Source organism: Myxococcus sp. MH1, from assembly GCF_059738865.1.
Window position 1 is genome coordinate 3,481,793 of sequence record NZ_AP026947.1, and the last position, 114,663, is coordinate 3,596,455.

The window sequence follows — 114,663 nt, forward strand, 5'->3', positions numbered from 1 at the left end:
GCGTGCCCAGGATGGCCCCCGTGGCGGTGACGCCTTCGCCCGGCGCCCGCGCCAGCCCGAAGTCCAGGACGTAGGGCTTCCACTGTCCGTCGGCCGTGCGCTCCACCAGGATGTTGGACGGCTTGATGTCGCGGTGGATGAGGCCGGCCCGGTGCGCCGCGTGTACGCCCTCGGCGGCCTGCGCCAGCAGCAGCGCCTTCTGCTCGACGGAGAGCTGGCTCGCGACCTGGTGGAGCGGCAGGCCGTCCACGTACTGCATCGCGATGTACGCGCGCCCCTGGACCTGGCCCACCTCGTAGACCTTGCACACGCGCTCGTGCTCCACGCGCGCCTGGGCCTGCGCCTCCGCCACGAAGTGCCTCACCCGCCCGGGCTCGTCGTCCTTCACGAACTTGAGCGCCACGAGCCGCCGCAGCACCAGGTCCTGCACCAGGAAGACGCGCCCCATGCCGCCCTGGCCCAGGAAGCGGATGGGCGCATAACGCTCCCAGCCCGGCACGGGGAAGGGGGGCTCGGCCTCCAGGGCCTCGGGCTCCAGCGGGCGGGGCGCCCCGACCTGGACCGTGGGCGGGCCCACGAGCGCTTCCTGGAGGGCGGCCCGCGAGGCGCTCCGGAGGGAGGCGAGGGTGGCCTCGGACAGTCGCCCCCGGGCATGGAGCAGGTCCAGGGGGCCTTTCTGCTCGCGCTCGACGGCCGCCCGCAGGGACTCCACCTCGTCGTCGGCCAGCAGGCCCTCGAGGAGCACCGCTCGCAGCTCCGCCTCGTCGTCCTCGCGCATCGGTGGTCCCCGGGCGCGCGCGCGTCCGGGCCCCGCCGGAACGCCGTGCGGGGAGGGTTGTACCACCCCGCCCCCGACGACATCCCGTGCAGGCGCCGGGCTGGATTGATATGCAGGGAGCGCCGGACGGCGATGGACGCCGCCCCGCCCGGTCCCGGAGGGCCCCATGTACGCCGATATTGATCTTGCCGCGGTGGGAGTCCCGTTCGCCCGGAGGACGTCGGCCTGAACAGGCCGACGTGAAGGTCCGTCACAGCGCGGTCCTCGCTCCGGGTGCCCTGACGAATCCAGGTGCGCCGCAGGCACCGCCTTGTCCGGAGTCCTTCTCAGTGTCTCTCGAAACTTTTGGTTGGGGGCCCCAGCTGGCCCAGGCTTTCTCCCTCCTCGTCGAGTCGTCCCCTCTTCCCCTCGTCCCCGGCCGCGTGGTGCGCCAGGCCCGAGGGCTGCTCACCGTCCAGACCGCGGAGCGCACCCTGCTGGCGCGCACCGCCGGCCGGCTGCTCCACCAATCCTCCAGCGCCGAGTCCCTGCCCACCGTGGGTGACTGGGTGGCCCTCCAGCTTCCTCCAGGCGAAGGGGAGGGGATGCTCCACGCCGTGCTCCCCCGCAAGAGCCTGCTCGCGCGCCGCGAGGTGGGACGCGAGAGGGAGGTGCAGCTCATCGCCGCCAACCTGGACGTGGTGCTCCTGGTCGCCGGCCTGGACGGGAACTTCAACCCCCGCCGCATCGAGCGCGCCCTCACCCTGGCCTGGACGAGCGGCGCCTCCCCCGCGGTGCTGCTCACCAAGGCGGACCTCCATGACGACGCCGACGCCGTCGTCGAGGAGGTCTCCGCGCTGGCCCCCGGCGTCCCCGTGCTGGCCCTGAGCTCCAGGACCGGCGAGGGGCTGGACGCCGTGCGGGCCCTCATCCCCGAGCACCGCACCGGGGCCCTGCTGGGCTCCTCCGGCGTGGGCAAGTCCACCCTCGTCAACCGCCTGCTGGGTGAGTCGCGCCTGGCCACGCAGGAGGTGCGCTACGAGGACGACAAGGGGCGTCACACCACGACCCACCGCGAGCTGTTCCGCCTCCCCCACGGGGGGCTGCTCATCGACGGACCCGGAATGCGCGAGCTGGGGCTGCTCGGCGAGGAGGAGAAGGCGATTGAGCAGGCCTTCACCGACATCCTCGAGCTCGCCGAGGGCTGCCGCTTCCGCGACTGCACGCACCAGCGTGAGCCCGGCTGCGCCGTCCGCGCCGCCGTCCAGTCCGGGGCCCTCCCCGAAGAGCGCCTCTCGAGCTTCGAGAAGCTGCAAAAGGAGAAGGCCTTCCAGGCGCGTCAGTCGAGCACCGCGCTGCAGAAGGAGCAGCGGCGCATCGACAAGAGCCGCTCCGTGCAGGGCTGGGAAATCACCCGCGCCAAGCGCCGACGGGACTGAAACCCGGACCGAAAATTCGCCGTAAATCCTCCGCTCAAGGATTCCGACGGGCCGCGTTTGGATATTTCGAAAGGTGGGGACACCCGGGCAGAGCCTGGATGTCCGAGGGCTTCGGGCGCTGAGCGTCCGGGCAGGTGGGTGGGGGGAGTGTCCGGGGGAATCACCGGCACTCGGGTTTTCGAACGTCCGACGTTCGAGGGGGGAAGAGGCGCGCCGGGGGGCTCGCCTCGGACCTTTTGAGGGGGCGCCCCTGGGGAGGGGCGTGGCTTCCGGAGGGTGCGCCGAGGGGCGCGCTCACGCTGGACCGGAGGTACGAATTCTCGCAGTCCTTCATACGGCGGGGAGCGCGTCGAGGGGGCGCGCTCCCCGCGGTTCTTTTCAGGGTCCTTCTTCGGACCCGCCCGCGTCGTGGACTACTTCGTGTCCGACGAGGGCATCATCTTGATGCGCTGGCCCTGGTCATCCGTCACCACGGAGCCGTCTGCCTTCTGCTGCTCGGTGGGCTGACCGACGGCGAAGCTGGCCACCTTCGTCAGGGGCACGCCCTGGAAGATGCCGCTCACCGTCACCACCAGGTGGGAGCGTCCGGCGCCCGGCGCGAAGGCCACGTCCAGGTTCGTGACGGCCGCCTTCTCCACGCTCACGCCCGTCACGGGCGAGGTGCTGCTGGTCACCTGGAGCCCGTCGACGCCGGAGACCTCCACCCGGACATCCTCGCCGGGGACCTGGAAGCGCAGCGAGACGGTGGCGCTGGTGTCGGACACCTTGGCGCCCACGTCCACGGGCGCGCTGAGCTTGGCGGTGGAGCCCGGGTGGTCGGCGCTGTCCGCCGGGGTGCTGCTCTTCGCCGGAGAGGTGCAGGCCAGGGGCGCCATCAGCGCCAGGAGGCCGGAGAGGACCGCGGAGGCAATGCGATTCATGGGTGCTCCTGGGAACGCGGGAGGAGTGAGAGGTCCGCTCATTGGCTGCTGATGGAGAGGGTGTAGTTGTAGTTGCCCGAGCCCTCGTCGGCCCAGCCCGTCGTGACCAGGACGTAGCGCCGGTCGGTCTGGCTGTTGAAGTCGAAGGTCTCCTTGCCGGTGGTGAAGCGGTCGGCCTCACCCGCCGTGGCGCCCTGCTGCAGGGCGAGGATGCTCACGTCCTCCGTGGAGTCGGCGGTGACGGTCATCCTGCGGCCATTGCCGGTGAAGACGTAGTACCGGTTCTGCTGCCGCTGGTTGAAGGGCTCGCCTCGGGTGAAGAAGTTGTTCTCCGAGAAGGGCACCGTCACGAACTTGTACATGCCATACAGGTCCGTGTCCCCCTCGCCCCACTCCGAGCGGATGGCGCCGATGTTGTAGTGCGCCGCGAGCCGGTCCACCGCGGCGGCGTCCACGCCCGGCTGGGCCTTGAGGCCGTGGATGAAGGAGCCGACGGTGGTCACCGCCTCCGTGGTGCGCTGCGGCCCCACCAGCACGTCATAGAGCGTGCCCAGGCTCAGGGACACCTGGTCGAACGGGGTCTCCGACAGCGTCGACTCGTCGTGCAGGTCGTAGAGGAAGCGCATGATGCTGAACTCGGAGAAGACGCCCGGGTTCGGGTCGTCCGTGGTCGTCGGCGGCGTCTCCAGGTCGAAGCCGAACGCGCCCAGCCGGGTGCCGCTCCAGAGCGTGTCCACGTAGATGGAGCTGGGCAGGAGCATGCCGGACAGCGCGTTGCCGTAGCCCTCGCCGAAGGCGATGCGCGGGTCCAGCACGTCGCCGGAGGAGTGCGGGCCACCCGGGTTGTCGGCGCGCGACAGGTTGGCCTCGAAGAAGTGCCCCCACTCGTGGACGATGACGTGGCTGTCGAACTCGTCGGTGTCCGCGCCCGCGAGGCCCAGCACGTAGACCTCGTTCTCGTTGGGGGAGAAGTGCGAGGTGCCAATCTGGCCCCGGGCCTTGTCGCCGTTCTGCGGGGCGTTGTTCGGGCTCCAGTTCACCTTGAGCGGCGGGAAGGGCACGGGGCGCTCCGCCAGGAAGGCGTGGGACGCGGTGTACATGGCGTCCAGGATGGCGAAGGGCGCCGCGACGCGCTGGTTGGCGGTGTAGCTGGAGCCGTTCCAGCCGTGGCCCGCGTGCAGGTCCTTGCTCGTGGTGCCGCCCTTGATTTGCGTCACCACCGCCCAGATGGCGTTGCCGTCGGTGTTGTCCTCCACCTGGATGTCCGGCGTGGTCGTCTTGGCGAGCGTGGCCAGCGTCACGTCGGCCTGGTCGCCGGCCGTGAAGGTGAGCTGGTAGCGGCCGTCGTCGTCGGTGGTCGCCGAGGCGAGCACCGTGCTGCCCCGGAGCACCTGCACGGTGGCGTTGCGCACGGGCTTGACGCTCACCTGGTTGAAGGCGAGCGAGCCCTGGCGCGTCGTCGGCGTGTAGACGGCCGGGACGGAGTCGAACGTCACCCGGCCCGTGAGGGTGGCCGTGACGGGCGTCCCCTCGTCCTTGTCGTCGTCACCCTCCTTGTCGGAACAACCGAGCACGGTGAGACCGAGCGCGAGTGCCAGCGTCGCGCCTGTGCGGGCCCACGCTGATTTGCGAGATACGTACATTCCGTCCTCCCCCTTCCTTTCGTCGCCTGAGATGGGTGGCGGGCCATTCTCGACGGGACGTCCGGGAACTTCAAACACGGAGGACCCGGAGAAGGCCGTGGGATGAGGCTTGTCCGTCGTGAGGGCCGGGTGCGGGACAGCATCCTGGCGGGCGTGCCCGTCTTCCGGGGCTCGGTGGGTTGGCCGACCTGGGGGTGGCGCGGAGGCCGGGTTGGCGGGGCCCGGGGGCGCGCCAATCATTGAGGAGGGCGTCACGCGCGGAGGGCGGGCGACCCCACGGCCCATCGCCTCCTCGCCATGCCCCACCCGACCGACAGCCCCGCGTCACCTTCCGAGGCGTCCCGGGACCTCGCCGGCGTCGAGCGGGCCCTGCGCGAGAGCGAGGAGAAGTACCGCACGCTCTACAACAACACGCCGGTGATGATGCACTCCATCGACCGGGCGGGCCGGCTGGTGAGTGTCAGCGACTGCTGGCTGGCCACGCTGGGCTACACGCGCGAGGAGGTGCTCGGCCGCGACTCCACGGAGTTCCTCACCGAGGAGTCGGCCCGGCGGGCGCGCGAGGAGGTGCTGCCGGCCTTCCACAGGACGGGCCGCTGCAAGGACGTGCCGTACCAGCTGGTGAAGAAGGACGGGACGCGGCTGGACGTGCTGCTGTCCGCCATCATGGAGCGCGACGCCTCGGGCGCCTGCGTGCGCTCCCTGGCGGTGCTGCTGGACGTCACCGAGCGCAAGCGCGCCGAGGAGGCGCTCCAGCAGAGCGAGCGGCAGCTGCGCGCCATCCTGGACAACGCCACCTCCGTCTTCTTCCTGCTCGACACCCACGGGCGCTACATCTTCGTGAACCGCCAGTGGGAGCTGATGTTCCACCGCACGCGCGAGGAGGTCTTCGGCAAGACGGTGCACGACATCTTCCCGGAGGACAGCGCGAGAGAGTTCCAGGCGCTGAGCGAGCAGGTGCTGGAGCAGCGGCTGCCCGTGGTGCGCGAGGAGCGCGTCCCGCAAGAGGACGGCGTCCACACGCACATCACCCAGAAGTTCCCGCTCCTGGACGCGTCGGGTGTGCCCTACGCCGTCTGCGGCATCTCCACCGACATCACCGAGCGCAAGCGCCTGGAGGAGTCCCAGCGCTTCCTCGCGGAGGCGGGGCGGGAGCTGGGCACGTCGCTCGACTACGAGACGACGCTCCAGCGCGTCGCGGAGCTGACGGTGCCCCGCCTGGGGGACGTGTGCATCGTCTTCATGCCCGACGGCAGTCGCGGGCTGCACCCGGTGGCGGTGGCGGCGCGCTCGCCCGAGGTGGAGCGCGAGGTGCGGGAGCTGCTCGAGGCGCATCCGCTGGTCCCCGGCGTGACGTACGGCCCGGTGGGGGTCATGGCGTCGGGCCGCTCGGAGTGCTCGCCGGTGCCCCATGGAATCCTGCGCGACGGAGGGCTGGGCTCACCGCGGTGGCGCCACGTGCGCGCGTGGGGCGGCAAGCCCTCGCTCAGCGTGCCCCTGCAGGCGCGCGGGCGGGGCCTGGGCGTGCTGACGCTCGTGTCGCGACAGGGGGCGCGGGCCTTCGGCGCGGACGAGGTGGCGCTGGCGGAGGAGCTCGGGCGGCGCGCGGGGTACGCCATCGACAACGCGCAGCTCTACCGCGAGTCCCAGGAGGCCATCCGCGTGCGCGACGAGTTCCTCTCCATCGCCTCGCACGAGCTGAAGACGCCGCTGACGTCCATGAAGCTGCGCATGCAGCAGATGGGCGCCCTCCTGGCGCGGCCCCGGACGGACTCGGGCCTGCGCGCGCGGCTGTCCGGCATGCTGAACGTGTGCGAGAGCCAGCTGTCGCGGCTGTCCCGGCTGGTGGAGCACCTGCTGGATGTCTCGCGCATCAACGAGTCGCGGCTGTCCTTGCGCCTGGAGGACATGGACCTGGTCGCCGTCACGCGCGACGTGGTGGGCCACCTGCGTGAGCAGCTGGAGAAGGCGGGCTGCGAGCTGGTGCTGGACACCCCCGGGTCCCTGCCGGGCCGGTGGGACCGGCTGCGGCTGGAGCAGGTGCTGATGAACCTCCTGACGAACGCGGTGAAGTACGGCGCGGGCCGGCCCATCCAACTGCGGCTGTCCGCCCACCACGACGAGCGGGTGTGGCTGAGCGTGGAGGACCACGGGATGGGCATCCCCCGCGAGTCGCAGGGGCGCATCTTCGAGCGCTTCGAGCGCGCCGCCTCACCCAACTACGGCGGCCTGGGCCTGGGCCTCTTCATCACCCGTCAAATCGCCCAGGCCCATGGCGGAGAGGTCTGGGTGGAGAGCGAGCCGGGGCGGGGCGCCCGCTTCGTCGTCGAGCTGCCCCGCTGGACTCACGGCAGCGGGCCTTCCACCAGCCGCAGCACGTCCGCCAACACGCCGGACGCCGTCACCGCCGCGCCCGCGCCATAGCCCCGGATGACCAGCGGCGTGGGGCTGTAGCGCTCCGACAGGAAGCTCAGCGCGTTCTCTCCGCCCTTCACCGCGGCCAGGGGGTTGGCGAGCGGCACGGCCTTGAGCCCCACCGAGCAGCCCTCGGGGCCGACGCTGCCCACGTACCGGAGCACCTTGCCTTCCGTGCGCAGCGCCTCCACCCGGCGCTGGAAGCCCTCGTCGAGCGACGGCAGCCGCGCGAGGAACGCGTCGAGCGGACCGGACGCGTCGAAGTCCTCGGGCAGGAGCGACTGGAGCGCCACTTCCTCCAGCTCCACGGGGCGGCCCAGCTCGCGCGCGAGGATGAGCACCTTGCGCGCCACGTCCGTGCCCTGCACGTCGTCGCGCGGGTCCGGCTCCGTGAAGCGCTTCTCCATGGCGGAGCCCACCGCGCGCGACAGCGGCACGCCTTCCTCCAGGAGGCCGAGGATGTACGACAGCGAGCCGGAGAGGATGCCCTCGATGCGGTGCACCTGGTCGCCGGTGCGCAGCATGTTCTTGAGCGTGTCGATGACGGGCAGGGCGGCGCCCACGTTCGTCTCGTACAGGAAGCGGCGCTGGTGCCGCGACGCCGTCTCGCGGATGGCGCGGTGGTGGGCCATGCGCCCCGCGTTGGCCTTCTTGTTCGCGGTGACGACGTGCAGCCCCGCGGCCAGGAGGGACGGGTAGGCGAGCGCCACGTCCTCGCTGCTGGTGCAGTCCACGAAGATGGGGCGGCCGGGCCGTTTGGCCCGCACCTGCTCGCGGAAGGACTCCAGCGACGCGGGGGCGTGGCTTGCCTCCAGGCGCTCCTTCCACTCGCCCAGGGGGACGCCGCCTGGCTCGATGAGCGCGTGCCGGCTGTTGGCGATGGCGCACACGCGCAGGTCCACGCCCTGCGCGCGCAGGTGGGGGGCCTGCTGGCGCACCTGCCGCATCAGCTCCGCGCCCACGCTGCCCACGCCCGCCACGAAGAGCTCCACCACCTCCGTGGTGCCGAAGTAGCGGTGGTGCACGTGCGCCATGGCGCGCGGGCCGTCCGCCTCCGTGATGACGGCGGAGATGCTCCGCTCGCTGGAGCCCTGGGCAATCGCGGCGATGCTGCAGCCCACGTCGGCCAGGCCGCTGAAGAAGGTGCCCGCCACGCCCACGCGGTGGCGCATGCCGTCGCCGACGATGCTGAGCACGGCCAGCCGGCCCTGGCGCTCGATGGTGTCGACCTTGCCGGCCTCGCGCTCCACCTCGAACTCCGACTCCAGCGCCCGCACGGCGGCGTCGGCCTCCGACTGCTGCACGCAGAAGCTGATGGAGCACTCGCTGGAGCCCTGGGTGATGAGCACCACGGAGATTCCCGCGCGGGCCATGGACTCGAAGACGCGCGCGGCGGTGCCGGGCACGCCCTTGAGCCCCGCGCCGGCGATGTTGACCAGCGCCACGTCCTTGAGGAACGACAGGCCCCGCACCGGGTGCTCGGGTGGGGCGGCCCTGTCGGTGACGAGGGTGCCGGGGTGCTCGGGCTTGAAGCTGTTGCACACGCGCACGGGGATGCCGCGCTCGCGCGCCGGGGCAATCGTCTTGGGGTGCAGCACCTTGGCGCCGAAGTAGGCCAGCTCCATCGCCTCCTCGAAGCTCACCTCCGCCAGCGGGAAGGCCTCGGGGACCAGGCGCGGGTCGGCGCTGTAGATGCCGTCCACGTCCGTCCAGATCTCCAGCAGCGCCGCGTCCAGCGCCGCCGCCGCCAGCGCCGCCGAGTAGTCCGAGCCGCCGCGTCCCAGGGACATCGTCTTGCCGCGCGCGTCACCGCCGAAGAAGCCCGGCATCAGCAGGAGCCCCGGCCCCTGGGCGTCGCGCAGCGGGGCGAACCTGGCGCGAATCTCGTCCATGCGCGGCGTGGCCTGCAGCGGGTCCCCCGCGCAGATGAGCACCTGCCTGGGGTCCACCAGGTGGGGCGACAGCTTGCGCGCGGACAGGAGCGCCTCCAGCACCAGGCACGAGGCGCGCTCGCCCAGGCCCGACAGGTGCGCGAGCACCGACGGCGAGCACTCGCGCAGCAGCCCCACGCCCTGCAAGAGCCCGCGCAGCTCGGTGGAGATGGCGGCGAGCCCCAGCTCCAGCGGGGCCAGCGCCTCCAGCTCTCCGCCCAGCTCCCGGGCGATGCCCAGGTGCGTCTGCTCGAAGCGCGACAGGGGCTCCTCCACCGAGTGGCCCTCCTGCGCGAGCCGGGCCGTGTCCACCAGGAGGTTGGTGATGCCACAGACGGCCGAGGCCACCACGCACACGCGTGTCTCCTGACGTGCCCGGGCGACCAGGTCCACCACGCGCCGCATCTGCGCGGTGCCGCCCACGCTGGTGCCGCCGAACTTCATCACCCGCATGACGGCACCTCGCTCGGGAGCAGGCGGCCGAGGGACACGGGCGGGCGGGGCGTCGTCGTCGGGGTCTGGGTCTGCATGGGGTTCCTGGTGGGTGGAGGGAAACGAAAAAAGCCCCGCGCCGGGGAGCGCGGGGCCTGGTCGGAAGGACAGCGATTCCGAGCTAGACCGCCCGCGCTCCGCGGGTCGTCGTGTGCGTCGTCGTCGTCGTCGTGGAGGTGAAGGTCGCCGCGCGCGCGGAGGTCCGGGACGTCCATCCCGAGGTCCACGCGAGGTCGAGGCCGATGCCGTTCACGAACCCGAACGCTGACCGATGAGCCCGGTGCGAGTCAAGCCGCCCTCCCGGACGGGGGGACGACGGCTCACCCACCCGCCACGTCCCACTCCACGCGGTGCAGCGTCAGCGCCTCCTGCTTGCCCTTCACGTGGGTGGGGGGCAGCGTCGTCAAGGGCCAGCGCGACTCGCGCAGCCTCACGCGCGTGGCCTCGGAGAGCACCACCTGGCCCGCCTTCGCCACGCCGCACACCCGACTGGCCACGTTGGTGACGTCCCCGAGCGTGGCGTACTGGAGGTAGTGCTCGGAGCCGATGTTGCCGGCGGCGGCCGGGCCGCTGTTGAGGCCCACGTGGATGCGCAGCTCCGGCTGTCCCCGGGCCCGGAAGCGCGCGTTGAGCCCCGCAAGCTCGCGCTGCATGTCCACCGCCGCGCGCACGGCCCGGTCCGCGTCGTCCTCGCGCGAGAAGGGCGCGCCCCACACCGCCATCAGCGCATCGCCGATGTACTTCTCCAGCGTCCCCTCGTGACGGAAGACCACGTCCGCCATCACCGGGAAGTACGCGTTGAGCATGTCCACCACGTCCCGGGGGCCGCGCGAGGAGGACAGGGGCGTGAAGTCGGAGATGTCCGCGAAGAGCACCGTCACCTCCGTCTCCACCACCTCCAGCGCCGTGCCGGGCGAGGCATGCAGCCTGCGCACGACGGCGGGCGGGAAGAAGCGCAGGTACGTGTTGCGCAGCACCGCCTCCTCCTCCAGCCGCCGCGTCAGCCGCGCGTTGTCGAGCGCCACCGCCGCCTGGTGGGCGAAGGCGGTGAGGAACTCCAAATCCGCCTCCGTGAACAGGCCCCCGTGCGAGCGGTTGTCCACGTACAGCACGCCCAGCCACGTGTCCCGGGACTTGAGCGGCACGCACATGGCGGAGTGGATGGACTGCGCGCGGATGGAGACGGAGCTGTCCAGCCGCACGTCCTGCTGGGCGTTGGCGAAGAGCGCCGCCAGGCCGTGCTTGCGCACGGAGTCGACGATGTGCTGGCTGTGGAAGCGCTCGGAGAGCACCTCGCCGGTGGCGGCGCGCGCCACGCGGGGACGCAGCTCGCCGGTGGCCTCGTCCACGAGCAGCAGCGCGGCCCGGTCCACGCCGAGCACGCGGAAGACGAGCTGGAGGATGCGCTCCAGCAGCGAGTCGAGCGAGCCGGGCGACGACAACAGCTGCGCCACCGCGAGCAGCACCTGGAGCCGCTCGCGCGTCGCGTCCGCCTCCGGCTCCGGGCGCACCCGCAGGCGCGGCGCGTCCAGGGACAGCTCACCGGGCGCGGGCGAGAAGCGCGTGTCCAGGGTGCGCGTGTGCAGCGGGCTCAGCCCCGCGTCCAGGTCGGGGTCCGCCGCGAGGAGCTGGAACCACACCTCGCCGCAGCGGAAGGCCTGGCCCGCGTCGAGCTCATGGCGCTCCACGCGCTGCTCGCCGACGAAGGTGCCGTTCTTGCTGCCCTGGTCCACCAGCACCACGCGCGAGCCCTCGCGCTCCAGGCGCGCGTGCCTGCGCGACAGGCTCTTGTGGAGCACGCAGACGGAGCTCTCCTCCGTCCTGCCGATGGTGGTGACGCCCTCGGGGAGCAGCAGCTCCTGCTCGCCCTCCCGCCCAGGGTTGAGGATGAGGCGCATGGCGCCCGGGATGCTACACCCGCCCGCGGGCCTCCCGAAGGAAGTGGCCGGCGCGGGCGGGGAGGGTGGCGGGCCCTCAGCCCACCAGGCGGACGACGACCTGGGTCATCCCGTAGATGAGCAGCGCCATCAGCGCGGACGCGGGGATGGTGAACACCCAGGCCCAGATGATGCGGCCCGCCACGCCCCACTTCACCGCGCGCCAGCCGCGCGTGGAGCCCACGCCGACGATGGCGCCGGTGATGGTGTGGGTGGTGGACACGGGGATGCCCAGCTCCGCCAGCGCGATGATGGTGACGCCGCCGCCGGTCTCCGCGCTGAACCCGCCGATGGGCGCCAGCTTCGTCAGGCTGTGGCCCATGGTGCGGATGATGCGCCAGCCGCCGAAGAACGTCCCCAGCGCGATGGCCGCGTGACAGGAGATGATCATCCACCAGTCGATGTGGAACGGACGGTCCGCCCAGATGGTGCCGAAGAGCACCACGGCGATGATGCCCATCACCTTCTGCGCGTCGTTGGTGCCATGGCTGTAGGAGAAGATGGCGGACGAGATGAGCTGGAGCCGGCGGAACCAGACGTCCACCACGCGCGGCGTCTGCTTGTGCACCACCCAGGTGCTCACCAGCATCAGCGTCATGCCCAGCGTGGTGCCGATGAGCGGCGAGAGCACGATGAAGGCGGCGATCTTCGCGATGCCCGCGCCCATCAGGCCCTTGAGCCCCAACACCGGCAGCGTCGCGCCAATCATGCCGCCCGCCAGCGCGTGCGAGGACGACGACGGCAGCCCCCACCACCACGTGAGCAGGTTCCAGGCGATGGCGCCCATCAGCGCCGCGAAGATGACCGACAGCACCGCGGTGGGGCCCGTGGCGCGCAGCATCTCGAAGTTGATGATGCCCTTGCCCATGGTGTTGGCGACATGGACACCGCCGCCGAAGGCGGCCACGAAGTTGAAGAAGGCGGCCCACGCCACGGCCAGGTTCGGTGACAACACCCGGGTGGACACCACGGTGGCGATGGAGTTCGCCGCGTCGTGGAAGCCGTTGATGAAATCGAAGATGAGCGCCACTCCGACGATGACGATGACGGCCGCGAGTAGCATCTCAGGAGTGCTCCAGCACCACGCCTTCGATGACGTTCGCCACGCCCTGACACTTGTCCGTGGCGGTCTCGATGAGGTCGTAGATCTCCTTCCACTTGATGATGGTCAGAGTGTCGACCCCGCTCTTGAACAGCCGGCCCAGGCCCGAGCGAAGCACTTCGTCCGCCTGCGTCTCCAGGCGCTTGATCTCCTTGCAGCCGGCGAGGATCTGCTCCGGCTTCTTGATGAGCCGCAGCGCCGCCACCACCTCCTGCACCTTCTCGGCGGACAGCACCAGGAGCCGCGCCAGCTCCGTCGCGTCCGGCAGGCTGCTCTGGATTTCGTAGTAGTGCAGCCGTGACGCGGCCGCGTTCGCCAGGTCCAGCACGTCGTCGATGCGCGACAGCAGCGAGTGGATCTGCCCTCGGTCGAACGGGGTGATGAACTGCTTGTGCAGACGGTTGAAGGCGGTATGGGTGACCTCGTCACCCTGGTGCTCCACGTCCTTGAGTGCCTGGACCCGCCTGGGCACGTCCGTGTAGTCGCTGAGCAGTTCGTGAAGCATCTTCGCGCCCTGCACTGTGGCGGCGCACTGTTTGTCGAAGTCGTCGAAGAACTCGTCCGACTTGGGCATCAGCCTTTCGAGCATCGCTTCCCTCCCGGATGGGGGCATGCCCCGGGTGTCACCTTCGTGTGACACAGCCGAGGCGGCCCGTGACTACCTCACCTGGAGAGAATCGCCAGCCTTCCTTTTTGACTTGCAACGGAATGCCGGGCTCGGGAGCCCCGAGTCTCGCTGTATCGAGCCATTAGCCCGCCAGCGGGAGGGGCCCCCAGGTCTACAGGTGGGGAAGCAGCGCCTGTTCCAGCTTCGCCCGGGGCATGGCGCCCAGGAGTTGCTGGACGACCTGGCCGTCCTTGAAGAGCAGCAGGGCGGGGACGGAGCGGATGTTGTAGCGCTGGGCCGTCTCCTGGTTCGCGTCCACGTCCAGCTTCGCCACCTTCAGGCGGCCCCGGTACTCGGTGGCGAGCGCGGCCACGGTGGGGGCGATGGCGCGGCACGGTGGGCACCAGGTGGCGGTGAAGTCCACCAGCACCGGCTCCTTCGATTCGAGCACCTCCTGGTGGAACCGCGCGTCGCCCAGCTCGATGACGTCCGTGGCCATGTCCTGTCCTCCTCGGGTGGAGGCGCGGCGTGGGGCCGTGCCTCGGTTCGAGGAGGACATGTAGTGGCCGGGGCGCCCGGGGGCGAGCGTCCCTCACGGAACGCGAGGTTGCGTGAAGGGCCCTCAACGCCTCCGGGGGGAAGGGGCCTCCGCCTCCCAGGGCAGCGACGCGCCGCGCTCCGAGAGCAGCGACAGGAAGACGCGCAGCTTGGGTGGGAGCTGGCGGCTGCTCGGGTAGACGGCGAACACGGGGAGGCCCGGCGGCGTTGAGGACTCCAGGACGGGGACGAGCAGGCCGCTGCGCACGTCGTCGACGACGAGGGAGGCGGGCAGGCGGACCACGCCCAGGCCCGCGCGGGCGGCGGCCTGTCCCGCGCGCACGCTGGGGACGCGGAGGCGGCCGGTGACGGGGCGGCTCAGGGCGTCTCGGCCCTCGCCGAAGAACCAGACCTCGTCGGTACGGGGCTCGGCGAGCACGACGCAGGCATGGCCCTGGAGGTCGGCGGGGGTGCGGGGTGTGCCCTGGCGGGCGAGGTACGCGGGGCTGGCGTAGTAGCCGGTGCGCAGCCGCCCGAGCTTCCTGGCCACCAGCGACGAGTCGGCGAGCGGGCCGGTGCGCAGCGCCACGTCGTACTCCTCGGCGATGAGGTCGACGTGGGCCTCGGCGAGCGCCAGCTCCACGCGCAGCAGCGGGTGGTGCAGGAGCAGCTCCGCGATGAGCGGGGTGAGCAGCTCGCCCAGCAGGGAGAGGGTGGCGATGCGCAGGGTGCCCTGGGGCGTGGCGCGGGACTCGCCCAGGGCGCGGTTCACCTCGCGGGCCTCGGAGACCAGCCGCGCGCAGTGGACATGGTAGTCGCGCCCCGCCTCGGTGAGGCGCAGGTGGCGCGCGTTGCGCTCCAGCAGGCGGACCCCGAGCCGCGCCTCGAGCGCGGAGAGGCGGCGGCTCACGGTGGACTTGCGCAATCCCAGCCGCAGGGCCGCGGCGGTGAGCCCTCCGGAGGTGACCACCTCGGTGAAGAGCAGCATGTCGTCCAGCAGGGGCGGGCTCGGAGGCACGGGGGGGAGCCTAGCCGGGGAGGTCGTCCGGCTCCTCGCTCTTCGGGCCTCCGGGCGTCACTGGGGGGTGGGCAGGGGAGAAAAAGCCGGGTAGATGCAGGACGTTTCCCAGGTCCTGCCCATGATGCCCTCAAGCCCCATGCCGTTGTGTGTCGCGCCGATGATGGACTGGACGGACCGGAACTGCCGGTACTTCCACCGCCAGATCAGCCAGCACACGCTCCTGTACACGGAGATGTTGACCACGGGCGCCGTGCTCCACGGCGACCGCGAGCGGCTGCTGGGCTACGAGGCGGCCGAGCACCCGGTGGCCATCCAGCTGGGGGGCTCGGAGCCAGAGGCGTTGGCGGAGGCGGCGCGCATCGCCGAGTCGTGGGGCTACGACGAGGTGAACCTGAACGTGGGCTGCCCCAGCGACAGGGTGCAGTCAGGCCGCTTCGGCGCGTGTCTGATGGCGGAGCCGGAGCTGGTGGCGCGGCTGGTGGGCGCGATGCGCTCGGCGGTGAGCATCCCGGTGACGGTGAAGTCGCGCATCGCCATCGACGAGCTGGAGGAGTGGCCCACGCTGGAGCGCTTCGTGCGGCTGATTGCGGCGGAAGGGTGCACGCGCTTCATCGTGCATGCGCGCAAGGCGTGGCTCCAGGGACTGAGCCCCAAGGAGAACCGCGACGTGCCGCCGCTGCGCTACGACCTGGTGCACCGGCTCAAGCAGGAGCTGCCGCACCTGGACATCAGCATCAACGGCGGCATCAAGACGCTGGACGCGGCGGCCGAGCACCTGAAGCACGTGGACGGGGTGATGATTGGCCGCGCCGTCTACGAGAACCCGTACCTCCTGGCGGAGGCGGACCGCCGCTTCTTCGGCGCGACCCAGGCGCCGCGCGAGCGCCACGAGGTGGTGGAGGCGATGCTCCCGTACATCGAGCGCCGCCGGCAGCAGGGCGCGCCGCTGAGCGCGGTGACGCGGCACATGCTGGGCCTGTTCCAGGGCCTGCCGGGCGCGCGCGCGTGGCGACGGCACCTGAGCGAGAACGCGCACAAGGCCGGCGCTGGGCCCGAGGTGGTGGTGGCCGCGCTCGCCAAGGTGCGCCGCGAGCCCGACGCGGTCGTCGCGGCCTGAGCGGCGCGGACCCGAAAGGGCGCGGTGCGCTGCGTGCCTGCCGTCGCCGTATCGTCCCTTAAAGGCGCATGCACGGAGGGACTTCTGGCGGAGGCTCGCCGAGGGACGTCTTGAACGCGACGCCGCCATGGCGGCTCTCGCGACGTGTCCCCCCCGCGGGGTTTGGGCTGCTCGCGCCCAGCCCTCAGCGCGGCGCCAGTCGCCCTATCTTCCCCACCTCCTGCGCGAACCACAGCGCGCCATCCGGCCCGGAGCAGATTCCATGCGGCTCCGCCTTCGCGGTGGGGATGGCGTACTCCGTGACTTCGCCCGAGGTCGTCATCCGTCCGAGGTGATTGCTTCCCCACTGGGTGAACCAGAGCGCGCCGTCGGCGCCCGTGACGATGGCGTGAGGCTTCGCGCCGGTCCGAAGCAACGGATGCTCGGTGATGCCCCCGTCGAGCCCGATGCGCCCGATGCGGTCCGCGAGGAGCTCCACGAACCACAGCGCCTCATCCGGCCCCCGCGTGATTCCCACGGGGCCCGCCTTCGGCGTGGGCAGCGCGAACCCGGAGACCTGCCCGTCCACCGTGATTCGCCCGATGCGATTGCTCGCGTTCTGCGTGAACCAGAGCGCCCCATCCGGTCCGGAGGTGATGAACGACGGGTAGCTGCCGGCCTCGAGCGCGAACTCGGTGACGGCGCCCTCCACGGTGATTCGCCCCAGCCGATGCGTCGACAGCTGCGTGAACCAGAGCGCGCCGTCGGGCCCCGCGCAGAGCCCGAACGGGCCAGCCCCCTCTGTCGGCAGCGGGAACTCACGCACCTCGCCGCGCGTCGTCACCCGGCCGATGCGGTTCGCCTTCTGCTGCGTGAACCAGAGCGCGCCGTCGGGCCCCGCGGTGATGACGGAGGGCCCCGAGTCCGGCGTCGGCAGCGCGAAGGTCGTCACCGCGCCGTCCAGTTCGATGCGTCCCACGCGGCCCGCGTGCACCTCCGTGAACCAGAGCGCGCCGTCAGGCCCGGCGCAGATTCCATAGGGCCCGGTTCCAGCCGCCGTGAGCGGGTACTCCGTGATGCGTCCAGGGGCCTGCGTCATCGGATGTCTCCCGGAGGTCGAGCGCGAGGTGGAGGCCTGGACCCTCGCCCGGACGTGATACCTCGTCCAGCGTCACCTCGCCCCGCGCGAGCGCGTGTTCCCTCCACGACAGACACGACGAAGCCCGGGCCCTCACCTCGAGGACCCGGGCTCGCGGGGGTGAAACCGTGCTGGCTCAGCCGATGACGAGCTCGCCCGACAGGGGCTTCTTGCCCTCGTCCATGAAGAGCCCGAAGTAGCTCTGCGCCAGCTTGTACTCGTTGTACGCCGGCGAGCACGCCATGTTGCGCACCGCCATCAGCGGGTCATTGGGCTTGCCGTCGTAGTCGGTGAGCAGGACGTTGATGCCCATGTGCCCGCCGTTCTGCGCCTGGATGCCGGAGCGGCGCTGCATCTCCTCGATGTCGTTGGCCGTCAGGTTGAGGGTGATCGGCTTGTCGTGCTCGCGCGCGGCCTTCGCCTTGTCGGCGTCACCGGTGAACGAGTACACGAGCAGCTCGCGCGCGTTGTCGTCCTTGGTGTCGAACTTCATCGCGAACTTCTCCGAGCCGGGGACGAGCTTGCCGTCCTTGTCGTACTTCTGCTCGAGGGTGATGTCCGGGTGGTCACCGCCGTAGGTGATGTCGGACGTCAGCGACTTCGTCCCATCCGGGTGGTGCGTGATGAGGTAGTCGCCGGTGTTGGTGGTGCCGTCGGTCTCGATGCTGAAGGGCCCCACGTCGATGCCCACCTTGCCGCCCGTCGACTCGTAGTTGATCTTGTCGAAGCGCAGCGTGTTGGACACGCCCGGGCCTTCCTTCTCCGGCATCCGGCCGTCCTTGGCGAAGGCCTCGAAGGCCTTCTGGCCCTCGGGGTTGCCCAGGTCGAACTCGGCGGTGCGCAGCTTGTACTCCTTGAGCGTGTCCTCGCGGCCCATGCTCACGGAGACGGGGCCGGCGCCCAGCGTCACCTTGCCGTTGTTCTCGATGAACTCCGTGGGGCCCGTCGTCATCGACAGCTTGTCGCCCGCGCGGCTCACCTCGATGGACATGCCCTTGCCGCTCTTGACGTCGCCGGAGATGCCCAGCTCCACCGCGTGGTAGGACAGGCCCACGTCCAGCCCGTAGCCGGTGAACTGGCTCTGCTCCATCTTGATGGACGTGCCATCCGGAATCGTCTCCGGGTTGAGCGGGTGCGGCGGCGCGATTTCACCGCGCTTGAGCTTCTCGAAGTCCGCCTCCGTCATCTTCACTTCGTACGTCATGCTCTTGCCGGCCTCGACGCTGCCCTCCACGGACGCGCCCACGCCGACCTTGGCCTTCTTGAACTCCACTGAGCCCGACGCGGACACGGACGTCTCCGCGTTGATGGACACGGTGACGAAGCCGTCCTCCTTCTTCACGTCCTTCTCGAGCGTGTCGCTGAACTCCACGGACACGGGGCCCGCCTGGCCCGGGATGGTGGTCTCGTGCGGCTGCACGTTGGCCGCGTCCGGCACGCTGCCCACGTCCGCCGGGTAGTCGGCCACCATCATCTGCTGCAGCTCGGGGGACACGTTCGCGTCCGCCAGCGCCTGGGCGCGCTCGGGCGAGCCCGCCTCGGTGCCGAACACCTTGGCCGCGGTGGTGCCGGGGAGGGAGCCCGCCTCGCTGTAGTGCGAGTTGCCCTGGAGGTACGACTTCATGTCGTCCCAGCTCTTGCCGTTGCTGGGGTCCAACACGCGCTCGCCCTGGCGCACGACGACGTGGCCCGACTGGCCCTCGGCGCCCGCGCGCGAGTCCTTCAGGAACACCAGGTCCGAGCGACCCTGCAGCTCCGGCGAGGACTTGTTGATGAAGTCCGCGGCCTTGTCCAGGCAGTTGACCTTGGCGTCCTTGCTGTCTTCCGTGAACAGCGACGTCGAGGGGGCCCCCTGGCCATCCAGCTTCAGCTTGTTCTTCGCGCCCGCGGGCTCGAAGGTGGACACGTCCTTCTTCTGCGCGGCCAGCTTCTTGGCCGCCTCCGCGGCCTTCTTCGCGGCCTCCGCGGCAGCCTGCCGAGCCGCCTCCGCCGCCCTGCGCGCCGCCTCTTCCGCGGCCCTGCGCGCGGCCTCCGCCGCCCTGCGTGCCGCCTCTGCTGCTCCACCGTCACCAACGCGTCCAGTTCCCATGGGGTGTGGGCTCCTAGCTGCCGTACGAGATTCCCAATTCTCGGGAGTCGACGCGCCGGGTTGCGGATGGCGAGGAGTTTCCGGGTGTTACCCGCGAGATTCGGCCCGGGAGTGAAGCCCTGGCGCTCATCCCGTGCGGATGTGGAGGTGCTTCAGCGCCGGGGCGGGCTGGCGCGGAAGCGCTGGAGCTTGGTGCGGTTGCCGCACACGGCCATGGAGCACCACCGGCCGGAGCGGTTCTTGGAGGTGTCGTAGAAGGCCTCCTGGCACGCGCCCGCGGCGCACACCTTCATCCGGGGCCAGTGTCTATCGCGCTGGGTGGAGACGATGGCGGCGAACAGGGCGCCCAGGGCCTTCCAGCCGCCGGTGGCCGCGGGGCGCAGCGACACGCCGTCCTGGCCGAAGCCCACGGTGAGGGGGCTGGAGGCGGCGACGCGCTCCAGCGTCTTCAAATCCGAGGCGGCCAGGGGCTCGCCGGTGTGGGAGAGGAGCACTGCGCGCAGGGCCTCGCGGGCGTCGATGGCGGCGCGGAAGGCGTCCGGGGAGAAGGTGTCCGAGGCCGCCACCAGGCCCCGTGCGCGGCACCAGGCGTCGAGCGCGGCCGGGGTGGGCACGGCGTCGACGAGCTTCTCCACGTCGAGCGTGTTGACGAACTCGAGGAGCAGGACGACGTCCGTGGGAAGTCCGGGGCTGCGCGCATCGGCCATGCGGTGGGCCTATCGTGTCCTGGGCGTGGGCACCAGGGCCCCCAGGCCGCGGGTGAGCGCCTCGACGAGGGCCCGGGCCGCGTCGCGCCGGGGGTCCAGGCTCGGGTCGTAGATGGTGACGTCCAGCCCCACGGCCAGTCCCGAGTCGACGAGCCGGGCGACCAGTTCCCCGAGCTCGGCCACGCGCAGGCCGTCGGGCTGGCGCGAGTCGACGGCGGGCATCACCGCGTCGTCCATGACGTCGGCGTCCAGGTGCATCCAGAAGCCGCGCACGCCGCGCTCCTTGAAGCGGGTGAGGGCGCGCTTCGCTCCGGCGGCGATTCCCTGCGCGCGCAGGACGTCCAGGTCCAGCCAGGCCATGCCCGTGTCGCGCGCGTCCTCCGCGCCGACCTTCTCACCCTGGCGCTCCGGGTCCCTGACGCCGAGCACGGCCACGTCCTCGTCGAGGACGAGGGGACCTCGGCCCTCCAGGTTCGACAGCAGGGCGGGGCCCCGGCCGGTGGAGAGCCAGAGGTCCATGCCCGCGGCGCCGCCGAGCTCGGAGGCCTCCGGCGGCCAGAAGTCGGTGTGTCCATCCATGAAGGCGAGCCCCGAGTGCGCGCCGGTGCGCTTCAGTCCCAGCAGGCACCCGAGCAGGATGCTGCAGTCTCCGCCCAGGACGAGCGGGAAGCGCCCGGCGCGCACGATGGCCTCGACGGCGTCCGCGAGTTGGAGGCTCAGCTCGGCGATGCCATGGGGGTTGAGGATGTGCGTCCGGGCGTCGCGCTGCTCCACATAGGGCCGGGGCGTCACGGTGTGCTCCACCTTCGCCTGGAGCTTGAGTCCCAGGCCCGCCTCCATCAGGGCCTCGGGAAGCAGGTCCACACGGGGAATCCGCCCGTCCGGACGGCTCAGACCCAGACCGGAGGGCACGGCGACGAGGGCGATGGGCGATGACATGGGCGCTCCCTGTTGATGGCCGGAAACCATCAAATTGATTTTAATGGTTTCAGTGAAGCTAGGGCGGAGGTGGCGCAGTTGCAACCGCCAAATTGCGATAGGGGGTTTCAGCTCGGATGCATGTTTATTCCCCGAATTCGTCGGCTTCTGCGCAAAGATCGTCCAGCCTCGGTGGAATCGAGACGCTCGACGGGGGCGCTCGGGAGTGAGACTGAAACATTGTGACGCGGGGCGTTGAGTTTGCTCGCTTCTCTCGGAGAGGACCGTAACAATCCTGATACATGACCCTGCAACGCTCGATTCTCTCCTGGATGTTTGTCTCCCTCGTTGCTGTTGCCGCACTCTCTGCTTGTGATTCTGATGACAAGCCGTCGGCGCCCGAAGTGGGCGACGACGCGGGGACCCCGCCGGATGCCGGCACCGTGCCCGATTCGGGCTCGGAACCCGACGCGGGCCTCGAGCCCGACGCCGGCACGGAGCCCGATGCCGGCACGGAGCCCGACGCTGGCACGGAGCCCGACGCGGGCGTGACGCCTGACCCGTTCACCACCTGCGAGGGGGCCTGCCGTGAGACCTCGGCCACCATCCGCATGGGCGACAACTCGCGCGTCCTGACCAACGCGTACTTCGGCTACACCGAGCCGGAGAGCCCGGACGGGTCGTGGACCCTGTGGATCGAGCTGAACAACGGGACCCCGGGCGAGTGCCCCTCGCCGGATTCGTCGGTGCCGGCTCAGCTCGTCAACGTCTACGACGTGAAGGTGCCCGTGGACGCGACGCCGCAGAGCGGTACGACCACGGAGGGGGAGCCGCGAGCGACGCTGGTCGACTTCGATGGCTCGCTCAGCCTCAACTGGTTCGACCACAGCTCGAGCTTCACCTTCACGCCCGTGGCGGCTTCCCTCTGCGCCACCTGCGCCAAGACCGGCGAGTTCCCCGCGTCACACTTCGTGGCGTTCGACGTGGATGCCGTCATGGAGGACGGCGCATTCACCGGCCATGGGTACGCCACCTACTGCCCGGCGCTCACCGAGCTGGTCGAGGAGTGACCTCAGGCCGGCTCACGGCGGCGTGAGTCGGTCCCGCCCGGGCACCCGAACTGGGTGCTTGGGCCGTTGTTCCCGTCCTCAGTGGGGCCTGGGCGGAATGGTGTCGAACCGGGGCGTCCCTTCCTCCAGTTCGTAGTAGTCGCCCTTGTTGGCCAGGTGGACGTGGAGCGCCACGCGCGTCCGCGTGGGCGTGTCGAACGCGCCCATGGCGATTCCAATCCAGTCGCGCTGGAGCGGGTCCCAGAACAGCGACGCGCCGCAGACCGAGCAGAACCCGCGCCGCGCCTTCTCCGAGGACTGGAACCAGCGGACCTGGTCCTGTCCCTCGAGGGTGACGGCCGAGCGGGGCACGTCCGTCGACACGAAGTAGTGCCCCGAGTGCTTGCGGCACTTCGTGCAATGACAGGCGTCGGGGGCGGGCAGCTCGCCCTCCACGGTGAAGCGGACCGCGCCGCACAAGCAGGAACCCCGATGCATGGATGACCTCGTCCGAAGGGTGGGGGCGGGGAGCCTGCGGCTTCAGCCGCGGACAGACAAGTGCAACCTTCCGGACGGCGCGCCAGCACGTCAAGACCATCGAGGGGCGGCGCGAGGGCGTGGGTCATGGTTGAAAAGTCCCTCTTGGCGCAGCCCGATGCGCGGCAGGGAACGCATGGCGCCCGCGCCGACTGGTGTTCGCCGCCCCGCGGACAAGACGCTCCTCGGACACCCCCGCCGTGAGGTCCCCACATGAGCAAGCTTTCGCTGGTCGTCGTCACGATGACGCTGGGCCTGAGTGCCTGCAGGGAGGATCCGGAGCCTCCCACTCCGCGTCCCCCCGAGGACCTGACGCAGGAGCACATGGAGACCCTGCGCTCCAACCCCATCGCGCTCTCCGCCTTCCTGCGCGACATGCCCAAGGGCGGCGACCTCCACAGCCACACCTCCGGCGCCATCACCATGGAGAAGCTCATCCAATGGGGCTCCGAGGACGGCGCCTGCGTCAACCCCACCACCTACGTGGCGAGCAACCCCTGTGAGCAGGGCGCGACGCCCCTGTCCAACACGGCGTCGGACCGGGCCCTCTATGACGCGGTGATGGGCGCCTGGTCGATGGAGGGCTTCACCGGTCCGCTGCTGGAGGCGCACCAGCACTTCTTCGATGCCTTCGCCAAGTACGGCGCGGTGCAGACGGAGGCCCGGGGGGACGACATCTACGCGGACATCCTCTCCCGCGCGGGCCAGCACAACCAGGTCTACGTGGAGCTGATGCAGGGCTTCGGCGCGAGCACGGGGGGACGGCTCGCCGCGCCGCTGTTCTCGCCCACGGACCCCTGGGACGCGCCGACGCTGTTGGCCAAGCGCGAGCAGCTCATCGCCCTGCCGGACTTCCAGACGGCGCTGACCCGTCAGGCGGAGAGCATTGCCAGCTTCCTGGTGGGGAGCCGGCAGGTGATGGCCTGTGGCACGCCCCAGGCGGACCCGGGCTGCGACGTGGAGGTGCGGCTGCTGGTGTCGGCCAACCGCACGGCGGAGCGGGCCAACGTCTTCGGCCAGTGGGTGTATGCCTTCGAGCTGGCCCAGCGCGTGCCCCAGATTGTCGGCGTCAACCTGGTGTCACCCGAGGAGCACCCGAACTCGCTCGCGTACTACAACGACGAGATGTTCGCGCTGGGCACGCTGGATGACCACAACGACACCACGCCCGGCCGCAAGACGGTGCACGTCTCCCTGCACGCGGGCGAGCTGATCCCCGAGGTGCTCAAGCCCGAGGACCAGGGGCACCTGCGCTTCCACATCCGCAACGCCGTGAAGCTGGCGCACGCGGAGCGCATCGGCCACGGGGTGGACGTGTTGGGCGAAACGGACGGGGAGGGCGTCGACGCGCTCCTGCGCGACATGCGCGAGGCAGGCGTGCTGGTGGAGATCTGCCTGTCCTCGAACAACGTCCTGCTGGGCGTCAAGGGCACGGACCATCCGCTCTCCGCGTACCTGGTGGAGAAGGTGCCGGTGACGCTGGCGACGGATGACTCCGGCATCCTCCGGGGGGACATCACCCAGGAGTACGTCGCGGCGGCCACCGTCCAGGGGCTCGACTACAAGACGCTCAAGCAGCTGGCGCGCGCCAGCCTGGAGCACGCCTTCGTGGAGGGGGACAGCCTGTGGGCCCAGCGGGATGTCTTCACGGCCCGGGTGGCGGCCTGCGCCCAGGACGACGCGGGCGAGGCGGGCCCGTCCGCGTCGTGTCAGACCTTCCTGGGGGCCAACAAGCGCGCGGCGCTGCAGTGGCGCCTGGAGGCGCAGTTCACGAACTTCGAGGCGCGCTTCGCGAACTGATGCCGGAGCCGTGGTCGCGCGCGAGCAGTTGGCGCGACCACGGCTCATCTCAGGCGGGGCTCAGCAGTTCTGCTTGCAGGGAGGCGGCGGGCCGACGGGCGGCGGGCTGCCGGCGGGCGGCGTGCTGATGCTGCTGTGGCAGGTGTAGAGCTGCAGGTCATAACAGTACTGGCGGTAGTACTGGGCCGTCGGACCGGAGCCCGCCATGTACTGGGAGCAGTTCCAGAAGCTCCACTTGTACGGCGTCGCGGCCGGACAGCTCCCGTCCACCCATCCGCCGCTGCCGTAGTCGCGACACGCGCCCTGGTACGTCCCGACGCTGCACGCGTTCTGCTCCACCTGGCCCAGGTCCTCCGTCTCCGGAGCCACCTCGTCCATCGGCGTGCCACCACAGGCGATAATGCCCATGCACAGCGCTCCCAGGAACAACGGCCGCATGACTTGCTTCAACATGGATTGACCTCGTGGATTGTCAGCCCGCCGTGGCCGGGACCTCCCCGTCGGCGAGTGGAGGCCACCCTACGTTCCTCCCTGATTAACCGGGATTAAGCGCGATTAAATGTGGCGGAGGTTGGGTCAGCCCACCCGCCCGGGCGAAGGCGGCGAGAGCAGGTCCTCCCAGTAGCGCAGCTGGGGGTAGACCTCCTGCAACAGATAGCGCCGGCTGCGGAAGTGCCAGTAGATGAAGCTCTTGAGGTAGTGCTCCACGTGAGCCCTCAGCTCCGGGGCGCGCGAGGACGCGGACTCCAGGATGGCGTGGTAGTTCCTCACCGTCGTGGCGAGCGTCTCCCGGTACACCTCCAGGTAAGGGCGCTTCTGCGTCTGGGATTGCTTGAACAGGTAGCAGTTCTCGAAGTCGAGCTGGGACTTCGCCTCCTTGTAGAAGGAGAAGACGTCGTTGGTGAATGCGATGAAGTCCCGCGCCGCCTCCAGGGTGTCCACCCAGAACAGCGGGTCGCGCGCGAAGCTCAGCCGCGCGTCGATGAACTGGAGGGACAGGTACCAGAACTCCGAGGAGCCGTTGTGGTCGCGGATGTACCGGACGCTGTGCGTGGTGCGCTGGGCGCCGTGCCGGGCCACCAGCACCTCGAGCAGGGTTCCAAGGTGGTATTGGAAGAACAGGTTCTTGTAGAGACCCAGGAAGTCCGAGTCGCAAGAGTGACCCAGCTCCTCGAAGGAGAAGTCGACGTAGTCCATGAGCGCGGAGGGCGGGTGGGCCACCGCGCTCGCATGCTTGAGGGACAGGAAGTGCTTCTCCGGGTTGTATTCCTTGTCGGGGTCGAACCACAGCACCAGGCTCCAGACGCGACTGATGGCCCGCCCCAGCCTGGGGTCCTGGATGGGAATCGTGATGTGGCGCATGTATGTCATGGTCTGGATGAACTCCTCATCCATGTCCAGGCCACGGGCCAAGGCTTCCTGTCGGATGAAGCGGGTCTCCCGCTCGACCTCCGCCAGGTCGACCGCGGGCTCGAAGACGGGAATGCTCCTCTCGCGGGAATCACCCGGGACGGGGCCGATGAGGCGTATCAGCTTGCGCAGTTCCCCCGAGCGGAGGACGTTCTCCGCCTCTTCGCGAAAGCCCTGGTGTCTGATCTGTTCCAGTCTGGGATTGAGTTCGAGCTCGAGCATGTGCGGCCCCCACGTCCGGGTGTCAGGTGTGGATGTTCAAGCTAATGCGGTCGCGGCGGGCGGCAGCCGCGGGGCCCTTGGGTTGTGATTGGCCGCGTGGGCATGTTCAGTCCGCATCAGTGACATCGCCCTCGGATGCAGGAGTGCAGGGGGGCCCTTCGTCCTGCGGGCTCGACTGCGGGCCCGAGGCGAAAGGCCGCGGCGGGAGCGTGTTTCAGGGCACGTCGAGTGCCTGGACTGCCGAGCGCAGCGCGTCCGGCAGCCAGTCCGGGTCTCCCCGGCGCAAGGCTGCGAGCCCGGCCTGGAAGTCCGCGCGCGCGCCGCCGACGTCGCCGAGCCGCACGCGGAGCAGGCCGCGCTCGTGGAGCAGCTCCGGGTCCACGTCAGCGCCCTGTTGCAGGGCGAGCGCGGCGGACAGGTCCTCCAGCGCCTCCGCGTGCATTGCCAGGCGCGCGCGCACGGCGGCACGTTGCTGGAGCAGCCAGGGGTTGTCCTGGTCCTCGGCCAGCGCGAGCGTCCAGTCCTGCTCCGCGCGGGTGTCCTGTCCGAGCGCCTCCAGGGACTCGGCGCGCTTCATGTGCAGCACCAGCGCCTTGCGATAGCCGCCATCCACCAGCGCGTCGAAGTCCGCCACGGCCTCCGCATGGCGACCCAGCCGGGCGAGGCACAGCGCGCGGTGCAGCCGGGTCGTCCGGTGTCCGGGGGCCAGCTCCAGGACGCGCTCGAACCAGGGGAGCGCCTCGGCCGGAGCGCCGCCCCAGATGCCGAGCGTCATCGCCAGCTCCATCAGGACGATGCCCAGCCTCGGGTGCGCTTCGGCGAGCGCGCGCACCTGCGCGAGCGCGGAGGTGTACCGGCCCGTGCGTCGCAGTCGGTCGACCTGTCGGAGCTGCTCCGCCACCTCGGGAGGGCAGGGCTCCCGCCCGTTCCTCGCGGTGCCTCCGGTTCTCGCCGCGTCGACGGCCGTGGAGGCCTCCGCAGGCATGCGGGAGGCGCGCCCCTCGGAGGGGGGGGGCGTCGTCGCGGGGCTCCCTGGCCCGGGCGTTCCCCTTGGCGCGTCGTCTCTGTCGTCCCGCCCCGCCATGCCGGTGCTCAGCCTCCCTGGGGGAAGGCGCGGCAGGCGGCGTCGTAGTCGCGCCACCAGGCCTCGAGCACCTTCATGTCCGTGGCGCGCGGCTCGTCCCCCGGGCCCGCCATGTCCAGGTACGCGTGCAACAGCGGCCGGAAGTAGGGGTGGGCGCAGTGGTCGATGATGTCCGTGGCCCGGCGCCGGGGCGAGCGGATGTCCATGTTGCGCGCGTAGCCGTGCTCGGTGACGACGCACTTGATGTCGTGCTCCGTGTGGTCGATGTGCCGCACGTACGGCATCACGCAGCTCACCGTCCGCCCGTCCTTGAGCTTCCGCACCGACGGCGTGTGCACGATGCTCAGGTACGCGTTGCGGAAGAAGTCCCCGGAGCCGCCCAGCCCGTTGACGATGCGCGAGCCGTCGATGTGCGTCGAGTTCACGTGCCCGTAGATGTCCACCTCGATGGGCGTGTTCATCGCGATGACGAACAGCCGCGAGATGATTTCAGGGCTGTTCGACAGCCACATCGGCCGCAGCACCAGCCGCTCCTTGCACCGCTCGAACAGCTGCTGGAACCGCTGGCGCCCCTCGGCGGAGAAGGACACCGCCGTGGCGGACGCGTACTCGAACTTCGCGTCGTCCTCCACGTAGCGCAGCATCCCGTCCTGGAACACCTCGGTCCAGAAGCGGATCTTCTGGAACGGTGACTCGTACAGCTCCCCGATGATGGCGTTGGCCACGTTGCCCACGCCGGACTGGATGGGCGGCAGCCGCTTGCCCCACCCGAACTCCTCGCGGCAGCTCAACAGGAAGTCCACCACGTTGCGCGCGATGCGCTTGTCCGTGTCGTCCGCCGCCTTGAAGGGCACCGGGTGGTCCGGCGTCCTCGACTCCACCACCGCCACCACCTTGCCCAGGTCGAACTCCACGTACGGCGTGCCGATGCGGTCTCTCACGTTCAACAGCGGCAGCGGCCAGCCCACGTGCGGATGCACCGTGGGCACGACGATGTCGTGGAAGCCCGTGTAGTCCGGCGCGGACGTGTTCACCTCGAGGATGACTTTCTTCGCCTTCGCCAGCGCCTCCGCGCTGATGCCCACCGAGGACGTCAGGATGACGCTGCCGTTGGGGCGGATGCGCGACACCTCCACCACCGCCACGTCGATGTCGCCGTAGAACCCGTACATCAGGTTGCGCGCGAAGGCGGACAGGTGCACGTCCGTGAAGTCCATCTCCCCGGCGTGGATGCGCCGACGCGACGCGGACGAGGACATGTACGGCCCGCGCTTGCGGATGAAGGGCGCCATGGGGCCCTCCACGTCCTCGGACAGCGACGCCCCGGACAACAGCGTGAGCCGCGTCTGGGGCGCGGTGCGCGACAGGTGGAAGGCCAGCGCGGGGAAGAACGTCTTGGGCTCGCCCGACTTGGTGAAGCCGCTGATGGCCACCGTGTTCCCGTCGGTGACGTGCTTCACGGCCTCCTCGACGGGGACGACCCGGGCCAGGAGGTCGGCGTTCTGGATGCGGTCCTTCAGCGTGCTCGGAGCGGTCATGTTCAAGTCGGGAACCCCCGCGGAAGGCGGCGGGTCCGCGGTCGAAGATGTCACACCCGGGACGTCCTGCCATCCCTAGCGGAAGCCCGGCGGACGCCGCGTCCCGGTGTCCCCGGGCGCCTCCTCGGCCTTGAGCCTGGCGCCGGGTGAGAGCTCGAAGACGAGCCCGAACTGCCACTGGCTCAGCCGCTCCAGGAAGAGGATGTTGTACGAGTCCTGGCCGTACACGTAGCGGGTGAAGACGCCGAAGCCCGCGCCCCAGTAGGGCAGCGCGGCGAGCGCGCCGCTCACCGTCGCGCGCCGGTGGGGCGTCTCGCCGAAGGGCGCGGACACCGTCCCCTCGAGCCGGAAGCGGTGCTGGTGCCAGATGCGCTCGCCCAGCGCGCTCACGCCCCAGTTTCCCTTGCCGTAGACGCGCCTCTGGTCCTCGGTGATGCCGCCCGAGCCGATGGCCGTGTTCAGCTCCAGGAACGAGCCGCCGCCCACCAGCCACGCGCTGTCCAGGTCCGGGTCCACGCCGAACGCCACGCGCGCGTGCAGCTCCCCGCGCACGAAGTTGGTGGAGAAGCTGCCGGTCAGCTCGTTGAGCGGCAGCTCCCCCTGGGCCGGCGCGCAGTCGGGGTCCGTGCCCTCCTGGTTCGCGAAGAAGCAGCCGTCCTGGCCATTGGAGTAGTGGCCCACCGTGAGGTTCGCCGCGAGCGCGAGCCCCCGCATCGGACGGTCCTCCGCCAGCGAGCCCGGCAGCACGCGCAGGTGCGCCACCTGGAGCGTGATTTTCGGGACGTACGACGGCGGGATGACGGGGCTGCTGTCCGTGTTCAGCATCCGCAGCCGGATGTACGGCGTGAGCACCGCGGTGAGGAACCACTCGCCGTGCTCGCTCCGGAATCGGCCCGTGTGCAGCTGGGGCAGGAAGAGGTTCGGGGCAAGCTGCGCCTCGAACAGGAGCGGCGCCGGGGAGTCGGGATCTCCCTGCCGGCGGATGCGGTTGGGCGAGCCGAAGATGTAGCTGCGGTCCAGGAAGAGCGGGGCGGGGGTGTTGTACTCCACCTTCCAGTCCGCCCGGGCCCCGCCCGCCGCGAAGAGGAGCGCCAGCGCGAGGCCCCGCGAGGCACGGCCCCTGGGCTGGGCGAGGACGGTTCGCATCCGGCGGGTGTCTCCTGGCGACGAAGGCCCTCGAGGACGGAGGCCTGCACGCCTCCTCTATCCGGCCCGGGGCCCCGTCCTCATCCGACCCGCCAGGTGTTTGTCGCGAGAAGGGAACAGGTGGACGGGTGGACGTGTTGGGCGCCGCGATTCCGTGCTTTGGTGCACAACCCACCCCATCCTCGGGAGACCTACACTTTCATGCGCAACCTCCTCATCGTCAGCGCGGGCGTGGCCGCGCTCGCCTCCACCGGATGCGCGACCTCCAAGGACGCCCGTCCCGAGGACGCCGCCACCTCCACCGCGGCCCCTGCCGCCCCTGCCCCCGAGGCCCCCGTGGCTCCCGCCAACCCCCTGCTGGCGAAGTGGAGCGGCCCCCATGGCGGCGTGCCCCCGTTCGACCAGGTGAAGGTGGAGCTGTTCAAGCCCGCCATCGAGGCGGCCATGGACACCTTCCGCAAGGAGCTGGCGACCATCGCGTCGAACCCGGAGGCCCCCACCTTCGAGAACACGCTGGCCGCGCTGGAGGACGCCGGCCGCGGCTTGAGCAACGTGGAGACGCTCTACGGCATCTGGGGCTCGTCCTTGAGCAGCCCCGAGTACCAGGCCGTGGAGCGCGAGCTCGCGCCGAAGTTCGCCGCGTTCGAGGATGAGATCTTCCAGAACGAGGCCCTCTTCCGCCGCATCGAGGCCGTCTACAACTCGCCCGACAAGGCGAAGCTGACGCCCGAGCAGCAGCGGCTCGCGTGGCTGCACCACACGCGCTTCGTGCGCTCCGGCGCCAAGCTGGACGGCGCCGCCAAGCAGCGCCTGGGCGCCATCAACCAGCGCCTGGCCTCGCTCTACACGGCCTTCAGCCAGCACGTGCTCGGCGACGAGGAGGCCTACACCGTCGTCCTGGAGTCCGAGGCGGACCTGGCGGGCCTGCCCGACTCCGTGCGCGCGGGCGCCGCCGCCGCGGCCGAGGCCCGGGGCCAGAAGGGCAAGTGGGTCATCACCAACACGCGCTCCTCCATGGAGCCGTTCCTCACGTACTCGTCCCGCCGGGATTTGCGCGAGAAGGTCTGGCGTAACTACGTCAACCGCGGCGACAACGGCGACGAGCGCGACAACAACGCCATCATCTCGGAGGTGCTCAAGCTGCGCGCCGAGCGCGCGAAGCTGCTCGGCTACGCCACGCACGCGCACTGGCGGCTGGAGAACGCCATGGCCCGCACGCCCGAGCGCGCGATGGAGCTGATGGAGGCGGTGTGGAAGCCCGCCGTGGCCCGCGTCCGCGAGGAGGTCGCGGACATGCAGAAGGTGGCCGACAAGGAGCGCGCGAAGCTCAAGATCGAACCGTGGGACTACCGCTACTACGCGGAGAAGGTCCGCAAGGCGAAGTACGACCTGGACCAGAACGAGGTGAAGCCCTACCTCCAGCTGGAGAAGCTGCGCGAGGGCATGTTCTGGGTGGCCGGCGAGCTGTTCGGCTTCAGCTTCGAGCAGGTGACGGACGTGCCCGTCTTCCACGCCGACGTGCGGGTGTGGGAGGTGAAGGACAAGACGAGCGGCAAGCACGTGGGCCTGTGGTACTTCGACCCGTACGCGCGCAAGGGCAAGCGCTCGGGCGCGTGGATGAACGCGTACCGCGGCCAGGAGCGCTTCCGGGGTGAGGTGACGACCATCGTCTCCAACAACTCCAACTTCGTGAAGGCGGCGCCCGGCGAGGCGGTGCTCATCTCGTGGGAGGACGCGAGCACGCTGTTCCACGAGTTCGGCCACGCGCTGCACGGCCTGAGCTCGTCGGTGACGTACCCGTCGCTGTCCGGCACCGCCGTGGCGCGGGACTACGTGGAGTTCCCGTCGCAGCTCTTGGAGCACTGGCTGTCCACGCCCGAGGTGCTCAACACCTTCGCGCTGCACTACCAGACGGGCAAGCCCATCCCCCCGGCGCTGGTGGCGCGCATCGAGAAGGCGGCGACCTTCAACCAGGGCTTCGGCACGGTGGAGTACCTGTCCTCCGCGCTCATCGACATGAAGCTGCACCTGGCCGGCGACGCGAGCATCGACCCGGACGCGTTCGAGCGCGACACGCTCAAGGCGCTGGGCATGCCGAAGGAGATCGTGATGCGCCACCGCACGCCGCAGTTCGGCCACGTGTTCGCGGGCGACGGCTACTCTGCGGGCTACTACAGCTACCTGTGGTCCGACACGCTGACGGCGGACGCGTACGAGACCTTCACCGAGGGCAAGGGCGCCTACGACAAGGCCGTGGCGGAGAAGCTGCGCAAGAGCGTGTTCTCGGTGGGCAACACGGTGGACCCGGCCGAGGGCTACCGCGCCTTCCGCGGCCGCGACGCCGGCATCAACGCGCTGATGCGCAAGCGGGGCTTCCCGGTGCCCGCGCAGGCGAAGCAGTCCAAGTCCACGCCGTAGGCGGCGGGTGACGTCCGGGTGCGCGGGGGATGACGCCTCGCGCACCTGGGGGCTCACGGGTCCAGGAAGGCGCGCTTCACCTCGAGCAGCAGCTCATCCTTCTTGCCCGCGGGCTGCAGGGGGCGGTGGCCCTGGTTGATGGTCCAGATGATGGTGCCGCCCAGTCCCTCGTCGCGCGCCCACTGGCCCTTCACCGCGACCGACTGCCCGTCCTCGTACGAGACGTAGTTGCAGTGGCCCGCGCCGGTGACGTCGGAGGCGGACAGGTAGGGCGAGGCCGCGCGCTCGTCCCAGTGTCGCTTCATCAGCGGGTCCTGGAGGTACTTGTCCACGATGTTGGCGTAGCTCATGGCGTTGTCGCTCTGGCCCTCGTTGACGTCGGGCCGGCCGTCCAGGGGGATGCGCGGCTGGGTCACGCCCTGCCAGCACGTGCCGAAGAAGCCGATGCCCACGCCCAGCCGTCCGCGCGGCACGCCCGCCCGGATGTAGCCCGCCACGGAGTTGGCGACGGAGCTGGGGCGGTTCTGCGCCTCGTCCCAGAGGGGGCTGGAGTGCCAGCTCTCCCAGCCGCCCCAGTGGCCGCTCATCTTGTAGGACATGATGTTGAGCTGGTCGACGCGCGAGCCCAGCTCCTTCATGAACTTCGCCTCGTGCTCCGGCATCCCGAAGTTGGAGTTGAGCCAGTTCACCGGCACCGTGAGGATGATGTCCGGACGGGCCGCGCGCAGCTCGTCGATGAGCGCCAGGAGCAGCTCCCCGTCGTTGCCCGCGGGCGGCAGGTTGATGGGCTCCCAGTCCAGGTCCAGCCCCATGTAGCCCAGCTCATCCATCGTCTTGAGCAGCTCGCGCACGAAGACGATGCGGCTCTCACCCGTGGACGCGAGCACGAAGCCGTCGTGCTCGCCGAAGCCGCCAATCATGAGCAGCGGTATCTTCCCCGCGGCCTTCGCCCGGGCGGACAGCGTCCGGGCGATGGCGGGGCCCTCCAGGTCGGAGACGTCGAAGTCCGTGAACAGCGTCCCGTCGAAGCGGGGGCGCACGCGGCCCACCATGATGTGCGTCATCCCCGAGAAGTCCACCACGTCGGGCGGGTAGGCGCGGTGCTGGTAGCCCACGTAGTAGCCGGACACCCAGCTCGCCGGCGCGCCGCCGGGCTTGGGCGTCACCGGACCGACCTGCGCACCCGGACCCTCGCCCACGTCGTTGACGGCCCTCACCGTGACGGTGTGCGGCTTGCCGTTGGGCAGCCCCGGGACGTTCGCGCTCCCGGCCTTGACGTCCACCGTCACCGAGTGCCCCCCGGGCTCGGCGGTGACGAGGTAGTGCTTGAGCGCGCGTCCGCCGAAGCTCGCCGGCGCCAGCCAGCTGACGAACACCGCGCCGTTGCCCGGCGTCGCCCTCACCGAGCGCGGCTGACCCGGCGTCGTGGGGTTGGGGATGGACATGCCCGGCTGGGGCACCACCGGCACCGACGGCAAGGAGGCGTCGCCCTCGCCCCGCGCGTTCACCCCGGAGACCTTGAACAGGTACTTGAAGCCGTTGTTGAGCCCCAGCACCGTGGCCTGGCGCTCGCTCGCGCTGACGATGGCGCCGCCGCAGGCCGGGTCGCACCGCACCACGTAGTACAGCAGGGGGTGGCCGCCATCGCTCGTCGGCGGCGTCCACGTCACCAGCGCCTGGGCGTCCGCCGCCTGCGCCTCCACGTCCGAGGGCGCCCCGGGCAGCCCCGGCCCCTCCTCACCCTTTCCGCATCCCCCGAGCAGCACCCCCGCTACGAGAAGGCACCACCACTGCGTCACGAGTCGAGTCTTCACCTGCGCACCTCTTCGAACTGGCACAGATAATACGGGGAAGTCCGACATCCCTGCGTTGAAATAGTGTGGCAATACTGCATCTGCTCGACGAGCGACAAGGTGGTCGCGTCTGTCTCGGGTTCTGGGAAAACGCTAGGGAGGGTGCGGGCCGTTCCCGCGTCGTTGGAGGCGGCCTTTGCTACGGTGGTCGCTTCCATCCATGAAACGACTGCTCCTGTCCATGGCCCTCGCGGCCAGTGTCCTCGTCCTGGTGCTGGTGGTGCGGACGCTGTCCTTCACCTCGCGGCAGGTGGCGCCGGCGGCGATGGAACCCCTGACGGTGGACGCGGACGCCGCGGCGGCGCGCCTGGCCGGAGCGCTGCGGCTCAAGACGGTGGCGGCGTCGGAGGGCGTGCCCGCGGAGGACGCGGCCTTCGCGGGGCTGCATGCCTACCTGGCCGAGCACTTCCCGCGCGTGCACGCGGAGCTGAAGCGCGAGCCGGTGGGGACGCACTCGCTGCTCTACACGTGGCCGGGGACGGACGCGTCGCTGTCGCCCCTGTTGCTCGTGGGGCACCTGGACGTGGTGCCGGTGGCCCCCGGGACGGAGGAGTCCTGGGCGCACCCGCCGTTCGCCGGCGTGGTGGCGGACGGGTTCGTGTGGGGGCGCGGCGCGCTGGATGACAAGAGCAGCGTGCTGGCGCAGTTGGAGGCGGTGGAGGCGCTGCTCGCCGCGGGGGAGAAGCCCCGGCGCACGGTGATGTTCGCGTTCGGCGGGGACGAGGAGGTGGGGGGCCTGAAGGGCGCTGTGGCCATCGCGGCGCTCTTGAAGGAGCGGGGCGTGCGGCTGGAGTCCGTGCTCGACGAGGGCGGCGTCATCATGTCCGGGACGGTGCCTGGGGTGAGCGCCCCGGTGGCGTTGGTGGGCACGTCCGAGAAGGGCTTCACCAGCGTGGAGCTGAAGGTGAAGGGGGAGGGAGGGCACTCGTCCATGCCGCCGCCGCGCAGCGCCGTGGGGGTGTTGGCCCGCGCGGTGGCGAAGGTGGAGGACTCGCCCATGCCCGCCCGGCTCGAGGGTGGCAGCCGCGAGCTGTTCCTGCGCGTGGGCCCGGAGATGCCCTTCGGCATGCGGCTGCTCTTCGCCAACCTGTGGCTCACCGAGCCGCTCGTGGTGCGCCAGCTCACCCAGAAGCCCACCACCAACGCCGCGGTGCGCACCACCACCGCGGTGACGCTGTTCCAGGGCGGCGTGCGCGACAACGTGCTGCCCGCCAGCGCCCGCGCGGTGGTGAACTTCCGCATCCTGCCCGGCGACAGCGTGGACGGGGTGCTCGCGCACGTGCGCTCGGTGGTGGATGACTCGCGCGTGGAGCTGGGCACGCTGGCGTTCCAGAGCGAGCCGTCCCCCGTGTCGCGCACGGACACGGAGGCCTTCGGCCACCTGGAGCGCACGCTGCGGCAGGTGTTCCCGGAGGTGGTGGTGTCCTCCTACCTCAACGTCGCCGCCACCGACTCGCGCCACTACGTGGGCTTGAGCGACAACGTCTTCCGCTTCTTCCCCGTGCACCTGCGCGCCGAGGACCTGGCGCGCGTGCATGGCAAGGACGAGCGCATCGCCGTGACGGCGCATGCCCAGGCCGTCCGCTTCTACGCGCAATACCTCCGCAACGCCGCGCGCTGAGACATGGCTGAGACAGGGGCCCTCCCCTCGATGGGGGCCTGTATCGCGACATGGACGCGGATGTGTGTCCGAGACACGAAATCAGGCGATTCAGTCCGCTCTTCCTGCACATCTGCGCAATTCCTGCATTTTCACGCGCTGTGCGGGAGTGAGAAATCGCAACCGCGTTGACACGCACCGCGCGCACTTCCAGCATCGGGGGTCATGGTGACCGTCCCCTCTGCTGGAAAGCGCCTCGCGGGTCTCGTACTCGCCTCTCTTCTCTTCTCGTTGATCGCATCCTCATGTGGAGGCGGTGGTGGTGATGGCAAGCCGGATGGCGGCGGTGGGGGCAATGACGATGCCGGCCCCACCCAGCCGTGTGACGGAGGCACGTGTCCCGTCGAGAACTGCGGCAACGGCACCCTCCAGTCCGGGGAGACGTGCGACGACCGCAACCAGGTGAGCGGCGACGGGTGCTCGGCCACGTGCACCCTCGAGGAGGGTTGGGCGTGCAACACGCCGGGCGAGCCGTGCGTGAAGGTGGTCGGGTGCGGCAACGGCAAGGTGGAGGCGGGCGAGCAGTGTGACGACCGCAACGTGTCCAGCGGCGACGGCTGCAGCGAGACGTGCACCGTGGAGCAGGGCTGGAACTGCCCGTCGGCGGGTGGCCGCTGCCACGCCGCGCAGTGCAACGACGGCTTCAAGGTGGGCGAGGAGGAGTGCGAGGACGGCAACACCAATAACGGTGATGGTTGCACCGCGGAGTGCCGCCTGGAGGAGGGCTGGAAGTGCCCGACGGTGGGCGCGGCCTGCTCGAAGACGACCTGCGGCGACAACATCGTCGAGGGCACCGAGGAGTGCGACGACGGCAACAAGGACATGGGCGATGGCTGCTCGGCGGCGTGCAAGCGCGAGCCGCGGTGCCAGAACGGCCAGTGCCAGGCGACGTGCGGCGACGGCATCATCCTGCCCAACGACACCTCCGAGGAGTGCGACGACGGCAACGCCCGCTCGGGCGACGGCTGCTCGGCCACGTGCAAGCTGGAGACGGGCTACGTGTGCCAGGTGGTCCAGACGGATCCCCCGGCCTCGCTCGACCTGTCCGCCGTCTTCCGCGACTTCCGCGGGTATGACCTGCCGGCGGATGGCGCGCTGCCGCGCGGCCACATCGACTTCGAGAACGGGAACGCCGGCGAGCGCGGCATCGTGAAGGCGCAGCTGGCCACGACGCTGGAGGGCATCCCGGGCAAGACGTTCCCGGGTGGCAAGCCGGAGTACGCCAAGACGGGGCAGTCGTCCGCCACCACCCACGGCGCGACCGCCTTCCACCAGTGGTACACGGACCACGCGAACATCAACAAGACCATCGTCGGGACGCTCAAGCTCAACCGCCAGGCGGGTGGCTCGTACGTGTTCGACAGCGACCGGTTCTTCCCGCTGACGAACCACCCGGACAGCTGGGTGGCCGCGGGCAAGGAGCCGCTGCGCGGCGACAACGGACAGCCCTCCCAGCAGCACAACTTCAGCTTCACGAGCGAGGTCCGGTACTGGTTCCAGTACAAGGGCACCGAGGTGCTGCTGTTCCGCGGTGACGACGACGTGTGGGTCTTCATCAACGGCAAGCTCGCGCTGGACCTGGGCGGCGTCCACGGTCCGGAGAACGGCACCGTCACGGTGTCGCAGCAGGCCGCGGCCCTGGGCCTGACGGTGGGTGGCATCTACGAGGTCGTGGTGTTCCAGGCCGAGCGCCACACCTCCGGCTCGTCGTACCGGCTGACGCTCAACAACTTCGAGACCCGTCGCACGGTGTGCAACGCCACGTGCGGCAACGGCGAGGTGGACGAGGGCGAGGAGTGCGACGACTTCGTCAACGCCGGTGGCTACGGCAAGTGCGCGCCCGGCTGCGTCTGGGGTCCGCGCTGCGGCGACGGCATCCCGCAGACGGCGCCTCCGGCCAACGAGGAGTGCGACGACGGCAACACCACCAGCGGCGACGGCTGCAGCGCCACGTGCAAGTCGGAGATCGGCTGAGTCGTCCGACGTGACGGGCCGCTCCGGGCGCGAGTGCCCCGGAGCGGCTCACCGCCTCGCGGAAGAAGCTCCCGCGAGGCGGCTGTCGCCGGGGGCGAGTCGTCCCCAAGGCCCTGGGGCCGGGATGACCGCGCCGCCCGGTGGGGAAGCAGGCAGGCCCGTGCTCCCAAGTGGGATGCTCACGCGAGGCCGTCTGGTATCTTCGCGCCCGACTTCATGGCGCCCTCCGTCCTCTTCCGTCTGTCGCTGCTGCTGTCGCTGGTGCTGGCCGTCCCGGCCGGGGCCGCGAGCGCGCGGAGCACACCACCTCCCGCCGACGAGGTGATGGGCGTGCTGCGGCGGGTGGAGACGGCGCGGGTGCGTGGGACGCTGCGCGTGCTCGACAGCGAGTTCGAGGAGCTGACGCGCGCCCAGCCCAGGAGCGTGATGCCGCGCGTGTACCGCGCCTGGCTCGCGTTCCCCGCGGACACCAGCTGGAACGAGCTCAAGGCCCTGTCCTCGCTGGAGCCGGAGAACCCCTGGCCGCACCTGGGCATGGGGCTCATCTACATCCGCTGGGGGCTCCTGTCGGAGGCGCGCGCGCCGCTGGCCGCCGCCCGGCGCGTGTCCCCCGACTTCGCGCCCGCCCTGTGGGGGGAGGGGCTGCTGCTCCAGGCGGAGGGCAAGCCCGCGGAGGCCGAGGCGCGGCTGCGCGAGTCGCTCTCCAGGCTGGACGCGCCCCAGGCCCGCACGGCGCTGGGGCTGCTGCTGGCCGCGAGCCCGGGGCGCGAGGCCGAGGCCCGCGCGGAGCTGACGCGCTCGGTGGAGGCGTGGCCGGCGCAGCCCGAGGCCCTGCGCAAGCTCGCCTCGCTGGCCCAGGCGGCCAAGGACGTGCGCGCCGCCGCGGCGGCGGGCGAGAAGCTGGTCGCGCTCAAGCCCGCGGACCGCGAGGCGCACCGGCTCCAGGCGGAGCTGTGGCTGTCCGCGTCGGAGAAGGACAAGGCCGCGCGCTCGCTGGAGCGCTACGTGGAGCTGGGCGGCGCGGACGTGGCGCCCCTGGCGCTGCGCGCGCACGTGTACGCGGAGATGGGGCGCGCGGCGGACGAGGAGAAGGCGCTCGCGCGGCTCATCGAGGCGGAGCTCAAGGACCCCGAGCCCCTGCTGCGGCTGTCCGAGCTGGCCGAAGCGCGCGGGGATGCGGCCGCGAGCGAGGCCTTCCTGGTGAGCGCCTCGGAGCGGGCGCCGGCGCGCTCGGACATCCACGTGCGCCGCGCGCGGCTGTGTCTCAAGCAGGAGCGCTGGCGGGAGGCCCTGGTGTCCTACCGCGCCGCGCTCGCCGCGCCGGAGCGCAAGGTGGCCGAGGCCGAGGCGGAGACGGCCGAGCTGGTGAGGCGCTTCCGGCTGCCCGCGACGCCCGCCAAGGGGGTGCCGGATAAAATCTACGCCCGCGTGTCCCTGGGCCTGGTCGCCATCTACATGGAGCGGCTCAAGGAGTCACCGGAGCTCAAGGGCAACCTGAAGCTCCAGGTGCAGGTGGACGAGACGGGCAAGGCCACGCAGGTGAAGGTCCTCTACGATAGCCTGGAGGACCCGCTCGTCGCCGGCCACGCCTACTTCGCCTTCCTGGACGCGCAGTACCCGCCCGCGAAGGACGAGCCCATCTTCCAGTACGTCTTCCGGCCGCCGAAGTAGCCGCCGGAAGACGCGGGCCTGGAATCAGGGCGCCACTCACTCGTCGTCGTTCATGCCGCTGCCGCCGTAGCCCTGCGAGGAGCCGCGGGCCTTCTCGAAGTCGGCGCGGGCCTGGCGCTCCTCACCCAGGCGCACGTCCACCTGGCGCTGGGCCTCCTCCGTCTTGCGCTGGGCGTCGGCCACCGCGCGGGTGAACTCGGCGTCGGACATCTCCTTGGCGCGCACGTCATCGCTGTTCTTCAGCGCCTGCAGCTCCGCCTGGCGCAGCTGGGCCTCGGACAGCTCCAGCTCCGCCTGGCGCAAGTCCTTGCGGGCCTTCTGCGTCTCCACGGCGCGCTGGCGCCACGCCGTCTGGGCGCGGGCCGCCTGGAGCTTCGCCTCGGTGGTCCTCAGGTCCTTCTGGGCCTGGGTGATGTTGGCTTGCTGACCGGTGGCGCGGGCGGCCTCGAGCGCCGTCTGGTTCGCCTCGTGGGAGAGCTTGGCCGCCTCCTCGTTGCGCCGGGAGACCTCCACCGCGCGCTCGGCGTCCTTCACCGCCACGTCGGCGCGGGTGACCTCGTCCTGGGCCTTGGTGCGCTCGGACTGGGCGTTGCGGACGTCGCCGAGCTGGCTCTCGGGGACGCGCGCCAGCCAGGACTCGTCCACCTGCTTCTTCGCGGACTTGGATGAGCTGCACCCGCCGAGCACCAGCGCCGTCCCCAACACCACTCCCGCCAGAACCCGATGCTTCCTCGTCGACTGGAACATGAATTCCTCCTGACCGTGCGTATCGTCGCTTGCTCGACACGGTAGGCACTCGGCGACGGCGAGGCAGGAGGCGCGGTGCGACACCCGACGCTGGCCTTGACGCGCCCGCTCGGGGGACGGGCGTGGAAGAGGGCGGCTCGTGTGGCCGCCTGCTCAGTGCTTCTCGAGGATGACGGCGTAGAACTCGATGCCCACGCCCTCGCGGTCCTCCTCGGTGATGTGGCCCACGGGCAGGCCCAGGAACTCCCGCACCGTCATCACCCCGCCGGGCCCGGGAGACCAGGGGCCGCACAGGTCCAGGTACTCGCGCAGCGAGTAGAGCTGGAAGGACTCGCCCATCTTCTGGAACATGCCGACGAACTGCTCCCACTTCGGCGTGCTCAGCCCGGGCGCCTTCGTCTCGAAGGTGGCGAAGAGCTTCGAGCCGGGCGCGGCCCAGTCATACAAATCCTTGAAGAACCTCCGGTTCTCCTCCGAGGAGAGGAACACGGTGATGCCATTGGCGCCGAAGGCCACGCGCCGCTCGCCATCCAGGAACGCGCGCACGTCGGGCCGCCGCAGGAAGTCGCCCGCGGAGCGGATGTCGCATTCCATGTAGCGCGTGCGCGGATTGTCGCCGAGCAGGTGCTTGCCGGTGGCGATGGTGAGCGGGTTGATGTCGGTGTAGAGCACCTTGGCGTCGGGCAGCACCGAGTGGATGTGGTCGCTCGTCGGCAGGCCCGAAGCGAAGTCCACCCAGTGGTCGAAGCCGTCCGCGGACAGGCGCAGCGCGGCGGTGCGCAGGCAGCTTCGGAGCATGCGCAGCCACTTCCGGGTGGAAGGCACCAGCGAGAACATGAACTCGGCGGCCTGTCGGTCCACCTCGAAGTGGTGGGTGCCGCCCAGCGTGTAGTCGTAGATGCGGGCCGCGTCGGGCACGTGGGGGTTGACGCCCGGGATGCGGGAGAGCTCCTGGTTGTCCATCCTTCGCTCGCTCCTCGTGGGGTAGGGGGTTGCGCGGCTCTCAGGGGCGCCAGACCTCGGAGGTCGTCTCCGGCGGGCTGTCCGGCGCGGCGCGGGTGGTGCCCACCACCAGGTATGCGCCATCGCCCAGGGGCGCGACGCGGTGGCCCGCGCGGCCGAGGGCCAGCGGTGTCCCCGGGCTCCACAGGCCCGTGGCCGGGTTCCACAGCTCCACGTCGGGGGTGGCGCCGTACGTCGTCGACTCCAGGCCTCCGGACACGGCGGCGCGACCGTCCGGCAGCGCGGTGAGCGCGAAGCTGGAGCGGCCCAGGGCGAGCGGCGCCGTGGCGCTCCACTGCTCGGTGGCGGGGTCGAAGAGCTCGGCGCTCGTGAGCAGCGTGCCCTGGTGCCAGCCGCCCACCACGAGGATGCGGCCGTCGGCGAGCGTGACGCCGGCGGCGTCGTCGCGCGACGCGGTGAGCGGATGGGGCGCGGTCCTCCAGGTGCGGGTGGCCGGCTCGTAGACCTCGGTGCTCATGTCGAGCGGCGGGGCCAGGTGCTGTCCCTCGATGATGGCGAAGCCGAAGCCGTTGTCGCGCCCCCCGGCGATGACGACGCGGCCCCGGCTCACGCAGACCGGGCCGATGTGGAAGATGCGGACCGTCTGGCCCGCGGGCTCCCACTCCGCCGCGCCGGGCCGCAGCAGCTCCGCGCGCGTTCCGCGCTCGAGGTCGTCGTCGTGGTCCGAGCCCAGCACCAGCACCGCCCCGTCCTCGAGCACCAGCGCAACGGGGTGTGAGCGCGAAGCCCGCATGGAAGGACCGGGGACGAAGCGCAGCGCGTCCGGCTCCCAGACCACGGTGCTGGCCAGGTCCGGGTGGGCATTGTCGCGGCCGCCCACGAGCAGCACGCGCCCGTCCGGGAGCGCCACCGCCGCGTGGTCGTGCCGGGGCTCCGGCAGGGGCGCTGCCTCCCGCCATTCCTGACGGAGGGTGTCCCAGAGGAAGGCGCTGGCGGAGGTCCTGGGCGTGGAGCCGCCCCCTTCTGCGTGCCAGCCCTGTCCGCCGGTGAGCAGCGCGCCGCCGGCCACGGGCGTCAGGCCGAAGCCCTCCAGCCAGAGCCCGGGGGCGGGAACACGTCGAGTCGCCGGGGACGGAGGGCTGCCGGTCATGGCGCCATCGTACGCCGTCCGCGCCGCGCCGCGCCTGCCACCGGGGAGGTCCACGGTGACCTGGAGACAGTCGCCGTCCGGGGGCCCGGCCCTGGGAATGACAACCTGGGAGGGCGGCCGGGACGAGGGTGTCCTGGGCAATGGCTTGTTCCGCATGCGTGTCTGGTGATTCTCTGGGGCCCGCATCGTTCCGAGGGGGGAAACATGCGCCGTGCGCCACGAGATTCCGCCGAGCCCGTCTTGCCCTGGCGGGGCGCGTCCATGTCGGGACGGGGCCCATGACAGGCATTGCGTGAGACGTCGTCTGGAAAAGGGGGAGTCATGCAACTCATCGGGAGACGTGTGTCGGGGCTGCTGGCGGGGTGCGCCTTGCTGTGCGTGGCGCTGCTGGGCGCCTGCTCGGAGCGGGGGGCCGCGAGCGAGGAGGGGCGCCTGGGCGCCGGTGCCCAGGCGGTGGAGGGGGTGGCCCGACAGGGGACGGTGCTGGCGGGGCGGCATCACACGCTGGCGATGCGCGCGGATGGCACGGCGTGGGGCTGGGGAGACAACGGCGCCAGTCAGCTGGGTGACGGCACGACGGCGTCGCGGTGGGCGCCGGTGCATGCGGTGGGGCTGACGCAGGTGGGCGCGCTCGCGGCGGGCCATGCGCACTCGCTGCGCGCGGGAGGTGTGTGGGCCTGGGGCGACAGCGCCCAGGGACAGCTGGGCACGGGCCTGTCGACGGTTCGGGCCTCCCCCGTGAAGGTCTGGTAGCGCGCCGCGCCTCACGCGAAACGGGAGGGCGTCCTATGCGCCCTCCCTCGAGAACTCCGCGCCCCGGTGGGCCCGGATGCAGCGAGTACGTCGTCGGGCAGTCTGAAACGGGGGTGTCCCATGGAACGTGTCGCGAGGCGTGTGTCTGGGTTGCTGCTGTGCCTGTTGTGGTGGGCGGGCTGTGTCGAGCCCGGGGCGTCGTCCTTCACCGGCGAGCTGGGCACCGTGCGCGCCAGGGAGGGTGCCTCCCGTCAGGGCTCGGTGCTGGCGGGACGGCATCACACGCTGGTGTTGAGGACGGACGGCACCGTGTGGGCATGGGGTGGCAACACCTTCGGCCAGCTCGGCAACAACTCGACCCGCCCCAACCCGATGCCCTCGCGCGTCTGGCGCCTGTCGAGCATCCGCGCCATTGGCGTGGGGGAGCAGCACTCGCTCGCGCTGGGCGTGGACGGCACGGTGTGGTCCTGGGGCTGGAACAACAACGGCCAGCTGGGCGACGGCACGACGACGTCGCGCTCGGTGCCCGCGCGAATCCCGAACCTGACGAACGTGGTGGCCATCGCCGCCGGCTTCACCCACTCGATGGTGCTCAAGTCGGACGGCACCGTGTGGGCGTGGGGGCTCAACGCGACGGGGCAGCTCGGCGATGGAACGACGGTGCGCAAGCTGTCGCCCGTGCAGGTGCAGGGGCTGCCGGGCGCGGTGGCCATCGCCGCGGGCAACGTGCACTCGCTGGCGCTGACGGCGGATGGGCGGCTGTGGACGTGGGGTGGCAACGCCGACGGGCAGCTCGGCACGGGCAACCAGACGCCCCGCTCGCTCCCGGGCGCGCTGGCGAGCATGACGGGCATGGTGTCCGGGCTGTCGGGTGGAGGCTCGCATTCGATGGTGCTGAAGACGGACGGCACCGTGTGGGGCTGGGGGAAGAACGACGATGGCCAGCTGGGCCTGGGGAACACCACCGCGAGCCTGGTTCCGGTGCAGGTGCCGGGCCTCACGAGCGTGGCCGCGGTGGTGGGGGGCGGGCAGCACTCGGTGGCGCTGAAGGCGGACGGGACGGTGTGGGCGTGGGGCAGCAACATCCGCGCGCAGCTGGGGGATGGGACGCAGACGCAGCGGCTGTCGCCGTTCCAGGTGCCGGGGCTGACGGGCGTGCTGGGCGTGTCCGCGGGCGGAGGGCAGCACTCGGTGGCGGTGAAGGCGAGCGGCGAGGTGTGGACGTGGGGCTCCAACTCCGATGGGCAGTGCGGTGATGGGACGTACCTGATGAAGCTGGTGCCCACGCTGGCGCGCGGGCTGCTGGAGCGCGCGGGCGCGTCCGCGGGGGAGGGCTACTCGCTCGCCGTCAAGGGGGATGGCACCGCGTGGGGATGGGGGAACAACACCCAGGCCCAGCTCGGCGACGGGACGAATGTGTCGCGTCGGTTGCCGGTGCGCGTGGGGACGCTCACGCAGGTGGCGTCCGTCGCCGCCGGGGCGTTCCACTCGCTGGCGCTGAAGGAGGACGGCGCGGTGTTCGGCTGGGGCGCGAACGGCTGGGGCGCCGTCGGGGACGGGAGCCTCGTCAATCGCTCGCAGCCGGTGCGGGTGGGGCAGGGCACCCTGGTGGCCTCGGCGGTGGCGGCGGGGGCGTACCACTCGCTGGCGCTGGGCGTGGATGGAACCGTCTTCGCGTGGGGGGACAACAGCGTGGGGCAGCTGGGCGACGGCAGCGACGTCACGCCGACGCGGACCACGCCCACCCGCGTGCCGGACCTGGACGGCGTCGTCTCCGTGGCCGCGGGCCTGGAGCACTCGCTCGCCTTGAAGTCGGACGGCACCGTCTGGGTCTGGGGCCGGCAGGACACGTGCGAGGACCCGGGGGGCGAGGCGCTGGCGGTGCGCGCGCCGCGCCAGGTGCCGGGGCTGACGGACGTGGTGGCGGTGGGCGCGGGGCTCTGTCACTCGATGGCGCTGCGCGCGGATGGCACTGTCTGGGCCTGGGGGAGCAATGACCAGGGGCAGCTGGGGGATGGGGGGCTCCTCGCGCGGATGACGCCCGCCCAGGTGACGGGGCTCACCGGCGTGGTGTGGCTCGCCGTGGGGCCGCGCCAGGCGCTGGTGCTCAAGCAGGACGGCGGCGTGTGGGGGTGGGGGAGCAATCCCCTGGGCCAGCTGGGCGCGGGCCTGTCCGCTCCGCGCGTGGCGCCCGTGCAGGTGCCCTCGCTGGCGGGCGTGAGGACGCTGTCCTCGGGGGCCTCGCACACCCTGGCGCTCAAGGAGGACGGCACGCTCTGGGCCTGGGGCGGCAATGGCGACGGGCAGCTGGGCATCGGCGCGGTGGACTGGCAGCTGACGCCGACCCGCTCGGGGCTGGTGGCCTCGCGAGGCGTGGCCGCCGCGTCCCGCCACTCGCTGGTCGTCGCGCTGGATGGCAGCGTGCAGGGCACCGGCGCCAACGACTCCGGGCAGCTGGGTGACGGCAGCCTGCTGACGCGCGCGGACCCCGTGGCCGCGATGGGGCTGACGGAGGTCCGGGCCATCGCCGCGGGCCCGGGGCACGCGCTCGCGCTGAAGACCGATGGCCACGTCTACGCCTGGGGCGCGAACCTGGAGGGCGAATTGGGGGATGGCACGACGACGCCCCGCATGCAGGCCGCGCAGCTGCCGTCGCTCGCGGGCGTGCTGTCCATCGCGGTGGGCGGCCGTCACTCGCTGGCGCTGCATGGCGACGGCACGGTGGTGGCCTGGGGCTCCAACCTCCAGGGCCAGCTCGGCGATGGGACGACGGTGTCCCGGCGGCTCCCCGTGCGCGTGCTGAACCTGTCGGGCGTGGCGGCCATCGCCGCCGGCGAGGGCTTCTCGCTGGCGCTCAAGCACGACGGCACGGTGTGGTCCTGGGGCGCCAATGGCCTGGGACAGCTGGGGGACAACTCCACCCAGCGCAGGCTGGAGCCGGTGGAGCTCACCGGCCTCACGGGCGTCACCGCGGTGGCGGCCGGGCGCACGCACGCGCTCGCGCTCAAGGCGGACGCGACGCTCTGGGCGTGGGGCTCCAATACCTATGGCGAGCTGGGGGACAACACCCAGACGCGGCGGCTCGCGCCCATCCTGGTGAACACCCTGACGGGCGTCACCGCGGTGGGCGCCGGCGAGCACCACAGCCTCGCGGTGACCACCGGCGGCAAGGTCTGGGGCTGGGGCCGCAACCAGCATGGCCAGGTGGGCAACGGCGTGAAGTCGAACTGGCAGAAGCTGCCCGCGCAGGTGCTCGGGCTCACCGGCGCGGTGGCGGTGTCGGGCGGCGGGGAGCACTCGCTCGCCGTGCTCGCGGACCGCGGCGTCTGGGCCTGGGGCAACGGCAGCCAGGGCCAGCTGGGCACCGGCATGGCGGGCTTCCGCGAGGCGCCCGTGCAGGTCTGGTAGCTCCCCCCGCGCGGACGGCGGCCCGCTCGCGTGAGTCCATCGCGAGCGGGCCGGGTGGGACGCGGGAGCGGGGCGGGACTACTTCGCCTTGCCGAACTCGCGGCTGGCGATGACGCCCTGCACCTCGGCGAGGGCGCGAGCGCCGGAGGCGGACTCGAGCGCCTTCTCCGCGATGGCCTGCACCTGGCGCTTGGCCTCGGCCAGCTCCGTCTGGAGCGTCTGGAGGGCCTGGGCCTGCTTCGTGCTGGTCTCCTTGAGGGACGCAATCTCCATGCTGGCCACCTTCTGCGCCGTCTCCGCGTCCTTGTTGGCGAGCGTCAGCTTCAGCTCCCAGTCCGCCTTGACGCGGTTGCCGGCAATCGCCGCGGCCGTGTCCGCCTCCTTCTTCAGCTGCGCGGGGAACTCGGCCACCTGCTTTCGCAGGTCCTCCAGCTCCTTCTCCCGCAGCTTCAGCTGCTCCTCGCGGCCGGCCCAGTCCTTCTCCAGCTTCTCCTTGCGGTCCCTCTCCGAGGCGGCCTGCACGCGCAGCCCTTCGGCGAACGCGTCCTGCTCCTTCTTGCGCTGCACCTGCACGTCGTAGGCGTACTGCTCCTCGGCGCGCGTGCGCGAAAGCTCCGCCGCCGCCTTCTCCGTGGCCAGCTCCGAGGCCGCCCGCTCGCGCGTCTCCGCGATGTCCTTCTGGAGCTGCTCCATCTCCTCCTGGAGCTTCGCCTTGCGCACGTCGTACTCGGCCACCAGCACGTCCACGGCGCTGGCCGCCACGTCCTTGCCATGCAGCTCCGTCAGCTCCTCCGTCTTCAGGCGGATGGCCTCGTCCAGCTGCTTCATCTCCTCCACCAGCGCGATGACCTGCTCGTTGATGCCCGCCAGCGTCTTGCCGATGGTGAGCCCCGCCTCGGTGACCTTCTTCACCGCGGACTCGGCCGACAGGTTGGACACGTCCGCGAGCACGCCGCGCGCGTGCGCGTCACGGGCCTCCTGCTCCTTGGCCGGGACGACGGGCTTGTTGCGCGCCTTGCGAGCCAGGTCCTCGAAGGCCGCCTTGGTGGACTCCGAGGAGCGGTTGCGGGAGGCGGACTTGCGGGACTTGGACTGGGTGGAAGCCATGTGACTCTCCAGGTAGGGCACGGCCAGGCGGGCCGCGTTGGCTCGCGAATGGCGTGAGGGTTTCGTGGGGTTTCTGGTCCCCTTCTCGGGCGACCATGTGAAAAGAGTACCTGGAGGGTCTGACATGGCTGGCCGGGTTCCAGGCGTGCTTCCGGGGGCCGGGAAAGGGCTCCTGGGAGCCCCAAGAAGCCACGCCGGGCTTGTGGTCGGGGCCGGGGGCCGGCTAACTCCCGGCCCAGACTCCGCTCAAGGGAGAGCGTCAATGCAGGTCGTCAGTGTGAAGCAGGTCCTCGCCGGCGCGGTGGAGGCAGGGACGAAGGTGGAGGTCCGTGGCTGGGTGCGCACCCGGCGCGACTCGAAGGCGGGCATCAGCTTCGTCAACGTGAGCGATGGCTCGGTGTTCGACCCCCTCCAGGTGGTCGCCCCCAATTCGCTGCCCAACTACGAGAAGGAGGTCCTCCGCCTCACCGCGGGCGCCTCCGTCGTCTGCCGCGGCACGCTGGTGAAGTCCCAGGGCAAGGGGCAGGCCTTCGAGGTCCAGGCGGACGAGGTCCAGGTGCTGGGCCTAGTGGACGACCCGGACACGTACCCCATCCAGCCCAAGCAGCACACGCTGGAGTTCCTGCGCGAAGTGGCGCACCTGCGCGTTCGCACCAACACGTTCAGCTCGATTACGCGCGTGCGTCACCGCGCGGCGCAGGCGGTGCACCGCTTCTTCGACCAGGAGGGCTTCTTCTGGGTCAACACGCCCATCATCACCGCGAGCGACGCGGAGGGCGCCGGGCAGATGTTCCGCGTGTCCACGCTGGACGCCGTCAACCCGCCGCGCACGCCCGAGGGGAAGATCGACTGGCACAAGGACTTCTTCGGCAAGGAGGCGTACCTCACCGTCTCCGGCCAGCTCAACGTGGAGGCCTACGCCATGGCCATGTCGAAGGTGTACACCTTCGGCCCCACGTTCCGCGCGGAGAACTCCAACACCACGCGCCACCTGGCCGAGTTCTGGATGATCGAGCCGGAGATCGCCTTCGCGGACCTCAACGCGGACGCGGACCTGGCCGAGCGCTTCCTCAAGTATGTCTTCAAGGCGGTGCTGGAGGACTGCGGCCCGGACTTCAAGTTCTTCGAGGAGCGCGTGCAGAAGGGCGTCACGGAGCGGCTGGAGAAGTTCATCCACTCGAGCTTCGAGCGCATCGACTACACGGACGCGATTGAGATCCTCAAGAAGGCGAAGAAGAAGTTCGAGTACGCGCCGGAGTGGGGCAAGGACCTGCAGACGGAGCACGAGCGCTACCTGTCCGAGGAGCACGTGGGCCGGCCCGTCGTCGTGATGAACTACCCGGAGGCCATCAAGGCCTTCTACATGCGCATCAACGAGGACGGGAAGACGGTGGCGGCCATGGACGTGCTGGCCCCGGGCATCGGCGAAATCATCGGCGGCAGCCAGCGCGAGGAGCGGCTGGACGTGCTGGATGCGCGCATGAAGCGCTTCGGCCTGGAGCCGTCGCACTACGAGTGGTACCGCGACTTGCGCCGCTACGGCACGGTGCCGCACGCGGGCTTCGGGCTCGGGTTCGAGCGGCTCATCGTCTACATGTGCGGCCTGCAGAACATCCGCGACGCCATTCCGTACCCGCGCGTGCCGGGCTCGGCGCAGTTCTAGGCCGCGCCGGCCCGAGAACGGGTGTCAGGGGAGCTGGGACTGGAGGGCGGGCCAGCGGGTGCGGACCCACTGGCGCACGTACTCCAGCTCCTGCTCGTAGGTGTTGAAGTCGGTGCGCTGGTACCAGTTGGGGAAGTTGCCCTCGCCCACGGTGCCGGGCGCGCCCAGGGCCCGGTACTCCAGCTCCCACTTGGCCCAGTCGCGCTTCGCCACCGCGGAGGTCTCGCGCTCGTAGACGTCGATGAGGGCGAGCACCGTCTCCAGCTTCACCTCGTTCTTCAGGAGGGCGCGGTAGCGCTCGCGCATGGGCCCGGAGAACGTCGGGTCCGCGAGCAGGCGCGCGAAGATGCGGTTGGTGTTGGCGAAGTTGGAGCGCGTGGTCGGCGACGTGCGCGTGGTGTCGAAGTTCTGCCCGAAGCTCGCGTCCAGATCCCACGGGATGAAGCGCCAGGGGCCCTGCGTGTTCGGGTCATACGCGTGATAGGCGTTCTTCGAGTGCGAGTCCGTGCCGTGGATGAGCGTGTTGAAGATCCACCAGTTCTCGTAGTCCCTCAGGCTGGCGCGCTGGGGGAACTGGGCGCGGAAGGTGGCGTCATCGGAGTCCGCGACGAAGCCGATGAAGGCCTCCAGGGTGTCCCAGGCGTGGGGCTGGCCCATCTCCGGCTCGCCGACCTTCTTCTCGAAGCCCTCGCGCAGGGAGGCCTTGGGCGTGCCGTCGCGGCGGACGCGGGAGAAGTTGGCGTCGTTCTCCACGGCCTTGAACAGGTCGGAGTCCTTGTCCAGGCCGTGGTCGGCCATCAGCCGTTTGTGGGGCAGGTCCGCCACGGTGTAGAGGCCGAGGTAGCGGTTGTTGGCGTACAGCACGGCGCTGTAGGTGCGCACGCGGATGTTGTCGGGAGAGATGCGGCTCCACAGGTCGAACGCGAGCCGGGTGCGCACGTACGAGTTGTCATTGAAGGTGGTGACGAGCGCGATGCGCTTCTTGTCGACGAAGCCGTCGCCGTAGACGGTCTCATCGAAGAGGTCCTCGTCGGGGAACTTGAAGGTGAAGCTGCGCTTGGGGAAGGCGCCGGAGGTGGCGCCGCGGTACTTGGCCTCCACCTGGTAGGTGCGGCCCCGGTAGATGAGCCTGGCGCCCTTGTAGCTGCCCGACGTGAGGGGCGGCTCGTAGGTGAGGTGGAAGACGGGCAGGCCGTACTCCTCGGTGTACTTCGAGGGGTCGACGATGGCCACGTTGCCCGGGCCGCCGTTGTTCTCGGCGACGCCGACCTTGAGGGTGCCCGTCTCGTTGGTGGAGCGCTCGCGCAGCACGAGGTTCCACACGGCCGCCTGGTCCTTGCCGGTCGTCCAGCGCAGGGTGGCGGTGGCCTCGTCGAAGGTGGCGCCGGTGGGCAGGTTGTCCACGGTGAAGCGCACGGCGGCCCCGGTGTGGCCGGTGGAGCACGTCACGGTGGCGGTGACCTGTTGTCCCTCGGTGACCCACTTCGCCTCGCCCGCGGTGGGGGCGCAGACGGTGGGCGCGGGGCCGGCGTCGGGTGTGCCCGCGTCGGGAGCAGGAGGCTCGCCAGCGTCGGGCACGCCCGCATCCGGGCCGGGCTGTCCGGTGGGGGGACCCGCATCGGGGTCACCCGAGGGCGCCCGGTCGGGCGGCTGACCCTCGGGACCGGGGGGACTGTCGCCCCCGCAGGCCACCAGCAGACTCACGACACATGCCAGTACGACGCTCGACACGCTTTTCCGGGCCACCGTGTTGCTCCTCCGCCTCCCGCAAACCCCGTCGGACTCGAAGGAATAGGCATCCGGAGGAGCGCTGACAGGCCCCCTGCCACGGACGTGTGTCGTCCGGTGGACTTAGGGCGAGCGCCGCCGTGCGCATTCAGGCGGGGCTCTTCAAGGACTCACTCCATGGCGGCGGAGCTTGCGCTTGAGGTACCAGAGGCCGACGCCCGCGTAGGGCCGGAGCCGCCCGTCTGTATCCCTCTGCGCGTAGTGCTGGTGGAGCGCCTTCAGCCGTGGGGGACTGTCGTCCTTTTCGAGTTGCTGACGGATCTCGTCAATCACGGCCATGCGATTGCGTTTGAGTCTTGCGACGTTGAGATTCAAGCGCGAGATGTCCTTGGTGGCATTCTCGTCGTCGCTGAGGATCTCCCCTCGGACCTTGTCGTAGCGGTAGCGCTCACCGACATCCGGCGGCATCCTGGCCGGGCTGTAGGAGAGGGGCTGCTGCGCTGTTGGCAGATTTCCCCGATACGTGTCGCAATGCGCAGTGCCTTCATCATGGGTTCCAGCTCCAGCAAAGGAGCGCCCGACGATGACTCCTGGACACACGCCGAGCAGGTTGTCCCAGTCGAGCGTGCGATGGCCGGCGGCATTCCTCGCCTCGAAATGCTCCAGCTTCATCCCTCCTGATTGGGGCTGCCTGGAGTCTGCTGCGTGCGTGCCCTTGAGCGGCGACATGCAGTACGCACAGAGCCCGCCCTGTTCGTCCCAGGCTTGCTCGCGCATCGACTGCTTGCACTGTCCGTCCAGCGAGGTCCAGGCATTGTCGTCCACCGTGCCGTACATTTCTTCGTACTGCGCACGCGCCACTGCGAGGCGCGAGGGTTCAGGACTCTTCGTGATCTTCAGCACTGAGATCATCCTCGAGGTCTCGCACCGCCCACTCCGCACGCACGATGTCCGCGTCATCGGCGCCGAGCTGGGCTCGCAGCGTGTCCAGCAGCGCCCGGGCCTCCATCAGCTTCGAGCCATCGATGAACTCAGCCAATCTGTCGAGAGCGCTCTGCATCTCCTGGGGCCGTGATGGCTCATCGAAGATGTCCTCGAGCAGCGCATTCGTGTCCTTCCCCTTCACGTGCGAGACAGTCCGGGGCGCCTTCTCGCCAGAAACGAGCACCCGGACCCACGCATCCTCCGCCGTCGAGAGCACCTGGGGCGAGTGGGTCGTTGCCACGAACTGCACGCCCGGAAAGGTCTTCCTCAAATCCCCGATGACACGCCGCTGCCAGCGCGGGTGCAGGTGCAGATCGATCTCGTCGATGAGCACGATGCCTCGTGCCAGCTTGGGGGCATTGACCCCGTGGTGTGGGTTGAGTTGCGCGCATCGCCAAGCGAGGTCGGCCGCGAGCGCAACGAGGTTTCGGTAGCCGTCCGACAGGAGATGGAAGGGCAGGGTGCGGCCGTCCTCGAGATCCACCATCACCGACTGAGTGTTCAGGCTGAAGTAGAGCTTCTTCGCGCTTGGAAGGCAGGCGGCTGCTGCGTGCTGTACCGCCTCGAGTTGGGGCTCATGCACCGCCGAGACATCCTGCCCCGCCTGAAGTGCCGAGGCCACGCGCTCGATGCGCGCCTGCTCCCTCCATTGCATCCACGCCTCGAACTGCCAGGTCGACGAGGCGGGCTCCAGGCTCGCGTGGTAGCCGTGAAGGCGCGAGGTCACCGCGGAGCCCTCGCGATCTCGCTTCTTCAGCCATAGCCGGGCGGTGCCGTAGAAGCTGATGACCGGCAGGTCAACGTCTTCGCCACGGATGACGGCTGCTTCCATGGCCTCGGCTCGCTGGCTCACGGGAGTTCCGCCGGTGGACCGCGACTTCTTGCTTCGCGCGAGGATGTGCCGGCTCCAGGTGACCGCCTGCCCGTCGACGACTGTCCCGTGAGCCGTGACCTCGACCGGGTAGACCTGCTCGATCGAAGGCACTCCCTGGGACATGTGCCCGACCTGGCGGACGTCATCGGCTCTCAGGTAGCGGGACTGGCCCGCTACCTGACGCAGCCCCGTGAACCATTCGCCGATGGCGACCGCGAGCGCTTCCAGCACCGCCGTCTTTCCCGCCCCGTTGCGCCCCAGCAGGAGCGTGAACTCTGGGTGGAGATCGAGCCCGAAGTCCTCGAACCCACGGAAGTTCTTCAGCTCAAGTCTTTGGATGTGCATCGGCTCCTCGGGAGGGCGCGCACCGTAGCACGGCCCTTCGGACCGACGCAGCGCCGAGCGTTGCCTCCACACGCTCGATGAGTAGGCCTTGGTCTCCGAGGAGTGGCCCGACGGAGCTTGCTGAGACGTGTCAAGACGCGTTCCTGGATGGCGGCAAGAGTTTGCGCCGTGCCGTGGAGCCAGCGACGCGGGTGGACAGTTGCGCCGGGCAAGGATGTGCCGCTGGGTGGGAATGCTCCAGCCAGGGCAGGGGGCGGCCCACGTATCCCTCTCATGAAGGACTCCCCCCGTCCCTCCCTCTCCCTGTTGCTCTGCATCCTCTGGGTGCCGCTGGCCTCCTGGGCTCAAGCGCTCCCCACCGCCGGTGGCGAGGCCCGCGCCGTCGAAATCGATGTCCAGGCCACGGACGCGGGGACCACCATCGCCGCGGAGGACGCCACGCGCCTGGGCCTGACTCCGGATGGCGGCGCCGTCTCCCTGCTGACGCCTCGTCTGCTGACCGAGTCCCCCGTCTCCTGGCCCGAAGGGCTGCAAGGTGCCCCCAGCGACGTCGGCCTGCTCCTGCGCATCGACGAGCAGGGCGCCGTGGCCGAGGTCACCATGGAGAAGCCCGCCACGCACCCCCAGCTCAACGAGGCCGCCATCCAGGCCGCGAGAGGTCTGCACTTCACCCCGGCCACCCTCGGCGACCGCGCCGTGTCGGTGCGCCTGCCATACGCCTACCACTTCGAGCCTCCAGCTCCGCTGCGCTTCACCCAGTCCCGCCTGCGCGGCGAGGTCCGCGCCCGAGGCACCCGCGAGCCGCTCGTGGACGCCGCCCTGTTCCTCGCGGACGGCGAGGAGCCCGTCGCCATCACCGACCTGGAAGGCCGCTTCGAACTCGAACTGCCCCCGGGCACCCACTCGCTCCGCGTGCGCGCCCCCGGCCATCAGCTCGGTACCTTCGAGGAGTCCCTCACGTCGGGCCAGACGCTCGACGTCATCTACCGCCTCCAGCCCACCCGCGTGAGCCCGTACGAGACGGTGGTGCGTGACACGCGCCCGCGCACCGAGGTCTCCCGCATCACCTTGCAGGAGCAGGAACTGCGCGAGGTGCCCGGCACGCAAGGCGACCCGTTCAAGGTCATCATGCTCATGCCGGGCGTGGCCAGCGTCGCCTCGGGCCTGGGCTATCCCGTGGTGCGAGGCGGTCAGCCCGCCGCCACCGGCTACTACATCGACGGCGTGCGCGTGCCCATGCTGTACCACCTGCTGCTCGGCCCCGCGGTGGTGCACCCCGAGTTCATCGACACCATCGACTTCCATCCCGGCACACCGCCCGTCCAGTACGGACGGCTCCTGGGCGGCGCCGTGGAGGGTCGGCTGAGCAAGCCGCGCGAGGACCGTCCGCACTTCGCCGCGTACGCGGACCTCCTCAACGCGGGCGGCTTCGTCGAGGTCCCCTTCGACAGCACCGGCACCTCCCTCACCGTGTCGGGCCGCTACAGCTACACCGGGCTGCTCATCCCCCTGGCCTACGCCATCTTCAACGACGAGGAGGACAACCCCATCCACGCGGCCTTCTGGGACTACCAGGCCCGCATCGAACAGAAGGTCGGCGCCGGACGGCTGCGCCTGCTCGCGCTGGGCAGCTCCGACGACGCGGGCGAGGCCACCGCCGGTTACGAGGACAGCATGGGCGCCACCATCGTCTCGCGCTTCCACCGCGTGGACCTGCGCGGCACCCATCCCCTCGCGGGCGGCGAAGCGGAGCTCGGCTTCACCGTGGGCCTCGACGAGGTGGCGCTGCTCGGCTACCGGCGCATCATCCTCCGCGAGGAGCGGGGGCCGGAGGAGGTCCTCGCCGGTCGCTACGGCCTGGACCAGCTCACGTTCTCCGCGCGCGCCGGCTGGAAGCGCGAGCTGTCCAAGGACCTCACGGTCCACGTGGGCGCGGACGTGGAGCACCGCCGCGTGGCCACCGCCATTACCGGCTCCGCAAGACCCCCGGGCTGGCGTCCCCAGGATGATGCCCATCCGCTCAAGCAGCCCTCCGCGCTCGCCACCTTCACGGGCGTGTTCGCCGGCGCGACGTGGCGTCCCGCGGAGAAGTGGCTGGTGTCACCCGGCCTGCGCGTGGATGGCTATCACCTGGTCCCCGGCATCCAGCACTTCGTCATCGAGCCACGCCTGGCGGTGCGCCACACGCTGACGTCCACGCTCACCCTCAAGGGCGGCGCCGGGCTCTACCACCAGCCGCCCACCGTGCTGCTCCACCTGCCGGCCATGGACGTGTCGGGCCTGAGCCACGGCGTCCAGGAGGGCGCCCAGTTCGACGTGGGCGCGGAGTGGAAGCTCGGCTCGGGGCTGGAGCTGTCGGGGGACGCCTACTTCAACCCGCTGTTCCGCACGGTGGAGTTCGAGGTGATGGACGTCCTCGAGAACCGCAAGCGCCGGGGCCAGCCGTACGCGGACCCGAAGGCGCGTGGGTACGCGTATGGGTTGGACCTGATGGTCCGCCACCCGCTGGGCCGCGACTGGTTCGGCTGGGTGACGTACAGCTTCCTGCAGAGCAAGCGCCACCGCCGCTTCGCGCGCTACAACGATGACAACAGCATCCGGGAGGTCGCGGAGGGAGAGCTGTCCTTCGCCTTCGAGCAGGCCCACGTCTTCAACGCCGCCGTCAGCTACAAGTTCGGCGACAACTGGACGGTGGGCTCCGTGCTGCACTTCAACACGGGCAGGCCCGAGTCCGGCGAGGTCTCCTCCGTCACCCAGCGCGAGTCGCGCACGTATGATGGCTACCGACTGTGGGTGCGCCAGGACGCGGACCGCGTGGAGCGTCTGCCGGCGTTCTTCCGCGTGGACTTCCGCGTCGCCAAGGCCTGGGCCTACGAGGAGTTCAACGTCGAGGCGTACCTGGACATCCTCAACCTCTCGCTGCAGCAGGAGGTGTTCGCCTACGAGTACAAGCGCAAGGCCGGCAAGCTGCAACGCAACGCGATGGGGTTGCCCGTCATCCTGCCGATGTTCGGCCTGAAGGGGAGCTACTGAAGATGCGCCCATCTCTTCCGAGTCTGGGGTTGTCCGCCGTGCTGCTGCTGCTCGCGCCGGGGTGTGAGCGCTTCCAGGACGACCTCATCTTCGTTTACGGCCGACTGGAGCGGCGCGACGGTTCGTCCGTCACCGACGGCGTGGTGCCCTATGCGAGGACGGCCCACCACGAGCCGCGTGGCGAGGCGAACGTGGAGTACGTCATGCCGGAGTTCATCCACTACGGAGAAGGCGTCACCGACGGCTACGGCGACTTCTTCCTGGAGATGCGCTACGGCGACGTGCAGTCGGCCAACTCGCCGGACCCGGACCTGCACCAGCCCTTCCGCTTCCGGGCGCAGTGGCGGGACGAGACGGGCGCGGGTGTCTTCGCGTCCTTCATCTTCCATGACGACGTGGAGCTGCCCACGCTGCGCATCTGGGATTCACAGCTCGCCGTCTCGTCGGGCGCGGAGGGCTCCGTCGTGAGCTTCGGCGCGCTTCCTCCGGTGCCGGTGCCGCCGCTCACCGGCGAGTACGCCATGACGTCGGACGAGAATCAAGACGTCATCCCGAACCTGCCCACCACACCGGAGCCCGCGCTCTTCATCGTCGATGGCGGCCAGCCCCTGTTCCGGGTGTGGGCGGCGTCGTCCGGGTGGGTCGCCAATCGCTTCGTGCTGGAGGACTTCGCCCAGCCCGCCGTCATGCTGCGGGCCCACTCCCTGGGCGAGTTCATGTTCTACCCGCTGGGAGGCAAGCACAGCCCGCTGGTCTTCCGGGTGGACTGGCGGACGGAGGAGCTTCCGCTGCCGCCCGCGGGGCTCCGGCCCGTGAGCCGCGGCGCGACGTGCCGGCCCGCTCCTTCGAGGGGCGCCTGTCCCTGGACGGACGGGAGGCTGGAGCGCGTCGCGCTGGGCCTCAAGCCGGTGGATGCCTTGACGCTCACGCTCGAGGAGCCTCGGAGCCTGCGTCACGCGGTGGTGCGCGGCGCGGAAGGCAACTTCCTGGGCTTCGTGGTGGAGGGGAGCCTGGACGCCGAGCAGTGGACGCGGATGGGCGTGCTGCGCAACTTCGCGAAGGACTATGTCCCGCCGCCCCTGAACCGCAGGGGGCCGCGCGCCTACAACGAACAGACGCAGTGGGACAGCCCCTTCGACGGGCGGTTCTCCTGGTCCCAGGGACCGCACTTCCTGGAGGGCCCGCTGGAGCCGGTGGGACCGGTGCGCTACGTCCGGCTGCGACCGGCGGGCTTCGACCACGCGGGTGAGGCGCAGGTCTCCGGAGAGATACAGGCCCTGGGCGAGCTGTCCGTTTTCGAGTAGTCGGGCCTAGCCAGCACGCAGGCGCGTGGAGTCCTCCGCGTGCTTCTCCAGCGCCTCGGCGATTCGCGGCGCGTTCCACAGCGGGTCCAGGCACGGGCAGAAGTAGCCCGGGCCCGCCTTCTCGCGCACGGCCCACTCGAAGAAGCCGCGCGCCGTCGCGTGCAGCTCCTCCGGGAGGAAGAGCACCGCCACGTCGTACTCGGTGAAGCGCAACAGGCCCGGGACGCGCCACTCCCGCTCCCAGTCGAAGCGGTAGTTGTAGGGCGCGTTGTGGGAGTCACCCTGGATGTCCACGAAGGGCGTCATGGACCACAGGGGATGCGCCCTGGATTCCGGCGCCGCAAGGGCCTGGTCCACCTGGTGCTTGAGGGACAGGTGCGCGGGCGACGCGTACTGGACGTACCAGACGGGCCCTCCGCCCTGGGAGAGGATGAAGCTCTTGCGGAAGCCGATGCCGTACAGGCTGCGGCGCTGGACGAGCCGGGCGAGCTGGTCCAGGGGGATTTCGCTGAAGCACACCGCGCGGTGACGCTCCGCGACCTGGGGCTCCTTGCGCGCGAGCCCGAAGCCCTGGGCTCCGGGGATGAGCGTGCGCGTGCCCAGGATGTTCATCATGTTCTGGTAGGCGTCATGGAATGGCGCGCCCGGCTTCGTGAAGTGCACCACGAAGTCAGACATGTCCCGCCATTGTGCATTCGCCTGATAGCCCAGCATCGTCCTACCCCCGCGGTACTGTTCCGGAGCGGGGTGGGGCGCGCAACCCGAGTGCAGATGCCTCCCAGATGCCTGTCTGCCCTCCTGCCGGCGATGCGCGATGGGTGGGGACCTCCGTGCGCCGCCCTCGTCGCCTGCTCGGGGTGTCGGGCAGCGGCGTGCATCGCAATCGTTCCCAGGCACGTGGCCGACGGAGCGGTCAGCGGGAGAGCGAGCGATGCGCAACGGAGGATGGTTGTCGCCAGTGGAGCGGGTGCGGCGTCTCGCGTTGTCGCTGGAGCGGCTGGCCGCCCACGGGCTGGCGAGCGGCGCGGTGAGCGGCGCCACCGAGGGGCTGCAGGAAGAGCTGCCGGCGCTCGACGGCACCCTGAAGGAGCTCATCCAGGACACGGTGCTCCTGCTGGCTCGCACGGTGCACGAGGCGAACGAGCATGCGCCAGGTGCCTGGACGCACACGCTCGCGGAGAGCGCGGTCCGGGGCGCGGTGGAGGAGCTGCGGCGCTCGATGCCGGGCGTGGACCTGCTGTCGCGTGAGCTGGTGGAGCGGATGAACGGGTGGCTCGAGCGCACCGCGGAGACGGAGGCGCTGCGCCGCAGGGAGCTGCGCAAGCCTGGCGCCCGGGCCCGGACGATGGCGACCGGCGCGGTGCGGGGCGCGGTGAAGGAGCTGGAGCACGACATGGACCTGGTGGCTCCCATGGCCGCGCAGCTGGCGTCACGTGCGGGGCAGGGGCTCATCGAGGGATTGAGCCAGGCGTTGGAGGCACGGTCCGAGCGGCTCGACGAGGTGCTGGAGCGAGCGGGCCGGCGGTTCGTCCACTCGGTGGTGGAGCAGTTGGAGCTGGAGCTGAAGGCCCGGCGGGAGGGGACGGACCTGGGCGGAGCCGTGGCGGCGATGGCCGAGCGCACGGCGGCGGCGACGGTGAGAGGTGCGTCGGAGGAGCTGCGGCGGCAGGGCGGGGTGGTGCGGGATGCACACCCGGGCTCCGCGCTACGGGCCGCGAGCCGGGACGTGACGCTGGGCGTGCTCTCCGCGTTGTCGGAGCACCTGCGTCGGCCGCTCGCCGTCGTCGCGGGGGCGGGCGGCGCGCTCATGCTCACCGCGCTCACCCTGAAGCGCTGGCGTTGACTCACGGGCTTCGTCCTCGCGTCGCGCGGGGGATGAGTCCGCCGCCGCGAGGAAGACTCGGTGGCGACGTCGAGGGGCGGATGCGGTTCGGCGCCTCGGCGGAGAGGCCAGCTCCGGCGCCCACGCTGATGCCGGGGGAGGCGCGGCGCTTGCTCCGCGAGGCAGGCTCGCCATGGCACCTCCGTCGATGACCGGGCGCGGCACCGATGAGCCTCCCCTGACGCGCCATCCCAGAAGGAGCCCGGGCGAGTCGCGGAGTCCCGGAGGAAGCCCCTTGTGCGGCGACGCTCGGTGGCGACTACGATGGTCCGCCATGCTCCGCTTCCGCTCGCTGTCTCTGGTGGCCCTGTTCACGCTGGTCGTCGCGCCCCTGGCGCTCGCCGCCGCGGGTCCCCGGTTGCAGGCCTTCTTCCAGCCCGACCTCACGAACGTCGCCTACCAGCAGAAGGTCTATGCGCAGGTCGCCGGCAAGTGGAAGCAGCCAGGACGCAAGAGCGTGCCCGTCGTGGGGCGCAAGGCGGTGGTCCAGGCGGTGATTGGACGGGACGGCAAGCTCGTCTCGGCGGTCGTGGGCGTGGAGTCTGGCTCCAAGGCCTGGGACGCCGCCGCGCTGTCGGCCGTTCAGAAGGCCGCGCCTTTCGCGCCGCTGCCGGCGGACTATGTACTGCCGACGTTGGATGCCCACTTCCACGTCGAGTGGACCGCCTCTCCTTGAACATCCCGCCGCGTCGCATCGCTTCGGAGCCATCGATGACCCTCGGGTTGCCGCGCTTCGCCCTCGTGGTCGTCCTGTTCCTGTTGGCCGCGCCGCCTGTCGAGGCGGCCCGTGCGCCTCGACGCGTCACGAGCGCGACCAGCGTCATCGGCGTCTGGAAGGAGTCCCAGCACCTCTACGTGAAGGGCGACGTCGGCGTCACCGACGACCAGCTCGAGGACCTGGAGGCGTGGCTCACGGAGGAAGCGCCGCGCTGGACCGTGGTGTTGATGTCGGACGCGGAAGGGGAGCGCTACGTCGACGCCGAGGGGACGACCTTCCGCGACATCGACGCCGCGCTGCACGCGCTGGGCAAGGGCCTGTCGAACCGGACGGGCTTCGGCGCGCTGAAGAACCCCCGGACGAGGGAGCCCGATGGCACCGTGCTGTTGATCTCCCTGGCGGAGCGCCGCTTGTCGTACTTCGCCTCGGAGACCAAGGACCAACGCCGGCTGGGCGAGGACCGCTGGGCAGGCTCGCTGGACGCCCGCGCCGTCGAGGCCATGCGCAACGGCGGCCGCCTCATCGACGCGGTGAAGAACACCGTCGACTCCATCGAGACCCAGCTGCGCGCCGCCCTGGACAGGGAGGAGCTCGAGCGGACCCGTCGCATCGAGGCGCTGAGGGCGAGTCTCGTGGCGCTCCAGAAGGAGCTCCCCGGGCTCGAGGAGCGTCGCGCCTCGGTCTTCAGGTCGGCGATACCGCCGGGATTGTCCGCGGCAGCCGTCGACCTCCAGGCCGCGGGCAAGACGCTCCTCCAGGCGCTCGCGCTGCTCACGCCGCCGGAGAAGGCGGACCTCGCCAGGGCGACGTCCCTGCATGACGGGCTGCGCGCGGACCTGGAGGGGCTGCGCGCGGCGATGGAGTCCCATCGGCTCGCGAGCGACCGATTGAAGGTCCTGGAGGCCGCGCTGGAGAGCCTGCCCGGGCACCGCTACGCGGGCTTCGCGAAGCCGCAGCTAGAGGCGCTGGACACGGCGGTGGAGAATGCCAACGCCGCGGTCCGCGACATGTCGCCGTCCCATCGCGACGCGCTCGTCGCCGCCGAGTCTGCTCGCGTGAAGGTCGCCGAGGCCCTGACGTCCGCGGAGAAGGACGAGCGCCGGCTCGTGGAGATCGACGAGGCGCTCAAGGCCCTCGAGGCGCTGCCGACCGCGGAGGCCGTCCAGGACGCGCTCACGAGGGCGAGGGCCGCGCAGAAGAAGGCTCGCGAGACGTTCGAGTCCCGCTCGCAGCTGCATCGCCACGCGATGGACGAGAGCGAAGAGGCGCTCCGGCGGGCGGAGCGGGAGACCCAGAAGGCGCGGAAGGCCCGGCGGATGCGGGACACGGGGGCCACGGCGGGTGGCGCGGGGCTGCTGCTCGCGGGCGTGCTGGCGCGCCGTCGTCGCAACGCGAGCCGACGCACGGCCATCGAACAACACGAGCGCTTCCGCACCGTCGTCGACGAGAAGACCCAGGCGCTGTTCGACCTGCTGGAGCGCACGCACCTGGTGGCGGGCAAGTCCCGCGACGACATCGCGCGGCGCTTCGAGGGGCTCACGCGCGAGCGGGGACAGCAGCTCGCGTCCAATGTGGACGAGCTCTTCCTGCTGGTGACGGCCGCCGCGCGGGTGCTGCACCGGGCCGAGGACCTGCTCGCGGGCTCGGGCCCGTTGCACGGGCTGGGCGCGCACCTGGGCACCTCGCGCTACGAGAAGGTCACCGAGCTGCTGCGCGACGCGCCCATCGTCTTCCACCCGGATGAAGGCGTGGAAGGCGTCCTGCGCGGGCCGCGCTCGCACGCCCAGCGACTCATCGGAGACGTGAAGAGCTATCAGCCGTTCTCGCTCTCGTTCCTGGACCTGCTGGAGGCGTTCAACTCCCACGCGGAGCGGGGGCTGCGGCTCGTGGAGGCCCTCGAGAGTGTCCCCCAGGTCGCGCTGGACGCGGTGAACGCGCTGGAGACGTTCTGCGCCCGGCTGCGCTCGCTGACGCCCGGGGCGGAGGTGCTCCGGGTGAAGCAGGTGGTCGCGCTCGTGGCGCCGTCGCTGGAGACGCTCGTCGCGGCCGCGCGCCCGCTGCTGGCCAAGGACCCGATGGCCGCGGTGGAGGGACCGCTGACGGAGGGCGGACGGCGTCTGGAGGACGCCGAGGCGCTCGTGGCGGTGATGGAGGCGGCCGTGGGGCAGGTGGCTCCCGCGGTGGAGCGCGCGGGGGCGGCGCTGGTGAAGGCGGGCCTGTCGCGTCGGTGGCTGGAGGATGCGCTCGCGGCTCGGGGCGAGGCGACGGAGGAGGTGGCGCAGGCGCTGCTCCAGGCTCCCGCGGGGGACTCGGTCGCGGTGCTGGCGCGGTCCTTCACGGCCCTGGCCGGCCAGGCGGCGGAGACCTCCGAGCTGGTGACGCTCGCGGCGCGCGCACAGGACGAGCTCGGCCGCGCGCAGAAGGAGACGGCGTCGGCGCGCGAGGCGCTGGGGCGTGAGCTGGACAAGCCCGCGTCGGCGCTCTTGAACGAGCCGGAGTCGAACCCGACGGACCGGCACTCGGTCGGCACGAACCTGCTGGCCACGGGGCGCGAGGCGCTCGCCGAGGGCCGGCTGGAGACGGCGCGCGAGGCGCTGGACGCCGTGCTCGCCCGCGTGGACGAGGTGCGCGCCATCATCGCGAGCAGTCGCGAGGCCCGGAAGACCTTCGCCTCCCGACGGGACGCCTGTCGCGAAGAGGCCCGGCGACTGGAGACGCGGGTGGCGGAGGGCACCGTGCTGCTCGAGTCGCTGCTGAAGCGCTACCGGCCCACCGCGCTGCGCCTTCGCCCCGAGGACCCCGTGCACCCCGAGGCCAACGGCACCGTCCAGGACAACCTGACGGAGGTCGTCCGGCACCGCCTCGACGCCGCGAGCAAGCTCAAGGCCGCGGAGCTGGCCTTCGCCGAGGCGCGGCTGCTCGCCTCCGCGGACCTGCTGGGCCAGGTGGAGCGCCTCCACGCGCTCAGCCATGCCCGTCTGCTGGAGGTCGATGAGAAGGCGCGACGACTCCAGGCCGCGGAGGAGCACAACGCGGGCGTCCTGCTGGCCGCCCGGGGCCTGCTCGCGGCCTGCACCGCCGATGTCTCCGACGCCCGGGTGAAGCGGTCCACCGTGAAGGCTCGGGACGCGGCCCAGGGGCTCCTCCAGGCGGCCGTGCAGACCACGGAGGCGCGGCCCGCGGACCCGTTCGCCGCCGGAGAGAAGCTCGCCGCCGCGTGTCTGTCATTGGAGCAGGTGCGCCAGTCCGTCGCCCGGGACAGGGCCCAGCACGCGCAGGCCCAGGACAGCCTGGCGTCGGCGGAGCGGGCCGTGTCCTCGGCGGACGTGTGGATCCGCCAGTCCGCCAATGACGGCATCGCCGACAGCCGGGCGACGGTGGTGGCGGTCAATGCCCTCCTGTCCCTGGGCAAGGACCTGTCCAAGGCCCAGGCGGAGTTCGGCAAGCCCCACAACGACTGGGCGGCGGTCGACACGCTGGCCGGACGCATCGCCGCCGACGCGGCCCGCAGGACGGCGGACCTGCGCGGAGAGCTGCGCTCCGCCGAGCAGGCCGCCAACGCCATCTCGGGCGCCGCCGAACTGGTGCTCCAGGCGAGCTCGTGGCGGGGGCGGCCCGGAGGCTCCTACCTCGACGAGGCCCGGCGCTCGCTGGACCGGGGCCTGTACGTCGAGGCCGAGCAGTCCGCGGGCAGGGCCTCCCGCGCCGCGTCCGACGCCATCGTGGAGGCGGAGGAGGAGCGCCGCCGCGAGGAGGAGCGCTCCCGCGCATCGTCGTGGTCCTCGTCCTCCTCGTCCTCTTCGTCGTGGTCCTCGTCCTCGTCGTCCTCCTCGTCGAGCAGCGGCTCCGGCTTCTCCAGCTCTTCCTACGGAGGCGGCTCTTCGGGGAGCGGCTCGGGTTTCGGCAGCTCAAGTTGGTAATCCCGGGCTATGGTGCGCGCCCATGGCAACTCCTCATATCTCCGCCGCACCCGGCGACTTCGCCGACGTGGTGCTGATGCCCGGTGACCCCCTCCGGGCTCGCTACATCTCCGAGCGCTTCCTGGAGGACGCCCGGGGCGTCACCTCCGTGCGCAACATGTTCGGCTTCACGGGCACCTATCAGGGCCGTCGCCTGTCGGTGATGGGGCACGGCATGGGGGTGCCCTCCATCTCCATCTACGCCACGGAGCTCATCAAGGTGTACGGCGCCCGCACGCTCATCCGCGTGGGCAGCTGCGGCGCGCTGCGTCCGGACGTGAAGCTGCGCGACGTCATCGTGGCCACCGGCGCGGGCACCGACTCCAAGGTGAACCGGATGCGGCTGTTGGACCATGACTTCGCGGCCGTGGCGGACTTCGAGCTCGCCCGCTGGGCCGTGGAGGCGGCCGAGCGTCGCAACAAGCCGGTGCGTGCGGGCTCCGTCTTCACCTCCGACCTGTTCTACCACCCCCAGGAGCAGCTCAACGCCGCGCTGGTGCGCATGGGTGTGCTCGCCATCGAGATGGAGGTCGCGGGCCTGTACGGCGTGGCGGCCGAGTTCGGTGCGCGCGCGCTGGGCCTGCTGACGGTGTCGGACCACCTGCAGACCGGGGAGCACCTGTCGCCCCAGGACCGGCAGACGACGTTCGACGAGATGATCGAACTGGCGCTTGACGTCGCGCTCAAGGTCCCGCCGCCGGCCCCCTGACGCCTCCCTTCCTGCTCGGCAAGTGTGGTGGGGGCCACTCCAGGTGGCCCCCTGGGCCGGGAGGGCGCCAAAAAATCCGGGGAGGGGCTTTGTGCTCGAACGAATCTCGGGCAATCCTTCGCCCCGGTGCGTTACCCCCTTTGGCTCCTTCTGGTCTGCGCCGGCTGTGCCGGGCGCGTGGTTCCCCACTCTGGCGGCGAGTCCGCCCTGGCCTCCGTGCGTTCAGAAGGACTGACGCAGGGGAGTCAGGAGGCACCGCCGGCGGTCGTGCCGTCGCCGGTCGCCGTCGAGACAGCCGCCGTGCCTGTCGCCGCGGAGGCTCCGGCCGAGGGCTGCTCCTTGTCCGAGGAGGACCTGGAGGGCGAGGACGAGACGGCGGAGGCCGGCGAGGGGGAGGGCGACGACGGCGAGGGTGAGACGCCGGTGGTGGGCGGCGAGGTGCCCACGGGGCCGCTGTACACGGCGGACATCTCCGACGAGGAGCTGGCGCGGCGCTGGAAGGACGACATCGCGTCGCTGGGCTCCATGGCGGTGGGCTTCGCGCACAGTGGCCGGCTGGTGAACTCGGTGCAGTTCCCGAAGGGGGAGGGCGCCGACTGGCTCGTGGTGCAGCCCGAGATCGCGTGGGGCACGCAGGAGAGCATCGACTACCTCATCACCGCGATTCGGGAGGTGCGCTCGCGCTTCCCGGAGGCGCCGCCCATCCGCGTCAACGGCATCAGCAACAAGGAGGGTGGCTACAAGCGCCCCCACAAGAGCCACCAGAACGGCCGCGACGTGGACGTCGGCTTCTACTACCCGACGGTGGACCCCATCCGTGAGCGCGAGCGCGAGAAGTACATCAACGTGCCGCTCAACTGGGCGTTCATCCGCGCGGTGGTGACGAAGACGGACATCCAGCTCATCCTCGTGGACAAGCGCGTGCAGAAGGTCCTGTACGACTACGCGCTGTCGGCGGGCGAGGACAAGGCGTGGCTGGATTCGTTGTTCCACCCGGCGGGCATCATCCGGCACGCGCGTCGGCACCGGGACCATTTCCACCTGCGCTTCCACAACCCGAAGGCGCAGGAGCTGGGGCGCCGGGTGCAGCCGTTGCTGTCGCTGCAGCCCGAGCACAACGTGACGACGCACCGGATCCGCTCGGGTGACACGCTGGGTGGCATCGCGCTTCGGTACAACTCGTCGGTGGCGCTGATTCGCAAGGCGAACCGGATGAAGGGCAGCTTCCTGCGCGCCGGTCAGCGCCTGGCGGTGCCGCTGCGAGGGCCGTGCACGCACTGCCCCGTGCCGCCGCCCTTCGTGTTGCCGCCGCGCATGCTGCCGCCCGAGCCGAAGGCCCCGCTGGTCGCGTCGGTGGGCGCGGTGGCGGCGACCGAGGCGAAGGCCGTGACGGATTGCGCGAAGCCCGTGCCGGCTCCGGCGCCGGGCACGCAGGTGGCGAAGTCCACCGCGTCCGCGCAGCCCGCCGCGGTGGGCGCCGAGTCGATGAACGCTGCCGCCGCCGTGCAGGCCGGTGCCGCGTCCGTGAGCAATGCCGCCGCCGTGCAGGCCGGTGCCGCGTCCGTGAGCAATGCCACCGTGCAGGTGGCGGGCACGCCGGTGAACGCCGCCGCGGGCCCTGTGGCGGGCACGCCGGTGAACGCCGCGGTGCAGGCGGGTGCCGAGTCCGTGAACAGCGCCGCCGCCGTGCAGGCCGGTGTCACGCCGATGAACGCGGCCTCGGTCGAGCCGGCTCGGGCCGTGGTGGCCCCCGCGGGCGCGGCAGCGCCGAAGCCGACGGTGATGCCCGCGTCCGCGCGCGAGCCGTCCGAAGGCGCGTCCGTGGGAATCACGCACGGACGCTGAGCCGGTTCGAGGTGCCTCGACGTGGGGCCAGTGCGGTGGCCCCACGTGAGCCCTGCTCGAGTCGCCAACTCGCGACCGACAGTCTCCGCTAGAACGGAATCCGCAGCCCCACGTCCGCGGCGGGGATGAGCTTCCACTGGGTCCGCTCATCCAGCCGGACGACGACCACCGGCAGGCGCCCGCCCACCGTCACGGCCATCTGCGGCACCACGTACAGCGCGAACGACGCGACGGGCGCGGCCGACGGGCCCATCGTCCAGCCCGAGTCTCCGTCCCCCGTCTGCACCACCACCTGCAACCCCGCCTCGACGCCCAGCGCCAGCTCCGTGTAGCGGTAGCGCTTCTTGAGCGCATAGCCCACCGTCAGGCCCGTGGTGAACTCACGGTTCTCCTCGTGCGGCCCCTGGCCCACCTCCAGCGCGAACGTCAGTCCCTGCAGCGCCTTGGACAGCTCCGCGCGGAACGCCAGCAGCGCGCCCGCGGGGTCCACCACCGTGTGGCGCATCCCCGCCGTCAACGTCAGCTCCCGGTCCCCGGGCGTCGCGGGCACATACGGCGAGATCTCCAGCGGCGCAGACGCGCGGGCCGAATCAAGCGTGCGCCCCTCGGTGACCGGCTCGGGAGAGCGGGCCACGAGGGGCTCGGGGGCGTTCTGATTCTCGGTCAGCGCGGCGGCGGCGACACGTTGCTCCACCGAGCCCCAGGGCCTCGGCTCCTGGGTCGGGTCCGGCTCCGGTGGCGGTGCCTCCTCGGGTGGGGCCTGTGTCTCCTCCGGCGTCGGCTCCAGCCACTGCCACTCCTCCGGTGACGCGATGACCACCTTGCGCGAGATGGGCACCGGATGGCTCCCCTTGAGGCCGGCGAGGGTGGGCGATGGCGGCGCCAGCTTCAGGTCGTCCCAGCGCACCTTGCTGACCTGTCCGGCCGCGGCGTTCACCGCGCCCACGTGCTGTCGTCCCGCTCGCCACGCTCGCAGCTCGTACTCGCCCGGAGGCACGGCGAGCCGAGGCACCGCGCCCGGCCCCAGCTCCGCGAGCACCTGTCCTCGCCCCGGCTTCAACAGCAGCGCGCGCTCGAAGTCCGACGGCAGCTCCAACGCCGTGCCCGGGCTCGGAAGCTGCGTGAGCACCAGCTCCCCCTTGCCCGTCAGCCGGTAGTCGTACGCCGGATGCTGCGCGCCCGTCAGCACGTCCGCGGTGGACGAGACGGTGTGCGCATACGCGTATTGATACGCCTCCGCCAACGTCACCAGCCCGTCTCCGGACGAGTCCGCCGCGCCGCGCAGCCCCGACACCAGATGGTGCGTGAAGAGCGAGCCGCCCACCTCCCGCGACTCCAGCGCCAGCTCGTCCTCCGCGCTGGACGTCAGCAGCGCGTGCCCGGTGCTGTGCACCTCATCCGTCAGCCGCAGCTCGAACGAGGGACCCGGGCGGCCTCCCTTGAAGCGCAGCAGGGCGCCGCTGCGGCAGCTGTCGACGATGGCCAGCCGCACGTCCGCGCGCGTCGCGTCCAGCCAGCGCCGCAGCTCCGAGTACAGCAGCCGCTCCGTGCCCAGCTCCAGCGCCACGCCGTCCGAGTGTCCGGAGAAATAGAACAACAGCACCACGCGCGTGTCCGGCTGACGGCGCAGGGCCTCGACCTTGCGAGCCGCCTCGTCCAGCGCGTACCGCACCGGCGCCAGCCCCTGACCCTTCAGGATGATGAGGTCCGAGGGCGCCACGTCCCCCAGCTCCGACAGCACGCCCGCGAGCTTCGTGGCGTCGGCCTCCGCGTAGCGCAGGGGCGGCCGCTCCCCGCTGCCCACGTTGTGGCCCACCAACACGGCGATGCGTCGGGTACCCGCCTCGACGGGCAGGGACGCGCACAGCACCGCGGCGACGACGAGGCAGCGCAGAGAGGTCATCACGGCTGGGTCTTCTCGAAGAGGAAGGTGGCTTGTGCTCCCGCGGCGACCGGCAACCGCCTGCGGTCCCGGATGACTTCCGCGCCTCCGGTGGAGAGCTCGCGCAGCGCCGGCGCGACCGACTCGAACGACAAGGGCTGGCGGGAGAACAGCGCGAACAGTCGCTCGGGTCCCGGGGCGTTGTCGAGCACCACGCTCCCCGGAATCTCCACCGGCAACCCCCGCGACGGCAACTGCACGCTCTCATGTCCACCGAAGGGGTAGTAGGTGTTCACCTGTCCGGCGCCATCCACCGACACCACCAGCACGTAGGGCAGGCCCAGCCCCTCCACGACGAAGCGCACCTGGTCCCCTGGGGCCAGGGCCTCGCCTTCCTCCACCTTCCACGTCCGCTCGCCCCGGTGGGCGAAGAGCTGGAGCATCGCGCCGCCCTTCACCGCGAGCTCGGGCTCCTGGGGTGAGGGCACCGCGACCAGCGCGAACAGCAGCACCACCGCCGAGGCCAGCGCGAGCGCGGGAGCCCACCAGCGCCAGTTGCTCCAGGGCATCCCGCGCGGGGAGGGGAGCTGGGCGCGGGGGAGCACGTGGGCGGTGAAGTGCCGGCGGTGGGAGGCGAGCTCCTCGGAGCGGGCGCGACAGGTGAGACAGGTGTCCAGGTGGGCCTGCGTGGTGGCGCGCTCCGGAGGGGGAAGCGCGTCCATCGCGAGGGCCTCCAGCTTGAGGCTGGAGACGTGAGGGGGGGCGTTCATGAGGGGGGCCTCCCGGCGAGCGCGTGGGCGTGCCGGTGGAAGTCTGCGAGCCGGTTGACGACGGTGCGACGGGAGATTCCGAGGAGCTGGGCCACCTCTTCCTGCGTCATCCCGTCGGCGAGGTGGAGCCAGGCGACCTCGGCCACCTTGGGGGGCGCGGTGGTGATGAGGCGGCGGGCGAGGTCCCGGTCTTCCAGCAGGCGCTCGCTGTCGACGCCGGGCACGTCGGGCAGCTCCTCCACGGGCACCGCGCGGCGGCGCCTGTCCCGGGCCTGGTTGAGGCAGTAGTTGGTGGCCACGCGGTAGATCCACGCGAGGGCGTGCTGGGCATCCGGGGCGCGGTCCAGCTGGCGGTGCAGCCGGAGGAAGGTCTCCTGCGCCGCATCGGCCGCAGCGGCGTCATCGCCCAGGATCTGGCGACAGCGGGCGTACAGGGAGGGCCCGTAGGTGCGGTACAGCGTGTGGAGACGGTCTTCGGACATGGTGGTTTCGCGATCCGGCCTCCCTACCAACACCGGGGGTGGGCGGATTGCGCAAGGGCCCCTCCGGACGCGGCCGGTGTGGTACCACGGGGGCGCCCATGGCCCTCCCCCCCCGTCGAGGCCCCTCGCTGGCGCACAAGGCCCGCCAGCGCACACCCGGCCACCACTACAACGCGAGCTTCCTGTCCGCCCTGGACAAGGAGGCCATCCTGACCTGGCTGGGAGGGCTGCACCCGCTGTGGGAGGAGCGCTTCTCGAAGCACTTCCCGCCGCCGCCGGGGCAGCAGCAGCGGCGCCTGCTCCGACCGGTGTACTGGCTGGGCAACTGGCAGTTCGCGTGCCTGGACTACTACCGGCCGCCCAAGGGCGTCTGGAACCGGTGCGTGAAGGCGGAGCCGTTCCCGGAGGTGCTCCAGCGGCAGGTGACCAAGATCGAGGAGCTGGCGCGGCGCATGTTCCGGGGGCCGGACATGCCCAAGGGCTGGCACCTCAATACGTGTCTGGTGAACTTCTACGGCAACCGGCTGGAGGAGGACCGCTGGGTGGACACGGCGCGGGTGGGCGAGCACAAGGACTTCGAGCCCGGCCCGGTGGCGTCGCTGTCCTTCGGCGAGCGGGCGCTCATCCAGTTCGTGACGTCCTCTCGGCCCGGTGAGCGGGACGCGGTGGTGCTGGAGCAGTGGCTGGACGACGGGGCGCTGGAGCTGTTCGGCGGGACGCGGTGGAAGGAGGAGACGTTCCACCGGGTGCAGCGGGTGGACACGCGCGCGGGGCATGACCTGGCGCCGAAGCTGCCGGACTTCCGCACGCGCCGCATCAACCTGACGTTCCGCTACGTGCCCGACGAGCACGTGACGCCGTTCTTCAAGCTGTCGCCCGAGGCGCGCGAGGACGTGCGCGGCTACATGCGCACCCTGGCAGAGGGCAGCGCGTTCTTCCGCGCGGAGCTGGCGCGGGAGCAGACCGCCACGCCCTGAAGGCCGTGCGCCGTCGAAGCCGCGCGCGGCAGGGCGAGCGCCACGCAGGCGCGCCCGGGGACTCCGAGGGCCACCCGCGGCGGAGCGGCGGATGGGGGCACGCTCGAGCGGTGGTGCCGCTCAGCGGGGCCTGCGCTTGCCGTGGGTCCGGGCGTGGCGACCCTGCTCCTTGCCGGGGGACGCTCCCGAGTCCTTCTGCGGAGGACCGGGGTCCTTCTGGGACGCGAGGAAGCGCGTCCACGCCTCCTGGAACACGGGGTCCTCGCGCGGCACGGGGACGCGGGGAATCTGTCCGCGCATGATGCGTTCGATCTCCGCCACCACGTGCTTGTCCCGCGACGTGGCGAAGGTGGACGCGACGCCGCTGGCCTGCGCGCGCGCCGTGCGGCCGATGCGGTGCACGTAGTCCTCGGGCGAGTGCGGCAGGTCGTAGTTGATGACCTGTCCCACGTCCTCCACGTCCAGGCCGCGCGCGGCGATGTCCGTCGCCACCAGGCACCGGTAGGTCCCCTCGCGGAAGCCCTCGAGCGCCTGGCGCCGCTGGTTCTGCGTCCGGTCCGCGTGCAGCACCGCGCTCTTGTGGCCCTCGCGCTGGAGCAGCCGCAGCACCTTGTCCGCGCGCTCCTTCGACTTGGCGAAGACGAGCGCCGTCGAGTCGCTCTCCGCGAGCAACGTGAGCAGCAGCGCCGACTTCTCCTCCGGCTTCACGATGTAGAGCCGCTGCTCGGCCCGCTCGGCGGGAGTCCCGCTGCGGGTCACCTCCACGCGCACCGGCTTGTGCAGCCGCTCCCGCGCGAACCTGCCCACGTCGGGGCCGAGCGTCGCGGAGAACAACAGCGTCTGCCGCTTGCGAGGCAGCGCGGCGAGGATGCGCTCCAGCTGGGGCAGGAAGCCCATGTCGAGCATCCGGTCCGCCTCGTCGAGCACCAGCCCCTCCATCCGGTACAGGCTCACCGAGCCCGTCTCCAGCAGGTCCACCAGCCGGCCCGGCGTGGCGAGCACGAAGGTGGGATGGGCCTTCAGCGCCTCCACCTGCGCGGACATGTCCTCGCCGCCGATGACCACGGTGTGCGTCAGGCCGCGCGCCTCGGCGAAGACGCCCAGCGGCTCGGCAATCTGCCGCACCAGCTCCCGGGTGGGGGCGAGCACCAGCCCCAGCGTGCCCTTCCGGCCCGCGAAGCGCTCGACGAGGGGAAGCACATAGGCGGCCGTCTTGCCGGTGCCCGTGGCCGCGCAGCCGATGACGTCCTTGCCCGCGAGCGCGGGAGGGATGGCCTGGACCTGGATGGGGGTGGGCTGGGTGAAGCGCACCCGGCGCAGCGCGCCGAGCGTGTCCGGAGACAACCCGAGCCGTTCGAAGGAATCACTCACGGCCTGGGGGTATCACGGCGTCGGGCCCCGTGGGAAAGGGCCTGACGCCGGCACTGTCCTATGGCGTGTCGCGCAGCTTCTGGGCCCAGGGCTCCACGGCCCGCAGGACGCTCTTCACCCGCTCGGCGGGCTTGCCGGCGTCCCTGAGCCGCCTGCCCAGCGCGTCCAGGTGCGGCACGGCGCGCTCGGTGAGGGCCACCAGCGCGGCGGCCACGTCGCAGGTGTCCGCGGCGTCGTCCATGCAGATGACCCGGTCCTCCAGGACGATGCGCCAGATCTCCTCGCAAGAGCCTCGGCGGCGCTGGTCCGGGATGAGGAAGAACGGATGGAACGTCCGCTCCAGCCGCTTCACCGTCTGGTAGATGGGCTGGTTGTCCTTCATCGAGTCGCCGATGAGCTTCGTCACGTGGCGCGCCGCCACCTCCTCGGAGGGCGGCTCGTCGCCCGTCATGAAGAAGTATCCCTTCTTGCCGCGCTTCTCGAAGCAGTCCATCGCGGTGTGCTCGGCGGCGAAGTACATGCCCAGCTCGTAGGACTCGGAGGGGTTCGCGCCGCCACCGCGCTCCAGGAACATCCACGTGAGCCACTGGTCCATCTGCTGCTCGGAGGACTCGAACTGGCCGACCTGGAGCGGGGCCCTGTCGTAGTCCGCGTCACCCACGGCCATGAAGAGCACCTGCGGGTCCGCGATGCCCGCGTCCATCAGGTCCTTCATGAACGAGGGGAACGTCTTGCGCGCCAGGATTTCGGGGATGTTGCCCATGGAGCCCGTCACGTCGAGCGACATGACGACGGCGAGCGAGTTCGGGTGGGCCGCGCTGTCCCGGCTCTCGCGGAACTTCACCCCGAACGGGTCCATCCTGGGATGACACGCGCGCTGCTTGAACACCTCTTGCGGCGGCAGCTCGCTGCGAGCCTCCGTCATCGCCCTGTGCGCTTCGTGACTGTAGGACCCGTACCCCATGTTGGCTTGACCCCCTCGTTCGAGACACCGCGACGCTAACGCGGAGGCATGGGTGGCGTCAGCCTCGGGGCTGCTTGTCCCCGGCCGTCGGCCCCCGGGACGCCACGGTGACGCGCGCGCCCAGGGCGGCTTCCACCCAGCCGAGGAAGCGCTCGACGCGAGCCTCCGGGGCCCCACCCAGCTCCAGGGTCCTCCGCTCGGGCACGCAGCGCGCCAGGGCCCGCGTCAGGCGCGCCTGCCAGTCGAGGTCCCGCTCGGAGTCACTGGGACGCAGCGCGGTGATGCGCTCGGAACCCGGCGCTTCACGCACCAGGGTCGAGTCCTCGCCGGAGCCGACCTGCCCGGGCGCGGCGCGATATGCGTCGCACACCGGCCAGCGCGAGGTCAGCCGGTCCAGGTGCGTCACCGCGAGCGCATCCACCCCGCCGCAGACCGCGAGCGCATAGCGGCCGAGCACCGCGTCGAAGGCGCCCACGCGAAAGCCGCCCTGCCAGCCGTCGGCGCCATTGTGCGGCTCGGGGAGAGAGGGCGCGAGGCTCGCGTCCTCGGTGGGGAACGGGCCCTCTCCGTGGCGCGTGGCATACGCGCGCAGCACGCCCAGCCGGTGCACCTCGCCATCGAAGCCATGCTCGCGCAGCAGGGCCAGCGCGGGCTCGAAGGTGCACGTGCTCCAGGTGGTGTGGGGATGGAAGCCGCGCCACTCGTCCAGCAGCACGCCCTGCGCGCCCTCGAAGAGCGTGGTGCCCGCGCGAAGCCGGGCCCCGAGCCATGCGTCGTCGACGACGCGCTGAAGAGGCTCGATGCTCCGCACGGCCTCCGCCCAGCGGGCACTCACGCCGGAGTCCTCCAACAGGGCCCGCTCCGGCGCGGCGTCGGAGAGTCCCTCGGTGAGGCGCAGCACTTCCTCCAGCGCCCCTCGCAAGCGCTCCTGCGCCGCGCGGGCCTTGCGCACGAGTCCGCTCGCGTCCCTCAGGTCGCCCGCGAGCACGGTGTCCTCGGGGTGCGCGAGCGCATCGCGCACCGTCTCGCCCACGCCCACGCCGCAGGTGCCATGTCGCGCATCGCCCCGAGCCAGCTCCCGCAGCCGCCCCGCCGCTTGATGGAACGGCGTGATGACGCGGGCCCGCTCGCTCACCGTCACGCGCGACAGGGCCTCCGGCACACCGCGCTCGGCGAGGTAGCGGGCCTCCACGCGCAGGGCCAGCGGATGGAAGACGGTGGAGTGCGCCAGGTGCGTCCACACGCCAGGCACGAAGGTGCCCGCGCCGAACTGGGAGAAGGTGTGGTGTCGGCCGTCCTCGGTGACGACGTTGTGCCCCGCCTGCGCGCCGCCGTTGAAGCGCACCACGAGCCGCGCGTCATGCCGACGCGTCAGCCAGTCCGTGAGGGTGCCCTTGCCCGCGTCGCCGAAGCCCAGGTCGACGACGATGTGGGCCGCGCGCGAGGCGCTCATCGCCCGTCGCGAGGGACGATGCGCCGGTGGCCGGAGCTGGCGTCGTCGACGGGCAGGTGCTCATCCTCCAGCCGCGGCTGAGGCGTGCCGTCGCGTCCCAGCGTGGCCGCGAAGGGCGTGAGCGCGCGGATGACGGCGCCGCGTCGGGAGCGATCCCTGCCCTCGCGCTCCAGGTGGCGGGCCAGCGCGTCGATGTCCGCGATGGCGCCCTCGCACAGGCCGACGAGACTGGAGGTCACGTCCACGCAGTCTCCGGGCTCCTCCAGACAGATGACGCGGTCCCCGAGCAGCTCCCGCCAGTACCGCTCGCAGTTGCGGCGGCGGGCCAGACCGGGGATGAGGAAGAAGGGCTCGAAGGCGCGCTGGAGCTCGTCCACCACCTGCTGCACGGGCAGGTCCTTCTCCAGCCCGTCCCCCATGAGCGAAGCCACCTGCGTGTGCGAGACGAACGGGTAGGGCCGCTCGTCACCCGTCATGAAGAAGTAGCCCCGGCGGTTGCGCTTGCGGAAGCAGTCCAGGTCCGTGTGGCGCGCGGCGAAGTACATCGCCAGCTCATACGACTCGTGGCCCGGCGTGCCTCCGCCGCCTTCCAGGAAGGACGAGGTGAGCCACTGGTCCATCTGTCGCTCGTTGGACTCGAACTGGCCCACCTGCAGCGGGGCGCGGTCGCTGTTCGCGTCGCCCACCGCCATGAAGAGCACCTGTGAGTCCGTCACGCCCACGTCCAGGAGCGCCCGCATGAAGCTGGGCAGCCCGCGCCGCGCCAGCAGCTCCGGGATGTCACCCATGGAGCCCGTGACATCGAGCGCGAAGACGATGCCCAGCGAGAGGGGGTGCTCCTCGCTGTCCCGACTCTCGCGCCAGTCCACCCCGCGCGGGTCCATCAGCGGATGGCAGCGCTCCTGCCGGAAGAGGACCTGCCGGGACAAGGTCGCCCGGGTCTGGATGAGCGCCTCGTGCGCCTGGCTGCTGTAGCTCCCGTAACCCATCGCTCGACTCTCCTTCCACGCCACGGCGTTCCGCCGCGCTCAACGCCACCCGGGCAGGGTGAAGGGAACGAAGCGCGGAGGTCCGAAGGCCTCGAGCGCCGCCCGTGACACCTCTTCCTTCACGCTCCACGCATCGATGCTCGCGCCGCGCTGGAGCCGGGCCTGGTCGCGCAGCAGCGCGACGAGCGGCGCCGGCACCTTCGATGGCGCCAGGCCCGTCGCCGCCGTCCCACCGAGCACCCAGGCGAGGCAGCGCGCGAGCATGGCCAGGTCCGTGGCGGGCGAGGGCGTCGCGCCGTCCAGCAGCGCCTCCGGGTAGAAGTCAGGGTGGGCCACGCTGGCGGAAGGCAGGGCCAGGGTCGAGTGGTACCGCGTGGCATGGGCCCAGCCCACCAGCATCACGCCATGGTCCCTGGGGTGCACGAGCAGGTGGGGCGGCAGCACCGCGCCGTGGACGTAGCCCGCGCGGTGCACGAAGCCGAGCACCTCCAGCGCGCGCTTCCACATCCACACCGCCGCGCGCGGGTCGATGCCCTCCGGAGACACCTGACGCAGCTCCGTCAGCGAGTGCTGGAAGCCGCTCATCCAGCGATACACGGCCGCCGGGCGCGCGGTGCCCACCGGGTCCTTCACCTTGCCCCGCGCCACGGGCTGGGGGAGCAGCCGCGTGAAGTGCTCGGCGCCCTGGGCGCTGGAGCCCTGGAGCTCCTCGAGGATTTCGTACTCCCGCGCGACCAGGTCTCCATCCGACAGCGCGCGGGCGACCTTCAGCACCACCATCTCCGTGATGCGCGCGTCGCGCCGCGCGAGGAACACGTCGCAGCTGTCCCCCTGGCCCAGGCGGCCGAGCAGCACGTAGCGCGTGCCCGCCACGGTGACGCGAGGCCGGTCCGGAGCGAAGGGCGGGTCATCCGCGGGACGCGCGGGCTTGGGCCAGACGGCCACGCCCTTGGCGGACACCATCGCGCCGCAGTAGGCGCAGGTGAGGATGCCGTTCGCCGAGGCGGGGGGCGGTAGGTTCGCGCCGCAGCCCGGACACTTCAGAAGTTGTAGCTCCATCCGACCCCCTCATGCGATGCGGGGGCAGCATACCGTGCCCGCAGGAAACCCGAATGACTCCCGTTGCCCCCGTGCTGCCCGTGGTGCTCGACACCAATGTCGTCCTGGACCTCTACGTGTTCGAGGACCCGGCCCTGCGTGAGCTGCACCAGGCCCTGCGGGACGGACGCCTGGTGGCCTGGGCCGAGGACGCGACGCTGGCGGAGCTGGGCTATGTGCTCGCCTCGCGCCACTTCCTGCCGGGCCGGGCCCAGGACACGCGGAGCACGGCGCTGGCGCGCTATCGCGAGCACGCGCGGGTACTGCCGGCGGGGGAGGGGAACCCGGCGCTGGAGCTCCCCCGATGCAAGGACCGCGACGACCAGAAGTTCCTCGTCCTGGCCGCGCGGGCCGGGGCGTCGTGGCTGGTGAGCAAGGACAAGCGCGTGCTGTCCATGGCGGACCGGCACGGGATGCCCTTCCTCATCCTCACGCCCCGGCAGGCGGTGGCGCGACTGTCCGCTCAGGCGCTGGATGCGGGGCGGTAGCGCAGCACGCGCGCGGCCTGGGCGTTCACCACGATGGCGGTGATGCTCTCCAGGCGCGACTTGCCCGCCTTCTCGCTCCACTCGAGCACGTAGAAGAAGACCGGGTCGTCCGAGCCCTGCATGTTGCCGTAGACGACCACCGAGTCGGCCCGCTGGTCCTTGTAGGTGATGAGCGTCTGGCGGAAGGTGAGCCACACCTCGCGATTGCCGGAGGCCTCGGAGGTGCCGCGCAGGAACGCGGTGGGCTTGTCGAGCGGCCCCTGGAGGAACTCGCCGCCCGAGGCCCGGTGCTCCAGCAGCTCGCTCTTGGAGCCCGACAGCTCCGAGAAGACGCCCGAGCACTCCTCCTCGCAGGTGAAGTCCGATTCGGCGGGGGCCTCGCGGCGCTCCTTCTCGCACCGCTTCTCGCACGCGACGAGCTCGCGGCCCTCCTGGGCGAGCGCCTTCTGGATTCGCGCCTTCATCTGCGCCTGGGTGGTGTCGGCCTCGAAGAAGGTGGTGTCCGCCAGGTGGAGCAGCCCGGCCACGCGCACCAGGCCCGGGTCCTCCATCGCGGACAGCGCCGCGCTCGCCGCGGCCTTCTGGGGGCGCAGCTGCGCGGGCTTCACGCGGGTCCACGTTCCACGGGCCTCGGAGTCGGTGCCCGCGCGGTTCAGGTCGACGCGGTCGAACTCCGCGGCCATCTGCCGGGCGCGAGCGAGCGCGGCCTTGTACGCGGGCTTCTCCGGCACGGTGGCCAGGAAGTCGGAGGCGGCGACGCTCATCACCCCACCGGGGCGCGAGAGCATCTCCTTCTCCGTGAAGTCCTTCTCGAAGAGCGTCTCCACCTTGTAGCGCGGCGCCCACTCCACCTTCGCCTTCGTGTCGTTGCGCGCGGCGGCCATCTTCCGCTCGTACGCGTAGGCGCGCACCTGCTCGAAGGCCGCCGTCTCCGCCTCGGCCTTGTACGGGTCCTCGCCCTCCACGTACACGCGCAAGTCACTCAGGCACGTGTCGTCATACGTCGCGCCCGGATAGGTGGACACGAGCGTGAGCCGCACGCCGCCCACGCGCTCCGGCACGGGCACGCGGACCTCCTGCCAGCCGAGCACGTCGCGCAGCTCCGCCTCCACCGGCGCGCCCGTCGTCTGCGGGCCCGTCTCGCCCTGGACCAGCGGCTCCAGCTTCACCTTCCGGGGACGCGCGTTGGCGCGGTAGAGCTTCTCGGACTTCTGGTAGCCGTTGCGCACGAAGACGCGGAACACCTTGGCGCGCGTGAGGGACGGTCCCCACCACTCCAGGGCCTCTCCCTCGCCGCGCCCCTTCGCGCCCTCCACCCACGCGGTGGCCGGGTCGTCGTCCGCGACGTAGAGCGGCAGGTAGTTCTGCGCGTGCTTGTTCCAGCCGTTCTCCAGGAACGTGGACGCCGTCACGCGGCGCGGATGCAGCCGGTGCGCGCCGCCCGCGTCGGGCTCGAGCAGGACGGGTGGGGCGGCCGCGAGGATGAGCGACAGGAGGATCATGGCTTGCGCTCCGGGGTGTGTCGGGGTGGCGGAAGGGGTGCGGCCCACAGGACGAGCCGTGAGAGGCCCGCGGGGTAGAGTCCCGAGTCTTCCTGCTCGCGGGACACCAGGTGGTAGACGACGCGCGCGTAGCGGGCCGTGGACGGGAGCCGGACGCGGAGGGGGCGGCCTGGGACGAGCCGGGTGTCCTCGATGGCGCCCAGGTGGGCCAGCGGCTCCGGGGCCCACGGGCGGACCTCCAGGCGGCGGCCCAGCGTGGCCACGGTGGTGGCGGACTCGAAGAGCGGATTGTCGGCGACCTCCACGCTCACCCAGCGCATGACGTCGCCGGAGGGGAAGCCATGGCCCACTTCGCGCGTGGACAGCACGAGCTCGCCATCGCGCGGCTCCACGACGAGCGCCGCCTTGAGCGCCTCGGTGCGCCGGGTTCCGCCGAGGCCGTGGTCACCCCGGGGCATGTGGCAGTCGGTGCAGTGGCGCGTGTCTCCGGTGGCCTTGCGCCAGGCGGTCCACTCGCCCACGGTGTCCTGTTGCCACTGCGTCTTGGAGAGGCGCACGCGCTGGCCATCGATGTTCAGGACGGGGAAGCCGAACTGGTGGCAGCCCGCGCAGGGCATGCCCGGGGTGGCCTGGGCCTTGTCGATGCGCGCGTGACAGGCCGCGCAGGTGACGCCGTGCTCCTCGGGGGGACTGTTCGCGGGCAGCGCGCCGCGCTCCAGGTTCCGCGCGAGGGGCGCGTGACACTGGACGCACCAGCCCGGACGGTCCTCGGTGATGGCGACCTGGAAGACGTCATCCGTGCGCGCCGAGGCATGGCCGCTGTTCCTCCAGGCGTCGACCTCGGGCGCGTGACACTCGGCGCAGCGCTGGAGGCTCCAGTCCGGCAGCCCGTGTGGCGCGGGGCCCACCTCCATGCGCGCGGTTCCCTGTGGGAAGCGGGCACTCGGCGCGGAGGCGAGGAGCGAGCAGGTGAGGAGGAGGAGCGCGTGCACTGTTGAACGTGGAGTGTATTCGCATGGGACTCGCGGACGCACCTCCCCCCGGGCGTGCGGGAGCGGTAGAACCGGACCCATGAAGGCCTACGAGATTCGGGACGGATTCGGGTTGGAGAAGCTGGTGTCGTGCGAGCGGCCGGACCCCACGCCGGGCCCGTTCCAGGTGCGCGTGCGGGTGAAGGCGACGAGCCTGAACTACCGCGACCTGATGATGGTGGAGGGGCGCTACAACCCGCGGCAGAAGCTGCCGCTGGTCCCCAACTCGGATGGCGCGGGAGTGGTGGACGCGGTGGGGCCGGGTGTCACGCGGGTGAAGGTCGGAGAGCGGGTCATCGGGCTCTTCGCGCAGGCGTGGGCCGCCGGTGAGCCGACGCGCCTGGCGCAGCAGTCCACGCTGGGTGGGCCGCTGGATGGCGCGCTCGCGGACACGATGGTGCTGCGCGAGGACGGGGTGGTGCCCACGCCCGACTACCTCACCGACGAGGAGGCCGCGACGCTGCCCTGCGCGGCCCTCACGGCGTGGAGCGCGCTGGTGACGCATGGCGCGCTCAAGGCGGGGGACGTGGTGTTGCTCCAGGGGACGGGGGGCGTCTCCATCTTCGCGCTGCAGATTGCGCGGATGATGGGGGCGCGCGTCCTCATCACCTCGAGCCGCGACGACAAGCTGGAGCGCGCGCGAGGACTGGGGGCGCACGACGGCATCAACTACGTGACGACGCCGGACTGGGACAAGGCGGCGCGTGCGCTCACGGGCAACGCGGGCGTGGACCACGTCGTGGAGGTGGGTGGGGCGGGGACGTTCGAGAAGTCGCTGCGCGCGGTGCGGCCCGGCGGCACGGTGTCCGTCATCGGCGTGCTGAGCGGGGTCGCGGGGGCGGTGCCGTTGACGTCCATCCTGATGCAGAACCTGCGGGTGCAGGGCATCCTCGTCGGACATCGGCAGAGCTTCGAGGCGCTGCTGCGTGCGTTCTCGCAGCACTCCGTCCGCCCGGTGGTGGACCGCGTGTTCCCCTTCGACGAGGCGGTGGCGGCGTTCCATCACCTGAAGAGCGGGGCCCACTTCGGCAAGGTCGTCATCCGCGTGGGATGACGTGACGCCGTGTCGAAGTGGGGAAGGGCCCGGTGACGACTGGCGTCCACCGGGCCCTGGGGCCTCAGGAGCCGGTCTCGGTGGGGCCCGAGTCGGACGGGTTGTTGTTGCGCGCGACGTAGCTCACCTGGGGACCGCCTCGGGGACCGCGAGGGGCGTTGCCCCGGTTCGAGTTGGGGCGCTGCTGGCGCGCCTCGCGCAGCGTGTTGCCCCCCGGGCCGGTCGGCGGACGGGTCTCCACGGCGGGCTGCGAGGGCCGATTGGGACCTCCGCGACGCTCGCCACGGGGAGGCCGCGCGTCATTGCCGGCGAAGGTGTTGCTCGCGCCTGCCTGGACCTCGTTGCCCTGTCCCCGGTGCTCGACCAGGGGCTGACGCTCGTCGCGGTTGCCGCGTCCGTTCATCGGGGGCCGTGAGTTGGCGTGGCCGTTGCGGGGCTCGGACGGGTCTCCGCGGCGGTTTCCATTGCGGAAGTCGCCGGGACCCCGCGGGCCACCGTTGCGTGAAGCCTCCGCGCCACGCGTGTCCCCGCCCTCGAACGCAGGGGCGACGGACGCGTGCGCGTCCTGGCCGTTGCGAGCTTCACCCTGGAAGTCCCTGGGGCCTCCATTGCGACGCTCACCCTGGGTACCGCGAGGGCCACGGCCACGTGAATCACCGGGGCCCGGTGCCGCCGCGTCGCGACGCTCGCCCTGGAAGCCGCGAGGACCACCGCGCGAGTCGCCAGCACCTTGCGCCGCTCCGTCCTCGAAGCCGCGAGGGCCCCCACGTGAATCGCCTGTGCCTTGCGCCCCATCGCCGTTGCGGCGCTCGCCCTGGACGCCGCGAGGACCGCCGCGCGAATCGCCCGGGCCCTGCGAGGCATCACCGTTACGGCGCTCGCCCTGGAAGCCGCGAGGACCGCCGCGCGAGTCGCCCGGGCCCTGCGAGGCATCACCGTTACGGCGCTCGCCCTGGAAGCCGCGAGGACCGCCGCGCGAGTCGCCCGGGCCCTGCGAGGCATCACCGTTACGGCGCTCGCCCTGGAAGCCGCGAGGACCGCCGCGCGAGTCGCCCGGGCCCTGCGAGGCATCACCGTTACGGCGCTCGCCCTGGACGCCGCGAGGACCGCCACGCGAGTCGCCCGAGCCCTGCGCGGCATCACCGTTACGGCGCTCGCCCTGGAACCCACGAGGCTCACCGCGCGAATCCCCAGCGCCTTGCGCCCCATTGCCGTTGCGGCGCTCGCCCTGGAAGCCACGAGGAGCCCCGCGCGAGTCTCCAGCGCCTTGACCTGAGTTGCCCTGGAAGCCGCGAGGTCCACCACCGCGCGACTCTCCCGCGCCGCCCTGCGGCCGATGCGCGCCGTTGCGCGAGTCACCGTTGCGCGCTGCCTCGCCGTTGCCGTTGACCGCGCCGCCCTGGAAGCCTCGAGGACCTCCATTGCGCTGCTCTCCCTGCGGCGGCCGCGCGCCATTCGCCTGCGGCGGCCGAGCACCACCACCACCCGCCGGACGCGCCTGCTGCGACGCGGGCGGGTTCGGACGGTTGTTGCCCGAGCGCGGCGGTCCTCGCCCCGGACCCCTGCGGCCTCCTCGCTGCGCCGGAGCGGCGGGCGGCTTGCCTCGCTCGCCACCCCCCTGCCTCAGCACCAGCGCCTCCAGCTCGAGCAGCTCCGCCTCGGCGGCCTCCTCGGGCGTCATCGCCGGCTTGGGCGGAGCGGGCGCGACCTCGACCTGCGGCGCGCGCTGCTCCAGTCGCGGATGGCCGCCCCCGAAGCGCGCGTCCGGACGGCCCTTGCCCTGGCCCCCACGGCGAGCCCCCTCACGGAAGCCTCCCGAGGGCACGAAGTCCGGCGTGAGCTCGCGCCGCACATAGGCGCTCCAGATTTCGCCGGTGTCCCCCGCCATGCCGTACAGCGCGGGCGCGTACGTCGCGAGGAACTCGCGCACGTTGTCCAGGTCGCGGCGGAAGTAGAACTCCGCGCGGTTGTTGCGCGCCGCGGCGATGGTCTGCGGGAAGTCGATGATGACCGGCCCCGCGTACCCCATCAGGATGTTGTACGGCGACAGGTCTCCGTGGATGAGGTCCGCGCACAGCATGCTGATGACCTGCGCGCGCAGGTCCACGTACATCGCCAGCGCTTCCTCGGGCGTGGTCGGCGGCGCCTCGACCAGGCGCGGGGCCGGATGTCCCTGCGCGTCGATGACCACCTCCATCAGGAGGATGCCCTCGTAGAACAACACCGGCGTGGGCACCCGGACGCCCTGCGCGTGCAGCTTGTAGAGCGAGTCCGACTCCGCGCTCTTCCAGGCCTCCTCCGCGGCGGCCTGCCCGAACTTGCTGCCCTTCTCCATGGCGCGACGCGTGCGCGAATTGCGCACCTCACGCCCCTCCCGGTAGCCCACGTTGTTGCGGAAGTTACGCTCGTGGCGCTCCTTGTACAGCTTGGCCGCCACCACCTGCCCGGCGTGCTGGACGAGCCACACCTCCGCCTCCTTGCCCGTCTTCAGTTGGCCGAGAACGGCCTCGATGATTCCATCGGCGAGGAGGGTCTCTAGCGAGTCATTCATTCAGAGGCGGAAGTCCAATGGGGGGCGGGCGGGGGCATTCCAATGCGCGCGGGGCGGCCCTGCTCGCAGCGCGCGGCGGCATGTGAACATCTCGCGGGGCCCTCTTGCTACCAGCATGACGCCAGGAGCAATCAGGTGAACCAACGCCCGGCCTGCTAACAGTTTGTCCGCCAGGGTTCCAGGCCATCGATGCGCTCCAGCCCGGCTGGGTCAAAGTTGACCAAGACCCTGGAATCCCTGGAGAAAAGTCCGGATGCCGGACCACCGCCCTCCAGACGTCCATGCGAGCGCCGGGCCGTGGGGCCGGACAGGGGCCAGGCACCGACGAGTCGACACTCGGTGTGCGGGCGAGCGGAGGGGCCGCCGGTGGGCTCCGCCGGGGAGACGCCGGCCGGGGACCTGCACCCAGGGGCTGCCGACCCGCACCAGGAGAGCGCTACGATGCGCGCCGCCCAGGAGGGGCTCACCCATGGCGACGAAGAAGCGCAAGTCGAGTGCTGCGAAGAAGTCATCCCGGCGCGCCTCCACGACGAAGAAGGCCGCGACGAAGAAGCCCACGGCCCGGAAGGCCACCGCGAAGACGAGCGCGGCTCGCAAGAGCACCGCGAAGAAGGCCGTCACGAAGAAGCGCGCCGCGAAGAAGGGCTCGACCCGGAGGCCCTCCCGTGGAGGCAGGAAGTCCGCGCCCGCCACGGCGCCCCTGTCACCGCGCCTGGTCGTCTCGCGGGACGTGCCCGAGACGCCGCCCCCCGCCGTCCCGGACGAGCGCCCCGCCCCCAGCCTCGCCTCCGTGGAGCAGGTGGAGACGTCCTCCGCCGGCATCCTCCCGCTGGCGCCCGAGCACGCGGCGGTGGACGAACTCACCAGCTCCGGCAACGAACTGCTCGACATCTTCCAGCGCTACGACCGCAACCGCACCGGTGCCATCGAGCGCGCCGAGTTCGCGCGGCTGCTGGAGGCGCTCGGGCAGGACGTCACGGACGAGGAGCTGGAGATCGCCCTCGACATCGTCGACGCGGACCGCACGGGGAGGATCTCCTGGATGGAGTTCAAGGCGTGGTGGCGCAGCCGCTGAAAGCGCGCGCCACCAGCACGCTGGGCAGGGGCCCGTCCCCGTCGTGGGCGGGCCCCTGGGCCCTGGCCTGCTCGCGTGGTCTCGAAAATAGGAGCGGGGGCGGAGCTGACCTACACTCGGGAGGGTAGGGGGAGTGGTGTCCGACCTGGCGTCCAGAGCCCATACCACCGTCTTCGAGCACGCGCGCGACGCGGTGCTCGTGCTCGACGCTGCCCAGCTCATCCAGCAGGTCAACCGCGCCGCCGAGCGCATCTTCGGCCCGCGCGGTGAGCTGGTGGGCATGGCGGTGACGCGCCTGTTGTCGGGGTGGCGTCCGCCGGACACGCGCGGCTCGCCGGACACGCCGCACGAGACGGAGCTGGCCGGACAGCGGCCGGGCGGCGCCGGGCCCGCGTACTACCTGCGCGTGCAGACGCTGGCCCAGTTCGACGCGGCCGGAAACGCGCTGGGCTGGGTGCTCCAGCTCCAGGACATGCGCGGCAGCCTGGAGGTCGAGGCCTCCATCCGTCAGCAGAAGGAGTTCTTCGAGGCGGTGGTGCGCAACAGCCCCGTCGCCATCGTCACCATCACCCGCCAGTTCATCGTCCTGTCGTGGAACCCCGCCGCCGAGCGGCTCTTCGGGTACACGCCGCAGGAGGCGCTGGGCAAACACATCTTCGACCTGGTGGCCACCGAGGACAGCGTCCTGCCCGAGGCGAAGAAGGCCCAGCGCGACGTCACCCAGCGCGGGCGCGTGCACTCCGTCACGCGGCGGCTGCGCAAGGACCACACGATGGTGGACGTGGAGCTGTTGGCGCTGCCGGTGTCGGTGGGCGGCCGGCAGCTGGGCTTCATCGCCATCTACCACGACATCACCGACCTCCAGCGCGCGCGCCAGGCGGCCGAGTCCGCCAACCAGGCCAAGAGCCTGTTCCTGGCGACGATGAGCCACGAAATCCGCACGCCGATGAACGCCATCATCGGCATGACGGGGCTGATGCTGGACACGCACCTGACGGGCGAGCAGCGCGAGTTCATCTCCACCATCCGCCAGAGCAGCGAGGCGCTGCTCACGCTGCTCAACGACGTGCTGGACTTCTCCAAGATCGAAGCCGGCCGCTTCGAGACGGACCGCCACCCGTTCGACCTGCGTCAGTGCGTGGAGTCGGTGCTGGACCTGCTCGCGGTGCGCGCCAGCGAGAAGGGCTTGGACCTGGGCGCGGACATCTCGCCCGACGTGCCCCAGGTGGTGATGGGGGACGCCTCACGCCTGCGCCAGGTGCTGCTCAACCTGGTGGGCAACGCGCTGAAGTTCACCGAGTCGGGCGGCGCCGTCGTCTCCGTGGACGGGGTCCGCCGCGCCGAGGCGACCGACGCGCCGTGGGAGCTCACCTTCTCCGTGCAGGACACGGGGCCGGGCATCCCCGAGGAGAAGCGCCAGGGCCTGTTCCAGCCGTTCAACCAGCTCGACGTGTCGGTGGCGCGGCGCTTCGGCGGCACGGGGCTGGGGCTCGCCATCTCCAAGCGGCTGGTGGAGGCGATGGGCGGGCGCATCTGGGTGGAGAGCGAGGGCGTGCCCGGCCGAGGCACCACGTTCTTCTTCGCGCTCACCGTGCAGGCCGCGCCGCAGACGACGGCGGGCTACCTGCGCTCGGACGAGCCGCTGCTGCGCGGCCGGCGCGTGCTCATCGTCGACGACAACGCCATCAACCGCCGGCTCCTGGGACGACAGCTCCAGGCGTGGGGCGCCGAGCCGGTGGAGGCGGGCTCCGGCATGGAGGCGCTCTCCAAGCTCCAGTCGGGCGGCTCCGGGTTCGACCTGGCGCTCATCGACCACCAGATGCCGGGACTGGACGGTCCCTCGCTGGCGGCGCGGATCCGCGAGCGCGACGACCTGCGGGCGCTGCCGCTGTTCCTGCTGACCTCACCGGGACGCCGCGCCGCGCCTCCGCCGGGCCTGTTCTCCGGGGTGCTGTCGCGCCCGATGAAGGCCTCGCAGCTCCACGACACGCTGATGTCCTGCTTCTCCAAGGACGTGCCCCGGGTGCGCGTGGAGCCCGCGCCGACGGGGGCTCCCGCGCCCCGCGACAGGCCCGGAGACCGCGTCCCCTTGCGCATCCTGCTGGTGGAGGACAACCTCACCAACCAGCGGCTGGCCAGCCTGATGCTGGACCGGCTCGGCTATCAGGTGCAGGCGGCGTCCAACGGGCGCGAGGCGCTGGAGTGGTCCCTGCGCCAGCGCTTCGACGTGGTCTTCATGGACCTGCAGATGCCGGAGATGGACGGCCTGGAGGCCACGCGGCGCATCCGCAAGGAGCTGCCGCCCACGGTGCAGCCGTGGGTCATCGCGATGACGGCCAACGCGATGGACTCCGACCGGGAGCAGTGCTTCGAGGCGGGGATGGACGACTTCCTGTCCAAGCCCATCCGCGTGGAGGCGCTCACCGCCGCGCTGGTGCGCTGCCAGACGCCGCGGCCCGTCGGCGGCACCCGCACGCGGCCGGAGCGCGTCGTCATCGCGGAGCAGGGGCTCTCCGACGACCTGGTGCCCGAGGCCGCGCGCATCCCCGGCCTGCAGCCCGCGGCGCTGGCCCGGCTGTGGCGGGAGCTGGGCTCGCAGGCGGGGAACATCCTCCCGGAGCTCATCGACACCGCGCTGCAGAGCATGCCCGCGCTGCTCGACGACGCGTACACGGCGCTGGGGCAGGGGCTGCTCGACGACCTCAGCCGCGCGGCGCACACGCTCAAGTCCAACGCGGCCTGGTTCGGCGCGTCGGCCCTGGAGACGCTGAGTCGGGAGCTGGAGCTGAGCGCGGACGCGGGCGATGACGTCGACTCCCTGCGCGAGCGGCTGGACCGGTGCCGGGCGGAGCTGTCCACGACGCGCGGACTGCTGTCTCGCCTTCGTGAGAGCATCGCCCTGCCCACGGCGCGCCGCTGAGGTCCCGGTCAGCCCTCCGGGGGCTCGGGCGTCCCTCGCGCGGCCGCGCACTTCGAGGTGAACGATGAGTGACTCTCCCAAGGACTCCTCCCACCCGGGCGCCGCGCGCATCCGAGGCCTGGAAGAGGTGGACCGGCTGTCGGTGCCGCTGCCGCATGGCACCGAGGTGACGACGCGCGTGGAGCGGATGACCTCCGGCGGGCGGCGCATCCCCCAGGGCGTGGTGGGGCGCGTGGTGCGGGCGAAGGACGGCGGGCTCGACATCCAGATCGTCGGCGTGGGCGAGGTGTGGTTCGCGCGCGACGAGCTGGTGCCCCGGCGTCCGGGACAGGTCCAGTTCGCCCAGCGGCGCGAGGCCGCCTGGAACGCGCTGGGGCCGTGCGTGGTGCTGGAGACGCGCGTGGGCAGCCATGCCTGGGGACTGGCGAACGCGCAGTCGGACGTGGACGTGCGAGGGGTGTTCGCCCTGCCGCTCTCGTGGAGCTTCGGCCTGGTGGAGGCGCCGCAGGACCTGGTGAGCGCCGACGGCAGCACGACCTATTGGGAGGCGCGCAAGACGGTGGAGCAGGCCCTGCGCGCGGACCCGAACACGCTGGAGACGCTGTTCGTCCCGGGCGCCCGGGCGCTGGATGAGCTGGGCGAGTGGTTCCTCGCGGAGCGCGAGGCCTTCGTCTCGCAGTCCATCTTCGGCAGCTTCGGTCGCTACGCCATGAGCCAGCTCGACAAGCTCACGCGCAGCCAGCGGCTCGCCGAGCACCGGGACCTGCTGCTGGAGTGGCTGTGCGAGGACCCCACGCCGGACCTGGACGAAGTGGCCCGGCGACTGGCGGACATCTCCCCGCGCGGCGCGCCCACGCCCGAGGACGCGCTGCTGGCGGCGAAGACCTACGTCAAGCAGCTCTATCGCTCGCTGTCGGACCAGGGCCTGCTCGCCGCCAACGACTTCGCGGCGCTCACCGCCTACGCGCGTGGAGGGGGACAGCGTCCTCCGTCGGCGCGGGAGCTGCGACCGAAGAACGCGTACAACCTGCTGCGGTTGATCGCCACGGCCACGGGCTGGCTGCGCCACGGCGAGCCCGTCTTCGAGGCGACGGGTGCCCTGAAGGCTCGGCTGTTGGACATCAAGGCGGGGCAGGTCCCGCTCGAGGACGTGCTGCGCGACGCGGAGGCGATGGCACCGGAGCTGGAGGCGGCGCGGCGGGAGAGCCGTCTGCCGGAGCAGCCCGACTACGCGCGAGCGGACCGGCTGCTGCGGCGGGTGGGGGATGAGGTGGCGCGGCGCTGGGTGACGAAGGCGCCGGGGCCCTGGGGACGCGAGGCGCCCGAGGCCCCGCGGATGGAGTGGAGGGATTCGGAATGAAGGGCACGCTGACGGAGCACGAGAAGACGGTGGCGGACCGCGTGCTCGACGAGGAGTCCGCGCGACGCGAGCACCTGGTGGTGTCGCTGACGGGGGCGCATGCCTACGGGTTCCCCTCGCCCGACAGTGACCTGGACCTGAAGTCCATCCACGTGGCGCCCACCGCCATGCTCCTGGGGCTCAGCCCCCGGCAGCTCAACGCCGAGCGCCTGGAGGTGGTGGATGGCGTGGAGGTGGACTACTCGTCCAATGAGCTCGCATCCGTCCTCCAGGGACTGTTGCAGGGCAATGGCAACTACCTGGAGCGCATCCTGGGCGCCATCACCCTGCGGGCCTCTCCGGACCTGGAGTCGCTCCAGCCGCTGGCGCGCGAGGTGCTGTCGCGGCGGGTGTTCCGTCACTACAACGGCTTCGCCCACGGCCAGCTGCGTGAGTGGGAGAAGAGCGGCTTTCGCTCCGCCAAGAAGCTGCTCTACGTGCTGCGCACCACGCTGACGGGCACGCACCTGCTGCGCACCGGGGGCGTGGAGACGGACGTCACCGAGCTCTTGGACGCCCACGGCTTCCCCGAGGCCCGCGAGCTGGTGGAGCAGAAGCGGCGCGGGGAGAAGAGCGAGCTGCCGGAGGCGCTGAGCGAAGCGTGGCGCGTCCGGGTGGCCCGCTCGTTCGAGGTGCTCGACGCGGCGCTGGCGGTGTCGGTGCTGCCCGAGGCGCCGCCCTCCAACGCCGTGGACGCGCTGGAGGCCTGGATGCTGGAGCTGCGGCGCCGGCGCTTCTGAGCCGCGCGTTCAGGGCGAGGTGGCGGACAGCCTGGACAAGGAGCGGTCCTTGACCTTGAGCCAGGCCTGCTGGCGGAAGAGATACGTGGAGCAGAGCTTCCGCCACGTCCACACGTCCGGCAGGTTCCACCAGCCCTCGGGCGGCTCGAGGCCGATGTCCCTCAGGTTGCCGATGCCCCGGTAGCCGACGCCGTCGAGGCCGTTGGCGCTGTTGGACTCCAGCACCAGGGCCTTGTCGGTGGCGGGGTGGTGGTCCACTACGAGGAAGGTGTGGCCGGAGCGCCACTGGTTGCGCCAGCCCTGGATGAGCGTCCACGGATGCGGGTGGGCATCGGCCGAGGGCGCGGGGATGGCCATGCCGCTCTCGACGGCGGCGGTGACGGGGGAGAAGAAGTCCTCCGTGGAGGCAATCATCATCTGCCGGTGGCGCCGCGAGTCCCACGCGAAGTTCGCGCCGTGGGCGTCCGCGAAGGCCTTCACCGTGAGCGCCTCGACGAAGGTGCAGCAGTTGTTGAACAGGGGCGGCGCGCGAGGCACGCGGATGCCCGGGAGGTCCCAGGGGTAGTACGCCTGGTCCAGGTCGTAGCGGAAGTCCTTCAGGCCCCGGAGCAACGTGACGAGCTGGCTCTCGGCGATGGCCAGCGGGTCGTCATCGAAGGGCAGCCGCACGGCGGGCGGAGGCTGCGCCTGGTTCGTCACGCTCACGTAGTGCTGCGTGCGCCAGCGCGTGCAGACCCAGGTGTCCAGCGCGCCCAGCGTGGGGACCTCCAGGCGCACGAAGTCGGTGTCCGGCGTCGGGCTGCCCGGCTTCTCCTCCAGCACGAAGTAGGTGCCCGCCTCGACGTAGCCCTCGAACTGAGACTGGGTGTCGGGCTGGACGAAGCCCCGCATGCGGATGGGCAGCTTCGCGACACGATGGCTCTGGGACACGACGACCCCCCCTCGGTGTGAATGACTTCGGGTGAAGCCTATCTCACCCAGGGAGGATGTTCATGGGATGCGCCAGGGCTGGAGCGGGGTGTCTGTCCTTACGGGTCTGTTTCCCCGGGGAGGCCCGAGGCGCTCGCGCGTGACAGCTCCACCTGGAGGGTGGCCCCGTCGGGACGGTGGGCCCATTCGAGGAACGACGCGCGGAAGGACTCCACCGCCTCGACGAGCGGCGTGCCCGGCCTCCACGCGAGCGCGCTCGGGTCCCGGGCCTCCAGCCCGATGAGCAGCGAGCCCCCGGCTCCCGGCGCCTGGAGGGGACGCACCGTCAGGCGGCGATCACTCTCCAGGCGGTACGCCAGGGCCGTGATGTGCCCGAGCAGCCACCCCTGGGCGACCTCGCGCCCCTCGGGGGTCTTCGCGTCGGCGCTCAGCCGCAGTCGGGTCGACGGTTGGCTGGTCGAATCGAGCGGCTCGAACAACAGGGACCACGCTCCGGGCGTCCCCGTCCTGCGCGCCTGCGCGACGAGCTCCCGTGCACGCGCCCACTCCTCGCGAAGGATGCGGGAGGTGGAGCGCGACACGTTGCGTGTGGTGTTCCTCAGCGGCGCCACGGGGGCGATGATGGGCAGCAGGTCCCGCTTGCCATCCGGCCGGTAGCGCGCCGTCTCCATCGTCAGGGCCACGGGCTGGGGCCAGGGCCACGTGGCGAAGGTGTCGAAGAAGTGCGCGAGCAGGTCCACGTCGGACTTCACCGCCTCGGGCGCCGCGCGCGTGGTGGCCCAGGCCGCGAGCACCGTCCACGACAGGCCCCCGAGATAGCCGAGCGCATGTGAGTAGAGCCCCCGAGCCCGGGCCCAGGCCTTCACGGCACGCAGCAGCCTCCGGAACCTCGCGTGGGTGTCCTCGTCCGGACCGAGCGCCGCCAGCACGCCCTTCATGTCCGCGAGCCCCAGCACCGAGCGCAGGCCCGCGGGGTCGAACGCGTCCGCGTGTCGCGCGAGCAGCTCCAGCGGGTCCAGGGACCCGGCGCCCTCGGGCCGACTGGCGTGGGACACCTCGAAGCTCACGCCGCCCAGCACCACCTTCACCAGCGGGATGGCCGCATCGGCGACGAAGCGCGAGGCCGCGCGGCTCTCGGGCTCCGACCTCGCCAGCTCCCCCAACAGCTCCCGCGCGAAGTCCTCCCGTGACTGGCCCGCGGGGCCGAGCGCCACCGCGTCCACGTCACTGCCCGCGCCATCGGTCCCGAGCAGATAGGAGCCATACGGATGCAGCGAGGCGCCCACGCGAGCGCACAGCACCCGCAGCCGCTCCACGGCCTCGTCGCGCTTCGCCCGTGTCTCGGGAACGCTCTCGACGGCGCCCACGTTCCCGAGCGCGGAGCGCAGCGCGTCGTCACCGGTGCCCGCTGTCGTGGCCTCCGCGCGCGCGACACCCAGCGGAATGCGTCGGACGACCTCGAACGGCGTGTTGCCCTGGCGGCGGATGATGCAGACCTCGCGGACCTCGAAGCTCAGCGGACGCCAGCCCCGTGCCCACGTGGCGACGGTGCGCTCCACGTCCACGTCGTCCGAGTGGGGCACCTGCCCCACGGACAGATGCGGGTGGAACCCATGGGCCGGCGGCGCGCACTCGGGCACCACGGAGACGAGCTTCGCGTGCAGTCGCGTCAGGGCACCTCGGGGCGCGTCCTCGGGCCTCAACCACGCCGTCGCGCTGGCGCGGTGGTCGAAGTGGTCGAAGTCGGAGAGCGTCACCTGGAAGGGCTCGATGCTCCGCGCGGCCTCGCAGAGCAGCGCCGCCACCGCGTCGAAGTCCTCCTCGGGGAGGAAGGGGTAGAGCAGGGTGACGTGGGGCATCCACCGCTCGAACTTCGCGTCGTGCTTCTTGCGCAGCGCCTGGATGGGCGGCCACACGGACTCGGGGGGGATGAGCACCACGGCGGTGTGGTGGACGAGCCGGGCCGCCGCGGCGCCCGTCGCGGAGGAGGCCGCGCGGGTGTCGCGGCGCAGGACGCAGCGGATGCCGAAGTGGTCCGACGCGAACAGCGGCTCGCCGGACGGAGCACGCGCGCCCTTCAGCGGGGCTTCGCCGAACAGCTCGATGGACTCCGGCGAGAGTCGCCCCGAGGGCGAGGCCACCAGCACGCGGTCCAACCGCTGGAGCCGTCCGGACACGGTGGTGATGGCGGCCAGCGAGTTGAGCCGAGGATTGTACGTCTCCCCCTGCTCGGACGGGCGCAGCGTGGGCCATGCATCCACGAAGCCCGCGCGGCGGAAGGACTCCACCTCCGCGTCTCCGTCGCCGAAGTTGAAGTCCCCGGCCAGCACGACGTCGGGCGCGCCCGCGTCGTCGTCGCCCGTGAGTGTCGGGAGCTCCTCCAGCAGCGCCTGGACCTGGGTGGCCCGGGCCGCGGCGCCGGTGGCCTCGCGGTTGCTCGTCAGGTGCGGCGTGGCCACCCACAGCGGGCCGCCCGCCAGTCGCAGCTCGCCCACGATGAGGCGCTTGTCGCGCGAGAAGACCCGCTGCCACACCGAGGCGAGGGGCTCGCGCGACAGGAGCACCTGCCCGTAGGGGACGACGGTGTTCGCCTCGGGACCGTCCGACACGTGGTAGCGCTCGCGCACCCAGCCCTCCGCGAGCAGGGCCCGCAGGAAGGGCGCGGTGACTTCTTGAAGGACGATGACGTCCGCGTCGGTCTCGCGCAGCAGCGCCAGGGCCGCGGGCGTGCGGTGCTCGGTGGCGAGCTTCTCCCGGTCGTACAGGTCGAAGAGGACGTTGAAGGTGGCGACGGTGAGTCGCTCCGGCGCCAGGCGCGCGTCCCCCGGCGCCGAGGAAGGGGACTTCATCCAATCCCCGGCCCGCGCGTCGTAGCGATGGACATGCAGGCGCGCGAAGCCGGGGACCTCGCGCGGACGGGGCGGGGTGGGGGCGGGCGCCTCTGCGGGTGGCTCGACGAGGTGATTCAGCCGGTCGATGCGCTCCTTGCGGTCCCACACCACCTCGCGCCCGCGCTTGAAGTACCAGACGCGGTGCCAGGGGATTTCGCCGTCCGGCACGAAGGCCTCGAACGGCATCTCCTCCAGGCGCTCGCCGTGGGTGTCGTAGCCGATGACGAACTCACGGGCCTCCAGCCGAGGGTCCCACCGGATGCGGTGGTACACCTCCCGGCTCGTCGTGAAGCGTTCCTGGGACATGGTGAGCACCCACGGGGAGAAGAGGAGGGACGGCGAGCCGCTGGCTTCCCGCGAGCGTAGTCGCGCTGACCGCTCGAAGGGGGACGTCCCGCGCGCCGCACCGGACGCCGCGGGACTCACCCGGCTGACAGTCCGCTTCAGGACGGACTGACGCCCGCCACCAGGTAGAAACGGAACTCCCCCGAGTTGACGCCGTAGGCCGCGTCCACGCCCACCAGCGGCAGGACGATGTTGCGCAGGTACAGCCGCAGGCCCGCGCCCACGCCCTGCGCGAAGGTGGAGCCTCTCAGGCCACTCTTGCTGTCGGGCAGGTAGCCGCGCACCACGCGCCCGTTCACATCCCGCAGCTCACCGTCGGCGGGCAAGTCCCTCCACACCATCAGCCCCGTGTCGGAGAAGCCCACGCCCCGGAAGGACAGCTGGCGGATGGTGAAGAGCGGGAAATGGTACTCGGCGGTGAACGACAGGCGCGTGTCGCCGCGGAACTGCCGGTGGACGAAGCCACGCAGCGAGTTGCCGCCCATCACCAGCTCCTGGTGGAAGGGCAGGTCCACGCCCGCGGCCGCCTCGCCGCGCAGCACCACGTTGTGCTCCTCGAACAGGCGCAGGCCATGGCGGTACAGCAGCCCGAAGCGCCGGTAGCGGAAGTCGCTGCCCACCTCGGGATTGGACACCTCGTAGGAGGCCTCCAGGTTGATGCCCTCCATCACCGCGTGCAGGTTCTGCCGCGTGTCGATTCCCACCATCAACCGCACCGACGCGTCCTGCTGCGCGGGGCCGGTGGAGAACGCGGGCGTGGTGACCTCCTCCTTCGCGTCCGGCGACTTCGCGTCGATGCTCATCAGCCGGTACTTCACCGCGGCGCGCACGCGCTCGAAGAGCATCACGCCGAACTCCCCGGCGAGCGAGGCCGAGTTGAGGCGCGTGCGGCGCACCACCTCCGGGTCCTCCTGGCCCGCCCCCGGCTGGTACTCGTCCATGCGGTCGCTTCGGAGCTGGCCCTCCAGACTGAAGCGCAGCTGCGGCAACCCGAAGACGTTCTGGTCCAGGTAGCCGACGAACAGGCCGCTCTCCGCGGTGCTCACCTGCGCGGCGGTCGCGAACTTCTTGCTGCGGCCCCACAGGTTGTTCTCCGCGTACAGCACGCCGCCGCCCACGTTGTCCGACGACAACGCGAAGGTGGGCGCCACCACCCACGAGGCCTTCTCCTCCACCTCCAGGATGAGGCGGACGCGGCCCGGGCCCGTGGGCTCGGTGCGCACCGTCACCTCCTGGAACAGACCGGTGGCGAGCAGCCGTCGCTCCACCTTGTCCAACTGCTCGAAGGTGAGCTCGTCCCCCGCGTCGATGCGCGAGTACGCCTGCACCGTCTCCGGGCGCGTCTTCTCCGGACCGCGCACCACCACCTCGTCCACCACCTGTCCCGGCTCCTGCGCGCCCGCCTGCCCCGCCCCCAGGGCGAGTCCCAGCATCGCGCACCACTTCACCACTCGTCCGCTCATGACTCGTCGCACATCCATGACCGCGTCGGGGCTACCGGCCTCAAGCCCTCCGGGCCGCACCCTACCGCCACCGCCGGTCCATCGGGATTGCGGAGTGACGGGAAGGCACGACAGTGGAACATTTGCTATGCCTGCCCCCGAGGAAGCTCCGGGACGTCCCCGGGATCGTGTCCCGATGACCGGTCTGTTTCGCCAGCTCCGACGCCGACGTCTGCTGCGGCGGCCGTTCCCCTCCGAGTGGCTGGGCCACCTGGAGGCCCATGTCCCGTTCTTCTCCCGGCTGTCGCCCGCCCTGCGCGAGGACTTCCTCGCGAAGCTGAAGGTCTTCGTCTGGGAGAAGGAGTTCATCGGCGCGGGGGGCCTGGCCATCACCGACGAGATTCGCGTCGTCGTGGCCGCCACCGCCGTGCAGCTCGTCGTGCACCTGGACCTGTCGTATTACGACCGGCTGCGCGAAGTCATCGTCTACCCGGACGCCTTCCTGCTGCCGGACCGCACCGGCGTGGTGCTGGGGGAGGCGAAGCACTGGGGCTCGGTCATCCTGTCCTGGGCCGCGGTGCTCGGCGGGTTGAAGAACCCCGACGACGGCCACGACACCGCCACCCACGAGTTCGCCCACGTGCTGGACCGGGCCGACGGCGCCTTCGACGGCACGCCGAAGCTGCGCAGCTACTCGCACTACCGCACCTGGGCCTCGGTGATGAGCGAGCACTTCCACGCGCTCCAGCAGGGCCGCCCCCGCGAGCGCCAGGTGCTGGATGACTACGGCGCCCTCAACGAGGCGGAGTTCTTCGCCGTGGCCAGCGAGAACTTCTTCGAGCGGCCCGAGCGGATGCGCAAGAAGACCCCCGACTTGTATGAAGAGCTGAAGCGTTTCTACGGGTGGGACCCCGCCTCTGGCACTTGAGCCCGCGCACCGAGCGCCGCGCTGTGGTAGGCGCGGTATCCAGCAGCCTCCGGAAAAGAGCCTCTCCATGACCGCAGCCGCCGTGCCCTCGGTGTCCATGTTCGTCGAGCTGGAGCGCGAGGCCTGGCGGGCGTTGCGCGCCTCCACGCCGCTGACGCTCACGACGGAGGACCTGGACGGGCTGCGAGGGCTGGGAGAGCACCTGGACCTGGAGGAGGTCTCGGACGTCTACCTGCCGCTGTCCCGGCTGCTCAACCTCCAGGTGGCGGCCGCGCAGCGGCTGTGGGCCGAGCAGCAGGCCTTCCTGGGGGGCACCACGCAGAAGGTGCCGTTCATCATCGCCATCGCCGGCAGCGTCGCGGTGGGCAAGAGCACCACCGCCCGCATCCTCCAGGCGCTCTTGGCGCGCTGGCCGGACCACCCGCGGGTGGAGCTGGTCACCACGGACGGCTTCCTCTTCCCCAACCGCATCCTCACCGAGCGCGGCCTGATGAACCGCAAGGGCTTCCCGGAGAGCTATGACCGGCGCGCGCTGGTGCGGCTGCTCGCGGAGCTCAAGGCGGGACGCGCGGAGGTGACGGCGCCCGTGTACTCGCACCTGGTCTACGACGTGGTGCCCGAGGAGGCGAAGGTCATCCGCCAGCCCGACATCCTCATCCTGGAGGGCCTCAACGTCCTGCAGTCCGGCGTCGTCGGGCAGCGCATCCCGCACACCTTCCTGTCGGACTTCTTCGACTTCTCCATCTACGTGGACGCCAGCGAGCAGGACATCCGCCGCTGGTACGTGGACCGCTTCCTGCGCCTGCAGCAGACGGCCTTCCGCGACGAGCGCAGCTACTTCCGGCGCTTCTCGGACCTGACGCCCGAGCAGGCGACGGCCATGGCGGAGAACATCTGGGGCGACATCAACGGCCCCAACCTGGCGCAGAACATCGCGCCCACGCGCTCGCGCGCCCGGCTCATCCTGCTCAAGGGGCCGGACCACAAGGTCAAGCGCGTGCGGCTGCGCAAGCTGTAGCCGTCACGGCGGCGAGGGCTTGCACAAGGAGCCGTCGGCGAGCTTCGCCAGGCGCTCGCGCAGGACGTGCTCCTGCTCCGTGCTGCGCTGCTCGCGCAGGTGTCCCAGCGCGCGGTGCTCCAGTTGGAGGGCCTCCTCGCAGCGCCCCTGTCCCGCGAGCGCCAGCGCCAGGGTGTCCAGCGCGGAGGGGCTCCACGGCGCCAGCGACACGGCCCACTGGGCCAAGGGCAGCGCCTCCGCGGAGCGGCCCTGGGTGACGTACAGCCACGCCAGCCCCTTCGTGGCGGGGATGCTCCGCGGCTCCAGCGAGAGGGCCTTCTTGTAGGCGGCCTCGCGCTCCTCCTGGGCGGCCTCGTCCGACTCCAGCGCGGCGCCGAGCAGCAGCCACGCGCCGCTGTCATCGGGGTGGGCGCGCACCGCGGTCCTCGCGAGCGTGAGCTTCTCCTCGCGCGAGGCCTCGGCGGACTTCACCGCCAGGGCCGGGAGTCCCTGGGGGTCGATGCGCAGGGCCTCGTCCAGCTCCTTGCGGGCCAGCACCTGGCGGTTCTTCACGAGCGCCGCCTGCCGGGCCATCGACGCCCCCAGCGCGGCCAGCTTCGAGCGCGTGGCGTGCACCTCCGCGTCCTCCAGGGTTCGCTCGACGAAGGCCAGGTCCGTGGGTGGCACCACCACCTGCCGTGGCGGGGGAGGGCGCCCTCGGAGGTATTCCCAGAGCGTCTGGTCCATCGTGCCCTGGGCCAGCTCCGGCAGAGCCCCGCGGAGGGCCTCGTCGGGCGCCATCCCTTGGGACAGCCGCGTCTGGAATTCAGCGAAGCGCTCGGCGCGCTCGTGGATGAGCCAGTGCACCAGCGCCCAGCTCCCCGCGTACATGGAGGAGAGCTCGCGGTCCTGCTCCTCGAAGTTCAGCCCCGGCTCCCAGGCGAGGGTGCCTGGAACCACGCCACCGCCCTGGGCGCTGTCCACCGATTCGCGCAGCATCCGGGCCGCCACATAGGTGGCATCTTTGTTGGGGACGCCCAGCACGGCGCTCCTTCCGTCCGCCGTGAGCTGCGCGGTCTCCAGGTACTCGGCGAGCCCCTCGGAGAGCCACAGGGGCTGGCGCAGCAGGACGTAGGAGCTCAGGTAGTGCGCCAGCTCGTGGTTGAGCCGCGAGGAGGCGTCCATGGACAGGGCGGAGTAGCGACGCGCCCACGCCGAGGGTGGGCCGGACAGGACGATGAGCGCCTCGGTCTCCGAGCGGTGGTAGAGCGCCTGCACGCGGCGCGGGTAGAGACCCTTGAACTCCTTCCAATCCGCGAGCACGTAGACGGACAACTTCGCCATTGGCTGTCGGAGCGCGGAGGGCCACATGCCCGCGAGCAGCACGATGCGCATGCGCTCCAGCTCTCCCATCGCCTCGCGAGCCTGCTCGGGAGGCAGGTCCGTGCGCAGCGTGTAGTGCTCGCTGTCCAGCTCCACCCAGCCGCGCCCTCCCTCGCCGGGGCAGCGCGTGAAGCGCGGGCCGATGACGCAGCCCGAGGCGCCCAGCCACAGCGCCAGTATCAGCAGGGACAGTCGCAAGCGCTCGTACACGAAGACACACACTCGTCGGGCTGGAGGTTGAAGTCCCGACAGCGTAGCGCGCTTCGATATGCGTGGGGATTGCTCTCGTTTCCTCGAAGGTCTCCCGGAAAGGAAGCGACATGATGACTCGAACACAGGTCCGCGGACGCGGGCTGCTGGGTTTGGTGTGCGCGCTCTGGATGGTGTCGTCCGGATGCTCCGACGCGGTCCGTCCCGAGGTACCGGAGGTGACGCTGGAGGGGTCCATCGTCGCCATCCCGAGGACGCTGGAGCCCGGCGCCATCGAGCGGCTGCGCTCGGGGCTCGGCTCGGCGGCCACGGGCCTTCAGGACGACTCGCCCGGCACGTTCTACCTGGCGCTGCGCAGGAGCGAGCTGGGCAAGCGCTGGTTCATGTCTGTCTATCTGGAGCAGCACGCCCCGGAGAGCCTCGTCGGCCGCAGCGCCACCTCCGTGGGTGTGCGCGTGGTGTCCTTCAAGGAGCAGAACGGCAAGCTGTATGCGTTCGACGTGGATGACGGCAGGGCGCGCAGCACGCTCTTCAAGCCCGAGGAGATCATCGAGGCGTGGCCCGTCATCGAGGACCACCCGGGCTTCTCGCGCCTGCGAGGCTCGGACCAGTACGTGCTCTTCGATCCGGCCGCGGGGCTGGACCGGGTGATGGGCATGGATGCGTTCAGCCGCACCTTCTACGGGGCAGGGTTCTCGGTGGAGCTGGCGTTCGCGCAGCGCTTCCGCGCGCTGAAGGATGGGGTCTCCTTCCAGAAGGTCATCACCGGCCATGCGAACTTCAACTTCGGCCTCGAGGGGATGCCCGACGACTTGTTCCGTGTCACCGCGACGGTGGGCGTCGCGCTGCGTCGCTACGAGGAGGGGCAGGGCTTCACGCCCATGCGGATGCCCCCGACGCCGGAGCACTTCTTCGTCAGAGCCTCCCGCCTCATCCCGAACTCCGGCGGGCTCTCCGAGGAGCTGGTGGGCAAGTGGAACATCCGCCCCGGCATGAAGCCCATCACCTGGGTGCTGAGCGACACGCTGCGCACGACCCAGGCGGACCCCCGCTACCAGGCCTACGACCTCATCGGCGCGGTGAAGAAGGGCGTGGAGCAGTGGAACCAGGCCTTCGGCTTCACGGTGTTCACCACGCGCATGGCCGAGCCCGGCGAGTCCTTCGGAGACGACGACAAGAACTTCATCCTCTTCGACCCGGACCCGAACGAGCACGCGGCGTTCGCGGACTCGCGCACGAATCCGAACACGGGCGAGACGCTGGGGGCGAGCGTGTACATCAACAGGGGGTGGCTGGACTACGCCATCGCGTTCATCGGCGCGTCACCGACCGGGGCCGTGCCCGCGGTGGCGCCCCGGCCGGAGAAGGCCCTCCAGCTCTCCTGGAACGGCATGACGGCCTCCCACCTGTGCGAGATGCACCTGTCGGACGTGGCGGCGAGCTTCTCCGACTCCCTCCGAGCGCAGGCGTCCTCGCTCGACGAGCTCCCCGTGCCCTCGATGGAGAAGCGGGTGGAGCGCTTCTTCACCGTCGTGGTGATGCACGAGGTGGGGCACACGCTGGGGCTGCGGCACAACTTCAAGGGCTCGTTCGCGAAGCCGTCCAACTCGGTGATGGAGTACACGTACGCGCCGGAGCAGGAGCTGCAGGGCGGCGCGGTCGGCCCCTATGACGTCGCCGCCGTCCGCTACCTGTATGGGCTGTCCTCCGCTCCGCCCACGGAGCCGTTCTGCATGGACTCGGACTTGCTCAGGGACCCAGACTGCACCCGGTACGACGCGACGCCCGCGCCGCTGGAGCTCTTCTTCGGCCCCGCCTATCGACAGGCGCTCGTGGAGCACCTGGCCACCGCCAGCCCGCGTCCCGGCGACACCCAGCTCAATGGCGTCCTGCAGTACCTGCGGGCGGCGCGCACCTCCGCGCAGCGCGTCCGGGCCTGGGACTTCGCCATGCAGGGGCTGGAGGCGCCCATTGCTCCGGAGGTGCTGGCGGCGACCCCGGGCTACGGCGCGAGGGCCGACGCCATGACTCGCGTCGTGTTCCAGCGCCTCTACCTGGACGCGCCGTCGCTGCGGGGCATGCTGAGGAGCGACCCCCGCCCGGACGCGCTGCTGACGCCCCTGATTCTCGCGCAGCTGCGCGCCAACCTGCTCGACCTGGATGGTGTGCGCACCTTCGCCACGCGGAAGGTGATGGTGCGGATCCTCAAGCAGCTCCAGACCTTCGAGGCCTACGCCATCCTCCGGGAGGGGCGGCTCGCGGTGGAGGCGCAGCTGCCCGGCCTCTCCGGGCGGCAGCTGCTCGAGGCGGAGGACCTGGCCGCGCTGCTTGGCCAGGCGACCTCGCCGTACTTCAACAACTAGCCCGCGCGGGGCTCAGCGACGGGGGTGGCGGGACATCTCGATGTGCGGGATGCCGTCCTCGTCGTAGACCTCGCCCTCCGCGACGAAGCCGAGGCTCGTGTAGAAGGCCCGCAGGTAGTCCTGGGCGGAGATGCGGATGGTGGCGTCGGGGTACAGGGCCTCGAGTCGCGCGAGGCCGCGCTCGGTCAGCTCCCTGCCCAGTCCGCGTCCCCGGGCGCGCGGCGAGGTCACCACGCGGCCCAGGCTCGCGGCGCCGGGGAACTTCACGTCGGGCGGGAGGATGCGCAGGTACGCACAGAGCAAGCGCTCCGGGCCCTCTCCCTCGTGGGCGAGCAGGTGCAGCGAGCTCGGGTCCAGGCCATCGACGTCCTGGTAGATGGAGCGCTGCTCCACCACGAAGACCTCCTGCCGCAGCGCGAGCACCGCGTACAGCTCCTCGAGCGTCAGCTCCGCGAACGCCTTCCATTGCCAGCTGGGCATGGGCGGGCGTCTATCACGGATGGCCCCCGTGGAGCGGCGTCGACCGGGCGTTGCCTTCTTCGGAGGTGTCCCCGCGATGCGCTCGGGTGTGGCCGGGGACCATGGAGTCGACCTGGCGCCAACGGTGAGCTGACCCGTGTGGGCATGGCCAGCGCGGCGGCAGCGACTCATCGCCCCTGGCGACGCGGACCGCGTGGTTGTCGCCGACGCGCTGCATCGCAACGACTCGGCGACGTCGGCGAGCTGATGCTCGCTCGCCACGGCAACGCCTGGGGGGACTCCAGGCCTCATCGGGCGGCGGCCCGCTCGCCAGCCTGGCCGGCGGGGCGGAGTCCCGCTCCTGGGGCGGGGAGGGCGGGCAGGGAGGCTGGGCAAGTTGGCGGGGTGGCCATTATACGTAGGCCGCCATGAGCCAATCGCCGCTGACGTCACCCGTGCCTGGAGCCGCCGAGGACGTGGAGGCGCTGGCCTCGTTGCTGCGAGGACGGCGCACGGTGGTGCTCACCGGCGCCGGGTGCAGCACGGAGTCGGGCATCCCCGACTATCGCGGCCCGGGCACCCGCGCCCGCGCGCGCAACCCCATCCAGCACCGCGAGTTCCTCCAGCGCCCCGAGGTGCGGGCCCGCTACTGGGCGCGCAGCCTGCTCGGCTGGCCCCGCTTCGCCGCCGCCCGTCCCAACGCCGCGCACCAGGCGCTGGCCGCGCTGGAGCAGGGCGGCCATGTCCAAGGGCTCATCACCCAGAACGTGGACCGGCTGCACCACGCCGCGGGCAGCTCGCGCATCATCGAGCTGCACGGCGCGCTGGCCCGCGTGCGCTGCCTGGACTGCGGGGCGCAGGAGGCGCGCGTCGACCTGCAGGAGCGTCTCTTGTCGCTCAATCCGGACTTCACCCACCAGGTGCTGGAGCTGCGGCCGGACGGTGACGCGGAGCTGAGCTCGGAGGCGCTCCAGTCCTTCCGGGTGCCCGCGTGCCTGCGCTGCGGCGGGACGCTGAAGCCGGATGTGGTGTTCTTCGGGGACAACGTGCCCGCGCCCACGGTGGCGGATGCGTTCGGGTTGCTGGAGGAGGGGGACGCGCTGCTGGTGGTGGGCTCGTCGCTGGCCATCTACTCCGGCTATCGCTTCCTCGTGCGCGCCTCCGAGCGACAGGTGCCCATCGCCATCCTCAACCTGGGCGAGTGTCGCGGCGTGGAGCTGGCGGACCTGTGTATCGAAGCGAGCGCGGGGGACGTGCTGCCCCGGCTCGCCTCGCGACTGACGCGGGCCTGAGGTCGCGCGTCAGGGGATGCGCACGTGGGCGGTGAGGTGGTCCACGAAGGCTCGCACGCGCGAGGGCAGGTGGCCTCCCTGGCTCATGAAGAGGATGTGGATGGCCTCGGTGTCGCCGGGGTTGTGCGCCTCGAGCACGGGCACGAGGTGTCCCTTGTCCAGGTCGTCCTGCACCTGGAAGCGCGCCAGCCGCGCCAGCCCGACGCCGGCCAGGGCGAGCTGTCGCAGCGCCTCGCCGTCACTCGCCTGGACGTTGCCGATGGGCGGCACGGCGAGCTGCGTGTCCTCTTCCTTCAGGGGCCAGCCCTCGATGGCGCGCGCGTAGCTGAAGCCCAGCCGGTTGTGGGCGCCGAGCTCCTCGGGCGACTGGGGCAGGCCGTGACGCTTCACGTAGTCCGGTGAGGCGACGATGACCATCCGCGTCTCGCCCAGGCGGCGCGAGGTGAGCTGGGAGCTCTTGAGCTGGCCGTGGCGGATGGCCACGTCGGTGCGCTCGTCGAGCAGGTCGATGAGCTGGTCCGTCAGAACCAATTCCACCGACACCCCGGGGTGACGGGCGAGGAAGCCGGGCAGCAGGGGGATGAGCAGCACGCGGCCGAAGGCGGCGTTGGTGTTGACGCGCAGGCGGCCTCGGGGCTCGTCGCTCGTGGCGGCGCCGCGCTCGGCCTCCTCCAGCTCGGCGAGGATGCGCACGCTGCGCTCATAGAAGCCGCAGCCCTCCGGGGTGAGCTGGAGCGCGCGGGTGGAGCGGTTGACCAGGCGGGCTCCCAGTCGCTGCTCCAGGCGGGCCACCAGCTTGCTCACCGCCGAGGGCGTCATCCGGAAGGCGCGGGCCGCGGCGGAGAAGCCGCCCAGCTCCACCACCTTCACGAAGACCTCCATCTCTCCGAAGCGATTGACGTCGAGTCGAGCCATGGTGAGCCGAAGTCACAAGTCCTGTTCCGCACGGCGCTCTACCGCACGGAAATCGTGCCGTCCATACAAGGGCCCATCCACTTCTTCATCGGAGGGCCACGAAGCCATGCCGCTGGCCTTGTTCGCATTGACCGTGGGCGCCTTTGGAATCGGCGTCACGGAGTTCGTCATCATGGGGTTGTTGATGGAGGTGGGCGCTGACCTGGGCGTCTCCATCTCCACGGCGGGGCTGCTCATCTCCGGCTACGCGCTGGGCGTGGTGGCCGGGGCGCCCGTGCTCACGGTGCTGACGGGACGCTGGTCCAGAAAGCACGTGCTGCTGGGATTGATGGTCATCTTCACGGTGGGCAACGTGCTCTGCGCGCTGGCGCCCACGTACGGCACGCTGATGGCAGCCCGGGTGCTGACGGCGCTGTCGCATGGGACGTTCTTCGGCGTGGGCTCCGTGGTGGCGACGGGGTTGGTGCCGGTGGACCGGCGTGCGTCCGCCATCGCCATCATGTTCACCGGCCTGACGGTGGCGAACATCCTCGGCGTGCCGCTGGGGACGTGGCTGGGGCAGGCATCTGGCTGGCGCGCGACGTTCTGGGCGGTGGCGCTCATCGGGCTCGTCGCGGTGGCGGTGATTGCGGTGTACGTGCCGAAAGATGGCGCGCCGGAGGAGCCGGGGGATTGGCGCGCGGACTTGCGAGCCCTGGGGCGGCGGCCGGTGTTGCTGGGGTTGTTGACGACGGTGCTCGGGTTCGCCGGGGTGTTCGCCGTGTTCACCTTCATCGCGCCGTTGCTGACGCGGCTGGGTGGGTTCTCGGCGTCGGCGGTGTCACCCATCCTGCTGGTCTTCGGGGGCGGGTTGGTGGTGGGGAACCTGGTGGGCGGGAAGCTGGCGGACCGGAGGCTGGTGCCGTCGATTCTCGGGACGCTCGCGGTGCTGGCGGTGGTGCTCTTCGGGATGACGTTCGTCTGGGAGGACCGCGTGCTCACCGTCATCGCGGTGGGGGTGTTCGGCGCGGCGGCCTTCGCGACGGTGCCGCCGCTCCAGATGTGGGTGCTGGAGAAGGCGCGAGGGGCGGGGCAGAGCCTCGCGTCGAGTCTCAACATCGGCGCGTTCAATCTGGGCAATGCGCTGGGGGCGTGGTTCGGCGGGGTCGTCATCGACGACGGACCGGGTTTGGGAGCCATCACCTGGGTGTCCGCGCTGGTGCCGGTGTCCGCGATTCTCGTCGTGCTGGTGGCGCTGTGGATGGAGTCGCGTGAGCCGCGCTCCGGCGCGGTGCTGCATGGGAGCCTGCAATGAATGCACAGGACAAGGTGGCGCTCGTGGTGGGGGCGCAGGGTGTCATCGGGAAGAACCTCATCGAGCACCTGGCGTCGCTGGGAGACTGGGAGGTCATCGGCCTGTCGAGACGCGGGGGCGAGTCGGCGGGGCGGGTGCGGCACGTGAAGGTGGACCTGCTCGACGCGGAGGACTGCCGGGTGAAGCTGGCGGAGCTGGGGCGGGTGACGCACGTCTTCTATGCCGCGTATCAGGACCGGCCGACGTGGGCGGAGCTGGTGGCGCCGAACCTGGCGATGCTCGTGAATGTCGTGGAGGCCATCGAGCCGGTGGCCCCGGGGCTGCGTCATGTCAGCCTGATGCAGGGCTACAAGGTGTATGGCGCGCACCTGGGGCCGTTCAAGACGCCGGCGCGGGAGACGGACCCGGAGCACATGCCTCCGGAGTTCAACGTGGACCAGCAGCGCTTCCTGGAGCAGCGTCAGCGGGGCAAGGCGTGGACGTGGTCGGCCATCCGTCCATCGGTGGTGGGAGGCGTGGCGCTGGGCAATCCGATGAACCTGGCGTTGGTGCTCGCGGTGTATGCGTCCATCTCGAAGGAGCTGGGGTTGCCCTTGAGGTTCCCGGGGAAGCCGGGGGCGTACCATGCGCTGTTGGAGATGACGGACGCGGGCCTGCTCGCGAAGGCCACGGTGTGGGCGGCGACGGAGCCGCGGTGTGCGAATCAGGCGTTCAACATCAACAACGGAGACCTGTTCCGGTGGAGCGAGCTGTGGCCGAGCATCGCGCGCTACTTCGGGTTGGAGGCGGCGCCGGGGTTGCCCATGTCGCTGGACGTGGTGATGGCGGACAAGGGGCCGCTCTGGGACGCGATGACGGCGAAGCACGGGCTGGCGGGGCATTCGTACCAGGACGTGTCGTCGTGGCGCTTCGGTGACTTCGTCTTCTCGTGGGACTACGACATGTTCGCCGACGGGACGAAGGCGCGCCGCTTTGGTTTCCACGAATTCGTCGACACCCAGGCCATGTTCTTTCGCCTCTTCGACGAACTGCGACGCATGAAGGTCATCCCGTAGGCGCGCACCGTCGACACGTGTGATGGAATCCCCGAGACGACTCGAGCGCCTCGGGAGGCACGACAGTGGGCGAGAATCCGATGCAACAAATTATCGATTTCATCCTGGAGCTGGACAAGCTCAAGGGCGTGACTCGCAAGGTCAAGCCGCTGGGGCTGTCGCGGTACGAGAACTCCGCGGAGCATAGCTGGCAGCTCGCGATGCTGGCCCTCTCGCTCTCCGCCTATGCACCCGCGGGCACCGACATGGACCGGGTGGTGCGCATGCTGCTCGTGCACGACGTGGGAGAGATCGACACCGGTGACACGCTGGCCTTCGTCGAGGGCGGCTGGAAGGAGCGCAAGGCGGCCGAGCTCGCGGCCGTGGAGCGCATCTTCGGAATCCTGCCCGAATCCCAGGGCCCGCTCTTCCTGGCCCTGTGGCGCGAGTTCGAACAGGCAGAGACGCCCGAGTCCCGCTATGCCAACGCCGTGGACCGCGCCATGCCCGTCCTCCTCAACCTGTCCAACGAAGGGCAGAGCTGGCGCGAGAACGGCGTCAGCCACGCCCGCGTGGTGGCTCGCATCGCTCCGCCCATCCAGGCGGGTTGCCCCGCCCTGTGGACCTACCTGGAAGCCCGCCTCGAGGACGCACGCCAGCGCGGCTGGTTCGGCGCCTGAGCTTCACGCGGCCTGGGGACTTCGCGGTGCGCCCACGTGCCCCGCTCGCACCACGTAGTCCCCGAATCCCTCCCCAGGCCGCCGCTCTCGCGCATACGCGGCGAACAGCGGCTCGAGCGTGTCGAGGATGGCCGCCTCGTCGACGTTCTCCCGGTACAGCCGATTGAGCCGCTGCCCTCGACCGTCTCCACCCAGGTGCAGGTTGTAGCGGCCCGGTGCCTTGCCCACGAGTCCAATCTCCGCGAGGTACGGCCGCGCGCACCCATTCGGACAGCCGGTGATTCGCAGCAGGATGTTCGCGTCCTGGAGGCCATGCGCCTTCAACCGCGCCTCCACCCGCTCCACGAACGTCGGCAGGTAGCGCTCGGCCTCCGCCATCGCCAGTCCACACGTGGGCAGCGCCACGCACGCGAGCGCGTTGCGCCTCAGCGGGCTCGCCGTCCGGAAGCCCTCCAGCCCATGCTCCCGGACGAGCGCCTCGATGCGCTCCCGCGACTCCGGCGGAATCCCCGCGATGATGAGGTTCTGGTTCGGCGTCAGCCGGAAGTCACCCGAGTGGATGCGAGCAATCTCCCGCAGGCCCGTGAGGTGCGGCGCCCCAGGCATGTCCGCCACGCGCCCGCTGTCCAGGTGCAGCGTCAGGTGCCACCGCCCGTCATGGCCCTCACGCCAGCCGAAGCGGTCCCCGTTGTGCTCGAAGGTGAAGGGCCGCGCGGGCTCCAGCGCGAACCCCAGCCTGCGCTCCAGCTCCTCCGTGAACCACGCGACGCCCTTGTCCTCCAGGACATACTTGAGCCGCGCGCGCTTGCGATTGCCCCGGTCTCCGAAGTCGCGGTGGATCTTCAGCACCTCCTCCGCCACGACCAGCATCTGCTCCGGCACCACGAAGCCGATGACATCCGCGAGGCGGGGGAACGTGCTCGCGTCTCCATGCGTGGCCCCCAGGCCGCCACCCACCGTGACGTTGAAGCCCTTCAAGGCTCCGTCCTCGAGGATGGCGATGTAGCCCAGGTCCTGGGCGAAGAGGTCCACGTCGTTCTCCGGCGGCACCGCCACCGCCGCCTTGAACTTCCGTGGCAGATACGTCGCGCCGTAGAGCGGCTCGTCCTCGCCTCCGCCCACCTTCTCCTCTCCGAGCCACAGTTCATGGTACGCGCGCGTCTTGGGCAGCAGGTGCTCGGACAGGCGCACCGCCCAGTCGTGGACGACCTCGTGCACCCGGGTGTCCACCGGGTTGGGGTTGCACAGCACATTGCGGTTGACGTCACCGCAGGCGGCCAGCGTGTCGATGAGGGCCGCGTTGATGCGCGCGATGGTCGGCTTGAGGTCTCCCTTGAGGATGCCGTGCAACTGGAAGGCCTGCCGGGTGGTGATGCGCAGCGTCCCGTTGGCGTGCTCACGCGCGAGCCCGTCCATCACCAACCACTGCGACGCCGTGCACACGCCGCCGGGCAATCGGGTGCGCAACATGAAGCTGTAGTCCGGCTCCAGCTTCTGCTGCCGACGCTCCTCGCGAGCGTCCCGGTCGTCCTGCTGATAGCTGCCATGGAACTTGATGAGGCTGGTGTCGGCGGGGGCGATGGCGCCCGTCACCGGGTCGGCCAGGCTCTCCGCAAGCGTGCCGCGCAACAGGCGGCTGTTCGCCTTGATGTGTTCGACATCCGAGAGGGGCTTGGGCTGGGGGCTCATGTCTTCGCTCGCAATCGGGCTTCAGTAGACGTCACGCAGGTAGCGCCGCTCGTCCCGCAGGGATTTCAACCAGTCCTCGGCGTCCTCGCGGCCGCGAGCGCCGTGCTCGACGACGATGTCCACGAGTGCCTGATGGACATCCGGCGCCATGCGCTGGGCATCGCCGCACACGTAGATGGCCGCGCCTCCCTCCAGCCAGGCGTAGAGCTCCTTGCCCGACTCGCGCAGGCGCTGCTGCACATAGACCTTCTCCGCGGTGTCGCGCGAGAAGGCGACCGACAGCCGGTGCAGCGTCTTCTTCTTCAACGCCTCCAGCCACTCCGTCTGGTACAGGAACTGGGTGCGGAAGTGCTGCTCGCCAAAGAAGAGCCAGTTGCGGCCCTTCGCGCCGGTCTCCGCGCGCTCCTGGACGAAGCCCCGGAACGGCGCCACCCCCGTGCCCGGACCAATCATCACCACGTCCCGCGCGCCGTCCTCCGGGAGCCGGAAGCGCTCGTTGCGCTCGACGAAGACGCGGACCGTGTCCGTCCCGTCCACACGCGTGGCCAGGTGGTGGGACGCCGTGCCCAGGTGCCGCGCGCCGAAGGCGGTGTAGTCGACCACCGCCACCGTCAGGTGCGCCTCCGCGCCCACGCGCTTGGGGCTCGACGCAATCGAGTAGAGCCGAGGCGTCTGCTTCCTCAACGCGAGCACCAGCTTCGTCGCGCTCCAGGGGGTGGGGTGCTGACGGAGCACATCGATGACCTGGTGCGAACGGAGCAGCGCACGGAAGGACTCCGAGCCCCGCGGAGACAGCAACGCGCCGAGCTCCTCGCTGCCGCCGAGCGCGGCCTGTCGCTCCAGGAATGGACGGCTCAGCCGTGTCAGCTCCAACTCCTCCGTCAGCCAGTGGCCGAGCGGCCAGGTCTTCCCATCGCGCGTCACCGGCTCCGAGCCATCGAGGCGCAGCGTGGTCAACACCGCCTCCACCAACTCGGGACCATTCGGTGCCCACACCCCGAGCGCGTCGCCCGGGGTGTACTCGAGGCCCGAACCCTCCAACGACAGCTCCACGTGGCGCACGTCCTTGAGCGCGCCGCGCCCCGTGATTCGCTGGTTGGCCAGCACGGGCGCTGCGAACGGAGCCTGCTTGCTGACGACGGGGGCTGTGGAGCTGCCTCGCAAGGGAACGACGGTGGCGACGACGGGCGTGTGAGGCTCCAGCGCTTCCCGTGCGCGCTCCAGGGTCTGGTCCAGCCAGCCGGAGGCCACGGGCTCGAAGTCCAGGTCGCAGTCGGCGCGCGCCGCCAGCCGTGAAGCGCCCAACTCCGCCAGTCGCTCGTCGAGCTGTCGTCCCACCTCGCAGAACTTCGGATAGCTGGAGTCACCCAGCCCGAGCACCGCGTAGCGCAGCCCTTCCAACCGGGGCGCCCGCTTGCCCAGGAGGTGCTCGCAGAATCCGCGCGCGTCGTCGGGCGGGTCTCCATCGCCCTGCGTGCTGATGACCACCACGAGCAGCTTCTCCCGGGCCAGCTCCCGCACCGGATACTCGCTGGCTCTCACCAGGCGCACCGGCAACCCGGCGCGCTCCGTCTGCTGCTTGAAGCGCTCCGCGAGCAGGCGGCTGTTCCCCGTCTGCGTCCCGTAGACGATGGTGAGCGGCGCGACGGAGGGGTCCGCCGGTGGCGCGGCGTGAGTCACCGGTTGCACGCTGGGCGCGCGTGTCGCGAGCCCCGCGGCGTAGCCACTCAGCCAGTGCAGGGCCGAGGCATCCAACCCCTCCACCAGACGCAGCAGTTGCGTGCCCCGCTCCGCGCCGAGCAGCGCGTCGACGAAGGGCGGTGTCGGAGTCATGCTCCCTGGAGACGAGACGCTCATGACCCGACCTCCGACGTCAGGTACTCCACCCATTGCTCCAAGGTCTCGGTGTCGTCCAGCTCCCGCCACTGCGTCCGCGCCTCCTGGGCCTCCTCGCGCAGCACACGGCGAAGCTGGGGCGCGTCCGCGTGGACCAGCGCCAGCAGCCCCGCGCGTGACAGGGCGAGCGCGACCTCCACATCGCCCGCGACGGTCGCCACGACGCGGCCGAGGTCGAACAGCCTGCGCTCCAGCGCGAAGGCGCGACCCGCGGCCTCCGGTGTCGAGGGAAGCAGGACGATGGCGCCGGCCTGTCCCAGCCGCTGTTCACGCTCGGCCAGGGACACCAGCGACGTGCCCGTGCGGGACGCGGACTCGGCCGGGCCCAGCACCATCCCCGCGCCCACCGTGTCGTGGGTGAGGGCGTCGATGACGATGAAGGCGCCCGTGCGACGGTTCTCCTGGTACGCGTCGCACAGGAGCGGGCGGCGGCACACCAGTCGCACGCGGCCGATGTCGTTGAGCGCGAGCGCCTCCGCGGGCGCCTCCGACAGGTCCTCCAGCTCCTTGCGCCACAGCACGCGCTCGACTTGCGCGGGGGTGGTGCGGGTGCCCTGCTTCACCAGGTAGCGGCGCGTCGCATCCAGCGGCTGCTCACCGAACCACACCAGCATGGCGTCCAGGTGCTGCAGGGACAGCGGCGGCTGGTCCACGTGGGAGAGCACGTCGCCCCGGCTCACGTCCACGTCGTCCGAGAGGCGCAGCGTGACGGACGCGGTCGCCGAGGCGTCCTCGCGCGGACCGTCGAACGTGTCGATGGCCTCCACCCGGGTCCTGCGTCCCGAGGGGAGCACCTGCACCTCGTCCCCCACGCGCACCGTGCCCGAGGCGACCTGTCCCGCCAGCCCTCGATAGTCCTGGTGCGGTCGAATCACGTACTGCACGGGGAAGCGGAACGGCGCGCCGTCCAGCCGGCGCTGATGCGGCAGGGACTCCAGCCAGCTCAAGAGCGTGCCGCCCTCGTGCCAGGGCGTGTGCGCGCTGGGGCGGGTGATGTTGTCGCCCCGGCTCGCGCTGACGGGGAACAGCCGCACGCCCTCGAAGCCCAGGGTGCGCGCGAAGTCCGCCAGCTCGCTGCCGATGCGCTCGAAGGTGGCGCGCTCGTAGCCCACCAGGTCCATCTTGTTCACCGCCACCGCGAGGTAGGGGATGCCCAGCAGCGAGGCGATGTACGCATGTCGCCGCGTCTGCGGCAGCACGCCCAGGCGCGCGTCCACCAGGATGACCCCCGCGTCCGCGGTGGAGGCCCCCGTGGCCATGTTGCGCGTGTACTGCAGGTGTCCCGGCGTGTCCGCGATGATGATCTTCCGGCGCGCCGTGGACAGGTAGCGGTAGGCGACGTCGATGGTGATGCCCTGCTCACGCTCGGCGCGCAGGCCATCGGTGAAGAGGGAGAAGTCCAGCTCCTCCTCGTCCCCCCCGCCGGCGGCGGCCTTGAGTCCCTGGGCCAGTGCCTCGGTGCGCGCGGCGGCGGCCCGCTTCGCGCTGGCCTTTCGCACGGCGGAGATCTGGTCCTCGAACAGCCCATCGCATTCGTACAGGAGCCGGCCGATGAGCGTGGACTTCCCATCGTCCACAGAGCCCACCACCGCGAGGCGCAGCAGGGCACGGTGGGCGTGCTCGTCGAGCAGGCGCTGGAGGTCGGGCTCGCGTGGAGCCTGGAGTGCGGTGTCCATCAGAAGTACCCCTCGCGCTTCTTCAGCTCCATGGAGCCTTCTTCGTCGTGGTCGATGAGCCGGCCCTGGCGCTCGGACTGTCGGGCGTGGACCATCTCGTGGATGACGGCCTCCACGGTGGTGGCCGAGGACTCGATGGCGCCGCTGAGCGGGTAGCAACCCAGCGTCCTGAAGCGCACCTTGCGCGGCGTGGGCTTCTCGCCGGGGCGCAGGCGCATGCGCTCGTCGTCCACCATCAGCAGGGTGCCGTTGCGCTCGATGATGGGCCGCTCGGCGGCGAAGTAGAGCGGCACCACGGGGATTCGCTCGCGCAGCACGTAGTGCCACACGTCCAGCTCCGTCCAGTTGGACAGGGGGAAGACGCGCATGCTCTCGCCCGCGTCGACGCGGCCGTTGTAGAGGTTCCACAGCTCCGGACGCTGACGGCGCGGGTCCCACTGACCGTGCTTGTCCCGGAACGAGAACACCCGCTCCTTGGCGCGGGACTTCTCCTCGTCGCGGCGGGCCCCACCGAAGGCGGCATCGAAGCCGTGAAGCGCGAGCGCCTCCAGCAGTGCCTGCGTCTTCATCGCGTGCGTGTACTTCTGGCTGCCGTGGTCGAACGGGTTGATGCCCTCGGCGAGCGCCTTGCGGTTCTGGTGCACCAGGAGCTTCAGCCCGTGCCGTGCCACGAAGCTGTCCCGGAACGCGTACATGTCCCGGAACTTCCACGTGGTGTCCACGTGCAGCAGGGGGAAGGGCAGGGGCGCGGGATGGAAGGCCTTGCGCGCCAGGTGCAGCAGCACCTGCGAGTCCTTGCCGATGCTGTAGAGCATCACCGGGTTGGCGAACTCGGCCACCGTCTCCCGGAGGATGTGGATGCTCTCCGCCTCCAGCTCCTCCAGGTGTGTGGCGCGAGCGTGTGTCGTGTCAGTCATGTCCGGCCTCCGCCCGACGAGGAAGGGGTTGCTCCGGCGCCGAGTCACCGCGCGCGGTGAGTGAGGCGAGCCGCGCGCGCAGCGAGACCACCTCGCCCACGACCAGGAGCGCCGGGGAGCCGAGGCCCGCTTGCCGTGCCTGTCGGGCCACGTCTCCCAGCGTGGCCTCCACCACGCGTTGATGCTCCCAGGTGCCTGCCTCCACCAGCGCGGCGGGGGTCGTCGACGCGCGGCCCGCGGAGATGAGCGCTGTGGTCGTCTCCTCCAGCCGCTGCCCGGCCATGAACAGCACCAGTGTCTGGGCGCGTGCGAGGAAGGACCAGTCCGGCGCGCCTCCCGCGCGGAAGGCGGTGGCGAACGTCACCTCGCCGGACAGGTCCCGATGGGTGACGGGGATGGCCGCGGAGGCGGGGACGGCGATGCCCGCGGAGAGGCCGGGCACCACCTCGTAGGGGATGCCGGCGTCCTCCAGCGCGAGCGCCTCCTCCGCGCCTCGCCCGAAGACGAACGGGTCTCCGCCCTTGAGCCGCACCACGGCGCGACCCAGCCGGGCCTGCGCGATGAGCACGGCGTGGATGTCCTCCTGTCGGACGGAGTCGCCTCCGCCCTCCTTGCCCACGTAGATGAGCCGCGCATGGGGACGCGCGTGCTCCAGGACTCCGGGGTGGATGAGCCGGTCATGCACCACCGTGTCCGCTTCGCGCAGCAGGCGCGCGGCGCGTAGCGTGAGCAGCTCCGGGTCTCCCGGGCCCGCGCCCACCAGGTACACGCGACCTCTCGATGACTCCTTCATGTGGGCTCCCCCGACGACTTCCAGTGCTTCAATTCCGTGCGCAGCCGCGCGAAGGCCCGCGCCTGCTCCCCGCGCGCGAGCAGCACGCCCAGGTCTCCCTCCGCCAGTCGCTTGAGCAGCAGCTGGCGACGAGGGCCCCTGGGAAGCTGCCGCCTCAGCCACCCGCTCAGCCTCGCGAGCAGCACGTGGTGGGGCGCGATGTGCGCGGCGAGGACGCGTCGCAGGTGCCTCGCCAGCGCGGGGGCCTGCCCGGCGGTGGAGACGGCCACGGTGATGGGGCCACGGCGCTCCACCGAGGGCAGCGTGAAGTCACACAGCTCCGGCTCGTCCGCCGTGTTGACCCAGAGCCCGCGCGCCCGCGCCTCGGTGACGATGCGCTGGTTCACCGAGGCGTCATCGGTGGCCGTCAGCACCAGCGTGTGGCCCCGCGTGTCTCCGTCTTCATAGGTGCGTGGCACCCAGTCCAGCCGGCCTTCTCCGGCCAGCTTCGCGAGCGTCTGTGTGACGGTGGGCGCCACGAGCTGGAGGCGTGCGCCCGCCTCGAGGAGGGCCAGGGCGCGACCCTCGGCGACGGCACCACCTCCGACGAGCAGGACGCGGCGGCGCTCCAAGCGGAGGCAGATGGGATAGTCGACAGGAATGGCGGTCGTCATGGTGTGGCCTCGGTTCATCGGACGGGGTGGAGGCCGCATTCGCTGTGCTCGCGTGCCTCCCACCACCAGCGGCCCGCGCGTTCGTCTTCGTACGGCTTCACGGCGCGGGTGCAGGGCGCGCAGCCGATGGAGGGGTAGCCCCGGTCATGGAGCGCGTTGTAGGGGACGCCGTTCTCCTGGATGTAGGCCCAGACCTGCTGCCGGCTCCACGCCGCCAGGGGGTTGAGCTTGAGCAGCCCGCCATGCGCCGAATCGAGCTCGACGACGGAGACGTCCGTGCGGTTGAGGGACTGCTCGCGGCGCAGGCCCGTCAGCCACGCCTCCCTGCCATGCAGCGCGCGACGCAGGGGCGCGACCTTGCGGATGGCGCAGCACTCCTTGCGTGAGGCCAGGTCCTGGCGGAAGGAGAAGTAGCCCCGCGCGGACTCGAGCGCCTCCACCTGGGCGCGCTCGGGGAAGTACGTCTCCACCTCGATGCCGTAGCGCCTGCGGACGACCTCGATGAGCTCGTAGGTCTCGGGAGGCAGCCGCCCGGTGTCGAGCGTGAAGACGCGCACGCCGGGCGCGTGCTTGCGCGCCAGGTCGATGAGGACCATGTCCTCCGCGCCGAAGCTGGAGGCGATGGCCGCGCGTGAGCCGAGCCGCTGCTCCACCCATTCGAGGAGCGTCTGCGCGGTAGCTTCCCCGAGGGCGGTCGCCTCCGAGAGCAGCGGGGGGATTGCGGGTGAGGTGGACTGCGCGGAAGACACGGTGGGCTCCTGGGGAAAACAAAAGGCCCGCGCCTCTTTCGAGGGCGGGCCGCGCGAGCAGGTCAGGGGATGGATGGGACGGCTATCCACTCCTCGAG

General features: G+C 71.0%; 85 protein-coding genes (1 of these 85 running past the window's edge). 33 read left to right on the top strand and 52 right to left on the bottom strand.

All coding sequences use genetic code 11. From position 1 onward, the window contains the following. A protein-coding gene (locus AC6JA9_RS14030) for a serine/threonine-protein kinase (RefSeq protein ID WP_497959916.1) crosses the window boundary here: on the bottom strand, window positions 1-778 show its 5' portion. Its footprint begins 3,266 nt before the window's first position; 778 of the gene's 4,044 nt are visible here — the first part of the coding sequence; it begins with the start codon at window positions 776-778; its stop codon lies off the left edge, out of view. A 329-nt stretch (window positions 779-1,107) separates the two neighbouring features. On the opposite strand from AC6JA9_RS14030, the gene rsgA reads away from it, so the two are divergent. Then, window positions 1,108-2,196 carry a ribosome small subunit-dependent GTPase A gene (rsgA, locus tag AC6JA9_RS14035; protein ID WP_223751238.1) on the top strand — a complete coding sequence of 363 codons (1,089 nt, stop codon included), beginning with the start codon at window positions 1,108-1,110 and terminating at the stop codon, window positions 2,194-2,196. Window positions 2,197-2,609: 413 nt separating this feature from the next. Here the strand turns inward: rsgA and AC6JA9_RS14040 are convergent, their stop codons facing one another. Next, window positions 2,610-3,116 (bottom strand): hypothetical protein, encoded by a 507-nt coding sequence (locus tag AC6JA9_RS14040; protein WP_223785072.1) that lies wholly within the window; start codon window positions 3,114-3,116, stop codon window positions 2,610-2,612. Window positions 3,117-3,154: 38 nt separating this feature from the next. Then, on the bottom strand, window positions 3,155-4,759 hold the full coding sequence (locus AC6JA9_RS14045; RefSeq protein ID WP_223751240.1) for a hypothetical protein: 1,605 nt from the start codon (window positions 4,757-4,759) through the stop codon (window positions 3,155-3,157). A 297-nt stretch (window positions 4,760-5,056) separates the two neighbouring features. Between AC6JA9_RS14045 and AC6JA9_RS14050 the strand changes: the two genes are divergently transcribed. Beyond that, complete coding sequence (locus tag AC6JA9_RS14050) at window positions 5,057-7,183, top strand: sensor histidine kinase (RefSeq protein WP_497959917.1); 2,127 nt, start codon at window positions 5,057-5,059, stop codon at window positions 7,181-7,183. On the opposite strand, the gene thrA is transcribed toward AC6JA9_RS14050, so the two are convergent. The 6 genes from thrA to AC6JA9_RS14080 form a co-directional block, all read right to left on the bottom strand. After that, on the bottom strand, window positions 7,105-9,558 hold the full coding sequence (gene thrA, locus AC6JA9_RS14055; RefSeq protein WP_497959918.1) for a bifunctional aspartate kinase/homoserine dehydrogenase I: 2,454 nt from the start codon (window positions 9,556-9,558) through the stop codon (window positions 7,105-7,107). The two genes, AC6JA9_RS14050 and thrA, sit on opposite strands and share 79 nt — an antisense overlap. Before the next feature lie 359 nt (window positions 9,559-9,917). Further along, window positions 9,918-11,495 carry an adenylate/guanylate cyclase domain-containing protein gene (locus AC6JA9_RS14060; RefSeq protein ID WP_223751243.1) on the bottom strand — a complete coding sequence of 526 codons (1,578 nt, stop codon included), beginning with the start codon at window positions 11,493-11,495 and terminating at the stop codon, window positions 9,918-9,920. Window positions 11,496-11,571: 76 nt separating this feature from the next. Beyond that, a complete protein-coding gene (locus AC6JA9_RS14065) occupies window positions 11,572-12,597 on the bottom strand; it encodes an inorganic phosphate transporter (protein ID WP_497959919.1) in 1,026 nt (341 codons plus the stop codon). A gap of 1 nt (window position 12,598) precedes the next feature. Beyond that, window positions 12,599-13,225 (bottom strand): DUF47 domain-containing protein, encoded by a 627-nt coding sequence (locus AC6JA9_RS14070; protein WP_223751244.1) that lies wholly within the window; start codon window positions 13,223-13,225, stop codon window positions 12,599-12,601. Between the two features lie 190 nt (window positions 13,226-13,415). Continuing rightward, window positions 13,416-13,742 (bottom strand): thioredoxin, encoded by a 327-nt coding sequence (trxA, locus tag AC6JA9_RS14075; RefSeq protein WP_223751245.1) that lies wholly within the window; start codon window positions 13,740-13,742, stop codon window positions 13,416-13,418. A gap of 123 nt (window positions 13,743-13,865) precedes the next feature. Next, on the bottom strand, window positions 13,866-14,768 hold the full coding sequence (locus AC6JA9_RS14080; protein ID WP_255653754.1) for a LysR family transcriptional regulator: 903 nt from the start codon (window positions 14,766-14,768) through the stop codon (window positions 13,866-13,868). Between the two features lie 151 nt (window positions 14,769-14,919). Here AC6JA9_RS14080 and dusA point away from each other — a divergent pair, with 151 nt between their 5' ends. Then, window positions 14,920-15,918, top strand: coding sequence for a tRNA dihydrouridine(20/20a) synthase DusA (gene dusA, locus AC6JA9_RS14085; RefSeq protein WP_223751318.1), 999 nt, complete (start codon window positions 14,920-14,922; stop codon window positions 15,916-15,918). Between the two features lie 184 nt (window positions 15,919-16,102). On the opposite strand, the gene AC6JA9_RS14090 is transcribed toward dusA, so the two are convergent. The 4 genes from AC6JA9_RS14090 to AC6JA9_RS14105 all read right to left on the bottom strand — a co-directional run bounded on the left by AC6JA9_RS14090 (window position 16,103) and on the right by AC6JA9_RS14105 (window position 20,770). Continuing rightward, window positions 16,103-16,996 carry a Vgb family protein gene (locus AC6JA9_RS14090; protein WP_223751247.1) on the bottom strand — a complete coding sequence of 298 codons (894 nt, stop codon included), beginning with the start codon at window positions 16,994-16,996 and terminating at the stop codon, window positions 16,103-16,105. Between the two features lie 175 nt (window positions 16,997-17,171). Then, on the bottom strand, window positions 17,172-19,124 hold the full coding sequence (locus tag AC6JA9_RS14095; RefSeq protein ID WP_497959920.1) for a hypothetical protein: 1,953 nt from the start codon (window positions 19,122-19,124) through the stop codon (window positions 17,172-17,174). A 152-nt stretch (window positions 19,125-19,276) separates the two neighbouring features. Next, entirely contained in the window at window positions 19,277-19,831 is a 555-nt protein-coding gene (locus AC6JA9_RS14100; RefSeq protein WP_223785078.1) for a CGNR zinc finger domain-containing protein, read from the bottom strand. Window positions 19,832-19,840: 9 nt separating this feature from the next. Next, the gene (locus AC6JA9_RS14105) at window positions 19,841-20,770 is read right to left on the bottom strand and encodes an arginase family protein (protein WP_223751250.1); all 930 of its coding nucleotides are present in this window, start codon (window positions 20,768-20,770) and stop codon (window positions 19,841-19,843) included. 422 nt (window positions 20,771-21,192) lie between these two features. Between AC6JA9_RS14105 and AC6JA9_RS14110 the strand changes: the two genes are divergently transcribed. Continuing rightward, entirely contained in the window at window positions 21,193-21,819 is a 627-nt protein-coding gene (locus AC6JA9_RS14110) for a hypothetical protein (RefSeq protein ID WP_426747036.1), read from the top strand. A 78-nt stretch (window positions 21,820-21,897) separates the two neighbouring features. Here the strand turns inward: AC6JA9_RS14110 and AC6JA9_RS14115 are convergent, their stop codons facing one another. Then, window positions 21,898-22,296 (bottom strand): GFA family protein, encoded by a 399-nt coding sequence (locus AC6JA9_RS14115; protein WP_223751252.1) that lies wholly within the window; start codon window positions 22,294-22,296, stop codon window positions 21,898-21,900. Between the two features lie 252 nt (window positions 22,297-22,548). Here AC6JA9_RS14115 and AC6JA9_RS14120 point away from each other — a divergent pair, with 252 nt between their 5' ends. Beyond that, the gene (locus AC6JA9_RS14120; protein WP_223751253.1) at window positions 22,549-24,135 is read left to right on the top strand and encodes an amidohydrolase family protein; all 1,587 of its coding nucleotides are present in this window, start codon (window positions 22,549-22,551) and stop codon (window positions 24,133-24,135) included. 60 nt (window positions 24,136-24,195) lie between these two features. On the opposite strand, the gene AC6JA9_RS14125 is transcribed toward AC6JA9_RS14120, so the two are convergent. The 5 genes from AC6JA9_RS14125 to AC6JA9_RS14145 all read right to left on the bottom strand — a co-directional run bounded on the left by AC6JA9_RS14125 (window position 24,196) and on the right by AC6JA9_RS14145 (window position 29,535). Beyond that, window positions 24,196-24,588 carry a hypothetical protein gene (locus AC6JA9_RS14125; RefSeq protein WP_223751254.1) on the bottom strand — a complete coding sequence of 131 codons (393 nt, stop codon included), beginning with the start codon at window positions 24,586-24,588 and terminating at the stop codon, window positions 24,196-24,198. 123 nt (window positions 24,589-24,711) lie between these two features. After that, window positions 24,712-25,767 carry an isoprenoid biosynthesis enzyme family protein gene (locus AC6JA9_RS14130; RefSeq protein ID WP_267696965.1) on the bottom strand — a complete coding sequence of 352 codons (1,056 nt, stop codon included), beginning with the start codon at window positions 25,765-25,767 and terminating at the stop codon, window positions 24,712-24,714. A 214-nt stretch (window positions 25,768-25,981) separates the two neighbouring features. After that, on the bottom strand, window positions 25,982-26,752 hold the full coding sequence (locus AC6JA9_RS14135; protein WP_267696964.1) for a tetratricopeptide repeat protein: 771 nt from the start codon (window positions 26,750-26,752) through the stop codon (window positions 25,982-25,984). Window positions 26,753-26,859: 107 nt separating this feature from the next. Beyond that, window positions 26,860-28,389: an acetyl-CoA hydrolase/transferase C-terminal domain-containing protein gene (locus AC6JA9_RS14140; protein WP_223751257.1), complete on the bottom strand. Its 1,530-nt coding sequence runs from the start codon at window positions 28,387-28,389 to the stop codon at window positions 26,860-26,862. 75 nt (window positions 28,390-28,464) lie between these two features. After that, complete coding sequence (locus tag AC6JA9_RS14145) at window positions 28,465-29,535, bottom strand: hypothetical protein (protein ID WP_223785082.1); 1,071 nt, start codon at window positions 29,533-29,535, stop codon at window positions 28,465-28,467. Window positions 29,536-29,736: 201 nt separating this feature from the next. On the opposite strand from AC6JA9_RS14145, the gene AC6JA9_RS14150 reads away from it, so the two are divergent. Then, entirely contained in the window at window positions 29,737-31,953 is a 2,217-nt protein-coding gene (locus AC6JA9_RS14150) for a M3 family metallopeptidase (protein ID WP_223751259.1), read from the top strand. 53 nt (window positions 31,954-32,006) lie between these two features. Here the strand turns inward: AC6JA9_RS14150 and AC6JA9_RS14155 are convergent, their stop codons facing one another. Then, window positions 32,007-33,767: a glycosyl hydrolase family 18 protein gene (locus tag AC6JA9_RS14155; protein WP_267696963.1), complete on the bottom strand. Its 1,761-nt coding sequence runs from the start codon at window positions 33,765-33,767 to the stop codon at window positions 32,007-32,009. A 199-nt stretch (window positions 33,768-33,966) separates the two neighbouring features. Here AC6JA9_RS14155 and AC6JA9_RS14160 point away from each other — a divergent pair, with 199 nt between their 5' ends. The 3 genes from AC6JA9_RS14160 to AC6JA9_RS14170 all read left to right on the top strand — a co-directional run bounded on the left by AC6JA9_RS14160 (window position 33,967) and on the right by AC6JA9_RS14170 (window position 39,111). Then, window positions 33,967-35,427: a M20 family peptidase gene (locus tag AC6JA9_RS14160; RefSeq protein ID WP_223751261.1), complete on the top strand. Its 1,461-nt coding sequence runs from the start codon at window positions 33,967-33,969 to the stop codon at window positions 35,425-35,427. Between the two features lie 204 nt (window positions 35,428-35,631). Then, window positions 35,632-37,440 (top strand): DUF4215 domain-containing protein, encoded by a 1,809-nt coding sequence (locus AC6JA9_RS14165; protein ID WP_223751262.1) that lies wholly within the window; start codon window positions 35,632-35,634, stop codon window positions 37,438-37,440. A gap of 216 nt (window positions 37,441-37,656) precedes the next feature. Next, window positions 37,657-39,111, top strand: a complete 1,455-nt coding sequence (locus AC6JA9_RS14170; RefSeq protein WP_497959922.1) for a hypothetical protein — start codon at window positions 37,657-37,659, stop codon at window positions 39,109-39,111. Window positions 39,112-39,147: 36 nt separating this feature from the next. Here AC6JA9_RS14170 and AC6JA9_RS14175 read toward each other — a convergent pair whose 3' ends face one another. From AC6JA9_RS14175 to AC6JA9_RS14185, 3 genes are all read right to left on the bottom strand, one after another. Then, window positions 39,148-39,858: a hypothetical protein gene (locus AC6JA9_RS14175; protein ID WP_267696962.1), complete on the bottom strand. Its 711-nt coding sequence runs from the start codon at window positions 39,856-39,858 to the stop codon at window positions 39,148-39,150. A gap of 153 nt (window positions 39,859-40,011) precedes the next feature. Continuing rightward, window positions 40,012-40,821, bottom strand: a complete 810-nt coding sequence (locus tag AC6JA9_RS14180; RefSeq protein ID WP_223751265.1) for an SAM-dependent methyltransferase — start codon at window positions 40,819-40,821, stop codon at window positions 40,012-40,014. A 40-nt stretch (window positions 40,822-40,861) separates the two neighbouring features. Next, window positions 40,862-41,971, bottom strand: coding sequence for a Kelch repeat-containing protein (locus AC6JA9_RS14185; protein WP_223751266.1), 1,110 nt, complete (start codon window positions 41,969-41,971; stop codon window positions 40,862-40,864). Between the two features lie 321 nt (window positions 41,972-42,292). Here AC6JA9_RS14185 and AC6JA9_RS14190 point away from each other — a divergent pair, with 321 nt between their 5' ends. Together AC6JA9_RS14190 and AC6JA9_RS14195 are read left to right on the top strand one after the other, a co-directional pair. After that, window positions 42,293-42,724: an RCC1 domain-containing protein gene (locus AC6JA9_RS14190; RefSeq protein WP_267696960.1), complete on the top strand. Its 432-nt coding sequence runs from the start codon at window positions 42,293-42,295 to the stop codon at window positions 42,722-42,724. Window positions 42,725-42,865: 141 nt separating this feature from the next. Beyond that, window positions 42,866-46,132, top strand: coding sequence for an RCC1 domain-containing protein (locus tag AC6JA9_RS14195; RefSeq protein WP_497959923.1), 3,267 nt, complete (start codon window positions 42,866-42,868; stop codon window positions 46,130-46,132). Between the two features lie 78 nt (window positions 46,133-46,210). Here the strand turns inward: AC6JA9_RS14195 and AC6JA9_RS14200 are convergent, their stop codons facing one another. Then, the gene (locus tag AC6JA9_RS14200; RefSeq protein ID WP_223785091.1) at window positions 46,211-47,239 is read right to left on the bottom strand and encodes a coiled-coil domain-containing protein; all 1,029 of its coding nucleotides are present in this window, start codon (window positions 47,237-47,239) and stop codon (window positions 46,211-46,213) included. A gap of 262 nt (window positions 47,240-47,501) precedes the next feature. Between AC6JA9_RS14200 and asnS the strand changes: the two genes are divergently transcribed. Continuing rightward, a complete protein-coding gene (gene asnS, locus AC6JA9_RS14205) occupies window positions 47,502-48,902 on the top strand; it encodes an asparagine--tRNA ligase (RefSeq protein ID WP_223751270.1) in 1,401 nt (466 codons plus the stop codon). Between the two features lie 24 nt (window positions 48,903-48,926). Here the strand turns inward: asnS and AC6JA9_RS14210 are convergent, their stop codons facing one another. From AC6JA9_RS14210 to AC6JA9_RS14220, 3 genes are all read right to left on the bottom strand, one after another. Then, window positions 48,927-50,648, bottom strand: a complete 1,722-nt coding sequence (locus AC6JA9_RS14210; protein ID WP_223785092.1) for a CotH kinase family protein — start codon at window positions 50,646-50,648, stop codon at window positions 48,927-48,929. A gap of 144 nt (window positions 50,649-50,792) precedes the next feature. Further along, a complete protein-coding gene (locus AC6JA9_RS14215; RefSeq protein WP_223785093.1) occupies window positions 50,793-51,533 on the bottom strand; it encodes an HNH endonuclease family protein in 741 nt (246 codons plus the stop codon). Continuing rightward, complete coding sequence (locus AC6JA9_RS14220; protein WP_223785094.1) at window positions 51,508-52,833, bottom strand: AAA family ATPase; 1,326 nt, start codon at window positions 52,831-52,833, stop codon at window positions 51,508-51,510. The genes AC6JA9_RS14215 and AC6JA9_RS14220 overlap by 26 nt, the downstream gene beginning before the upstream one ends. 273 nt (window positions 52,834-53,106) lie before the next feature. On the opposite strand from AC6JA9_RS14220, the gene AC6JA9_RS14225 reads away from it, so the two are divergent. Next, entirely contained in the window at window positions 53,107-55,866 is a 2,760-nt protein-coding gene (locus tag AC6JA9_RS14225; protein ID WP_497959925.1) for a TonB-dependent receptor domain-containing protein, read from the top strand. Window positions 55,867-55,868: 2 nt separating this feature from the next. Beyond that, window positions 55,869-57,170, top strand: coding sequence for a hypothetical protein (locus tag AC6JA9_RS14230; RefSeq protein ID WP_497959926.1), 1,302 nt, complete (start codon window positions 55,869-55,871; stop codon window positions 57,168-57,170). Between the two features lie 6 nt (window positions 57,171-57,176). Here the strand turns inward: AC6JA9_RS14230 and AC6JA9_RS14235 are convergent, their stop codons facing one another. Beyond that, window positions 57,177-57,848, bottom strand: coding sequence for an abortive infection system antitoxin AbiGi family protein (locus AC6JA9_RS14235; protein WP_473570701.1), 672 nt, complete (start codon window positions 57,846-57,848; stop codon window positions 57,177-57,179). Window positions 57,849-58,101: 253 nt separating this feature from the next. On the opposite strand from AC6JA9_RS14235, the gene AC6JA9_RS14240 reads away from it, so the two are divergent. From AC6JA9_RS14240 to AC6JA9_RS14260, 5 genes are all read left to right on the top strand, one after another. Beyond that, a complete protein-coding gene (locus tag AC6JA9_RS14240) occupies window positions 58,102-59,013 on the top strand; it encodes a hypothetical protein (RefSeq protein WP_426747025.1) in 912 nt (303 codons plus the stop codon). Window positions 59,014-59,326: 313 nt separating this feature from the next. Then, the gene (locus AC6JA9_RS14245; protein WP_497959927.1) at window positions 59,327-59,728 is read left to right on the top strand and encodes a TonB family protein; all 402 of its coding nucleotides are present in this window, start codon (window positions 59,327-59,329) and stop codon (window positions 59,726-59,728) included. 35 nt (window positions 59,729-59,763) lie between these two features. Continuing rightward, complete coding sequence (locus tag AC6JA9_RS14250) at window positions 59,764-63,690, top strand: coiled-coil domain-containing protein (RefSeq protein WP_497959928.1); 3,927 nt, start codon at window positions 59,764-59,766, stop codon at window positions 63,688-63,690. A gap of 22 nt (window positions 63,691-63,712) precedes the next feature. Then, entirely contained in the window at window positions 63,713-64,438 is a 726-nt protein-coding gene (deoD, locus tag AC6JA9_RS14255; protein ID WP_141328160.1) for a purine-nucleoside phosphorylase, read from the top strand. Between the two features lie 267 nt (window positions 64,439-64,705). Continuing rightward, complete coding sequence (locus AC6JA9_RS14260) at window positions 64,706-66,283, top strand: LysM peptidoglycan-binding domain-containing protein (protein ID WP_497959930.1); 1,578 nt, start codon at window positions 64,706-64,708, stop codon at window positions 66,281-66,283. A gap of 88 nt (window positions 66,284-66,371) precedes the next feature. On the opposite strand, the gene AC6JA9_RS14265 is transcribed toward AC6JA9_RS14260, so the two are convergent. The 3 genes from AC6JA9_RS14265 to AC6JA9_RS14275 are packed head-to-tail and all read right to left on the bottom strand — an operon-like array spanning window position 66,372 to window position 69,417. Then, on the bottom strand, window positions 66,372-68,186 hold the full coding sequence (locus tag AC6JA9_RS14265) for a caspase family protein (RefSeq protein ID WP_223751319.1): 1,815 nt from the start codon (window positions 68,184-68,186) through the stop codon (window positions 66,372-66,374). Then, window positions 68,186-68,935 carry a DUF4384 domain-containing protein gene (locus AC6JA9_RS14270; RefSeq protein WP_223751279.1) on the bottom strand — a complete coding sequence of 250 codons (750 nt, stop codon included), beginning with the start codon at window positions 68,933-68,935 and terminating at the stop codon, window positions 68,186-68,188. Before AC6JA9_RS14270 ends, AC6JA9_RS14265 begins: the two co-directional genes overlap by 1 nt. Further along, on the bottom strand, window positions 68,932-69,417 hold the full coding sequence (locus tag AC6JA9_RS14275; protein ID WP_141328153.1) for an RNA polymerase sigma factor: 486 nt from the start codon (window positions 69,415-69,417) through the stop codon (window positions 68,932-68,934). The genes AC6JA9_RS14270 and AC6JA9_RS14275 overlap by 4 nt, the downstream gene beginning before the upstream one ends. A 98-nt stretch (window positions 69,418-69,515) precedes the next feature. Between AC6JA9_RS14275 and AC6JA9_RS14280 the strand changes: the two genes are divergently transcribed. After that, window positions 69,516-70,394: an alpha-ketoglutarate-dependent dioxygenase AlkB gene (locus AC6JA9_RS14280; RefSeq protein ID WP_223751280.1), complete on the top strand. Its 879-nt coding sequence runs from the start codon at window positions 69,516-69,518 to the stop codon at window positions 70,392-70,394. A 120-nt stretch (window positions 70,395-70,514) separates the two neighbouring features. Here AC6JA9_RS14280 and AC6JA9_RS14285 read toward each other — a convergent pair whose 3' ends face one another. From AC6JA9_RS14285 to AC6JA9_RS14305, 5 genes are all read right to left on the bottom strand, one after another. Next, entirely contained in the window at window positions 70,515-71,765 is a 1,251-nt protein-coding gene (locus AC6JA9_RS14285) for a DEAD/DEAH box helicase (protein ID WP_223785101.1), read from the bottom strand. A 58-nt stretch (window positions 71,766-71,823) separates the two neighbouring features. After that, complete coding sequence (locus AC6JA9_RS14290; RefSeq protein WP_223751282.1) at window positions 71,824-72,690, bottom strand: VWA domain-containing protein; 867 nt, start codon at window positions 72,688-72,690, stop codon at window positions 71,824-71,826. 97 nt (window positions 72,691-72,787) lie between these two features. Further along, window positions 72,788-74,182: an adenylosuccinate synthetase gene (locus tag AC6JA9_RS14295; RefSeq protein ID WP_223785102.1), complete on the bottom strand. Its 1,395-nt coding sequence runs from the start codon at window positions 74,180-74,182 to the stop codon at window positions 72,788-72,790. Further along, window positions 74,179-75,171 (bottom strand): vWA domain-containing protein, encoded by a 993-nt coding sequence (locus tag AC6JA9_RS14300; RefSeq protein WP_267696950.1) that lies wholly within the window; start codon window positions 75,169-75,171, stop codon window positions 74,179-74,181. The genes AC6JA9_RS14295 and AC6JA9_RS14300 overlap by 4 nt, the downstream gene beginning before the upstream one ends. Window positions 75,172-75,210: 39 nt before the next feature. Then, window positions 75,211-76,230, bottom strand: a complete 1,020-nt coding sequence (locus tag AC6JA9_RS14305; RefSeq protein ID WP_408891000.1) for a hypothetical protein — start codon at window positions 76,228-76,230, stop codon at window positions 75,211-75,213. 53 nt (window positions 76,231-76,283) lie between these two features. Here AC6JA9_RS14305 and AC6JA9_RS14310 point away from each other — a divergent pair, with 53 nt between their 5' ends. Then, a complete protein-coding gene (locus AC6JA9_RS14310) occupies window positions 76,284-76,757 on the top strand; it encodes a putative toxin-antitoxin system toxin component, PIN family (protein WP_497959932.1) in 474 nt (157 codons plus the stop codon). Here the strand turns inward: AC6JA9_RS14310 and AC6JA9_RS14315 are convergent. Together AC6JA9_RS14315 and AC6JA9_RS14320 are read right to left on the bottom strand one after the other, a co-directional pair. Continuing rightward, window positions 76,733-78,259 (bottom strand): NADase-type glycan-binding domain-containing protein, encoded by a 1,527-nt coding sequence (locus AC6JA9_RS14315; protein ID WP_267696947.1) that lies wholly within the window; start codon window positions 78,257-78,259, stop codon window positions 76,733-76,735. The two genes, AC6JA9_RS14310 and AC6JA9_RS14315, sit on opposite strands and share 25 nt — an antisense overlap. Beyond that, window positions 78,256-79,173: a multiheme c-type cytochrome gene (locus tag AC6JA9_RS14320; RefSeq protein ID WP_483577535.1), complete on the bottom strand. Its 918-nt coding sequence runs from the start codon at window positions 79,171-79,173 to the stop codon at window positions 78,256-78,258. The genes AC6JA9_RS14315 and AC6JA9_RS14320 overlap by 4 nt, the downstream gene beginning before the upstream one ends. Window positions 79,174-79,330: 157 nt before the next feature. Between AC6JA9_RS14320 and AC6JA9_RS14325 the strand changes: the two genes are divergently transcribed. Then, the gene (locus AC6JA9_RS14325) at window positions 79,331-80,344 is read left to right on the top strand and encodes a zinc-dependent alcohol dehydrogenase family protein (protein WP_223751289.1); all 1,014 of its coding nucleotides are present in this window, start codon (window positions 79,331-79,333) and stop codon (window positions 80,342-80,344) included. A gap of 64 nt (window positions 80,345-80,408) precedes the next feature. Here AC6JA9_RS14325 and AC6JA9_RS14330 read toward each other — a convergent pair whose 3' ends face one another. Next, window positions 80,409-82,895 (bottom strand): RIO1 family regulatory kinase/ATPase domain-containing protein, encoded by a 2,487-nt coding sequence (locus tag AC6JA9_RS14330; protein WP_497959934.1) that lies wholly within the window; start codon window positions 82,893-82,895, stop codon window positions 80,409-80,411. Between the two features lie 469 nt (window positions 82,896-83,364). Here AC6JA9_RS14330 and AC6JA9_RS14335 point away from each other — a divergent pair, with 469 nt between their 5' ends. The 4 genes from AC6JA9_RS14335 (at window position 83,365) to AC6JA9_RS14350 (ending at window position 89,029) form a co-directional block, all read left to right on the top strand. After that, window positions 83,365-83,970, top strand: coding sequence for an EF-hand domain-containing protein (locus AC6JA9_RS14335; RefSeq protein WP_497959935.1), 606 nt, complete (start codon window positions 83,365-83,367; stop codon window positions 83,968-83,970). A gap of 136 nt (window positions 83,971-84,106) precedes the next feature. Further along, window positions 84,107-86,890, top strand: coding sequence for a PAS domain-containing hybrid sensor histidine kinase/response regulator (locus tag AC6JA9_RS14340; RefSeq protein ID WP_370640432.1), 2,784 nt, complete (start codon window positions 84,107-84,109; stop codon window positions 86,888-86,890). A 64-nt stretch (window positions 86,891-86,954) separates the two neighbouring features. Next, window positions 86,955-88,250: a DNA polymerase beta superfamily protein gene (locus tag AC6JA9_RS14345; protein WP_267696943.1), complete on the top strand. Its 1,296-nt coding sequence runs from the start codon at window positions 86,955-86,957 to the stop codon at window positions 88,248-88,250. Then, a complete protein-coding gene (locus tag AC6JA9_RS14350; RefSeq protein ID WP_223751294.1) occupies window positions 88,247-89,029 on the top strand; it encodes a nucleotidyltransferase domain-containing protein in 783 nt (260 codons plus the stop codon). The genes AC6JA9_RS14345 and AC6JA9_RS14350 overlap by 4 nt, the downstream gene beginning before the upstream one ends. 9 nt (window positions 89,030-89,038) lie before the next feature. On the opposite strand, the gene AC6JA9_RS14355 is transcribed toward AC6JA9_RS14350, so the two are convergent. From AC6JA9_RS14355 to AC6JA9_RS14365, 3 genes are all read right to left on the bottom strand, one after another. Continuing rightward, entirely contained in the window at window positions 89,039-89,959 is a 921-nt protein-coding gene (locus AC6JA9_RS14355) for a hypothetical protein (protein WP_483577538.1), read from the bottom strand. Between the two features lie 98 nt (window positions 89,960-90,057). Continuing rightward, entirely contained in the window at window positions 90,058-93,156 is a 3,099-nt protein-coding gene (locus tag AC6JA9_RS14360; protein ID WP_497959937.1) for a poly(A) polymerase, read from the bottom strand. A gap of 137 nt (window positions 93,157-93,293) precedes the next feature. Next, entirely contained in the window at window positions 93,294-94,658 is a 1,365-nt protein-coding gene (locus AC6JA9_RS14365) for a BamA/TamA family outer membrane protein (protein WP_497959938.1), read from the bottom strand. 175 nt (window positions 94,659-94,833) lie between these two features. On the opposite strand from AC6JA9_RS14365, the gene AC6JA9_RS14370 reads away from it, so the two are divergent. Together AC6JA9_RS14370 and coaA are read left to right on the top strand one after the other, a co-directional pair. Beyond that, the gene (locus AC6JA9_RS14370) at window positions 94,834-95,565 is read left to right on the top strand and encodes a M90 family metallopeptidase (protein ID WP_408890991.1); all 732 of its coding nucleotides are present in this window, start codon (window positions 94,834-94,836) and stop codon (window positions 95,563-95,565) included. Window positions 95,566-95,632: 67 nt separating this feature from the next. Next, window positions 95,633-96,583 carry a type I pantothenate kinase gene (gene coaA, locus AC6JA9_RS14375; protein WP_408890989.1) on the top strand — a complete coding sequence of 317 codons (951 nt, stop codon included), beginning with the start codon at window positions 95,633-95,635 and terminating at the stop codon, window positions 96,581-96,583. A gap of 3 nt (window positions 96,584-96,586) precedes the next feature. Here coaA and AC6JA9_RS14380 read toward each other — a convergent pair whose 3' ends face one another. After that, window positions 96,587-98,155 (bottom strand): DUF1570 domain-containing protein, encoded by a 1,569-nt coding sequence (locus AC6JA9_RS14380; RefSeq protein WP_497959940.1) that lies wholly within the window; start codon window positions 98,153-98,155, stop codon window positions 96,587-96,589. Window positions 98,156-98,265: 110 nt separating this feature from the next. On the opposite strand from AC6JA9_RS14380, the gene AC6JA9_RS14385 reads away from it, so the two are divergent. Further along, entirely contained in the window at window positions 98,266-100,518 is a 2,253-nt protein-coding gene (locus tag AC6JA9_RS14385) for a zinc-dependent metalloprotease (protein ID WP_497959941.1), read from the top strand. Between the two features lie 12 nt (window positions 100,519-100,530). Here the strand turns inward: AC6JA9_RS14385 and AC6JA9_RS14390 are convergent, their stop codons facing one another. After that, window positions 100,531-100,998: a GNAT family N-acetyltransferase gene (locus tag AC6JA9_RS14390; RefSeq protein ID WP_497959943.1), complete on the bottom strand. Its 468-nt coding sequence runs from the start codon at window positions 100,996-100,998 to the stop codon at window positions 100,531-100,533. Window positions 100,999-101,405: 407 nt separating this feature from the next. Between AC6JA9_RS14390 and AC6JA9_RS14395 the strand changes: the two genes are divergently transcribed. Beyond that, on the top strand, window positions 101,406-102,269 hold the full coding sequence (locus tag AC6JA9_RS14395; protein ID WP_223751303.1) for an NAD-dependent protein deacetylase: 864 nt from the start codon (window positions 101,406-101,408) through the stop codon (window positions 102,267-102,269). A gap of 9 nt (window positions 102,270-102,278) precedes the next feature. Here AC6JA9_RS14395 and AC6JA9_RS14400 read toward each other — a convergent pair whose 3' ends face one another. After that, a complete protein-coding gene (locus tag AC6JA9_RS14400; RefSeq protein WP_267696935.1) occupies window positions 102,279-103,184 on the bottom strand; it encodes a LysR family transcriptional regulator in 906 nt (301 codons plus the stop codon). Between the two features lie 106 nt (window positions 103,185-103,290). On the opposite strand from AC6JA9_RS14400, the gene AC6JA9_RS14405 reads away from it, so the two are divergent. The 3 genes from AC6JA9_RS14405 (at window position 103,291) to AC6JA9_RS14415 (ending at window position 106,192) form a co-directional block, all read left to right on the top strand. Beyond that, window positions 103,291-104,478: an MFS transporter gene (locus tag AC6JA9_RS14405; protein WP_497959944.1), complete on the top strand. Its 1,188-nt coding sequence runs from the start codon at window positions 103,291-103,293 to the stop codon at window positions 104,476-104,478. Beyond that, window positions 104,475-105,533: an SDR family oxidoreductase gene (locus tag AC6JA9_RS14410; protein ID WP_426747007.1), complete on the top strand. Its 1,059-nt coding sequence runs from the start codon at window positions 104,475-104,477 to the stop codon at window positions 105,531-105,533. Before AC6JA9_RS14405 ends, AC6JA9_RS14410 begins: the two co-directional genes overlap by 4 nt. An 80-nt stretch (window positions 105,534-105,613) precedes the next feature. Further along, complete coding sequence (locus tag AC6JA9_RS14415) at window positions 105,614-106,192, top strand: HD domain-containing protein (RefSeq protein ID WP_497959946.1); 579 nt, start codon at window positions 105,614-105,616, stop codon at window positions 106,190-106,192. A gap of 3 nt (window positions 106,193-106,195) precedes the next feature. Here AC6JA9_RS14415 and cysI read toward each other — a convergent pair whose 3' ends face one another. Genes cysI through AC6JA9_RS14450 form a run of 7 tightly spaced genes read right to left on the bottom strand, consistent with a single transcriptional unit; the run spans window position 106,196 to window position 114,469 of the window. Next, entirely contained in the window at window positions 106,196-107,881 is a 1,686-nt protein-coding gene (cysI, locus tag AC6JA9_RS14420) for an assimilatory sulfite reductase (NADPH) hemoprotein subunit (protein WP_497959947.1), read from the bottom strand. 21 nt (window positions 107,882-107,902) lie between these two features. Continuing rightward, window positions 107,903-109,738, bottom strand: coding sequence for an assimilatory sulfite reductase (NADPH) flavoprotein subunit (locus tag AC6JA9_RS14425; protein WP_497959948.1), 1,836 nt, complete (start codon window positions 109,736-109,738; stop codon window positions 107,903-107,905). Beyond that, the gene (locus AC6JA9_RS14430; RefSeq protein WP_497959949.1) at window positions 109,735-111,453 is read right to left on the bottom strand and encodes a GTP-binding protein; all 1,719 of its coding nucleotides are present in this window, start codon (window positions 111,451-111,453) and stop codon (window positions 109,735-109,737) included. Before AC6JA9_RS14430 ends, AC6JA9_RS14425 begins: the two co-directional genes overlap by 4 nt. Then, on the bottom strand, window positions 111,453-112,370 hold the full coding sequence (gene cysD, locus AC6JA9_RS14435; protein WP_497959951.1) for a sulfate adenylyltransferase subunit CysD: 918 nt from the start codon (window positions 112,368-112,370) through the stop codon (window positions 111,453-111,455). Before cysD ends, AC6JA9_RS14430 begins: the two co-directional genes overlap by 1 nt. Further along, window positions 112,363-113,163 carry a uroporphyrinogen-III C-methyltransferase gene (gene cobA, locus AC6JA9_RS14440; RefSeq protein ID WP_473571518.1) on the bottom strand — a complete coding sequence of 267 codons (801 nt, stop codon included), beginning with the start codon at window positions 113,161-113,163 and terminating at the stop codon, window positions 112,363-112,365. The genes cysD and cobA overlap by 8 nt, the downstream gene beginning before the upstream one ends. After that, window positions 113,160-113,816, bottom strand: coding sequence for a precorrin-2 dehydrogenase/sirohydrochlorin ferrochelatase family protein (locus AC6JA9_RS14445; RefSeq protein WP_223751312.1), 657 nt, complete (start codon window positions 113,814-113,816; stop codon window positions 113,160-113,162). Before AC6JA9_RS14445 ends, cobA begins: the two co-directional genes overlap by 4 nt. A gap of 14 nt (window positions 113,817-113,830) precedes the next feature. Then, entirely contained in the window at window positions 113,831-114,469 is a 639-nt protein-coding gene (locus AC6JA9_RS14450) for a phosphoadenylyl-sulfate reductase (RefSeq protein ID WP_497959952.1), read from the bottom strand. Window positions 114,470-114,663: the final 194 nt, after the last annotated feature.

What these genes read in the sequence shown, in the direction of transcription:
- AC6JA9_RS14040 (WP_223785072.1), bottom strand. Translation starts at nt 3,116, where the DNA reads ATGAATCGCATTGCCTCCGCGGTCCTCTCCGGCCTCCTGGCGCTGATG.
- AC6JA9_RS14045 (WP_223751240.1), bottom strand. Translation starts at nt 4,759, where the DNA reads ATGTACGTATCTCGCAAATCAGCGTGGGCCCGCACAGGCGCGACGCTG.
- AC6JA9_RS14050 (WP_497959917.1), top strand. Translation starts at nt 5,057, where the DNA reads ATGCCCCACCCGACCGACAGCCCCGCGTCACCTTCCGAGGCGTCCCGG.
- thrA (WP_497959918.1), bottom strand. Translation starts at nt 9,558, where the DNA reads ATGCGGGTGATGAAGTTCGGCGGCACCAGCGTGGGCGGCACCGCGCAG.
- AC6JA9_RS14060 (WP_223751243.1), bottom strand. Translation starts at nt 11,495, where the DNA reads ATGCGCCTCATCCTCAACCCTGGGCGGGAGGGCGAGCAGGAGCTGCTG.
- AC6JA9_RS14065 (WP_497959919.1), bottom strand. Translation starts at nt 12,597, where the DNA reads ATGCTACTCGCGGCCGTCATCGTCATCGTCGGAGTGGCGCTCATCTTC.
- AC6JA9_RS14070 (WP_223751244.1), bottom strand. Translation starts at nt 13,225, where the DNA reads ATGCTCGAAAGGCTGATGCCCAAGTCGGACGAGTTCTTCGACGACTTC.
- trxA (WP_223751245.1), bottom strand. Translation starts at nt 13,742, where the DNA reads ATGGCCACGGACGTCATCGAGCTGGGCGACGCGCGGTTCCACCAGGAG.
- AC6JA9_RS14080 (WP_255653754.1), bottom strand. Translation starts at nt 14,768, where the DNA reads ATGCTGCTCTTCACCGAGGTGGTCACCTCCGGAGGGCTCACCGCCGCG.
- dusA (WP_223751318.1), top strand. Translation starts at nt 14,920, where the DNA reads ATGATGCCCTCAAGCCCCATGCCGTTGTGTGTCGCGCCGATGATGGAC.
- AC6JA9_RS14090 (WP_223751247.1), bottom strand. Translation starts at nt 16,996, where the DNA reads ATGACGCAGGCCCCTGGACGCATCACGGAGTACCCGCTCACGGCGGCT.
- AC6JA9_RS14095 (WP_497959920.1), bottom strand. Translation starts at nt 19,124, where the DNA reads ATGGGAACTGGACGCGTTGGTGACGGTGGAGCAGCAGAGGCGGCACGC.
- AC6JA9_RS14100 (WP_223785078.1), bottom strand. Translation starts at nt 19,831, where the DNA reads ATGGCCGATGCGCGCAGCCCCGGACTTCCCACGGACGTCGTCCTGCTC.
- AC6JA9_RS14105 (WP_223751250.1), bottom strand. Translation starts at nt 20,770, where the DNA reads ATGTCATCGCCCATCGCCCTCGTCGCCGTGCCCTCCGGTCTGGGTCTG.
- AC6JA9_RS14115 (WP_223751252.1), bottom strand. Translation starts at nt 22,296, where the DNA reads ATGCATCGGGGTTCCTGCTTGTGCGGCGCGGTCCGCTTCACCGTGGAG.
- AC6JA9_RS14120 (WP_223751253.1), top strand. Translation starts at nt 22,549, where the DNA reads ATGAGCAAGCTTTCGCTGGTCGTCGTCACGATGACGCTGGGCCTGAGT.
- AC6JA9_RS14125 (WP_223751254.1), bottom strand. Translation starts at nt 24,588, where the DNA reads ATGTTGAAGCAAGTCATGCGGCCGTTGTTCCTGGGAGCGCTGTGCATG.
- AC6JA9_RS14130 (WP_267696965.1), bottom strand. Translation starts at nt 25,767, where the DNA reads ATGCTCGAGCTCGAACTCAATCCCAGACTGGAACAGATCAGACACCAG.
- AC6JA9_RS14135 (WP_267696964.1), bottom strand. Translation starts at nt 26,752, where the DNA reads ATGCCTGCGGAGGCCTCCACGGCCGTCGACGCGGCGAGAACCGGAGGC.
- AC6JA9_RS14140 (WP_223751257.1), bottom strand. Translation starts at nt 28,389, where the DNA reads ATGACCGCTCCGAGCACGCTGAAGGACCGCATCCAGAACGCCGACCTC.
- AC6JA9_RS14145 (WP_223785082.1), bottom strand. Translation starts at nt 29,535, where the DNA reads ATGCGAACCGTCCTCGCCCAGCCCAGGGGCCGTGCCTCGCGGGGCCTC.
- AC6JA9_RS14150 (WP_223751259.1), top strand. Translation starts at nt 29,737, where the DNA reads ATGCGCAACCTCCTCATCGTCAGCGCGGGCGTGGCCGCGCTCGCCTCC.
- AC6JA9_RS14160 (WP_223751261.1), top strand. Translation starts at nt 33,967, where the DNA reads ATGAAACGACTGCTCCTGTCCATGGCCCTCGCGGCCAGTGTCCTCGTC.
- AC6JA9_RS14165 (WP_223751262.1), top strand. Translation starts at nt 35,632, where the DNA reads ATGGTGACCGTCCCCTCTGCTGGAAAGCGCCTCGCGGGTCTCGTACTC.
- AC6JA9_RS14170 (WP_497959922.1), top strand. Translation starts at nt 37,657, where the DNA reads ATGGCGCCCTCCGTCCTCTTCCGTCTGTCGCTGCTGCTGTCGCTGGTG.
- AC6JA9_RS14175 (WP_267696962.1), bottom strand. Translation starts at nt 39,858, where the DNA reads ATGTTCCAGTCGACGAGGAAGCATCGGGTTCTGGCGGGAGTGGTGTTG.
- AC6JA9_RS14180 (WP_223751265.1), bottom strand. Translation starts at nt 40,821, where the DNA reads ATGGACAACCAGGAGCTCTCCCGCATCCCGGGCGTCAACCCCCACGTG.
- AC6JA9_RS14185 (WP_223751266.1), bottom strand. Translation starts at nt 41,971, where the DNA reads ATGACCGGCAGCCCTCCGTCCCCGGCGACTCGACGTGTTCCCGCCCCC.
- AC6JA9_RS14190 (WP_267696960.1), top strand. Translation starts at nt 42,293, where the DNA reads ATGCAACTCATCGGGAGACGTGTGTCGGGGCTGCTGGCGGGGTGCGCC.
- AC6JA9_RS14200 (WP_223785091.1), bottom strand. Translation starts at nt 47,239, where the DNA reads ATGGCTTCCACCCAGTCCAAGTCCCGCAAGTCCGCCTCCCGCAACCGC.
- asnS (WP_223751270.1), top strand. Translation starts at nt 47,502, where the DNA reads ATGCAGGTCGTCAGTGTGAAGCAGGTCCTCGCCGGCGCGGTGGAGGCA.
- AC6JA9_RS14220 (WP_223785094.1), bottom strand. Translation starts at nt 52,833, where the DNA reads ATGCACATCCAAAGACTTGAGCTGAAGAACTTCCGTGGGTTCGAGGAC.
- AC6JA9_RS14225 (WP_497959925.1), top strand. Translation starts at nt 53,107, where the DNA reads ATGAAGGACTCCCCCCGTCCCTCCCTCTCCCTGTTGCTCTGCATCCTC.
- AC6JA9_RS14230 (WP_497959926.1), top strand. Translation starts at nt 55,869, where the DNA reads ATGCGCCCATCTCTTCCGAGTCTGGGGTTGTCCGCCGTGCTGCTGCTG.
- AC6JA9_RS14235 (WP_473570701.1), bottom strand. Translation starts at nt 57,848, where the DNA reads ATGTCTGACTTCGTGGTGCACTTCACGAAGCCGGGCGCGCCATTCCAT.
- AC6JA9_RS14240 (WP_426747025.1), top strand. Translation starts at nt 58,102, where the DNA reads ATGCGCAACGGAGGATGGTTGTCGCCAGTGGAGCGGGTGCGGCGTCTC.
- AC6JA9_RS14245 (WP_497959927.1), top strand. Translation starts at nt 59,327, where the DNA reads ATGCTCCGCTTCCGCTCGCTGTCTCTGGTGGCCCTGTTCACGCTGGTC.
- AC6JA9_RS14250 (WP_497959928.1), top strand. Translation starts at nt 59,764, where the DNA reads ATGACCCTCGGGTTGCCGCGCTTCGCCCTCGTGGTCGTCCTGTTCCTG.
- deoD (WP_141328160.1), top strand. Translation starts at nt 63,713, where the DNA reads ATGGCAACTCCTCATATCTCCGCCGCACCCGGCGACTTCGCCGACGTG.
- AC6JA9_RS14265 (WP_223751319.1), bottom strand. Translation starts at nt 68,186, where the DNA reads ATGACCTCTCTGCGCTGCCTCGTCGTCGCCGCGGTGCTGTGCGCGTCC.
- AC6JA9_RS14270 (WP_223751279.1), bottom strand. Translation starts at nt 68,935, where the DNA reads ATGAACGCCCCCCCTCACGTCTCCAGCCTCAAGCTGGAGGCCCTCGCG.
- AC6JA9_RS14275 (WP_141328153.1), bottom strand. Translation starts at nt 69,417, where the DNA reads ATGTCCGAAGACCGTCTCCACACGCTGTACCGCACCTACGGGCCCTCC.
- AC6JA9_RS14280 (WP_223751280.1), top strand. Translation starts at nt 69,516, where the DNA reads ATGGCCCTCCCCCCCCGTCGAGGCCCCTCGCTGGCGCACAAGGCCCGC.
- AC6JA9_RS14290 (WP_223751282.1), bottom strand. Translation starts at nt 72,690, where the DNA reads ATGACGGAGGCTCGCAGCGAGCTGCCGCCGCAAGAGGTGTTCAAGCAG.
- AC6JA9_RS14295 (WP_223785102.1), bottom strand. Translation starts at nt 74,182, where the DNA reads ATGAGCGCCTCGCGCGCGGCCCACATCGTCGTCGACCTGGGCTTCGGC.
- AC6JA9_RS14300 (WP_267696950.1), bottom strand. Translation starts at nt 75,171, where the DNA reads ATGGGTTACGGGAGCTACAGCAGCCAGGCGCACGAGGCGCTCATCCAG.
- AC6JA9_RS14305 (WP_408891000.1), bottom strand. Translation starts at nt 76,230, where the DNA reads ATGGAGCTACAACTTCTGAAGTGTCCGGGCTGCGGCGCGAACCTACCG.
- AC6JA9_RS14310 (WP_497959932.1), top strand. Translation starts at nt 76,284, where the DNA reads ATGACTCCCGTTGCCCCCGTGCTGCCCGTGGTGCTCGACACCAATGTC.
- AC6JA9_RS14315 (WP_267696947.1), bottom strand. Translation starts at nt 78,259, where the DNA reads ATGATCCTCCTGTCGCTCATCCTCGCGGCCGCCCCACCCGTCCTGCTC.
- AC6JA9_RS14320 (WP_483577535.1), bottom strand. Translation starts at nt 79,173, where the DNA reads ATGGAGGTGGGCCCCGCGCCACACGGGCTGCCGGACTGGAGCCTCCAG.
- AC6JA9_RS14325 (WP_223751289.1), top strand. Translation starts at nt 79,331, where the DNA reads ATGAAGGCCTACGAGATTCGGGACGGATTCGGGTTGGAGAAGCTGGTG.
- AC6JA9_RS14330 (WP_497959934.1), bottom strand. Translation starts at nt 82,895, where the DNA reads ATGAATGACTCGCTAGAGACCCTCCTCGCCGATGGAATCATCGAGGCC.
- AC6JA9_RS14335 (WP_497959935.1), top strand. Translation starts at nt 83,365, where the DNA reads ATGGCGACGAAGAAGCGCAAGTCGAGTGCTGCGAAGAAGTCATCCCGG.
- AC6JA9_RS14345 (WP_267696943.1), top strand. Translation starts at nt 86,955, where the DNA reads ATGAGTGACTCTCCCAAGGACTCCTCCCACCCGGGCGCCGCGCGCATC.
- AC6JA9_RS14350 (WP_223751294.1), top strand. Translation starts at nt 88,247, where the DNA reads ATGAAGGGCACGCTGACGGAGCACGAGAAGACGGTGGCGGACCGCGTG.
- AC6JA9_RS14360 (WP_497959937.1), bottom strand. Translation starts at nt 93,156, where the DNA reads ATGTCCCAGGAACGCTTCACGACGAGCCGGGAGGTGTACCACCGCATC.
- AC6JA9_RS14365 (WP_497959938.1), bottom strand. Translation starts at nt 94,658, where the DNA reads ATGAGCGGACGAGTGGTGAAGTGGTGCGCGATGCTGGGACTCGCCCTG.
- AC6JA9_RS14370 (WP_408890991.1), top strand. Translation starts at nt 94,834, where the DNA reads ATGACCGGTCTGTTTCGCCAGCTCCGACGCCGACGTCTGCTGCGGCGG.
- coaA (WP_408890989.1), top strand. Translation starts at nt 95,633, where the DNA reads ATGACCGCAGCCGCCGTGCCCTCGGTGTCCATGTTCGTCGAGCTGGAG.
- AC6JA9_RS14385 (WP_497959941.1), top strand. Translation starts at nt 98,266, where the DNA reads ATGATGACTCGAACACAGGTCCGCGGACGCGGGCTGCTGGGTTTGGTG.
- AC6JA9_RS14390 (WP_497959943.1), bottom strand. Translation starts at nt 100,998, where the DNA reads ATGCCCAGCTGGCAATGGAAGGCGTTCGCGGAGCTGACGCTCGAGGAG.
- AC6JA9_RS14395 (WP_223751303.1), top strand. Translation starts at nt 101,406, where the DNA reads ATGAGCCAATCGCCGCTGACGTCACCCGTGCCTGGAGCCGCCGAGGAC.
- AC6JA9_RS14400 (WP_267696935.1), bottom strand. Translation starts at nt 103,184, where the DNA reads ATGGCTCGACTCGACGTCAATCGCTTCGGAGAGATGGAGGTCTTCGTG.
- AC6JA9_RS14405 (WP_497959944.1), top strand. Translation starts at nt 103,291, where the DNA reads ATGCCGCTGGCCTTGTTCGCATTGACCGTGGGCGCCTTTGGAATCGGC.
- AC6JA9_RS14410 (WP_426747007.1), top strand. Translation starts at nt 104,475, where the DNA reads ATGAATGCACAGGACAAGGTGGCGCTCGTGGTGGGGGCGCAGGGTGTC.
- AC6JA9_RS14415 (WP_497959946.1), top strand. Translation starts at nt 105,614, where the DNA reads ATGCAACAAATTATCGATTTCATCCTGGAGCTGGACAAGCTCAAGGGC.
- cysI (WP_497959947.1), bottom strand. Translation starts at nt 107,881, where the DNA reads ATGAGCCCCCAGCCCAAGCCCCTCTCGGATGTCGAACACATCAAGGCG.
- AC6JA9_RS14425 (WP_497959948.1), bottom strand. Translation starts at nt 109,738, where the DNA reads ATGAGCGTCTCGTCTCCAGGGAGCATGACTCCGACACCGCCCTTCGTC.
- AC6JA9_RS14430 (WP_497959949.1), bottom strand. Translation starts at nt 111,453, where the DNA reads ATGGACACCGCACTCCAGGCTCCACGCGAGCCCGACCTCCAGCGCCTG.
- cysD (WP_497959951.1), bottom strand. Translation starts at nt 112,370, where the DNA reads ATGACTGACACGACACACGCTCGCGCCACACACCTGGAGGAGCTGGAG.
- cobA (WP_473571518.1), bottom strand. Translation starts at nt 113,163, where the DNA reads ATGAAGGAGTCATCGAGAGGTCGCGTGTACCTGGTGGGCGCGGGCCCG.
- AC6JA9_RS14445 (WP_223751312.1), bottom strand. Translation starts at nt 113,816, where the DNA reads ATGACGACCGCCATTCCTGTCGACTATCCCATCTGCCTCCGCTTGGAG.